The following is a 115,343-nucleotide window of genomic DNA, read 5'->3' as shown; positions in this document are numbered from 1 at the left end:
AATTCTTTGTGTGAGGCTCGGTTTCTCCAAGGATTGCTACATCTAGGCGATATATATCATTGCTTAAAGCTCGTTCATAATGATCGCGTAGATAGTTTTCTATAATCCTAATAACTGGACCACTAGACCTGAAAAAATTTACTCTTCCAAATGATAACACTGGTCCATCTTTTTCTATTTTTACCCCTGAATAATCAGAAAGAAGATCTCCAAATAAACTCTCATCCAATATAAATCTCTGCGCATTATAATAATCGTTAAAAATCCTCATCAATCTGGATCTTACAGGCAGTGATAGTTTTGCCAGCTCTACTACTGCATCTACGAAGAAGTCATTTGGAACATCTTTTATCCCTACTTGCAACTCAAAAAAATGTTTACCAGGTGGTTCTTCGATAATTTTAATATCTTCTATATTTGCCCATTTTAGTGCTATTTTTAGTGATGCTGGAGTTCCTCTCAGTCTTTGAAATTTTACTCCTTCTATTACGGCTTTTCTTCTATCTTTTACCCAACGCAGTATCTCTTCTAAACCATATTCCTCAATCAACCACGGCAATGTTTCTTCTTCTAATCTAAATTTAAACCCTCTTATACAGCTTGGATCAACCTTATAATCTGTTGCATCAACCAATGCTTGCTCTTGCTTTGTTGCGTTTGGTGGCAGTAACATTAATTCAACTCAATCTTTAAATTTCTCAAATTTGCACACTCGTTACCTAGCACCATAACATCCTCTCTTGGCTCGATTAATTCCACATTTTCTACACCCTCTACAAATAGATTTGCTATTATCCATGATCTTGTAACATTCCATCCCAGTCTTCTATTTGCTTCAAACTTCTTAATAAACTGCTTCTTGATTTCTTCCTCTGATATTACAGGATTTATGCTCATTCTGCTGTGAATATCTATTTCCGTAATATTGCAACCAATTACTGTTATCGTATCTGTTAAAACACTTATATCATCCCTAGTAACCTGCTTTTTTACAATTTCTAGTAGCTCTTCTAACACTATGCCAGTTGTGGATAATTCTGTTGATAAGATTGAAATTTGTACTTTCCCTGGTATAGGTGATTCTACTAGCGCATCCTTTACTCTTCTATCTGCCGAAAGTGCATGATAACGATAATTTCCTCCTGTTGACCACCCCTTTATTTTTGCTTTGATTCTTTTTCTAAATCGTTCATCATCTTCTTCTTTTTCTCTCTCTACTCCATAAAATTCAGCCAAATTATCAAGATCTTCTCCTGTCGCAAATTTAAATAAATTACTTTTTATTGCTTCGTTTATTCTTTCTCTGAGCAGAAGTTCTCGCCATGCTGCTACCTCCAGAATCTTTATTGCTGGATCGGATTCTACTAACGCTGAAAAGGTTTCATCTCTACGGACCAATTCTTCCTTCATTCTCGAAAAGATTTCCTCATAGCTTAGTTTTTCAATAATATTAGATGTCTGCATTTCTAAACAACTACTCCACTAATACCTATGAATTTGCCTTCTGAAAGATACATACCTTCAAGTACAAGAGTCATTTTTCCTTCTTTAGCTTCAGCAATCTTTACTTTTTCTAACTTAAATCTCTTCTCAAATTTCCCCAGTGCTTCTGCTGTTGCTGCATAGATTTCCAAAGTTAAATCTCTATTTATTGGCTTATCCACCAATTCAAATAATCTTGAGCCATAATCTCTTCTCATAATTCTACTACCTTTCGGAGTAGTCAAAATATCAACTATTGATTGCTTCAAGTGCTCTATTCCTTTTAATTCTTTCCCTCTTTTAGCATCCATTCCTTTCATTTTTAGCCTGCAAACACGGTTTCACTGCCTTTTATTACTTTAAATCCACATGAAACTATATCTTCTACTCTTCCTATACCAAGACCATTTGCAAACACTGTTTTTGATCCTTCGGTTAATACTCTTCCTTCTGTAAAATTATCTCCTTTACGGCAAACTGGCTTACCATTCACAAAAACATTATTACTGCCGCTAATGCAAAAATGTGGTGTTGCTTCTGCACAATAATCTCCTACTCGCACAACTGATTTATTCATTTTTCCAATTAATTAAGTTCTATTTTATCTGCTTTCAGTTTTATTTCACTCTTTGTCATCTCTATACTCGATCCTCCAGCTTTCAATGTTATTTTGTCTACTACTTCAATCTCTAAATGATGCTTCTCTTTATCATATAACAATCTTGTTCCATCCTGAAACTTCACACTATTTATTTCTTTTTTATTCTCTGGTGCAGAGTATTTTTCCTGATATATTCCTCCTAATACCACTCCTAATGATAGTTCACCAAGAGGAGAAAATACCATTACTTGTTCATCGATATCTGGAGGAGACCAATCTCTATCTTTTCCTGCTTTGCTTGTTATCCATGGCAGATAATCTGTTACAATATCTCCTATTTTCACTCTTACTTTTGCTTTTTCATAATCTATTTCTTTTACAATTCCTATACGAATAACGTTTGCTAGCTTCCTATTCAGCTCTGAAATCGCAAAACTATGATCCAACATTTATATTTCCTACGTTTATTGTATGTGGTTTAATTTTCCCCTCTTCCCATACTGATTTACCTAAATGAAGCTGATGACTCCAATCAACCATCCACACTAAATATGCATCGAGCTCTGGCCTAAATCCGTCAATTTCCGCAGAGATAAATTCTCCTGGTGAAACATTTTCCACATTCCAAGTATTTTTATTTACTACTCTCGCAACCTCAGCAGCTAATGTTCTAACAACTACCGAGGAATCCTCTACTGTTCCATCAACTACAATCCTCGCCTCAAACCTGGCTTTCAATGCTAATTCATCAGTACCTGCATCTTTACCTGGTTCTAAACTTGTTAGTTCTACAAACACCGCTGGCGCTACTAATTCTTTCCTTATTGCTGGATAAATTTCACATGTCTGTATAGCCAGTATTTCTTCCTTCAGTGTGCTGCAAATTGCTTTATGTAAATCTTTCCAGAACTTTGTCATGCATATAATTTAACTCATGTAATGTATAAAATATTTTTCAAATACCTTTTCAACTTCATAATTAACAAGATTCCCTATTATCCTTGAAGCCTCAGGTTCGAGTGGCAACTTAACTTCCTTTATTGGCAATGCTGCCCTTCCTTCACGTTTAAACATACCGCTATTTCCTTTTGGCATAACTGCTGCAAATCCTCCTATAAACTCATGCTTTCCTACTTTCGATCCTCTTCTTGTTTTTTGTATTTTGCCAATTGTCGATGCTCTAATGTCGTAGAGATTTGCTCTAATTAACACTTCTAATCTGCTTGTTTTTGCTTTAAAAATTCTTAATCTCTTTCTTATCAAACTTAATTTTATTCTCTTTTCCTCACTAATTTCCTTAGCTGCTTTTGATTTTAGCCATATTGCTGTTTTGTTTAATGCACTCACCGTCACTTTTTCCACTTTTTTCCTTTCAGCATCTATACTTTGTATAATACTACCGGTGTTAATACGCATTTATACTCCTGACGCTCGAATTTTCCATACCATTCCTGAATTATCTTGCAGCGGTGGAGAATATACTTTATATTTACGGTCACCTATAACAAAAATATCTCCTACAATTGGCTGCAGTACATCAAACGCACTTATTTCCAACACTAAAGTTTCTCCTACAAATTGCCCTTCACCAATCTCGTATAATTTATCTGGCTCTTGCTTTAACACCTGTACCATATATGACTTATCCTTTGATTTATATAAAGCCACTTCTCCTAAATGGGCAAAACAATCTTTAAATAATCTCTTAATATTCTCTTGCACGTTTCTCCTCTATATACTAACATTTATATGCTAAGAAGAGGTAAAGCATTCTTCTGCCTCACACCGCTTTATATTTGCTCTACCTATGCTGCAACGATCTTGACCAAAACGGCCGGGCGGTGGCACATTGGTAGAGGATTTGACTGCGTATGTAAATCGGTCCCTCTATCAAATCTTCTTGGCTCTTGTTTTGCATAGAGTGGCTGTCCGAGAGTATTCACCGTCTCATTAAAGTCTGCTGGTGCAAAATATGTTGTAAACGTGCTTGCTGTTCCTAGTGGAAAACAGTGCCCTGTATCTTTCTCAATAAATCTTCTAACCGTTCCTTCAGGGTCAGTTGCTTGCCCTCTATATTCCTCAAACGTTATGCCACAAAATGTAAACCCTGACCTCATATCATTTCGAAGTGCTGCTCCTTCTTGCCATCTTTCATATGCTTCTTTTACTTTTGCATGAGAAGTTAGTGCATCAAAAAACTCAGGGCTTACCAAGGCATGAATTCCAGTCATATATTCACCACTTAGGTTATCTTCTATATGCCGCAATACTTCCAGACACTTACGTTTTACATCAGTTGTTGCTGTTCCAAGGGCAAAATTTACTACTTTTGGTGTTATTTCAAATTCGTTGTACAGATTTAATAATTCTGACCCATCAGCATCTAAAATTATTCCCTTCAGCGCTCCCATTCGCAAATGCTCTAATGTTATTGCATGTTTGTTTCTCATTAGCTGTAAATGGTCAGTTATTACGTCTGCTAGCGCTTTAAGTTCACTTTCTGATCCAAATGCCCTTATTCCCTGTACTTCCTCTGGTAACACTACATCATCATGCGGAATATGTGGAATCGTAAATGTTCTTACCTTTCTTTTTCCTCTTTTTCCTACTGTTGCTGGCGCCCCTGGTACTTGCGTTGGTAATAAACTTAATACTCCGTTGTGTTCTTCTATGGTAATATGTCTAAATCTTACTGACCTACTTGGAAACAAATTTAGATTTTCAACTCGTCCATAATTTATCGGCAATATATTTATCGCATTTGTTAGTGCCGTCATGCTAAATGCTGTATTTGTAAATGGATTTTGCATTTTTTCTCTCCTTTTTTTCCTATTAATTTCAGTTAAATTCCCTTGCGGACAATGATCCCTCGTGCTTCAAGTTGCTTTATTGCTGCAGCTTTCTGCTCTTCAGTGATATTTGCTGGCCACACAACCGCATGATCTGCTAGTATTGCACAACGAGTAATAATTACTGCTTTAGCATTTTCTGTCGCATTTACATCACTTACTACTGCACCTATCGCTGTTTGTGTACCATCTGTGGCAGTTGGATTTATTATCTTAACCATGCTATCTTTATCGAGAGCCACTACTGTACCAAGCTTTAGGTTCTGCCCTTTTGCTACTGTTATCTGATCTCTTGAATATAGACTTGATGCCTCATACTTTAATAAGTCACCCAGATTATTTTGTTCGCTTATACAACTCATAAATTTCTCCTATGATTATTGTCCAGTAAAAATTTCAAATTTTGTAAAATCTTTAAAAACCCAGTTATTTTTAAGAGTGTAGAAAATAGTTATAAGAAATTTCCTAGCAGTAGCAGTTATAGCCTTAGCAGAACCACGCTTCTTTTTTATATGTTCATAAAAGCTTTTCAAGTAAGGACTGTAACGTACAGCAATCCAAGTACATTGAACTAAAGAAGTACGCGCTATTTTTGACCCTCGTTTGGTAATTCTTCCAATTGTACATTGCTGATTAGATTGAGAAACTCTTGGCACAACTCCAAAATATGCAGTAAGTTTCTCAGGTCTACGGAAATCATTAATGTCTCCAATTGTTACAATAAAAACAGCTGCAGAAATTGGACCTATTCCCTTTATGCTGATAAGATTGCTGAACCCAGGAAGTTGTTTAGCGAAAGCTATAATTTCCTTTTCAAGCTTTTTAAGGCTTTCTCGGATAGCTTCTAAATGATAGCTAATCACTTCAATTTCAACTTTTTCTAAAGTATCCCAATTATGCTTTTGAGTAGCACGTTCAAATCCTACTTTAGTTGTAAGTACTTCTTTTTTAATTTTTATTCCATGGTAATTAAAAAGACCATGAACTTTATTGATTAAAGATACCCGTGACTTTACTAACTGATCTCTCATTTGAAGAAGAGAAGCTAACTGCTGGCATTGTTTGTTTTTGCACCTTGCCTCAGGCAACATATCTTTGCTGAGAAAGAAAGCAATAGCTCGTGCATCATGCTTATCTGTTTTGTTCACAGAGCGACGAACAACTTCAAACTGCCCAGGAGCAATTATTACTATGCGTTTAACGTAAGGTGAAACTGCATCATAAAAGAAACAGCTGTTACCTGTTGCTTCTATGGCTACTTCATCTGTTTCTTGAAGATCTTTGGTGAAATTATCCAAGTCTTTTAAGCGAAACGTTTGAATATGCTCAGGTTTCCCTTCCTGTAAGTAACAAACAGTAAAACTATTGGTATGTAAATCAACTCCAATGTGACGCATATTTTTTCCTCCAATTGCATATTTCAATATATCAGAGTAGAATATTGCCGGTTGTTCCAAACTCCTATACGAGGTCATCACATTTTGTGAGCCTCACGATGATTTTCGGTGGCAGGGGCAGTTAATCTCCCCTACGAAGTCTTCTTTCTACTCCCTGAGCAGAAAGTTGCTTCAGAAAAATATCCAACCTGCCACCTATCCACTCTGAGAAGTCATTATCTTCTCTTGCTTCCAACCAAGCAATACTTATTCATACCATCTCTCCTTAACTGCTTACCGCCGCTTTTATCAATGCTATATACGGCGGTTATAAAAATACTTTAACTCCTACGACTTTTCGCTACCTGCATCATCAATTCTTCTCCTGAATTCTGTGGTATTGCACTCAGTATCTCTGTCTTCTTTGTTCTCTCTGCAAGTAATTCCATTAAAACTTCCCTAGCTTGCTCAACACTTACACTTTGCTCAATAAATTCTCCTATCTTTTCTGGCATCTTCGATAAATTACATAAACGTATTAATTCAAGAACTTCAGTACGATACTTGGTTAAATTATCAGTTTCTAGGTCATTTGTAGTTTGTTCATTCATAGTAATACTCCTGTTTTTATTAATAGATGAAAGAATTGTCATTCCGTCTGCAAGGCCTATTTCTACTGCTTTCTCCCCAAAATATAGCCCTGCCTCTGTTGATCGAATCTTTTCAATTGAAAGACCTCTGTTCCTTGCTATTAGCTGCAAAAACATTTCATATAGTCGGTCTACTTCTTTTTGTAAGCTTCCCAGACTTTCAGACGTCATTGGCTCATGTGGGTTTAAATCATTCTTTCGACTACCAGCAAAGATTGTGGTGTACTTAACACCTTGCTTTTCATCAAATCTACTTTGATCTATATGACTTGCTATTACTCCAATACTGCCAACACCAGAAGTTCTGCTCACAAATACCTTCTCAGCGCTTGAAGCTATAGCATATGCAGCAGAGTATGCATCATCATTTGCTATCGCTATTATCCTCTTTTTTGCTCTTGATTCATAAATAAAGTCAGCTAGGTCAAATATACCGTTTACCTCTCCTCCGGGGCTATCTATTTCCAGCATAATTGTCTCTATGCTACTATCTGCTAATGCTTGTTTGATTTGTTCTTCTATTTGCTCATATGATGTCATCCCGAGCATTTCATCAAACGCACCTGGTTTTTTAGTCAAGATTCCATGTATTGCTATAATTGCAGTTCTTTCTACGTTACTTTTGATGGAGTGCTTTATGTTTTTAAACGTGGGATGTTTTTGATTGTTTAATGACAATAGCTCAAAACTCCTTGGTTCAAGCATTAATGGTTTTCCTAAGAGCATCATAATCCTTTACAATCAGAGTCAAACATTAAGTTGAGACTATTTGCACGTTTTTGATCTTCTGCTATTTCTTGATCTATTTCTTCAACATCGTAACCCATTTCTGATACTACTTCCGATCGACTCTTAAATCCATTCCTTACTGCCATTTGCTGCGATTGTTGGTCTTTCAGTGGATCCACCCAATCAAATCCCTGTGGTATCCATTTTACTTCTTCTTTCGCTGCTTTTACTACTTTTTCATCTATACTCAGTTCTCCACAAAACACTGCTAATTCTAGCCATCTATTCCAAATAGGTCTACAAAACTGGAACACTATCACGTTATGCTGTAACATTGCGCACCTTCTGCGAAACTCTATCAACCCTGCCCGAATGGATGAATAATTAACGCTTGTTAAATCTCCTGTTAGCTGCTCATATGTTATTCCTGTACCTATTGCTATTGCCCTCAGTTGCTGTCTCATAAACGCTTCATAACTTCCTCCAACATCTGATGGCTCTGAAAATTTTATGTCCTCTCCTGGGTCTAAAAGCTGCATTGTTCCAGGTTCCAGGCCAGATAGTGCTACTCCTTGCTCACTTGCTTCACCTTCTCCCATGATATTTGCTTCTGGATCAAGTCTCGTAATAAATCCCGCAAACATTGCTGCAGTCTTTTTTCGTACTAATTCTGCATCATCATATTGATCAAGTTCATAGAGCTTTAGCAGTATACTCGAAAGCCATGGCTCTCCTCTAATTTGCCCAGGTCTTAGTGGTCTATAAATATGTAAAACATCATTTGCTGGTACTCTTACTGATTCTCCAAATGAGCCTTCGCCTGGATGTTCTCTAAATAAGTAATATGCTTCTCTTTGCCCAAGCTTGTTAAACTCAATCCCGTTTCTTATTACATTACCATTTGCTAAAGTTTGATTTGTTTTATTGTCTAAATGTTCAGACTCAAGTACTTGCAGTTGTAGTGGTACAGAAAATCTATCTTCCAGCTTTCTCGTTCTTAAACGTACAAAACATTCTCCTCCCTCTATCATACTTCTGCATACTAGAGCTTGTAATCCATAAAAATCACTTACTCCACTACTGTCTGCTTCATCTGTCCATCTTAGCCATAATTCTTGCACCTTCTTTCGAAATTCTCCATCTCTTGCTTTTGATTGTGGTTTTATTCCTGTTCCAATAGAGTTACTTACTATCGTATCAATTATATTTGCAGCGTAAGGATTTTTTCTCACCATATCACGTGATCTACTACGTAAAGTTTCAAGGCTTTGAGACAGCAAATTGTTTATACTTCCTAACTCTGGTTGAAAGTGAAAAAATCTTCTTCCTGAGCCTGCTGCATCCCAGGCTGAACTTTTGATTTTTGGCTTGTTGAATAATTGTTTGAAGGTTTTTAGTAGCATTTATAAAATTCCTTTACTCGTTGAAAAAATAATTTTCCTCTTTGGCTCCACTCCAGCAATCTTTAGCTCAGCTTTAATTCGTTGTCTTAAGTTTAGTAAATCATTTATATCTACTTCTGCATATCTTACCACATGATCACCATATGCAATTGATACTACTCGCTCTCCGTTTTGCAGCTTCTTTATCGCTTCTTCGACTTGAATTAAATAATCTTCGTTATACATTTATTACTTGCTTCTAAGAAACTTCCCCTATCAGCTCATCTTTTTTTATCAGGATATAACCAAATTCATTGGCTTTTTTACCCAGATTCTTTACTACTCTTTCCTTATATAACTTTTCATAATAATCCATTCCTTTTTCTACATATTCTTGTCCACATTTCAGCATTTGATAAAAAATACATGCTAATTTTCTTGCTGTAGCAGTTATTGCTTTTGGTGCTCCCAATCGATTTTTCAATCTTCTACAGTACGCACCTAATGCACTTTTACTGTGCAACATAGAATAACCAGCAAGTCGAAAAGCATTTGCAGCACGGTTAATTACTTTACGAGTTCCACTTCTAATCACTCTTTCTCCTGTAATCCTATTAAATGGACATAATCCCAACCAAGAAGTAAAATGTTTTTCTGATGGCCATTTATTAGCATTAAGACCAACTTCTGAGAGGATGGTCTGTATATTTGATGTATTAAGCCCTGGAACTTTGGTGAAATCCATGCCAGTTATTCGATACAATTCTTCGTGTGCAGCAAAGTTTGGTTTGTTTCCTGCAGACCTCTTTACTTTACTGCATTGCTTATTTTCATTTGATCTTGTTTCAAGTGTTTTATAATAGTTTTCCATACTTTTATCACATTCTTTTATTTGCTCTTGAAAAAAAGTATATGCTTCGTATTCTTGCTTTAATGTAAACAAATGCTCTTCTCTATAGTCACCTGTTAGTGCTTTTGCTATGGTTGATCTGTCATTTTTTATTCGTCTATCACTCAATTCAGCCAATCTATTAGAGTTTCTTTCACCCGCAATTATTGCTTTAATGATTCGCATACCAGTTACACCTGTAATATCACTAATAACCTTGTGTAATTGAATGTTCATTTGAATTAATGCTTTTTGCATACGTTGAGTGTGTACAGCTGCACTTTTTATCAGGTTGTCATGTTGTCTATTATAACCACGTAGTACACAAATTTGGTTATCAGGCCTAAATGATCCTTGAAGTAACCCATAGCTATGTAATTGCTGTAACCACTGGCAATCTTGAACGTCTGATTTTCTTCCAGGTACATTTTTTACATGTCGTGCATTTACCAGTTTAACTTCGAATCCATATGATTCAAGTATTTGAAACAAAGGAATCCAATATACTCCTGTTGATTCCATGGCTATCGTTCTAACTTCACACTTTTTCAACCACTTTGCTAGGTTATGAAGATCTACTGTAAAGCACCCAAATTTTTGAACGCGTTGTTTATCTCTCCCTTCTGGTACGCATGCATAATGTACAGATGAACCAATATCAATCCCTGCTGCATTAGGATTCACTACTTCTAATTTACTTTTTGCTTTTGCCATATAAAATCCCTTATATATACCTTACAATGAAGAAGTGCTTTAGCTTGGGGCGGTTATATTACACAATCTTCTAAACGAGGTAGCTAAGAAGCTCCATCAATGGTTTGACCGTCCCTTCCAAAATCATACTGATCCACGGGCATTTATTGCACCATTGCGAACTCGATTATAACTGCAGAAGCACTTCTTCATAAAATTATATCCAAAAATTACTGCAATGTGCATTAGGACGTTTCTTTCTGGTTTAACAGATTTTGTCTGTTCCGGTGCTGATCCATTTGCTTTTGACTATTTTCTTTGATTTTTTACTTTCCGGTTTTTCACTTAAACTATTCCATTTACTCTCTGGCCATCTGTCTATTCCCAGTGCTATCGATGCTGCTCTTGCATAAATTCGGCAATCTAGTACTTCATTTCTTTCTCTTACCTTTTGCCACTCTTGTTTGGTATATCCTTTTACTACTTTGCTGACTAATTGCTCTGCCGTTAGTTGCTTAAAATACTCAGGTGCATACTCGGGAAAATGACAATACCCTGGCGGTGTTTCTTCACCTTCTTTTAAAATATTAAGTAATTGAAAAAGCTCTGACTTTAATATCGATACTCCGACTGGCCAGAGCTTTATTCCTCTTTTCAGCTTTTGCCCTCCAACTGTTATATCTACTCTACTTGGGCTGCTCAGCGGCACTAGTGCTTTATTTACACCTTTCACTGCCATTACTCTTCCAGACCCTTGATGACTTCTCACCCAGTTGTAAACTTCCTGCGTTGCATACCCTGCATCAACCGCCATCATACTTATCATATATTCAAGCCCATTTTCACCAATAAAATGATGATTGAGGAGCTCCGAAAGCTTTTTCCATACTTCTCTACTTCCTGTATCTCCTTCAAATACTCGGTAGTCTATTGACCAACTTTCACGACTTTTTCCCCATGCTACAACTTCCACCTCTAGACGATCTTTTTGGACATCTACTCCTGCAGTAAGTACCACTTCTCTCCTTGGTACTGTGCCAATCTGAAAAAATTCTCTCCTGTTAAATAATTGCTTCCAATCAGGTACTTCTCCTTTATCTACCCAGGTTTCTCCAAGCGTTGTGTTGATCCAAACTTTCAGTAATTGTTCACTTTCCTTTGCATGCAGAAAATCCTCTACTGCTTGTTGCCAACTATACCACCCAACTGGGCTATAAAGACTTGAAAGGTGAAATCCTATTACTTTGCTATTGTGTACTTGATTTGTAGCTCTCCATTCTCCACGTTCAAGCATCTCTGTCTTTTGATGATTTTCTATCTTTTCACCACATTCTATACATATATAGTGTGCTGTACTTGGATTTTTATCTTCCCATTTTATTTGTGACCATTTTAGAACTTGATAGTAATTACAATACGGACAGGGAACAAAAAAATATCTCTTATCTGTTGCTTCAAATTCTTTCTCAATTCTGCTTATTCCATGAATCGTTGGTGTCGATACTAAAAAAATCTTTCGCCTTGCAAATGTATTAGTTCGAGCAATACTGAGCAGTACTGGATCTCCTTCTCCTCCTGAATCTCCTGGGTAGGCATCTATTTCATCAAGAAAGAGATATTTTACTGGCATAGATCTCAGTCCTACACTACTATTCGCTCCAGTTATTACTACTATTCCACCTGGAAACTCCTTACTTTGTACAGTATTCCCTGAATCTCTTGACCTTGGGTCTTTTACTTTACTTTTTAAACATGGTGTACTCTCTATTAACGGTGCAAATCTTCCCTTCGACCAACGTTTTCCCATTTCAACTGTTGGCTGTACTACCAGCATTGGACCTGGTGTTTGATCGATGATATAGCCAATCCAATTGTTGCCAGCTTCTGTTCCCCCAATCTGCGCTCCTTTCATGAATACTACTTTTTCTGCAGGTGAAGATGGTGATAGTGAATCCATTATTTCTTTTAAATAAGGAGTTCTTTCTGTTCTCCATTTACCTGGCTCTGATGCTGCAGTTGGCGCTAAAACTCGATACTCATTCGCCCACTCTGATACTTTAAGCTGGGGATCTGGCCTTAAACCTTCAGAAAAAGATGTAGCGTATATCATTGTCTGCATCTACTCATAACTGGTTCTATCTCGACATCATTAACAATAGAACTACACTCATCCAATTCCATAAACATCTTTTTCTGAAATTCCTTTTCTATATATCTTTTGCTCATCTCACTTATCATTATTGCTATAACAAGCGCAAATACCCCTGTTATTGTTGCAAAAATGATTGCACTGCTTATTGTTGTTGTTATCAACCCTATATATACTGCTACTGCTATTGCGCTGACTGTAGTATAGATGCAGATAATATTATTATGTTTTTTCGTCCTTTTATCTGCTATTTCTCTCTGTGCTATATATTTATTATGAAGGGTTGGAAAATTAACAACGGTATCTCTGCAGAGCAAAGACCCATTTTTTTCAGTAAACAAAACTTTAAGTAACTCTAAATTGTTTGATTTAATTGCTAAATGTAAAACAGGTGTATAATTTGCTCCTTTTTTCAGCAATAACTTTACTACATGTAAATGCCCTTTTTCCGCAGCAAGGTAAACCGGTGATAAACCTTTATTATTTACAATATCAATATCGATTTCTTCTCTTAAAATTGCATCTACAATCTCAATTTCTCCTCTTTGTGCAGCTAAATGGAGTAGACTATTCTTTTCAGAACCGTATTTATTACTCATCAAAGCCTTCTTTATCTCAGGTTTAGCGTAATCAAATGGTGTTTTACCGCTATCGTCTTTTACCAGAGGGTCTATATCTTCTCGCGTTAGTAAAACTTCTATTGTTTTTAGTCTTTCAGCATAATGTAGTGGTGTTTTATTTTCGTAGTCTTGCAAATTTACTTGAGCATTAGGCTCCTTTATTAAGGATTTGAGGATATCAAGACATAAGTCTCTTTCATCGTAATTAGCATTACTTACAGCTATATGCACAGGTGACAATTTCATTGAGTTTTGTCCCATGCGTGCACTATTCACATCTGCTCCAAGCTTCAGCAGTAACTTTACTATCTCCAACTTTTTATTATTAACTGCATAGTGCATTGGTGTCTGATTTCGTGCATCAAAGACATCTATTTCAGCATTTCCTTCTCTTACTAAAATCTTTACAACTTCTACATGTCCAATACCAGCTGCCAAATGTAATGGCGTATGATGCAGAGCATTTCGTATATTAACGTCAATACCTTTTCCTATCAAATATCTAACTGCATTAACTTCACCTATCATTGCAGCTAAATGAAGTAAGCTATCTTCCTCAGAGCCATATTTATTATTGACTAATGCCTCTAATATCCTTGTCTTTTCACCTTCTTTTGCATAATCTAAAGAGGTTTTGCCTTCATTGTCTTCAACAAAAGGATTAATATTCTTCTTTGTTAGTAACAAATCCACCATGCTTAATTCGTCAAATTCTATAGCGCAATGTAGTGGTGTCTTGCCATTTAATCCTCTAACATTAACATCTAATCCTGGTTGATTGATTAGACACTTTATTAACTCTAAACTTAGCCATTTTGTATTCAAAATCTTTTTATATTTTAAATTTAGCGTTAGATAATTCTTGTAATGAGTTTGTAATCTCTTCAGTTAGCGCCATATGAATCTTTTCAGTGTCACTCAGTGATGCAAGCAGTGCTGAAACTCTATTTGGAATATTAAGCAAATTATTACGTACAACTCTTGCTATGTTAAATGCTTCAGTTTTTACCTCTTCAATTGACACAAATTTGCCTATTTCAGCTTTCACTTTAGCTTCCAAAAGTTTACCACGTTCGGTTTCATTTTTTATTCGCGTTTTTAGCAATATCGTTGAAAGTGTTTCTCCGCGCTCTTTTCTCCTCAGTGGTTGACTTGGATCTCTTATTGCTGCTACCGCTTCATTTGCTTGTTCTCGGTCAATAAGTCCATCTTCCAGCTCAACTATTCCTTTTTTTACTAAAGAACAGACATATTGCCTCGAAAACCCTTTTTCCCTTGCCCATTCTGCTTGCGTAATTCTCACCTTTTTTTTCTCCTTATTTTAGCACTGCTCAGCTATAATTTCGTAAGTAGTTAACATTTGAAATATGTCTAACGCTAAAGAAGGCCCGAGGTCAGGACCACCAAACCCTCCAGCTTGGCCAAAAGGACCCACTTTTTATGATATTTCCAACGTATTAAAATCTTTACTAAAATTCATAACATAGAACATTAATGCTAAAGAATCTGCTTCATTATCATCTGTTGGACAAAAACCCTTTTCCTGCACTGCTTCAATTACATCAGCTTTACTTGCATTGCCCTTGCCAGTTATAAAACGTTTAATAGTCTTAACCGAAACACCTTGATAGGGAATATTACTTTCTTCACACCAAGCAGAAAGGTGTGCTAAAAACCCTCCATAGATATGTGCAGCATCAGTTCCCAAGTGTCTTCTCACTTCTTCAAAGTATACAACTTCAATGCCTGGAAATTTATACTTAAGTGAATTAAGCCAATTACGAAAATTTAAAAACTGCATTCCACCACCACTAAACCTGCTAACATGAAAACTCTTACTTCCACTTTGCACTATTCCATCATTTAAAATAGTCCAGCCGGTTTGTTTGCCAAGATCTAGGGTGAGCATTTCCTTTCAATTGCCGAGTACATATATATACAAGATTTGAAAAAATTACGTCCAAAAAATCTTTAATTTTCGAAATTTAACAACTAACATAAAAACTCTTTTACAGCCAGTTTGTTTACCAAGCCTTTCAATTGTTGTGTACATATATATACAAGATTTGAAAAATTTTCGTCCAAAAAATCTTCAAATTTTTAGGAATTTTTTTTTATAATTCTTGAATTTGAAGACCTTTCAAACGGGTTTCTCTACTTTTAGAGGTTTTTATTATTCTACTCTTATATTTTATATGTTTTTATATATGTGTATATTTTTATATATGTATTATATATATATATTATATATAAGGGTTTCAGGAAGCTAGAATCCTCCATATTGGCGGACTTCAGATATGCCGTTCCTAGGAACGGTTTTAGGAACGCATGGTGAAAACCCGCCATACAGGCTAGTTCTAGATTCCTGATTCCTAATTCCTGATTTAGGAAGCCAGTAATTAGGAATGGAACTTAAGGTTATAGAGAGCATACATACTGTAATTGCTATTGAATGATGGAGAGACATACTCCATTATTTTAGCACGAAGTAACAAATTCAATGAATTAGTTCTTCAAGAATAATTTAAACTTTTACAGTAGGAGTAGTCTCATGAAACATTATAGCGGGTTAGATGTCTCACTCAAAGAAACTTTTATTAGTATCATTGATGAGAAAGGAAAAATTGTTAAAGAAGGGGTTGTTGCAAGTGAAAGCAGTGCAATAGCTGAGTTTCTGCTTGGTCAAAACAAAAAATACGAGTCCATAGGAATAGAAAGCGGGCAATTATCAATATCGATGTGCAAAGAGTTGAGGAATCTTGGATTACCAGTAACTTGTGTAGATGCAAGGCATATGGCAGCAGCATTATCTGCGAGAATCAATAAGAATGATAAAAATGATGCAAGAGGCATAGCACAAATGATGAGAGTTGGGCTATTTAAGGAGGTATTAGTAAAATCAGACGAAGCTTGTCAGGTTAAAATAATACTTGGAAGCAGAAGACAATTAATACGTTGCAGAGAGCAAATTGCGGGAACAATAAGGGGATTACTGAAAATATACGGGATAAAAGTTAATCAACGTCTTAGTTCTGCAAACTTTGCTTTAAAAGTGCAAGAAATGGTTAATAATCTAGATGAAATTAGCCAAACCTCAATTGAATCATTAGTACATAGTTTAGAAATAATAGAAGAATCAATAAGAAAACTTGATAAAATGCTCTCAGAACAAAGCAAAAAAGATGAGGATTGTAAATTATTAACTACTGTTCCAGGAGTTGGTATTATAGTAGCAATGACATATAAAGCTGCAATAGATGATCTGCATAGGTTTGAAACATCTTATACAGTTGGAGCCTATATGGGATTAAGTCCAAGACAGTACGCTTCTGGTGAGATTGATCGACACGGAAGTATATCAAAAATGGGACCAGTGGACTGTAGGAATATGTTATATGAAGCCGCGCAGGTCTTACTGGTAAAATGTAAAAGGACATTTAAATTAAGAAGCTGGGGATTGAAGCTTAAAAAGAAAAAGGGCATGAAAAAAGCAATTGTTGCAGTAGCAAGAAAATTAGCCGTGATTATGCATAAGATGCTAATCGATAGAAAAGAGTTTTGCTATCAATAAACACTAAAGAAGTATAAAACAATAATTTTACTGAAAGTAAAGATAGCAATGCCGATGGAAGGGATAAGCAAGAGGATAAGTTGAAGCATAGACTTCGTGGCGTACATGTTGCCGTCCACTTCCGCCTAACAAGTATAGTGCGGCTTGGCTACAATATGAATTAGCCATATTAGACCGCGGAGAGAACAATGGAAGCATGCTACTTTTAACTTATGTAAAATCATTAAGACTATAGAGGAAAAGAATGATACCTTAGTTTTTATAAGCTTAATGAATATGTGGATAAATACTTTAAGTTTGTGTGGACGTATTTATCCACATATTCATTGGCTACATAGTTTAAAAGAGATTAATTGGAAATTAGTGTTGATGTTTTTATTGCCAATAAAACCTCTTTTGATTGAATAAGATAATACAATAATAAATAAAAGGTTGTATTAGAGCTGAATTTTACATCAAAAAATATTTTTCATGATACAAAAAATTATTGTTGACTTTTATGCAATTAGAGAACTTTTCCTCTTAAAAATTTAAGCTATTCTTTTAATAGCGAAATCCACATTTTTAGCTCTTTAGGTGATATTGAATTTCAAAATATGAAATTCTTATATATTTTTAATATAACTTTAGGAAGCCTGAGCTACCCATTCTTTGAAATCCATTCAAAATAGGTTCCAAAAACCTGAATTGTATTATTTTAAATTGCACCGGTATTATTCTCAAAAAAAAATAACAGAATATCAATAGATTAAAAATCGCATCAGTATTATTTATTTTTGCTCCTGTCCTACATAAGGGCATTAATAACTCCCATCCTTAAAAGCATCAATTTGTTTTTAAGGAAAGTTATGAAATTACAAAACTACCATATAGTTATTAAAAATGTAAAATATCAAGCTTATAGACTAAAACTTGCTAAGTGCTTTATTGATGAGAATCTCGAAGACCTTGAGCAAGAACTCTTCTGTGAAATTTGGCCATGTCTTGATCAGTATGATGAAGATAAAAGTAGCTTTAACACTTTTGTAGCAAGACTAACTGAAAATAAAGCTATTAACTTGCTAAAGAAACAGCGATGTGCAAAACGCGATATCAATAACTATATTAGTATCGATGTAACAGAGCTACTTGAGGGTGAAATAACAAAACGCATTGATGTAGACTATATGATCTCGGTTTTACCAAAGGAATGGAAAAATATATGTGAGCAACTTAAATTTTTCAACTTACATGAAGTTGCCAAAATGAACAACGTTTCAAGAACCACTTTAAACAATATTATCAAGAAGATACGTGCCAAACTTTCTCCTATTTACTACGAAGGCAAAAAGAAAAATTGAACAAAATTTTTGCCTTTCTTGTATATATATATACATCGTAGCATGGATAAATAATGGTTCTTAAAATTTTGAATAATAATGAAAGATTGCAAACAATATCAACTGTAAAAATGGTCATCTTTGGTCCTTATGGTATTGGTAAAACAAGTCTCCTAAAGACCGTAGATGAACCAACACTTTGCCTTGATTTTGAAGCAGGGCTTCTTGCTGTTCAAGATTGGCAAGGAGATTCAATTAGTCTTCGCACTTGGAATGAAGCTAGAGATATTGCTTGTCTTATAGGGGGGCCTAATCCTGCGCTGAAGTATGATCAAGCATATAGCCAAAGACACCATGAACATGTATCTGGTAAGTACAAAGATCTTTTCCCTGAGTTTTCTAAATACCGATGCATCTTTGTAGATAGTATAACCGTTGCTTCACGTTTATGTCTATTATGGGCAAAAATGCAACCTGAGGCTTTTTCTGAGAGATCGGGAAAACAGGACATGAGAGCTGCATATGGATTACTTGCTCAGGAAATGATGGCTTGGCTCAATCAATTTCAACACATCAGAGACAAAGACATCATCATAGTTGGCACTTTAGGTCAATATCTCGATGATTTCAATCGTCCAATTTGGCTACCTCAATGCGAAGGGACTAAAACTGCTAGTGAGATTCCTGGAATAGTTGATGAAGTAATCAGTATGGTTGGAATCAAGAGAGATGATGGAACGGAGAAACGCTCTTTTGTTTGCCACACTTTAAACCCTTGGGGATACCCAGCTAAAGACCGCAGTGGACGCCTGAGTATGGTTGAAGAACCGCATTTAGGCAAGCTGCTTACAAAGATTAAAAGCAAGTTTTAAAATTTAAACATGGAGAGTGATATATGTTACAAAACCTATTAACTGATTTTAACACTGTAAAACCGCAAAGTAGATTGATACCAAAAGGTACAATAGTAAAGGTAAAAATGACAATCAAGCCTGGAGGTTATGAGCATTGGTTTACTAAAAGCCCCACTACCGGTAGCATTTATTTAAATACAGAATTTACCGTTATTGAAGGCCCATACGCAAAGCACAAAATTTATCAAATAATTGGTATTAAAAGTAGTAAAGCAGAAGATACTTGGGGAGAAATGGGTCGCTCTATGCTTCGCAGTATCTTGGAATCGGCACGTGACATTCATCCACATGATAACTCAGAAAATGCAATCCTTGCTCGTAAGTTAAATTCAGTTGCAGAATTAAATGGCTTAGAGTTTACAGTAAAGGTAGGTGTTATAACTGATGAATATGGAGAGAAGAACAAAATTGCCTCGGTAGTTACTCCAGAATACCGCAAAAATTATGAAATTGACAGAGTACCATTTTGAAGTACGACGAGGAAAAGCTTTGGTCTGCTGTCGTTACTAGAGGTATTCAGGACGCAGTAGGAAAAAACCCAAAGCTAAGAGAAGAAGCAATTAATTGGCTGAATTCAAAATCTTTTGAAACTGTTTGTGAGCTAGCTAATCTCAACTTTACACGTATGAAAAATATGTATGGGAATTTTATGTCTAAAAAGCAAAAAGAGTTAAAGATGTTATTGATTGATAATATCAAGGAGTGTGTTTCTTACCTACTTCCAAATGGTGAGTTTTACCGAGAAAAAACTTATATTGGAGACTTAAATGGAAATACAATTACAGTTAAAATAGTAGGTAAGGAAGCTGGTGATTGGCGTAATTTTACTGAAGGAACTGGTGGTGATATTATTGATCTTTGGATTTTAATTAAGGGTGATATATATTCTGCTAGAAAGTGGCTCAATAAAAAATCAAAGAGTGGAGAAAAAAAAGGGCGGAAAAGAGAAGAAAAAATATTTTCTGTAAAGCAGTACTTAAGTGATCAATCACCAATACCAGAAGATATAATAGCTCCACGAATTCTCACTCCAGGTGGTCTTTTAGTCATTGGTGGTACGCCAAAGGTTGGCAAAAGTTATTTTCTTCTCTCTTTGCTTGCACATCTTGCAGCAGGAGTGTCGTTTCTTAAGATGAAGTCAGCAAGGCCACTAAAAATAATCTATCTGCAAAATGAGATGGAGTACAATTATATCAGGGAACGCATACAACAAATCATAACTAATCAAAGGCTGCCAAATCTAGCAGAGGAAAACTTGATTGTTACTACAAAGATGAGATTAACTTTAAATGATGAAGGTATAGAGAGAATAAAAGATATAATAGGAGAAAAATTTAAAACGATAGATCTTATCGTTTTGGATTCTCTTGACTATGAAAATATGTTTTCTGGCCTGCAAAGCAGAGTAGAAAAACTACGTTCTGTAATTAATCCTATGGCTGGAATCATTATTACACGTCATACCAGAAAAGTATCCACAGCTACACTCGCAAAAAGTCCTTTTCAAGCTTTAATTGGTGCTAATGCTTTAAGAAGTTTTTATACGTCTGGTATTGTAATGTTTCAACCAAGTAAACGTACAAATGTCTTGCAAGTAGTATATGAGCTAAGAAACGGTAAATCAATACCAGCAAAATTCATTAGCAGAGTAAATGGGCGTTGGCAGAATTCTAAAGTTATAGCTACGGCTTAATTTGTCTGCAAAAACGTGAAAACCCAGCTTGTGCAAAACATCAGATCTTGTCTTTTTCACTTACTACCAAGAGGAACATTTCGTGGTGATAAGTTTTATGTAGGTGATGTACAGGGTAACAAAGGCAAAAGCACTGTAATAGAGTTAACAGGTGAAAGAGCTGGATTATGGAAAGATTTTGCAACAGGAGAAGGTGGTGACATTATTGACCTTTGGGCAACAGTACACGGGAAGAATGCAAAAACAGAGTTTCCTGAAGTAATGCTCTCAATAAGTGAATGGCTTGGCATCAAAGAAAAAAATAATATTAGAGATCTAGAACAATACCTGACTTGTAGTTGGAACTACTACGATGAAAATAACCAAGTAATCGTAATAGTCTACCGTTATGATCCTCCTTTAGAGAAAAAACAGTTTAAACCATTTGATGTTAAAAAACAAAGATTCAAAGAGCCAGAGATAAGACCTCTCTATAATATTCCAGGTATTTTAAAGTCCGATAAGGTTATTCTGGTTGAAGGAGAAAAATGCGCAGAAGCACTTATAGAGAAAGGAATAACTGCAACAACAGCAATGTTTGGAGCAAATGCTACCCTTGATAAAACAGATTGGACTCCGCTAAAAGGTAAACATATTATCATTTGGCCGGACAATGATGAAGCAGGTAATAAATATGCTAAAAACGCTGAAAAGAAGCTTTTAGAACTTGGTGTTGCATCACTTGCTACGCTTAAGATTCCACCGAATAAACCAAGGAGTTGGGATGCTGCTGATTGTCTGTTAGAGGGAATAAATGTTTCGGAATTTATTGAAAAAAACTCAAGAAAAATAATTATTAAACCACCACTTGATATTTTCAGCTGGAGTGTAGAGCGTTTTGTATGTCCAGTACCAAAGCAAAGATTCTTGGTTGAAGGATTATTTCCTTTGGGTGTCACATCTATTTTAGCTGCAATGGGTGATACTGGTAAAGGTATGCTTCTTCTTGACCTAGCCCTCAAGGTTGCAGCTAGCATAGATCAGGTATGCGGATTTGGCCAACTTGTTACTGAACACGGATCTGTTGTGGTATTTTCTGCAGAAGATGATACAAATGAAATACATCGTCGCTTAGAACGACTTGATCCAAAATGCGAGAGATTAAAATATAAAGATAGGCTATTTATTGTACCATTGCCAAATATAGGAGGATCATTTACCATACTTAAGAATGTTCGCGGTAAAGTTGTAGAAATATCTCCAGAATTTGAGTTGGTAATGAAGCAGCTGAGCAGAATAAAGGATTTAAAGCTCATTATATTTGATCCCCTTGCTTCTTTCATTCATGCAGATTTAAATGCTGACCCAGCAGTAGGGGATTATCTCATGTGTTTATTATCTGATTTAGCATGTAGCACTGGAGCTTCAATAATTACTGCACATCATATGAGAAAGCTGAAGGGAGAAAAGCCTATATCAACAGTAGAGCAAGCACGAGATGCTATTCGAGGTACTTCTGCTCTCGTAAATGGAGTCAGGTGTTCTTTTGCTTTTTGGCCTGTTGAAGATATGACTAAACCAATGATTTTTAGGTCAATTGGAAAAATCCCAAGACAAAATGCACTATTTTATGGAGCTGTTGTTAAGGCAAATGGCCTGGCTGATCGTACCATACGCACTTACCTAAGAAATGAAGAAACAGGGCTATTGGAAGACATTACTGAACAATTAAAAGCTCAAAATATTAGCGATAAAGATCTTAAAATATATCTTATTGATTCAATTGCGCGAGCTGCTATTTCAGGACATCCATTTACTCACACAGGAAGTGCGGGAATACATAAACAACGACATAGACTGCCTGAAGTTTTTCATAGTATGGGAAGAGATAGATTAGAGCGTATAGTGCAAGAGCTTTTACAGGCAAAGCAAATAGTTAAAGGAATGGCTAATGGTTCAAAAGAGGATAAATGGCTTGATGTAAAAACAGGACCATTTGCACGTGGAGTGGGAAAATTTATTCATGGAGCTGAAAAAAACTATTTTTGATAACAAAAAACTCTATTTTTTTATAGTCAAAGTAAAAGGGTTAATACGATAACCATATGATGATCTTTGCCAACCAAGGGTTTGTATTACATCATCACGTTCAATACTTAATCCTAATTTCTCAGCAAGTGTAGCTTTGATTGTTCTTTGCATTTTATTTAATGGTTTTCTGATTTGATGTTCTAAATCTGCTTCTAAACTAAGTCCCAAGAGTTTTTCTAACTGATTAATATTGAGAAGTGTATGTTTTTCAGGTGGTAATTCTTTCTCACAGTCATGTAAAAATTGCTTGAACAATATTCGAAAAATATTAAGGCATGATGCAGCTTTTTTATTTATAACTTCAATACTATTAACATATACCATACCTTTAACTACTTGTAATTCCAAAAGCTTTGTTGGTATAATTGGTTCAACACGTTTAAGCGAAATATATGAAGCTGGTAAAACTTGCAAAGAAGTATTTTCTACTACCTCTGGTACTCCTTTTTTAGCTGCCTCTTGGAATATCTCAGTTACAGTCTTAAGCTGACAAAACAGTTTCACCATTGGCACTACATATAGATTCAGTAATAGATTTGGTATATCTTTTTTTAGAGTGATGAGAACTGTAGGGTGGACTCTAAGTTTATCTATAGTTAAAAATATCGCATCAGTACACAAATCAAGGATTATTAGATTTACAATGCGACCTTGATTACAAATATAATAAACTCCTTTTTCCACTTTTTCCCACATAAGTTTTGAATCATTCAACTTTGTTTCAAACCAGTCTATGACCTTTTCTGTATTTAAGTATATGGATAAGAGATGAAATCTCTGTTTTTGATAAGTATTAGGCAGAATATGACGAGAACAGTTTTCACAAATAGCGTCATCACATGCTTCATCAAAGTCTGAATCGATAAAAATCTCATTGCTACAACTTGAATCAATTACATTTGGCCAATCAAGATGATCTTCTTCACGAGAGCAAACAATATAATACCTTTCTTGCATTTTTATCAATCCAAGATCGAATAAGTATCTTGCTGCTTTAATATGATTTTGGCTTGGATTAATCCAGGAACTATTTGAACTTAAAAGATCAGCAATTTGCTCGTGAAAGAATTTTAAGACCATAAGATTGTTCCATATGTTTCTTCAGGTCCTCTCTTTCTTTTTTATTGAGTGGATGCTCTGAATAATAAACTTCCCCACTTATTTTGAAAGAAAATGTTACCTTTTTGTTTTGGAACATTACTTTAGCTGATTGAATAGATTGTAGTATGTTGCCAATAGCTGGCTTTAAAATATGTAACTCTGGTGCAATAGGATCATACGGTTTTACACTTAAAGTAAGATATGTATTACTATTTTTAAAATAATCTGACTTAAAATTTAACTCAAATATACAAATGTCAGGGTCAGAACCATCTATACATGCTTGAAGAAATTTGTGCACTTGTAATGGAAAGTTCTTATCTTGTATATTTACAAAAGTACATTCGCAGTCAAAATACCCACTTACAATGCTATTTGCTATTTCCACAGCCTTGTTAGTATTTTTAGCACAGAGATTAACCTGAGTGCCATCAAGAGAGAAATCTAAAATCATCCACTCAGGTTTATGACCATGAACAACTTTGTTTGAATTAAGCAGTAAATCCATGTCACTTCCTCGACGTACAAACATATATATTCGATCTTGATGATGGAAAAAACCCTGCAACTGGTCATCATCCTTAAGTATCTGCTCTACGGCTTCTCGTGACATAAATTCCTTAAATGAAGTATTGATTTGTCTTGGTGATTTCTGTAAAGCAAATGATACGAAACCTTTCTTTTGCACTTTATCAAAGTGATAAACAGATTTTAGAAGTTCGCAATTTATGTGAAATAGTAAAAACAATAAGGATCTTTTATCATACTTGGTATTGTTTTTTACCAGGTACGATCTCATTAACTTCTCAGTCAGAGCAAATCTTGCCACTTCACTGACCGTAGCCTCAAGTTTCGTACGATCAAAGTAGCTAATGAGATAATAGTCAAAAAGAGAGTCAGAGTAACTGGTAAGTATCTTACGTTTTTGTTGAGTGGATCTATCGTCATAATCTCCGTCCTGAAAAAGTTGTCCATTTAAATGATTTTTAAAGCAATGCTGAAAAATGATGCTAAGTTGTTTACCAGAAAGGGAATCTAACCAAGATTGACGTACATTAGAATCCTGAAAACGTTCTAGTAAAAGGTTAACAGGAACTTCTAAATCACTCTCCCAGAATTCATTATTTGGATAAACATTCATGATACTTTAAATAAGCCATATCATACATAATATGATAATTCAAGTAAAGATTTTTTGGACATAATTTTTTCAAATCTTGTATATTTATTAGGGAGAATTTCTTGTTTGTGCGAACTAGACAGCTTTTTTAAATAAGGTGTTTAGTTTAAAATGGTAAACGTTTTCTTTTAGCTATGGCAATAGAAGTCTCCTAACCTATAAGAAAATTCACAGGAAGAAAAACATGCAAAAAGGGGATTTAACTATTTATTGCCGTTATGAGCCCAGTCGGTTGGCAGGTACATATTTGGCAGATGCTTATGAACAATTATTGAAATATAAAATAAAGGAGGTAGAAGAAAATGACAACCGTAAGCTTGTATGCAAGGGTTTCATCAAGACAACAGGCACAGGAGAATACGATAGAGAGTCAGATTGTAGAATTGGAGCGTCGCATTAGTAGCGATGGACATGAATTATTAGATGAGCATAGGTTTGTTGATAATGGTTACAGTGGATCAAACTTAGAACGTCCTGGCTTAGAGAGTTTACGTGATAGAGTAGCAGAAGGTAAGATTGATAAGATATATATTCATTCACCTGATCGGCTATCACGGAAATTTTCATATCAAATGATCTTACTCGAAGAGTTTAAAAAGGCTGGATCTGAAATAGTATTTTTGAATCATAAGTTTGATGATAATCCTGATTCCCATTTATTTCTACAGATTCAGGGAGCAATAGCAGAGTATGAACGTGCAAAGATTATGGAACGAAACCGTAGAGGTAAACTTCATGCGGCCAAAGCTGGGTGTATAAGTGTGATGGGTAGGGCGCCTTACGGTTATCGCTACATAGCAAAACACGTAGGTGAAGGAAGTGCTAAATTTGAGGTTGATGAAGAAGAGGCAAATATAGTGCGTAAAATATTTAGTTGGGTTGGCCAAGAAAGAGCAAGTATAGGAGAAGTTGTACATGAACTGAATAAGATACCGGTAATAACACGAACAGGAAAAAGGTATTGGAAAAGGAGCACTATTTGGAACATGTTAAAAAATCCTGCTTATATAGGACAAGCAGCTTATGGTAAAACTAGGACATGCTCAAAACCACAAGTAAAAAAATCAAAAAAAGGAACTTGTGGTAAACTTAAAAGTGGTCGCTTTAATAGTGATAAAGAGAATTGGACTTATATTCCAGTACCAAAAATAATCAATGAGCATTTATTTGATTCAGTGCAGGCACAACTAACTGAAAATAGGCAAAGAGCAAGAGTACGACAAAGAAGAGAAACATATTTATTGCAAGGTTTAATGGTATGTCAACGTTGTCAATATACTTATTGTGGTACAAACCACGTTCATAAAAAGTCGACATATTATTACTATCGTTGCTCTGGTACAAACTCTAGCAAATTCAATGGCAATAAAATCTGCGATAATAAATCAATACGCACTGATATATTAGATGGAGTTATATGGGAAGAAGTCAAGAGTATCTTGAAAGAGCCAGATAGGATTGCAAATGAATATCAACGTAGATTATCAGAGAACAAAAAACCTTTACATAATCAAACACGTGAAAAGCAAGAAAGTAAGTTAAGATTAAGTATCAAAAAATTTATTGATAGCTATGCTAAAGGGTTTATAAGCCAAGAAGAATTTGAACCAAGAATCACAACAATGAAACAGCATTTGAAAGAAATTGAAGAAGAGAAAGAAAGAACGCTTGATCAAAAAAAACTACAACAAGAATTGAGCCTTGTTACAGATAGCTTGAAAAACTTTTCCTCAAGTGTTGAATCAAAGCTTGATCAAGTGGATTGGCAGACTAAGCAAAATATTATTAGAATGTTAATTCATCAAATTGAAATCAATCACAATCACTTGTATATAGTATTTCGCATAAAAAGTCTTGCAAATTTTGATCAAAATAGGCATAATAGAATTATGCAATGTTGTACTAGCAGTCAAAACGAGCAGTTGCTAATAAAATTTACTGTAAGTATACAACAGTAGCCATTTCGGTATCTTAATTGCTACCATATAGCGAGATAACTGTAAACCCAGAGCTATTGTAGACATAAGTTTTAGCTATATGGTATTTGAAGTAATAAATGCAATAAAAAATAATTTGTTAGCATGCTTTCCAACAGAGACAGTATATGCTCTTGCTTGTAATGCGCTAGGTAAAGAATCTATAGAAAAAATATACCGGATAAAGAAGCGTTCTCAAAACAAGCCACTCTCTGTATTTGTTAGTAATATTGATAGTTTGATAAATATAGCAAAGGTAAAGGAAGAGTATATCGATTTAATAAACTATTTTTCTCCTGGACCAATGACCTATATTTTACCACTTCAAGATAACAGTATATTACCAAATGAGTTCTTTAAAGATAGTATAGGCATAAGAATTCCTGATCATCCTATTGCGATTTCAATATTAAATGAACTGAAAACTCCAGTAGTTGCAACTAGTATTAACATTTCAGGAGAAAAAAGTATATGCAAAGCAAGAGATATACCTCAGTCTATTAAGCAACACTTATCTGCAGTAATTGAAGATGATGAATTAGTTTCTGGTATAGAATCTACTATTATTGACTTAACTGGAGACAAGATTAAGGTTTTAAGAAAAGGTAAAATTTCATTACAAACAATAAATAACGAATTTTCAAACTAAGATCTATAGGAGAAAGAATGAAAAAGGTGATAGGCCACAACCAAGCAAAAAAAAAGATAATGAACAACTTGTCTGTTCAATCTTGGCTGATCTGTGGTAAAAAAGGCATAGGAAAAGCAACACTTGCACAATCCTTTTCTAATTGGTTTCTTATCAAAAATTACGATGAAGTAGCATTAGACTTACACATTGTTGAAGGTGATACAATAGGAGTGGAAAAGGTGAGAGAAATGAAAAATTTTCTGTACCTAAGCCCCATTCAATCAGAATATAAGATAGCTATAATAGATAGCTTGGAGGCAATGACTAGCAATGCTAAAAATGCAATATTAAAGATATTAGAGGAGCCGCCACAAAATTCTAAAATACTTATAATTAGCCATAAACCATATGATATACAAACCACCATCCGGTGTAGGTGCTTTCAGCTGAATTTACTTCCGTTAACTTACGATGAAACAAAGCAGGTTGTTTCATCTCAGTGTAAATTCGACGATAAAATATTTAGTGAGATCATTACTTTGTTTCCTGGAACTCCGGGAGTAATAATAAATGCAATAAACAGTGGTGCTTATGAGTCACATAAGCATTTTTATACATTTTTCCGTAATCTAAATAATTCTGATATAGTTAATAAAATAATTAATAGTGAAATTGAGCTAGAACTAGCATCACATATCATTCAAACCTCCATTTTAGAAAGTATAAAGAAAGAAGTAAATAATGTTGAAATTTTGCTAAGTCAATGGAAAGAAATAGATGAACTTTTCGTTGCTGCAAAGCAATTTCGCTTAGATAAAAAGCATGTTTTAGCTAATGTAGTTAACATCATGACACAAAAATATAATACTTTTAACATAAATTCATGATAAAATCCTGATAATTTAATACTTAAAGTATATAGTTTGACTGATAATAAATTAACTTTATGGCAATCAATAGAAGTTTTAACAAAAACCATATTGAACATGCAGAAAGAATTGAGTTTACTCAAGAATACAGCTTTAGACCAAGACGTCACTTTAGAAAAAGGGAAGGAGCTGTCAAGTGGTATCTATGAAGCAAATTTTAAGCTCAATAAGGCAATCAATATAGCTACTTTGCCAAAAATTGGCCATCGCATGCTCAGTGGCGAGTTAGTCATACTTAATCATATTACGAAAGAAGAAGTAAAGATTCCTAGAGATTTTCATTATCTTAAAGTTATTAAACTCAATCATGATGACTATAAACTAACGTTTTGTAATTTTTTAGGTAATGAGTTTTTTGAATATAAAAAGTATGATCCACAATATTCTGATCTTTCAGATGAATATAAATTCGTGGATTTTGGTAGTGTAAAAAAGACTAATAATCTAAAATTTAAGGAGTATGTTGGTCATGCACCTAAATTTTTTGCTGTAGAAGGTCTTATTGAGCCTGGATCTGAAAACCATGTAATTGATCTATTTGAGCTAGTCAGAGACGGTAAAGGCAGAAAAGTGGGAACCCTTGCTGATGAATTTGGTTATTTTGATGATCAAAATAAATTACACTACTATAATTATCACAAAAGTGCAGAAAGTAATACTTATGATCCTGAAAGCTTCAGTGTAAAAATGATAAATTTAGATGTGAAGAAAATTGATAAATTTCATCTTATTGCAGAACAAGGTGATATAATCATTCATACTATTTTGGAAAATTTAGACATATTTTAAAGTTTTTTTAGAGTTATTATAATTAGGTTATGGAAGTTGAATCAGTAAAAAACAAAAGTTATTTCAGGAAAGCAGTAGAATGGTATTGCCACAGATACCTGTTCTGCGTTGTAGAAAGATCTTGGATGGCGTTAATAACGTTACTTCTCTTAGTATGTTTATTTTTATCATTACTAAACATATACCTATTACTTCCTGTTAAAAAAGATTTAAATTTTGTGAAGTACACGAACCACACAGAAGATGAGTTTTCTACAATACATAAACTTAGTTTTAGTAAAAAAGAAGATGAATACACTTCCATAGCAAGGTACTTGGTAAGTCAATACGTCGAAGCATACGAGTCCTCTCAGATCGTTGAATCAAAGTATCAAGAAAATTTTATAAAAAACAATTCTATATATAAAATCTATCAAGACTTTCAGGAAAAAGTAAACAATGAAGCTGTTTCATCCACAAAAAAAATTACCAACATAAACGTAACAACACTATCTATTGACCGATCGATCAAGGACTTAGTTAAATTTGCTGGAAATGCCACTGTACTTTTTGCAGCTGAGCAAAATAAGAAAATGAAAGACTATGCTGTGGAGGTTAGCTTTACTTTATCAAACATGAAAGCAACTCTAACTGGTATAATACCATTTAAATTTATTGTTAACGGCTATAAATACAGCTGATTACATTTAAAAAATTACTTGGTAGCTAAAAAAATAACTAAAGTGCATACAGCAGTAACAACTGGAGGTAAAATTAGAAGCATTGGTGTCTTTTTAATAAAATAATTTCTAGAAGGTTTTAAGAAAAAGGCATTGTAAATTATCGGTAAGAAGTATAGAGCGTTGAGTATAGTACTGACAATTAACACCAGAGCTACAAATACAGAAAGTGTTACATTACTAGAGTTAAAAACAGCTTGAAAAATGAAAAATTTGCTCCAAAAAGTCGGAGCAGGTGGTACCCCTATCATGGACAATGCACCTATAGTAAATGCTATCATACTAATTGGCATACTACGTCCTATACCGTGAATTCTATCTATGTATTTCTCACCTGTTTTCGTTATTATTGCTCCAGCAGTGAAAAATAAAGTGATTTTTGCAAATGCGTGGCAAACTAATTGAAAAATTGCAATCCTCATGCTAAATTCACTAAAAATTGAAGCGAACAATATAATATATGACAACTGAGAGATAGTAGAATAAGCAAGCAATTTCTTTAATTCCTTTTGCTTTAATGCAATTAACGATGCAGTAATAATAGTAAATCCAGCAGCGTACGGAAGCCATCCTCCAGCAAACCAACTTTGCTGTGCAAAACGTTGCATATTATCGATGCCAAAAGTGTATAATATAACTTTGATGATGATGAACACTCCTGATTTCACAACAGCAACAGCATGTAGTAGTGCGCTTACAGGAGTTGGTGCAACCATTGCTTTTGGCAACCAAAAATGCATTGGCATTAATGCAGCTTTTCCTATTCCATAAATCAGCATAGCAAAACACACTGCAATAAAAGTTATGAACGAAGTATCAAACTTGAATATTCCACCTCTTACAAAGTCTAAAGTATGGAATTCATTATATAAGAGACCTATTGCAGGAAAAAATAACACTAAAGAAGAGAAAAATAGTAAACCAAAGTAATAGCGTCCTGCAATTACTGATTCATTTGTTGAGTTGTGAGTAATCAGAGGGTATGTACTAATAGTTAGAAGCTCGTAAAAGACAAATGTAGTGAGCAAATCTCCAGAAAAAGCAATAAACATTGCACAGCTAATCGCTATTGAAAAAAAGCATAGAAAACTCGAGTAGTTACTATCAGCATAGTTATTTCGCATATAACATATTGCATATATACTGGTTAGTACCCACAAAAATGATATTAATAAACTGAATATTGCTCCACTAGACTCTAACTTTAAACTAATATGCAAATTATTACCAAAGTCCATGAGAATAAATTGAGAATGATCACCATACACCAAATATAAAGTGCATAGAGATGTATACGCAAATAGAAGCATAGAAGAAACAACAGTAATGCTATTGTTCACTCTGGGCCATTTACTAGTAAAAGAAATAGCTAATGCACTTAAAAGTGGGATCAACGCAGTAATTAACAAATAATTCTCAGTAATAAAAAGTGGCAAGGAAAGAGATATTAAAACAAAATCCATTAAGTAATTCATCTTTCTGTTTAGGTAAAGCTAAAATTATATTCAAGTTATAGAGAATTTGCTATTTTTTAGTTGTATATCGGAAGTGTTAAATAAACCATACGCATCAAGTTAAGAAAAAGTGGCGTAAGGAAGAAAGGAAATAAGAAAAAACTATTTTATATATTAAGTAATAAGGTTAGTAATTTATAGATCTTTCTAAAAAATCATCTTATCCTAGATAAGAATTTCCTAAAAAAATAAATGTAACAAATAAAATGCCAATCTTAAATATTGCTATGTTTCACGATAGCTTCTTAATTTGGCACGTATGGTTTGTTAAACACTTCCAGAATTACTCAAAACCGCTACAGACTATATCTTTCTGTATAATCTTTAAATGCACCTCTATTGGAGTCAAAATGTAGCTTCACACTGCCAATTGGCCCGTTTCTTTGTTTTGCAATGATCAGCTCTGCAATATTTCTAATTTTCTCCATTTTCTCTTGCCACTCTCGATGTTTATTACTTCCTTCATTTGGTTGCTTTCTTAATTCATAATATTCTTCTCTATAGAGGAACATTACTATATCCGCATCCTGTTCTATGCTTCCTGAATCACGTAAATCAGAAAGTTGTGGTTTTTTATCATCCCTTTGCTCAACAGAACGAGAGAGCTGTGATAGTGCAACAATGGGAATATTTAGTTCCTTTGCAATTGCTTTTAAACCCTGCGTCACTTCTGAGATTTCTTGCACTCTATTTTCACTACTCCTTTTTGTTGTTCCTCGAATTAATTGCAGATAATCTATAAATACCACCTCTACATTGTATAGTTGATATAGCAGTCGTATTCTGGTACGAAGGGCACTAATTGATAGAGCAGGAGTATCGTCTATTATGAAAGGTAATTCTGATAGATCTGTACTAGCATTAATGAATTCATGTAATTCAAAATCACTAATTCTCCCAGTCAGTGCCTTATAATAACCAATGCCTGAATCTATAGTAATCAATCTTGCGGTTAATTGCTCTGCTGACATTTCAAGTGAGAAAAAAGCTACGTAGTGTTGTTTATCTGTTCTTTTTTGCAAAATCTTACAAGCGTTAAGTGCGATGTTCAGTGCCAATGCTGTCTTTCCCATTGAGGGCCTTGCAGCTATAATTAACAGATCAGATTTCTGCAAACCACCAAGAAGCTGGTTTAGATCTTGAAGTCCGGTTGTAATACCTAGAGCCTCTGGGTTATTCTTCAGCTTGCTGATCTTCTCAACCACATCTTTAATTGAACTTGCAAGCTTTATATATGTCTTATCACCTTGCTTTTTTACTGCTAAGTTGAACAATTTTGTCATTGCCTGCTCAATTTGTAACTGTGCAGGATTTTCAATGTCGTAGTTGTAACTATCGTCAACTATCTCCTGCCCGAGCTTGATTAAGCATCTCCTTAAATAAGTATCACGGATTATTCTGGTCAAGCTATAGATATCAAGAGCAATACTTGCCTTCGCTGCAAGCTTTGCTAGGTACTCAACTCCACCACATTCGGCAAATGCTTTATCATTTTCAAAAAACATCTTAAGGCTTAGTTCATTGGCAACTATGCCGTGTTTTCTGGTTTTAGATATCTGGGTAAAAATGCTTTGATGTAGTGGATCGTAGAAATTGTCTGCTGCAATTATATCTTCAACTGCATCACAAATTCTATTATCACGAATCATTGCACCAATGAGCATTTGCTCTGCTTCTAAATTATGTGGCAATTTACATATTTCTTCTCTTGAATTAATAAGGTTAACTAATTCATTCATTTTAAGTTTTTAGAGTAATGATTGATTATTGTAGAATATTCAATCTCGACTTAAAAGAGAAAAAATTTGACTAATCCTGTGTTGCTTATAGCATTAAAATAGGCCCCTGTGGTGGAATGGTAGACACGGCAGACTCAAAATCTGTTGCTTGCAAGAGCATGCTGGTTCAAGTCCGGCCAGGGGCACTCAAACATTGGAAAGTGCTTTATGTTACACAAGTTTTTTAATCGTTCATTTGCCATTCTTTCTTCTATAAATGCTATTCAAAGGATAAAGAAAGATGAAAATGGAATATGTTACGTAACGGGACTTAGACGCTATTTGTCAGTGCTGCTTGATTTAATCATCATCGTTTTATTTTTACAGTTTTGCGGTCAGGCCTTAAATCAACTCTTTATGAGCTCGGAGAGCAGTAAAATATTAGGCCAAATTGCTGCAAAATATCAAATGCAGGTGCCACTATCTGCAGAGGAAACAGCAATGCAGAGTAAACTAATAAAGTTACTAGTTCTAAATCAGATAGTTCAATTTATTATGCTTTTTAGTTATGTAGCATATATGTGGATAAGATTTGGCGCTACACCTGGAAAATTCTTACTTGGACTTAGAGTTGTGAATGCACAAACTTTTGAAAAATTGACTCTGAAACAAGCAACAAAGAGGTTTTTTTCCTTCATATTGTCAACTGCACCATTATTCTTGGGTTTCATATGGGCAAGTTTCGATAAACGCTGCCAAACTTGGCACGATAAGATTGCAAATACAGCAGTTGTCACAAACAAAAGTCTTAAGTGTGATAAAATGAACTAAATTCGTTTAAAATAAGAAAATTTTAATAGTTTTATTGATAAATTTGATCAAATGCTTAATTAATGATATACTAAAATAGTAGGTAAAAAATATGCTAAGTATTACTCATGATCAAAGTATGGATTCTATTAGCGATAGTATTGTACATATTGATGATAATGAAATAAAAGAATGCGTAATTGAGGCACTAGAACCATTTAAGAACGAATTAGAAGCTCAAAGTTTTGACCTTAATGGGCTAGGAACTTCTGACCTAGTTAAAGCATGGAAGAAGATAGAAGATTTTAAAGGTGCTGAGTTAAAGGATGCTTCTGACCTTGCTGATCTGATAAAAGGGCAAATTGCAGAATTTGATGAAGAAAAATTATGGAAAATGTGTACCTTTAGCAAAATTTCCTATGGTGATGTGGATAGAAAATTAGAGAAAGGTAAATACAAAACTAAAAGGAAGTTTGAAGAAGAAGGTTATCAGATTATAAGATTTTACGATAATGAACTTATTGAAGATAAATATTGCTCAGATGTTGATTATAAATTAGAGCAACACGATGTTGGCTATGCTTTAACTGGTAAAAATTCATATAATCGAGATGCTGGTTATATTTTTATTAAAGATAACGAAGTAGATATAGCTTACCATGGCACTCGTGATTTAAATGATGTGAAGGAAGATCTGCGTGCTTCTTTAACTAAGTTGCCATTTTTGTCTGGAGATAATTATGTTCACTCTGGTTTTTACTCTCTATTCAAACGTTCTTGGCCCAGCGTACATAAAATATTACAAGGGCATGCTAATGATAAAGGATTAGCAATCAAAGATTTAAAAATCAATGTTACAGGCCATAGCATGGGAGGTGCTCTTGCTAGTATAACTGCTTTATGTCTTAATAAAACAGAAGGTGCTGAAGATGTTCATGTTGCAACTTTTGGCTCTCCAAGAGTGTTCTACAATGGTGCTGCTGAAGTTTACAATGAGTGTCTTGGACATAATACTATTAGAGTAGCTTGTCAATCAGATCCGGTACCATGTTTGCCACATGGTAATGCTGGTATGCACTATAAACATGTAGGTAAACCATTAAAATTAGAAACAGGTAAAACTCTGGAGTATTTAGAACTACACTATCATAAAATCGATACCTATTATAACCTTATTGAGAAAATAGAGCAGGAAAAATTTAAATCGGATAGCGAAGCATCTAAGTATCGTCATATTGCTTATATTTGTGGCCTATTTTACCATGCAGTTTTGTCATATGTTGATGTGGATGATAAGGAATTCTTTGAAGAAGTCAGAGAAGAAAATGAAGGCATTAAGCTTTCTGAGATACCAATTCAACGTGCTCCAAATTTAGAAGAGGAATTTAGACAAGGAAAACAAAAAGTAGCTCAGCTTACTAATGAAAAAATTCAACTAGAGGGAAGGTTAAATAGTATACAACAAAGTTTGGTTGGAAAAACTAAAGAGTTAGATGATGAAAAAGGAAAATTAACACAAGAACAACAGAAGACTAATCAACTCAATGATCAAGTAGATAAACTTACTGCAGAATTTAAAGGGACAAAAGATCAGCTTGCAGAAAACAAAGCAGAGTTGGATGAGCAAATTAGCAAAGTAACTAGGCTTAACGGTACTGTAGAAAAACTTGAAGAAACAAATGCTGGATTAGAAAGAAAGAATAGTAATCTGACTAATCAACTGAAGAAGCTTGAGAAAGCAAAAACTAAGCTAGAAGAAAAGGTAGAATGTGCAGAAAAAGAGCTAAAGGATGCTAGAGCTCAATTCAGAGAGAGTGAGGGAGGGCTAAGGGAAGTAAAAGCTCAACTTGAACAGGAAAATAGTAATTTGTCTAGTCAAGCAAGGGAGCTTGAAAGGAAATGTGAGCAAACAGAAGTTCAACTTGTAGCATCAAAGCAAAAATTAGCTGAAGAAACTAGTAAAGTCATGCAACTTAGCAAAGAATCTAATGAAGCAAGAGCTCAGCTTGAAAAGAAGAAAAAAGAGATTGGAAGGCTAAAAGATCAAGTAGATCAAATGACTATACAAAACAATCAATTGGAAGGGCGGCTGGATGATGCAAAGCAAGGTCTAATTGATAAAACTGATGAAGTAACCCGATTAACACAGGTTGCTGATACGCTAAATGGTCGGGTAGCTCAATTGACTACACAAAATGATCAGTTGGAAGGGCAGCTGAATGATGCAAGACAATCGTTCGCTGATCAAATAATGCAACGCGAAAATGAAAATAACGACTTAAAGACAAAGCTGCAAGAAATTGAAAACAAAAGTGAAGTACTAGAGAAGAGTCTACAGAAGCAATTTGAAAGCAAGAATGAAGAGCTAAGTGAAAAATTCTTGAAAGCAAGAACTTACAGTAAAAGGCAAGGTAATTATGCTTCTGTTTCTTTTGTATTATCTGGAGCACTTGCTGTTGGTACAAGTCTAACAATGGTTCATTTAGCAATGTGTGTTTCGCTTGCTGTAGCTGCATTAACTTTTCTTGCAGTAGGATGTTACTGTTCTTATAACGCAAATACCGCACTTAATAACGTTGAAATCGAAAATGGTAGTTATAGAATAGCTGCTTGAGTATTAATTTAAATCAACTATGTTTTTTTTTAATTTTTCATTTGTATAATTTTGCAACTTTACCCAACCATATAGATAATAAAAACCCGTTTGTCATAGAAACAGAATTCTATATCAAACAGCTACTGCAACAATTTTCGTTTAAGCTATGTGAACAAGCACTTTAAGTTTATGTGGATGCACAATATTCATTTCAATTACTGCTATGTAAATTTTTAAACATTCAAATTAATTGCCTCTTTAAGCCTTGCATTAGCAATTACTATAATTTTACGCATTAGAGCTGTTATAGCTACCATCTTCTTCTTACCACTTTCAACAAGCTTAGAATAAAAGGTGCCAAGTGCAGATTTGGACCTTGCAGCAGACATGGCAGATGTAAAGAGCTTTGAACGAACATTACTTCTACCTCCTATAATCCTTCGGTAACCAACAGTTTTACCACTTTCCCTAGGATGAGGTGCAACTCCGGCAAGACTTGCTACTTCTTTTCTACTTAAGTAACCAAGCTCTGGCATTAAACACAGAAAATCTTGTGATAACTTTTTACCTATTCCAGAAACTGTTTTAAGGATTTTTTGACGTTGTTGTAGTTCATGGCTTCCATCAATAATTTTTTGTATAGTATCATTGAGTTCGTTTATTTGACTATCGAAAAATTCAATGGTCTTCTGACAACTTTTCTTTATATGATCATTTTCAGGAGCTTCCAGTCTACACTTTTCCTGAGCTCTCATTTGCGTAATGTCATCACGACGTTGACAAAGTGCAACCAGGGTTAATTGTTCTTTTGATGTAGGTACAAATAGAGAGAGAGTTCTATGGCGTTCAAATCCATATTGAGCAAGAGCCCTCGCATCTGATTTATCAGACTTTGCTACAGTTCCGTGAGACAAGATAAAGCTTTTTACTTTACGAGTATTAGCTCGATGTACTGCAATATTCTTGTCAATAAGAAAATGTGACAAACCAAGCTCATATTTTCCTGTGTTTTCCAAAGTTACTAAAGAATTAGGTAGAATATCTGAAAACTTTTGAAATAATTGTTGCCAACCATCAGAATCATTGTCAAATTTGACAGCGTTCTTCTGTTTGTGAATTGCAACGACATTTTTAAATTTTCCGATGTCAATGCCAATAAAATTTTGATAAGATGTAACCATAATAAACCTCGATAGTTTTAGTTAATTTAAGATTGTAAACGGGTGCATATATATGTCCCAAGCAACTATTCAAACGTATCGAGAGATGGGCTAGTGTACCTTGATTTAAACGGTTGTAGTACCAATATTCTTCCGGTCGCACACGCCCATGATAGTCCTATTCCTATAGTGAGTAGGGCTATCTTTCCCTCTTATCCTCTTTTATATCACATTTTCAACTTACAATATTCTTTATTGCTAGTTTTATATCATCACTTTAATTTGGTTGTATTTTACTAAAAAAACTTTAGATTTATTTTATAATCGATACTCAAATATGATTTGGAATTTATTGCAGACAGGGCAAAAGGAAGGCTATAAAATTGCGTATACCAATGCTCGTATTATTGACCCGGAAACTAAACTTGATATAAAAGGTTCATTGTTAACTGAAGGGGATAAAATTGTTGATTTTGGCGAATCGTTATTTTCAACAAGTGGGGTTGATGAAACAATAGACTGTAAAGGGCTTGTTCTAATGCCAGGCCTTATTGATATTCACGTGCATTTTCGTGAACCAGGTCAAGAGCATAAAGAAAATATACATACGGGTAGTAAATCTGCAGCTGCAGGAGGCGTTACAACTGTAGTTTGTCAGCCAAACACTGTTCCAGCGATTGATAGTGTTGTCTTGGCTCAGTATTTGAAATATAGAGCATTTGAAACTTCGCATGTGAATGTGGAATTTTACGCTAAAATCACCACTTCGGAAGAAAAATTAACTGAAATGGCACTCTTAAAGGAAGCAGGTGCAGTTGGTTTCACCGATGATGGTATGCCAGTTATGAATCCAATGATTATGAGACAGGCACTGCTTTATTCAAGTATGCTTGGTGTTCCTATTGCTCAACACGCAGAGGATTTAAATCTATCTGCTGGTGGCGCAATCAATGCAGGTAAAATTTCTGAAGAATTGGGAATAAAGGGAATCTTGAGTGCGTCAGAGTCGGTTATGGTAACTCGTGATATACTGCTAATGAAGGACATAGAAAATGTACACTACCATATTTTACATGTCTCTTCAAAAGATTCACTTGATGCTATTAAACGTGCAAAAGATTTGGGATTAAATGTTACATGTGAAGTAACTCCTCATCACTTTACTTTAACTGAAGATATAGTAAAACAACACGGAGCAATCGCAAAAATGAACCCGCCGCTTCGCACTGAAGAGGATCGTTTAGCTATGATTGAAGGTTTAAAGACAGGTGTGATTGATTGCATTGCAACCGATCATGCTCCGCATGATCTTAGTTCTAAAGATTTGCCACTTGAAAATGCTGCATTTGGTATTGTTGGCCTTGAAACAATGCTGCCCATTTCACTTGAACTATATCACAGTGGACAAATGGGTCTACTTGATGTGCTTGCAAAATTGACATATAAGCCTGCAGATATCATACATGTGCCACGTGGCCGCATACAGAAAAACCTTGCAGCGGACTTAATTTTAGTTGATTTGGATCATGAATGGAAAATTAAAGTTGACAACTTTGCTAGTAAATCAAAAAATTCCCCTTTCGATGGACGCAAAGTGAAAGGGCGCGTAATACGTACCGTTGTGTCTGGCAAAACTGTATATTTACAGAAGGATTAGTTATCATACAGTTGCGTTCTCAATTTCAATCAATTGTAAATATTCAATATAAGTGGTAAAATATAGCCACTGAATAAAAAATATATGCTAATTAGTACGACATCGGAGCTGGAGAATGCATGTGAAGAATTGATGGCAAAAGATCCAAAATTTATAGCAGTGGACACAGAGTTTATTAGAAACAATTTAACCTACTATCCTAGATTATCACTAATTCAAATTTCTTACGGAGAGAAGAGTTTTATTGTAGATGTGTTAGTACCGGGAATTGACTTATCGCTTATTAAGAAAATAATGCTGAATCGAGAAATAACCAAAGTTTTTCATAGTTGTCGGCAAGACATAGAATCCTTACTCACCGTGCTTAAATGTGTTCCTACTCCCATTTTTGATACCCAAGTTGCTGCTATGTTTTGTCATTATTATCACGACTTTATTGGTTATTCAAAAGTAGTAGAGCAATATCAGGGGGTAGCGCTGGATAAAATTAAAGCTAAAAATTCAGATTGGTTAAAACGGCCATTATCTGAGGATCAATTAGATTATGCAGTAAATGACGTGATACACCTATATGACCTACACCAAATATTGTGCAATAAACTTGAAGAAAATAATAGGATGGGCTGGTTTCAAGAAGAGATGGAATCAATAGTTGATGTCAATAAGTATTTGCATAATCCAAAAGATGCATGGAAGAGGATTAAATTTAATTATGAAGCAAATCCAAGGTTGATGTTAACTGTTAAAGCAGTTAGTGAGTGGCAAGAGACCTTAGCACAGCGTTACAATATAAATCGTAATAAGGTAGTCAATAATGCCGTAATAACTGGTTTAATTGAAAAAAACGTGGAACATATTGATGACATTTTAGATGACCTTAAGAGAAACACAAAAAATATAAAAGAGGAAGATTTATTAGAATTTATAGATATTTTCAATGAGAATGAGAAGGAATTTGTGCAGCAAAATTATACTCTGTCGGATAATTATGATAAATCTGTCTTTGATATACTCTCGATTATTTTAGAGAGCAAATGTAAGGAAAATAACATATCGAGAAAGTTAGTTTCGTCAAAAGATGAGTTAGCTGGATCAATATCTGGGAAGATAGATAAATTGTTCAAGGGATGGAGATATGATTTTTTCGGCAGATCAGTAGAATCGTTTTTGAATGCAGGCTCAAGGTTTGAAATTTTAATGGTAAAATCTGCTGATAGTACAGCTAAAATTCGGAGTAATCTTGTGGAGAATAACCGTATCACGTGTTGAGGTCTAACGAGTTTATTATATCTTTCACTTGAGAAAGAACATTTGCGCTGGTATCGATGATAAAGTCGCTCATTTGCTTTTTTTCTTCAATAGGGAGCTGAATACTAGACATTAGATCCAGCTTTTTTTTATCCATATTACGCTCACTAATCCTTTGAGCTTGCACAACGCTATCTGCATGGATAAAAACAATAAAATCGCAATACAAATGGAATCTCGTTTCCAGCAGGAGTGGAATGTCTAGAACTAGAAGTTTTCTGTTGTTTTCTTTCTCATGAGCAATAAAAAATTCTAATTCATTTTGCACAGCGGAATGTACTAAAGACTGGAATTGCTTCCAATTTTCATCATGTGCTAAAAAATATTTAGACAATACTGTTCTATCAATTTTTCCATTTACTACTACCCCAGGAAATTTTTCTTCTGCATAACTTATTATGTTTTTGTCCACTTTATAAAGCTGGTGTACGACAGAGTCAGCATCAAACAAAGCGGCACCAAATTCTTTAAAGCAATTGGCTACAAAGCTCTTTCCGACTGCAATTCCACCTGTTAGACCTATTATCATATATCAAAGACTTCTTAAAAAGAATATGTGTCGTAGCTGTTATGTCTACTTAAAACTGAATTTGTGTGCATTAAAAGAAAAGCTATTATTTTTTTAGCAATCAAGTAAAATAGAGTGAAAGATTAAGAGGAAATTTTGAAAAATAAGATAAAAAAGATAGCAATTTCAGGGAAGGAAGTATGGCCAATCATCGAGGGCGGCAAAGGCATTGCAGTCAGTGATGGAAGGTCAAGTGGAGCATTTGCTGCAGCAGATGCTGTTGGTACGTTTTCTGGTGCAAATGCTAAACTTATTGATGACAATGGTGAGTTGGTGCCGCTGATTTATAGAGGTAAAACAAGAAATGAAAAGCATGAGGAATTAATTAAGTATAGTATTGAGGCTGGAGTTAGTCAAGCAAAAATAGCGAATGAAATATCAAAGGGCCGTGGAAGAATACATATGAATGTGCTTTGGGAAATGGGAGCAGCAGAACAAGTCCTTCATGGCATATTAGAAAAAGCAAAAGGTTTAGTTCATGGCATCACTTGCGGTGCTGGTATGCCTTACAGGCTTGGAGAAATTGCAGCTAAATATCAAGTTTATTACTACCCTATTATCTCATCGGCGCGCGCTTTTAAAGCGTTGTGGAAACGTGCTTACCAAAAAATATCTTCTTTTTTACTTGGTGGAGTAGTATATGAGGATCCGTGGCTTGCTGGTGGTCACAATGGACTCAGTAATAGTGAAGACCCAGAATTACCGCAGGCTCCATTTGAAAGAGTTGCAGAGCTTAGATCTTTCATGAATGAGGTCGGTCTTTCTGAAACGCCAATTGTTATGGCGGGGGGAGTGTGGAATTTGAAGGATTGGGAACATTGGTTTGACAATTTACAAATCGGACCAATAGCTTTTCAGTTTGGCACTCGTCCACTTTTAACAAAAGAAAGTCCGATTTCTACAGAATGGAAAAAGAAGTTACTTACTTTAGAAGAAGGTGATGTATTTTTAAACAAATTTAGTCCAACAGGATTTTACTCATCTGCAGTAAGAAATAGCTTCATATATGAGCTACAGGAACGAAATTCACGTCAAATGAAATTTTCAGAAAATGTGAGTGGAGAGTTTAATAATGAATTTGCAATGGGTAGCAGAGGTAGAAAGATTTACCTCACTGCAAAAGACAAAGAGCTAGCAAATGCATGGATTAAAGCAGGGTATACAGAGGTAATGAAAACTCCAGATACAACTGTTATTTTTGTGACGCCAGGCAAATTTGCGGAAATAAGACAAGATCAAATTAATTGCATGGGATGTTTGAGCCATTGTCTGTTTAGCAATTGGAAAGATCATGGTGACCATTCAACAGGGCGAAAGCCAGATCCACGGAGTTTCTGTATACAAAAGACACTGCAAAACATTGTACATGACGGCAATGTTGAAAATGAACTCATGTTTTCTGGGCACAATGTGTACAAATTTAAGCAAGACCCATTTTATAAAAATGGTTGCATACCGACAGTAAAAGAATTGGTAGATAGAATATTGGTTGGTTTATGACTAACTTGACAAGAAGACATTATTCTATATAATTTATAGTAATAATTGTTTATTAATTTAATCTTAATTTGAGGGGAATATCTATGCGCGATAGTGTTTTAAAAAGGTACGCACTTGCCTATATAAAAGAAAATGGCAGTGATAAGAATGTTCAAGAATTTTTACGTTCTCGTGGTATGCAAAATATTGAGAACTGGAGTGATAAAAATTTTGAAAATGCGTATAAGGAATTTAGGCGCTATAACCCAACTAATGAACACAATATAGGAAGTGATCGACGTGATAGTAGGCAACAACCTACAAGCCCTCAGGTTACACACGTACATGTACACAATAATAGAGGTTTAGATTTTTGGGATTATTTACTACTTAGCAACCTGTTTAGTGGTCATACTACAGTGATAAATAACCTTGGTTCCGGTAGCAGTAACCAGCCATGCAGAGAAGATAAGAAAAAAGACGCAGAAGACAACAGGAAATTATTAGCTTTAGGGATAGTAGCTGTAGTTACGTGTGTTGCTTTCCATGCTTTAATGTGTGTTTGGTACAACAGCAGCGAAAAAACGGCTAGAAAATCAGAAAAGGTAGATTACCTGGATAATAAACTTAAAATGTTCAGAAATATAGAATTTGCAGTTGGTGCAATTTCTTTAGCAGCTTTGGTAGGTTGCGCTATTAACCCAGTCTTACCAGTTTGGGGTTTAGTCATTCTTGGTATTAATTCTCTTGTATGTTTTGCTGGTGGTGTGGCTTTTCATATGAAACATGAGAAAGAGTCAGAAAATATTAAGAAGGCTGAAGAAGCGGTAATTAACTATCATAAATCAGAACCTGGATATGATTTGGGAGATTCTTCTAATCTTGAACCACCACCTCCTTACTCTCCTCAAGATCCTAATACTGCTTCAAGTGCTCCTTCTTATGATGGCACACCTGGGTATGCATTTGGTGATCCTAATGCGACACAACAGTTTGGAGGTTGTGCTGCTAAACCATAAGTTACTAATCGAGAATACCGCTGCAACGCGCAGCGGTATAATGGATTTTCAGATTGCTTGTCTGGTAGGATATGTATTGATTTTTATTACTAGTGCAGATACGATAAAGCTTTAAACTAGTACAAAATGGAGCAATTTGAGAGCTTTTACATCACTACGCCAATATATTACGTAAACGACAAGCCACATATCGGCCACGCATATACTTCCCTTATCTGTGATGTTACAGCTAGATTTATGAAATTAGCTGGAAAGAACGTCAAATTTACTACTGGTACAGATGAACATGGACAAAAAATTGAAAAAGCAGCTAAAACAAAGGGAATAGAGCCAAAAGAATTTACAGATGAAATAAGTGTTACGTTCAGAAAATTAGCTGAGCTAATGAACTTTAATTCTGATGATTTTATCCGCACCACAGAAGAACGTCATGAACAAGCAGTTATAGCTCTATGGAATAGGCTTGAAGAGAGAGGGCAAATATATCTGGATTCTTACTCAGGTTGGTATTCAGTTCGTGACGAAGCGTTTTATCAGGAATCAGAGTTGATAGATGGCAGAGCACCAACAGGCGCTGAAGTTCAGTGGATAAAAGAAGAGAGCTACTTTTTTCGTTTGTCAAGTTGGCAAAATAAATTACTAGAGTTATACGAAAATCATCCGAATTTCATCTTTCCTGAGAGCAGAAAAAACGAGGTGGTATCGTTTGTAAAATCAGGACTTACTAACCTTTCGATTTCTCGTACTAGTTTTAATTGGGGAATAAAAGTACCAGGGAATGACAAGCACGTAATTTATGTTTGGATAGATGCGCTCACTAACTATCTCACGTCAATAGGCTTTCCTAATATAGAAGATGAGGAATATAAGAAGTTTTGGACAAACTCCTTCAACATTCATGTGATCGGTAAAGACATATTGCGTTTTCACGCTGTATACTGGCCAGCTATTCTTCTTGCAGCAGATTTACCACTGCCAAAGCAAATTGCAGTTCATGGTTGGTGGCTAAACGAGGGGGAAAAAATATCCAAATCCCTTGGTAACGTTATAGATCCAATTAATCTTGCAGAAGAGTTTGGTGTTGATCAACTACGCTATTTTCTCCTTCGGGAAGCAAGTTTCGGTCAAGATGGTAATTTCAGTAAGAAGAACATGATCAGCCGCATAAACTCAGAGCTGGCAAACAATATAGGCAATTTAGTGCAAAGAACAATTTCATTTCTGCACAAGCAATGCTTTGGAGTTGTACCAGTGGTCGATCGCAATTTGCTTAAAGATGATGAGAGTTTACAAAATTGCAAAGCCATAATTGATCAAGTAATGGATCATCTATCAAAGTATGAATTTAACCAGATTATACTCCTGATTATCAATATCTCTTCCAAGGCCAATGCTTACATAGATAAAAGTGCACCCTGGACACTCAGTAAAACCGATAGAGAGCGCATGAATTTAGTGATTTATAAATTACTCGAATATATCAGAATAATTGGTATTTTATTGCAGCCAATTGTTCCAAAGTCAGCAGAAATAATACTTGACCAATTACAGACTCCAAAAGAACAACGTGATTTAAAATCTCTGTGCAACGCATGTGTAAGCTTAGGTGTTACATTACCTAAGCCTACGCCGATTTTTTTGAGGTTTGATATTTAAAGAACCCTTAGTAAACCAGGCTGAATTGGTCGTTGTGTAGTTAATTTGCTTAGTTCAACAGAATCAACAAAGGTACCTTGCTGTTTTGATGTGTTTATACCGTTGTCTACTTTGGAAGAAATGACTTTATTTTTGTTTTGATCAAGCTGCTTTATGATCTCGGCTACAGGAGGATTTGATGAATCTTCTACCTCACCTGGTTTTGTTGAAGAAGAAGCTGAATATGGATAATTATCCCTATTCTTCATTTTCTCTTGTTTTATATTATCACACTGAAAAGACATAGAATCTTGGGATGTATCCCACTCTTCATCATCAGATACATTACTACTATTGCTCAATAAATTATTACTAGGGCTATTTAGTAATGGATTTTCACTGGACATTATATTCTTTAATACTATTGGTAAGTTTAGCGGTTTTACGGGTTTCTTTAGCTCTTTATTGGACGTGTTATTTGGTTCTATAAGTGATTCTTCCAAACTACAAAGAGAATCATCTTGTTTGTCTAAGGAATCTAGCTCTTCATCTTGAAAACCACTTTTATTTCTTTGCTTTAGAACTTTGCTTTTCAAACCCTCATTCATATAATTTCCTTGTTGAATACTCTCACTATTGTTTTGCTCTTTGTCAGTTTTTTGATTTTCAACTTTCCTTATTTGATGTACTTCTTTGTTTCGCGATTGTACGTCGCTCTCTTGCTTTTCAGCAACACTTTCCTCCTCTTGTTTTTGAGGTATTTTTAAACCATCCTTTGGAACTGGCTTCAAAATAACACCTTTTCTTATCTGTTCAAGCAGATCAGAACGATCATGCTTAGATTCATTAGCCTTTTTCGGTGCACCATTCTTAGGTTTCTCCGTATACTTGGAAGCTGTAGGAGGAGGCGGCGGAGATGGTAGTGGTGCAGCATTTTGTGGCAATGGAGGAGGTGGTGGAGGTAGTAGTGGTACAATGGGTATTCCAGACATTACTGGAAATGATGGTGTAGGAGTATTGCTATGTTCAAGTCCTTTTGCTTTCTGTAAATCTTGTGATTGTTTTCTACCAGGATCAACTCCTTTCTCGCTGTTTATTGCAGAAAGGTATGAATAGATAAGATATGCAGCTAAGCTCAACATAACCGATGCAGAAACAAAAGCAATAACTGCAGAAGAAACTGGCACTGCAGCACTACTTAATACTGCTGAAATGATAAAATACGTGCATACTCCAGCTACAGGACCGGATGTACACAATAACAAAATAGCAATTGAATATTTTAAGGCAGTTGCCTTTTTTTGTTCTGCTACAGATGACTTTTGATTTTCACTATCAGAGTGTACACCATTATGTTGTTCAGTCATAGGTTTTTTCGGCACACCCTGTTTAGTATTGCTTCTATCATTTTTAGTTTTGTCACTCGCATTATCTTCTTCTTTATGACTGAGCGCTATTTCTGGATTCTTAACATGAGTACTATTCTTGCTTCCTTCATCTGCATTTTTGCTATCCACATTATTTTTTTCTTGTATTTTCTTAAATAGTGGATTTTCTGCAAAATTAAGAGATGATTGTTGAACAGGACTCTTAGATTGACCTTTTTTTGGTTCAGTGCGACTGCTAATTCCTGATGTAGCCAAATTAGAAGGTTTTTTATTATCCTGTGGAGGTGTCCAATTCTTTAAACCTTCGAGTGGTAAAGGAGGTGGTGGTGGAACTGATGCAGGTATTTTATTATTAGATGAATCAGTAGTAGGAATTTCTCTTCCTTATTATTAATATAATGTTATTAACAATTAAATTATTAGTACTTGTTAATAATTTTTGAGTAAGTTAACATTAAGATAATAAAATAAAAAGGAAAGAGAGAGGAGCAGTCTTCTAAGAAGAAATAGAAGCTATCTTAAACCTCAAGTCATCACTTTTTTACCACAGGTCAGGTAAGGAAGCAGTATTACTACTACCCCCTCCCTTAGAAACGCAGCATGCAGGTTTCCCCACACTACGCTTGAGCCCCTTATCTAAGTTCTTCTTTTCTAGAACCGGCTTGTCCTTCATGATTCCTCAGGAAACATCATTCTTAATGGTGACACCAACAGTAGAGAACCTTCTCTTGAAAAGGAGCTTGCTAACATTCTTGTTCGTTTCACTCTCTCATCAAAATACTTTTTCCATTTTAAGTCAAGGGGATTTGCATCCGCTCTGATTTTAACATGTCGTCTGATAGGTATATCAATCAGCTTAAGCAGTCTTAAATACCGTATCTCTTTTGGTTTGTTCTTGCATATGGGTGCAGCAAAAACCCATTGGCGTTGACCCATTACTTTGAAGTAACGATTCTTTATCCAACGTAATCCTTTACGAGGATGTCTTTTCTTTGCCCATTTCCATAAACTATGCCAAATTTCATTGTCGATCTTTCTAAACGCTTTTTTAGCACACACATGGTGATAGTAATTTCCCCATCCTCTCAGTAGAGAGTTGAGTGACTTAATTACTATAGCCTGAGTGTTCGCTATATTTGCTTTTATCAATGTACGTGCTTTATTAAGAAGTCTTTTAATACTTTCTTTCGAAGGTTTAATAATTAACTTCTTATTATATCTACGTACATTACAACCAAGAAAGTCAAACCCTGTTGTAATAGATGTAATCTTTGTCTTCTCTTCTGACAGAATTAAACCTCGCTCATGAAGAAAAGATGATACTAAAGGCTTAACTTCCTTTTCCAGTACTTCATGTGTGAAACCTGAAATAATAAAGTCGTCTGCGTACCTGATTACATTCACTCCACTTCTGATTTTTCCTCTTCTTTTGCTACCTAATTTACCAAAGCGACTTTCTAATAACTGTTCAAGACCATCTAAGGTAAAGTTAGCTAGTATTGGAGAAATTATACTTCCTTGCGGAGTGCCAGCAGTTGTGGGATACAGAGTTTTCGATTCTAGGAAACCAGCTTTTAACCATCTATGAAGAATTTTCTTTTCCATAGGAATATGCTTCATAAGCCATTCATGGTTAATGTTGTCAAAGCACCCTTTGATATCACCTTCTAGTATCCATTGTGGTCGATTGCGTCTTGCCAGTAATAAGTGACAAGCAGCAATAGCATCCGCGCAGGATCTTTTAGGTCTAAAGCCATAGGAGTGACGATCACTGATCGTTTCAGCTATCGGTTCCAGAGCAAACAGATATAATGCTTGCATCGCTCTATCTTTTATCGTGGGTATACCGAGAGGCCTTCTTTTGCCATTAGATTTACTGATATAAATTCGTTTGAGCGGAGAAGGTTTATATCCTCTTTGTTTTAACAGCTTTATTCCTTGAAATTTAGCATTGCAAGTTGACCATAGTTGACGATCTACACCTGCTGTGGTTTTTCCTTGGTTTTCAGTTACTCTCTTAACAGCCAAAGCTTTTCCGCTAAAAGAGCGTGTGAGAAGATGTTGTAAAGCTTTTACCTTACCCCATCTTCCTTCTTGGACAGCCTTAACAATACGTCTTTGTAGCCTCACAATAACTTTCTGGCATTTCTTCCATGGCAATTGCTTCCATGCTTCAAAGCTTTCGGTAGATGCACTTACAGGTTTACTTGTAATCATCTGCTTTCCTACCTTAAGTGGTTAACAAAGTTTCTTGTCACGAGGGACCAAATGGAAGTCTGCTCGTTTTCACGCGAATTAATGTTACAAATTCTATCCATTTCGTTACAAAATGGCATTCGCTTTCTCCATTCTCCTTTACCTGCACTTCCATCAGCATTCCTTGCGGTTTGCTTGCCATGTAGGCGAAAATACAGGCTTACCCTGTTTCTCCAGTCATACAACAGTGGGTTAGGTGGCTTCTCTATACCGGTGGAGTTATTATTTGCGTACATCTAGAAATGAAAAATGTAACTTATCCACATTACCTTTTGGTCAGAGCTTATCAGCATCTTTAGCTCTTTCATCGTATCGGTACTTATAAAGCTTCACTTACGTTCACCATACCACTAGCCTAGCCCTCCAACCACATGATGCTTGCAGTTTATGCCCCTCTCACGATTGAGCATCTTCTTTTTCAAGAGGAGGTTCATTGTCCGCATCGCTTGGCACCAACCGGTTGCCCGATTCGCACTGATGCGTAGACTCAGACGGCAAAACATCTGGTTTAATAAGTTTTAGAATCCTTTCAGTTTCTTTCTGAATGAATTCCTCTCCTTTTAAACAATATGACCGAAGACTTTCAGGTCGCACCACATCATCGATGTTTTGGTATAGAGTAATCAGAATCATAAAAATAGCTTAGTGTTAGATATTTTTATGATAACCTCTCTTAAACAATTGATATTTTACAGTGTTTTTGGTAAAATAATAGCTTAAGGCTTAGAATAAAAGTTTATGAGTGAAGCACAAGGTCCAAATATTGCAGAATGGCAGGCACAGCAGCAACACCAGGAAGCCGCTAGTGAGAAAAGTGGTTTCGGTCTTGGTCATAGTGACTCTGTTGCAACAATTGTGGATGGAATGAAGTGGATGTTCAACTTTCATGAAGGAGCAATTGCTGCTTATAATAATGTGTTTGAAGGTTTGGTAAGTGGTAGCAGTCTAGTAACGTTATTTGGGAAATCAGGTAATATGTTTGGCATAAAATTTCTTGAAAGTCTTGCTGAATATTTTTCAGGTGGAGGTGGAGAAGATATGCCATCAGAAGGAATGGGTATGGACTACGGTGATGAGGGGCATCATCCGGATGATTATCCCCACTCTAACAATGAAATAGCTCAAAGTGCTGATACTTGTAATGAAAAATAGATCAGCAAATTTTCAATCAACAACAGCTAAAGACCTTTCTGCAACGTTGATTTCTCTTATATCTGTAACTTCGTCATTCTGATTAAACGAAATTTGCAGAGACTTACTACTGTACTTCCTTTTTCCCAAGAAGTTAGCTTGTTTAATTTTATATGAGACATAGTACCAAACATTTTCGTCGAACTTTGATACTAGTGTTGGCGATCCTAAAGTATGAACCACTTTTTCTCTATCATCACCTACTTGTATTTTGCTCCACAGTTCAATATTAATGCCAGGAACTCCGTGATTGTGAATAGTGTGAGTGCAGCTCACTGTAAATAATAAAATAAAAGATATTAATACTCGCATTTCGTCAATTAATTATTTGAAATCATAATACACTGATAAACTATCTGTCGTCAAATTTCAAAAAAGTTAAATTGACTGATTCTCAATATCATTTAATATAATATTTACTTCAAAATAATTAGGTACCTTATGTCATTGCTAGAAGCAGATCCAATATACAAGCCTTTTAATTATCCTTGGGCATATGATGCATGGTTGCAGCAACAAAGGATACACTGGATACCTGAAGAAGTTCCGCTTGCTGATGATGTGAAAGATTGGAAAACTAAACTTTCGAATGTAGAGAAAAATTTATTGACCCAGATTTTTAGGTTTTTTACTCAAGCAGATATTGAAGTAAATAACTGCTATATGAGGCATTATTCAAATATATTTAAGCCAACAGAAATATGTATGATGCTTGCAAGCTTTTCCAATATGGAGACTATACACATTGCAGCCTATTCATACCTTCTAGATACGATTGGCATGCCAGAAAATGAATATCAAGCATTCTTAAAATATGATGCTATGAGAAAGAAGTATGAATATATGTTAGAATTTGAGGAAAGTAAAAAGCAAGATAAAAAACATGTTGCTAAAACTTTAGCAGTATTTGGTGCCTTCACTGAAGGATTGCAGTTATTTGCATCATTTGCAATTTTGCTCAATTTTCAACGGTTTGGAAAAATGAAAGGTATGGGGCAAATAATTGCTTGGTCAGCACGTGACGAAACCTTGCACACCAATTCAATTATCAATTTGTTCAATACGTTTATTAAAGAGAATAATGAAATTTGGAATGACGAGTTCAAAGAAGAATTATATTCTGCATGTCACACTATTGTTGAACTTGAAGATGAATTTATAAGTCTTGCTTTTGATTTAGGAGATGTTGAAGGGCTATCTGCAGAGGAAGTGCGCAATTATATACGTTACATAGCAAACAGAAGGTTAACGCAATTAGGTCTTAAATCTATATATAATGTTAAAGATAACCCTATTCCGTGGCTTGATGAAATACTAAATGGCGTGGAACATACAAATTTCTTTGAAAATAGAGTAACAGAGTATAGCCGTGCAGCAACTCAAGGCACTTGGGAGGAAGCTTTTGCTAAAAACGATACAAAAAGTGAATAGCAGTAACTTCGGTTCTGTCGCATTTGTAGGGAAGTAGAAAAAAGAATGATATAATTGTCTAAAAATAAAGCAAAGATGTTTCGTATCAATCAAAAATTATTGCCATCCTTCAAAGGATTTAGCTTTTCAGCGATGTTATCTGTATACATGAAATGTCGATTCTCTTTGAGCTATCGAGATTTGGAAGAAATTATGAGTATAGGGGGAGCAAAAATTGACCATGCTACGTTACAAAGTGGGTTATCACCACTGATAGATTAGGCAGTAAGGAAAAGAAAGAAGCAGGTTGGTAGTAGTTGGAGAGACCTACATTAAATTAAACGGTAAATGGGTTTATTTATATAGAGCACTATTGGTAATACTGTAGACTTCCTCTTGTGTGTTAGTAGAGACAAGTCTGCAGCACTTGCATTCTTTCGTAAAGCCTTCAGGAGTAACTATCTTCCTGAGAAAATTGTCATTGATAAAAGCGGCAGTAATACTGCTGCTCTTGATGATTTGAATGCAGAAATTTCTGAAGATTATAGAATCACAGTTCTTCAAATAAAATATCTAAATAATATTGTTGAGAGGTTTATCAAGAAGCGAATAAAGCCTATGCTTAGTTTTAAAAATTTTCATTCCGCAAAGATTACTATTACAGGTATAGAAAATATTCGCATGATTCAGAAAAAACAAATTATCGGAGCTAATGACAATGTTTCTACTTTTGAGAATTTTGCTATGTTAATGGCTCTATAACTCCTATAATCCCAGCTTTAATGATCTTCTTTTCTATGGTTTATAGATGCAACAGAACCAGATAGGTTGCTGTGTAAAAATTTGGGAAATGTTTTTGTTAGTATTAAAAATTACATAATGTGTATTATGGAAAATATAAGAAACACAAGCTTTCAGCAAGAGAAAATGCAATTTTTGCTCTTCTCAAACAGCATAAAAAAGTGCCTGTTGAACCTCCAGATTAATGCTCAAAAATGTTCAATTGATACTTTAAAAGTATCACTTCAAAAGCACTTAAAAATTTTATCTTTTAGGAAAAATTTTCCAAGACTACCCCCTTATTGGCTTTTGTTAGAAAAATATTAAAACTATAACCAAATATGTAATCTTTTATATGATTGTATTAGCTTAGCTCCCTTAATGGTTGTTTCTTTTTTTTTTAAAATATTAAAATAAATATAACTTTTCAGAGTTATCCACAGTTTTTTTATTCTCAATTATATATTAGTATTTGGAGATCATATTTATTATAGATCTCCAAAGTACTCAGAAATGTAAAGTTATGTACTCTACTAGGTTATCAACTTAGTTATTAACAATTCTGTGAATAACTAAAACAAGAAAAAGGGGCTTCTAATCAAATGGAAATAGTGTCATTCTTTAAAAAACGACGCTAAAAACATTGTTTCTGTTCGAGCAATGGTTACACCTATTATCAGATCTAGGTACCCTGAATAGGATTAAGGGTACCTAACGAAGTAAAAAACTTGGAGAAAAGGAAGAAGTCTTTTCTTCCTTTTACTTAATTTGGCTGAGGCAAACCTTGTTCTGTTGCCGACCTTGATGTGTCAGGATTTTCTATCTTAGTAGATACTGCATATGTAATACCACCAGCAATAAGTCCAGTGAGTACAGCAGCAGCTACAACTATACCAACTAAAACCAGTATTGGTAATGCAACACCAGCAGCAAAAAGTCCACCACCAACTGCTAATGCAGCTACAACACCACAAACACTACCAACTTTCATTGCCTTATACTTGTATTTATCCTCTGCCTTTTTTAAAAGCTGCTCTCTTTCTTTATCATAGGCAAAATCTCTTGCAGTCATTCCATAATCATTCTTTATAAAAGGATTAGCACCTGCATCTAGTAAAATTTGTGTTACCTCTTTGTAAAGACTCTCGTGCAAAGGAGTGTTGTTACAAAGATTTCGTGCATTAACATTAGCACCTGCATCTAGTAAAATTTGTGTTACCTCTTTTTCATGACTATTGTGCAAAGGAGTGTTTCCACAAGAATCTCGTGCATTAACATTAGCACCTTCGTCTAATAGATATTGTATTAACTTCTTCTTTTCCTCTAAGAGACAAAAATCTCCAACTACTAAATGCAATAATGTACTTTGATATCTATACTCTCTTTCCTCTAAGCTAAATAGATGATTTATATCAAATTCCTTCTCCTTCCACTCTTGATATGCATGTTCACATCTTTTTTGCAACAAGTCTTTAAGATCCAGATTATGATCATTCAACACACTTTTCCTAAACCAGAATAAAAGCTCTTCAATAGCCATAATATTTATAAAAACACTAATACTTTAATTATTATACATTTAAGCAAGAAAGTCAAGAATTTAACTAGTATCACAAACATTCAAACAAGAAAAAGGTGCTTTTACCCGAATAGATATTTTATAACGTCTTAATGCTAACTCCACCGACATATAAATTTGCGTGGCTTTTTCCAGTATTAAGCAATGCAAGTCCAATATTGTCGACACTAGAGCGTAGTTCTCCTACTTCTTCATTATGTTCACTGATTACTTTAGTGCCAATATTTGGAAGTGCATTTTTTCCCTCAACAAGGTAAAGTTTCCTTCTGAATTTTTCTTGTCTGCTCATTCGATTTACAACTTCCTGACCTATATAGCACCCTTTATTAAAGCTTATACCATTTATCTTATCGATTAAATATTGCAGCGGAAATGATGAATTTTGCACCATATCTTTTGCTCCATCTGGGACAAGGTTTTTAATTCTAACTTTTTCATACTGAATAAAATCTCCAACCGGTTCTTTTATTTCATCTTCATGTATGATCCTCATTCCTAGCAGCTTGTGCCTTGGATCTTGAAAAATAACTTGTGACTTACTACTACACTTCGCCAACTTAGCATCAAACAAAACTCCAACCTTATATAGTGAACTAATGTTTTTAATCCTCACTCTAAGGTAAGTTTTGAGCAAGTCTAATTTTTCAATTATTTGCTGTAGATGGGCATTTTCACACTCCAAATAAATATATTTATCATGCTCAATGAGGAAAAAATCGTACAGATATTTTCCCTGAGGGTTGAGTAATAAAGAGTAAATTGCCTGCTGGCTACTTAGTTTATTAATATCATTTGTTATAACACCCTGAAGAAAATCTCTCGTATCTGGTCCGTATAAAGATATTAGACTACGGTTTGCTAGCGGTATGTAACCCATAAAACTTCTGTTCAAATCTTAATTATACACTTTTACTAACTCCAACCCTTGAAATGTAACCTTTAGATGACTACATAGAATTGTAGGTTAATCTATTAATGAGGAAACATAAATGTCAAGTGTAAATTTGAATGTATTAGATGATAACGTGCTAATAAAGCCTATTACTGAAGAAAAACAAGGTGGAATTGTACTACCATCAAGTGCTGAAAAGAAGCCTACTAAAGGTGAAGTTATAGCAATTGGTAGTGGTTCACGCAACTCAAGCGGAGAGCGTATAGCTTTAACTGTAAAAACTGGTGATAAGGTTTTCTACAGGCAGTGGGCTGGCACAGAAGTAGAGCATGACAATGAAAAGTATGTCGTGATGAAGGAGTCAGACCTACTTGCTGTTATCAAGTAGGTATCCCTATTTTACTAAACTAATGCGCTATATAGTGCATTATGTATTTTAATATTCTAAATTTTTTATTAATTTAAGGAGTGATAAAAATGGCTAACATAGTAGTATCAGGCGAACAGTTGCAAGAAGCCTTTCGTGAAGTTGCAGCAATGGTTGACTCAACGGTGGGAGCAACTGCAGGGCCTAGGGGAAATACAATAGGAATTAGCAAGCCATATGGTGGACCAGAGGTCACAAAGGATGGCTATAAGGTAATGAAAGGTATAAAGCCTGAAAAACCATTACACTCTGCGATAGTAAGCACCATTGCTCAAAGTGCTTCTCAGTGTAATGACAAAGTTGGTGATGGTACCACAACATGCTCAATACTGACTAGCAATATGATAATGGAAGCTTCAAAGTCAATTGCAGCTGGAAATGATCGTATTTGTATCAAAAATGGAATACAGAAGGCAAAAGATGTGATATTAAAGGAAATTACATCAATGTCTCGCACAATTTCTTTAGAGAAAATGGATGAAGTTGCACAAGTTGCAATAATTTCTGCAAATGGTGATAAAGATATTGGTAATAGCATTGCTGATGCTGTTAAAAAGGTTGGAAAAGAAGGCGTCATCACTGTTGAAGAGAGTAAGGGTTCAAAAGAATTAGAAGTTGAACTTACAACTGGTATGCAGTTTGACCGTGGTTATCTCTCTCCATACTTTGTTACAAATAATGAAAAGATGAGCGTGGAGCTTGATGATCCATATTTGCTGATTACAGAAAAAAAACTTAATATTATTCAACCTTTACTTCCTATTCTTGAGGCTATTTTTAAGTCTGGTAAACCTTTGTTTATCATTGCAGAAGATGTTGAAGGTGAAGCATTAAGCACTTTAGTGATCAACAAATTACGTGGTCTAAAAGTTGCTGCAGTAAAAGCTCCAGGTTTTGGTGATAGGAGAAAGGAGATGCTCGAAGATATAGCAGCTTTAACAGGTGCTAAGTATGTCATAAAAGATGAGCTTGGAATCAAGATGGAAGATTTGACTCTTGAAGATCTTGGTACTGCTAAAAATGTTAAAATCACTAAAGACAATACCACAATTGTTAGTGAAGACAGCGACTGTGACAAACAAAACAGAGTAAATGCTAGAATTAACCAGATTAAATCTCAGATTGAAACTTCAACCTCTGATTATGACAAAGAAAAGCTAAGAGAGCGTTTAGCAAAATTATCAGGCGGCGTTGCTGTACTCAAAGTTGGTGGAGCAACTGAAGTAGAGGTAAAAGAACGTAGAGATAGAGTAGAAGATGCACTTCATGCAACAAGAGCTGCAATTGAAGAAGGGATAGTTCCAGGTGGAGGAGTTGCACTTCTTTACGCTGCATCTGCTCTTGATAAGCTAAAAGCTTCAAGCGATGAAGAGCAAATAGGTATCAACATTGTCAAAAAAGTTCTCAGTGCTCCAATCAAAAGATTGGTTAAAAATGCTGGTCTTGAATCTGCTGTTATAATTGACTATTTGATTAAGCAGAATGATAAAGAGCTTATATACAACGTTGAGGCTATGAACTACGCTAATGCATCAACAGCTGGTGTAATTGATCCGGCAAAAGTAGTTCGTATTGCTTTTGAAACGGCAGTGTCTGTAGCAAGCGCACTTATTACTACTGAATCTATGATAGTTGATCTACCAAACAAAGAAGAAAATGCTTCATCACCTATGGGTGCAGGAGCAATGGGCGGAATGGGTGGATTCTAAGTAAACAAGAGCCTTGGAGCAACTTGCTCCAAGGTATCTTTCTAGTTCTAAAAAGTCTTACATTTATAAAGGAAATAAATTTGTGATTTTCTATGCAAAGCCACTACTATTTATATTTGTTACGTCTCTTTAATATTATAACTGCTTAAAAATAAAAAAATAATATATGAAAGTTATAATTGCTAGTATATTACTATTAGTATAATATTATATTAATAAATGATTTATATAATATTTTTATTATAATAGATAGAACTTAAATTATTTTCTTCATAAATAGAGTATTTATGAAAATACGTATATACTCAATCCTACTTTTACTTTTTTCTTGCACTCAATTGTGCGCTGAAGAAGAAGTTGCAAAATTTGATCTGCTCATTGGTAAGATAAATAAAGCAAACCTTACCATTGAAGGCGCAATAAAGGTTACAATAAAACCAGGTTGGCATATATATTACAAAGACCCTGGAGATTTCGGCCTTCCTACTTCCTTTGACTGTCAGGGTAACATATCAAATATAGATATTCATTGGTCTACTCCCAAGGAACATGAAGATAAAGTTGGGGAAGTTACATTTGTTAGTAACATATATGAAGATATGGTGTTATTTCCCTTTAAAACTAATATCATTCCAAATCAGGAATACGTTGATATTAACTTTCATATAAAGTACGCAATATGTAAAGATAGGTGTATCCCTAAAAATGCCGAGATAAAAACCAGTCAACCACTAAAGGATTTTATAGATTCTGATATCAATAAACTCATAAATGAGTGGTACAAGAAGTAAGGTTAAAAAGCAAGAGCTTAACAACTATAGTTGAGAAAGAGCTTTAAAAGCCTTATGTGCAATTAAAGTCATTAATTATTTACTATATTATGTTAATATAGTAATATTAATTTTTTGATATACAATCATGACTCATCAATGTAAACACATAATAAATGAAACTGCTAATCAAAAAAAAGAAGAAGGAATAGAAGGTGTGATTATTACTACAGCACACGCTTCAGATGATATGCACAACTGCGTAAAACGTGCAAATTATTCTACTCTTACTAAGCACATTTGTCAACCTGGTTGGTTTATAAAGGACCTATTGGAGGAATTTTTTCCTGAATTAATACACAATGAAAACATCATGCATTATACTAACCCAAACCCTGTTAAGGAATACTATGCAGCAAATTTTGCTATAACATTTGAATGTAAGGAAGATGCAAAGTGTGGAAATGCAATAGATTATACAAACTTTTTACCTAGCGGTATATGGTGTAGTGGAAAAGGTAAAACGAATACTAGCGGTAAGGGTTATCCTTACAATGAGCTCTCTGCTGATAATAACAATAAAAGTGCATGTTATCACAGTAAAGATTTTAATAAAAATGCACTTCATAACAAAAATTTCTTCTGGAATACAACGTGTCCTAATCTAGTATTAGATCGTAGCGTAGAAGAGCTAAAAGAATGTGCAGGTAAAACTATAGTTGCAAAATTGGTATCACCTTTAATAATTGTTGATAAGAGTAATATGATAATAGATAAAGATGGCAACAATACTAAAATACCCTATCTTCACTTAGAGCACTTCTTAACTTTTGACGGTAAGCTTAAAGATGATCCTAAAAACAACTGTGCAATTTATAAGAACCTCACTAAGAAACCCACTGAATTAATTGAATTAAAAGATAAAGTTTTATGGACTTCCGACAAAGAAGTAAAGTTGATAATTCCTGACACTGGTAATATGAGATGTTTAGGTTCTCCTAGTAAAAGTGAGAGCGTAATTCAAAAGAGTGATGAGATAACTACTGATAACGAAGAGCTCCCTAGCTATAACTACAGTAGTGATTATGTGCTATAATTTTCTTGAATGTACGCTCAAGAAAAGGTTTATTGCTACAATTTTCATGATACAAAAATAAGCTTAGGTATTTTAACTTTTTTATAAGGTTTGATACCTACTCTCTTTCCTTTCAGCTATAAACATACAATATAGATATTCATTGGTCTACTCCCAAGGAACATGAAGATAAAGTTGGGGAAGTTACATTTGTTAGTAACATATATGAAGATATGGTGTTATTTCCCTTTAAAACTAATATCATTCCAAATCAGGAATACGCTGATATTAACTTTCATATAAAGTACGCAATATGTAAAGATAGGTGTATCCCTAAAAATGCCGAGATAAAAACCAGTCAACCACTAAAGGATTTTATGGATTCCGATATCAATAAACTCATAAATGAGTGGTATGAAAAATAGAGCTCCCAGCGAGCAAGTGATAGTTATACGATAGCTTAAAAATGTTATTCCTGTCCCTGAATTTTCCAATAAAGATCTTTCCAAAAATTTCGATCATGAAGCCTTTTGGTCCCCAAAAGGCTTCATTTCAATCAATAACGAAAATTATAACTTTGAAAGAGCTGCTTGCTTATTAACTCCTGTAGTGATTTGTATGCTTTCCACACTTGTTGAAGGATAAAATCCTTTTATTACTTCAGAGCCTTCTCGCTCTAAATATGACAATGCTTCATATAAAGGCTTCGCTTCATATTGTCTTCCTACTTTTACTTCTTTATTTGCAGCTAATTGCTCCCAAGTGACACCATTGCTTTCAATAAACTCTACAGCACCATTATCACTAATGATAATTTTCATTTCACACTCTTCTCCTTCAGCATACCAATTTAAAGTCATATAATATGAGCCGTTAGCTACTTCATAAATTCTTGTTCCATTCTCATCAACTCTGCAGCGTATTCCCCTTGTTTCACATTTGCTTTTACTAGGCAGCAATAATGTAATTCCATCTACACCATATTTTCTGCATATATCACTATTTAAAACATCAACCACATTTATTGATTTTGTAGGATCGCCAAGCATAATTCTGAGTGCAGGCTTAATCTTACCTTTCTTTCTACTTTCTTTAATTCCTATATATTCTAAAGTATTATCTTTTATACTTTCCTTTACATCTTTTGCAATTTTCTGAGCAATTGCACCTACGACATTTTTGCTATCGTACATACTGTAATTGCTATTGAATGATGGAGAGACATACTCCATTATTTTAGCACGAAGTAACAAATTCAATGAATTAGTTCTTCAAGAATAATTTAAACTTTTACAGTAGGAGTAGTCTCATGAAACATTATAGCGGGTTAGATGTCTCACTCAAAGAAACTTTTATTAGTATCATTGATGAGAAAGGAAAAATTGTTAAAGAAGGGGTTGTTGCAAGTGAAAGCAGTGCAATAGCTGAGTTTCTGCTTGGTCAAAACAAAAAATACGAGTCCATAGGAATAGAAAGCGGGCAATTATCAATATCGATGTGCAAAGAGTTGAGGAATCTTGGATTACCAGTAACTTGTGTAGATGCAAGGCATATGGCAGCAGCATTATCTGCGAGAATCAATAAGAATGATAAAAATGATGCAAGAGGCATAGCACAAATGATGAGAGTTGGGCTATTTAAGGAGGTATTAGTAAAATCAGACGAAGCTTGTCAGGTTAAAATAATACTTGGAAGCAGAAGACAATTAATACGTTGCAGAGAGCAAATTGCGGGAACAATAAGGGGATTACTGAAAATATACGGGATAAAAGTTAATCAACGTCTTAGTTCTGCAAACTTTGCTTTAAAAGTGCAAGAAATGGTTAATAATCTAGATGAAATTAGCCAAACCTCAATTGAATCATTAGTACATAGTTTAGAAATAATAGAAGAATCAATAAGAAAACTTGATAAAATGCTCTCAGAACAAAGCAAAAAAGATGAGGATTGTAAATTATTAACTACTGTTCCAGGAGTTGGTATTATAGTAGCAATGACATATAAAGCTGCAATAGATGATCTGCATAGGTTTGAAACATCTTATACAGTTGGAGCCTATATGGGATTAAGTCCAAGACAGTACGCTTCTGGTGAGATTGATCGACACGGAAGTATATCAAAAATGGGACCAGTGGACTGTAGGAATATGTTATATGAAGCCGCGCAGGTCTTACTGGTAAAATGTAAAAGGACATTTAAATTAAGAAGCTGGGGATTGAAGCTTAAAAAGAAAAAGGGCATGAAAAAAGCAATTGTTGCAGTAGCAAGAAAATTAGCCGTGATTATGCATAAGATGCTAATCGATAGAAAAGAGTTTTGCTATCAATAAACACTAAAGAAGTATAAAACAATAATTTTACTGAAAGTAAAGATAGCAATGCCGATGGAAGGGATAAGCAAGAGGATAAGTTGAAGCATAGACTTCGTGGCGTACATGTTGCCGTCCACTTCCGCCTAACAAGTATAGTGCGGCTTGGCTACAATATGAATTAGCCATATTAGACCGCGGAGAGAACAATGGAAGCATGCTACTTTTAACTTATGTAAAATCATTAAGACTATAGAGGAAAAGAATGATACCTTAGTTTTTATAAGCTTAATGAATATGTGGATAAATACTTTAAGTTTGTGTGGACGTATTTATCCACATATTCATTGGCTACATAGTTTAAAAGAGATTAATTGGAAATTAGTGTTGATGTTTTTATTGCCAATAAAACCTCTTTTGATTGAATAAGATAATACAATAATAAATAAAAGGTTGTATTAGAGCTGAATTTTACATCAAAAAATATTTTTCATGATACAAAAAATTATTGTTGACTTTTATGCAATTAGAGAACTTATTGGCATGTTTATATTCATACCTGCCATTAACCTCATATCTATACTTTTCCTGTCCTTCTTCATTGGAAAGTACAGTAGAAAAGTGTTTAAACCACTTTTCATCATCATCAATACTAACTTCTTCGTTCTTATCTTCAGAATCCATAGATACTTTACTATCTGGGCTCAGATTTTTAAAAAAATTATCTTTTAAGCGCAAATAAAAACGATTACTTTTATCAAAATAATCCTGATTATTAACTGCTTTTGGATTATCTACCACCATATTACCTCCACATATTAGCTATATAGAGGTATATATCAGTGTTGACCTTCTAGGTCAACACTAAACAATAACGAAAACTATAGTTGTTTCTTTTCACCTGCTAAAGATTGTGCTTGTGCTTCATCTACACTTGTTGAAGGTTGCTTCTCAATATGTGTGATTTAGATATTCTCGTGCTTCATCACTATATTTAATGCTCTTGTAGCTTAAACTTCTTATCAACACCTTGCCTAAATGAAAATATTCCTATTTCTTGGAAAAATTTGTTATATTTACCTTGGTTACTGACTCTCATTTTTTATGATATATTTATCCTTAAGCGGTTAAATGGCTATTTTATAATGAATTTTGTCAGTAATCGCTAGTTTTTCTCCTGCTATGCAACAAAGCCCTCTGGCATCCAGATTAGACACTAAGTTGATAAGTATAAAAGCAGCTAACCTTATGTAAAAACACAATATTCCAGTGTTAAGCACTGGAATGACATTGTATGAACATTGTACCATATTACAATCAGTTGTGATTGGTATGACAAGATTAAGAGGTGCTAGAATAATGAAACCGAAGTCATACATAGAAAATAGGTTGGGTATTTTCAACTTTTGCTATATACTCAAGTAAAAATCTCTCTTTTACAGATGGATACAGTAAAGTTTGTTTTCTTACTGCCAACAATACTACTCATACTAGTTGCTGGTGTTTACCTATCGGTTAAACTAAAATGGTTACAGGTGTTTAGACTACCGTATGCCGTTTCACTTATTGGAGCTAAAAGAGGAGAAAATAAATTTTCTTCTATAGCCGCCCTGTTTACAATCTTAGGAGGAAATTTAGGAGTAGGAAACGTTTCAGGCACTGCTGTTGCTCTAAAAACCGGAGGACCAGGATCCATTTTATGGATGGCAATAATTATTGTTGTTACTTCTGTGATAAAATATGTTACTTGTTACCTAAGTATAAAAACCAGAAAAGAAAAAAATGGACGGTTTATAGGTGGACCTGTAGCCTACATGACTGATGCATTTAATTCTAGAAAAGCTACAGTTGTGTTTCTAGTTATTATGATGATGGTTTCAATAACAGTTGGTAACCTTGTTCAGGTAAATTCTCTATCAATACCACTCAGCATGGTAGATATACCTGTAGTCATTGGCGGCATTGTAATGGCCATAATATTTTTTGTTGTTGCAGCTCTCAGCTTAAAAAAAATTAAAATTTTTATATCGGCTATGATACCGATAATGACGGTAAGTTACCTCACACTTTGCGGTATCATATTATTTAAGTTTAGTGAAAATATTCTTCCTTCTCTAAAACTAATAACAAGCAATTTTTTTACAACTAGTAGCTTTAACTCTGGCTTATCTTTAGGTTTAATTTTAGAAATGTTGACTATTATTCAAGTAGGAACTCTGCGAGGTATTTTTGCAACAGATATAGGACTTGGCCTCGAAGGAATTGTACACTCCTCGATTACTCCTAAAAAAAATAACAATAAATTTATCATTGAACAGAGTCTAATCACAATAATATCTCCTTTTATAGTTGCACTCATAGTGTTCATTACAGCAATGGTACTGCTTGTCACAGATTCTTGGATTACTGATTTAGAGAGCACTAACATGTGCATTTTTGCTTTTAGAAAAGCTATGAATTGGCCCTATACTGACTATTTAATTATGGCTATAATGTTTTGTTTTGCCTTTACTACTATCTTTACTTGGTTTTTTTGTTCAAAACAAACAATACGCTATGTATCTATGGATAATAAATACACTAAAATCTGGACTGTAGTTTTTACCTTAATCATTCCATTTGGTGCAATCGGTGGAGTTAAGTTACTCTGGGATATCGCTGATATTTCAATTGCTGCTTTGCTACTCATAAACATACTTGCTATACTCAAGCTCACTTCTCAAGATCCAGAAGTATTTACTATGAGTAGCAAATACCTGAAGTTGCAAAAACAGAGCTAAAGCAATATTTTAAGTTGTCATCCCAGTCTGGAATCCAGCCTTTCATGAACTTCATCAAAAATTTTATGTTTTAACATAATACTTTTATGCTCACTAACTGAGTGCGACTGGATCCCAGTGGGCTTTGTTGCACCACTCAAGGAAAGAACAGGCAGTTACTGATGGAATTTGTTATAAAATAGATATTTAGCCGACAAAGGAAAAATATGCCAATAAGAATGAAAGTCAGTAACTGCAATGAATATAACAAATTTCTTCAAGAAAGGGGAAATGTTTTTCATTATATCAACGATGCCATTGAAAATTGGTACGAAAATAGTCCAAAAGTAGCAGGTGGCAACAATGTCTACAGCGACAAAGTAGTGATTCTAATTCACATAATAACCTATCTATTCAGGATTGGTCTTAGGCAAACAGTGGGATTTATAGAGAAATATCTTGAGCAAATAGGGAAAATTTTGCAAATTATCAGCTATTCGCAGGCTTCAAGAAGGTTTAAAAAGCTTAATATCAAAATCAACGACTGCAGAGTTGATAAGAACGATATGGAAGATATTGAAATTGCTATAGATAGTACAGGTATCAGCATCTACAATAATATTCCAGGCCATAGTAAGGCAAATGGTACAGATAGAAAGTATCGCCGCTATGAGCAAACAAGAAAGCTACATGTAATGCTAGAGATAGGTAGTAAAAAAGTTATAGCTGCAAAATACAGTAGTGGAGTTTATTCCGACCACTATGGAGCCTGTGATCTTATTGAAAGAGTGGATACCAAGTATAACATAAGCACGATATATGCAGATAGATCGAAAGAAGTTATACAAACTGTGCGATGAGCTTGACATAAAGACAAGGATTCCTCCGCAAAATAATGCAGTAGAGCATCCAAAGTTGGATTATATGAATGAGAGAAATTCTACAATCAAGCTCATAAAGTCATATGATGAAGATGGTATGAAGAGGTGGAAAAAAGAGATAAATTATTGGAAGAGATCTTATATAGAAAGTTTTTTCTCGCGACTGAAGCAAATATTTGGATTTAGTTTTAGGAATAAATCTGAGATTAATCGTGAGAAGGAACTGCTACTCAAGTGTTATTTGCTTAACAAATTTACTGAAATAGGCATGGCTAAGTTTGATATAGCTTCATGAATTTATTATACATTACCCACTATCCGAAGAGCTGTGCAACAAAGCCATCCCAGTGTCAGCTACTCAAATGACATACTTTTTGGTGAAAATTACTCTTATACTACAACGTTTGTAGTTATGAATTTGACTATAGGATCAAGTCTAGAAAAATCTAGATTCCAGACTGGAATGACAACTTAAATTGCTTGATGTGAACATAAAATAGCTCATGTCATCACGTTAGCAATACAACTTCTTTAATAAAAACTAAATCAATTCCCGTAATAATTGTACTAGCTAAGGCTAAAAGGCAGAGGGTTATTAGTGAGGGAAAATATGAATACTCAAAGCACACAACAATATCATGAATTCATTCGAGGATTTTTTACTTTATTCGATGAAATAAAAAAGGAAGACGACCCAATTTATAATTCCAGAGTTGGTTTTAATGCAGTAAAGTTTCTAATAGAGCACTCCGTCTGGAATTTGGAGACAGATGAAGACAAAAATAAAGCTTATGAAGTTATTCTTCCAGAGCAGAACAAGATAAAGAAAGCCGAACAAAAGCTTGAAAGTGAAGTTAAAGCAAGGTTAAAAGAGTATGTTGATGATATCGCAGGAGTTTCAATATATGGCGATCACGCAAGTATTACACTGGGAGATGACAAAAAAGAGTTTAAAATCAGCGAGTTTTTAAATAGTGACTTTTGTCAGAAGAAAGGAATTTCGGGATTTTCAACGCTGCATAGTGATGGAAAGAGCGGAATGCACGGTTTTGTTGCCGAAGAAGGAGAGAAAAGAATAAGGCATTATGTTGTAACCGATGGTTCATATGAAATGACTTTGAATTGGCATGACAAAAATGGCAAAAAATGTACTATCAAAATCAAGATTGATAAAGATGGTGTAGATCTCACTGAACGTAATGGTGTTACTGAGGAACAATTAAAAGCAAACACAGATGTAAAAATAGGTGGCTTATTCCTATATCAAATACAATTCAAGGAGAAAGGACAAGAACAAGAGAATCAACAATCATCTGAAACTTTCATAGAAAATGATATTAGTAAAGGTGTTGGCGTTCAAGCTACTCAAGATCAAGAAGTTAAGTTTAAGCATGCAACGACTAGCACTACACATTCTAATAACGCATCTGCTAAAAAGATTCCACCGTCACTGCCAACTAGAACTAGTTCATTACCTAATAATCAGCAAAAAGGTGAGTATCAGCCAATACGGATTAATAGTGGAAATAACTACAATTCTCCATATTCTGATCATTCAAACAGTACTGCTTTCACCAAATCTGTAAGCCAAAATCAAAACGATAGGCAGTCTACATTTACTACGTTTGGATATACTGCATCTGGAAGCCGAAGATCAGATGAAAGTGAGCAAATATCTAATAATCGGCAAAAAGGTGCAATTTTTGATCCTACAACTAATGAAAGCACTGCAGCAGCACAAGACGTTGCATTCAAAAAAGTTAAAGGTGCATTTAAGTATGAAAACGCTAAAGAATCAAGCAATACTGGAAATAAGCAATCACTAAATGATGTAGCTTCGATTCTTGCATGGAAAGCAAAAAATGAGTTATTACGTAGTGAAAGTAAGTATGGTGAAGAATTTTCTGACTTCGAAGATGGTTGGAGCGATAACGAAGATGAGTATATAACGCTTTCAAAACCTCAATCAGATTATAAACAAGAAAAAGATTATCTTAGCACTAAGGAAAACGAAGAAAGAGGAAACGATGAACAAAAAGAAACCGAACAAGAAAATGAATCGCTAGAATACAGCTCAACAGATATAAAAACAAACGATTCGGGCTATTCATCTCCAACTCACTCTAATCATGAACAATCTCGAGTAAATTCTGGACAGTTAAAAGCGAGCCTAATGAATGTTGAACAAAGAGATTATACCCTACTTACGGAATTTACCAGTAGGTTGGATAAAGAAACTCAGAAATTCCCGCTAAAACCAGTAAATCAAAAGAAAATGAGTGAACAAACAAAAGAACATTTATTAGCAGCTGGATTGCTAAAAGACAATGCAGCGGAGGAAGAAATAAACGACTCAGGTTACTCATCTCCAACTTACACTAGCCACGATAATTTTCAGGTAAATCCTGAACAATTAGAGAGGAAATTAGAAACCATTGAACCAAAAGATACATTGGAAAAATTGAATAAAGGATTGAGAGACCAGGCTACTAAAGATTTATTCTCAGAAAGTATGTTGAAAGAAGTAAAAGAAGGTAAAAAATATGACCCTGTACGTAAGTTATTAGAAAGAAAAGTAGCAGAACAAGAAAATGATAATACTAATCTGACTATAGACAAAAATAGCGAACTATATAAATTGCTAGAAAAAGATGCAGCACAACTGAAAGCTGGAATAGTAGAAGAGGAAAGAAAAGATACTTTAACAGAATGCAATGATAGTCCTGATCGCAATAGAATTGCATTAGCAAATAGAAATAGAATCTGGGCTAAACTTATTGCTGAAGAAAAACAAAAAAAGGACAGTGGTATTAGTATAGGTTAAAGTAATTACTTAGCAAGCAATTGGTTTCATGTAATGGTAACCCTATTACAGAAGAGTATGAGCCACGTAAAAATAATACAAACATTCCTGCAAGACCTTGTATGTTGCACCCCCCTGCCCTGTTTTTCCACTCTTCTGATGCTAAATAATATTTAATTTCTTGTTCGCTGAGACGCTTAAATTTCACTATTGTAACTACAGTCCTAATATGCTGTTTAGATTGATCAGGAGTTAATAAACACACACTGGTGTATACTCTATGCCTTCTTCCTGATAACAAGCGAACGCATTTTTCTGCTTGCTCAACGTTTTCAGCTTTGAGCAGTATCCTTCTACCACAAGCAACAACTGTATCAACACCAAGCACAAAGTAATCTGGATTTGAACTTTGTGTTTTCTCAGCTTTACTTTTTGCCATACGGATTGAGTAATCTCTTGGAAGTTCCTTTTTTAAAGGAACTTCATCTATGTCTGCTGGCAAAATTAAACCTGGCTCAATATTTATTTGTTTTAGTAAAGCTATACGCCTTTTCGATGATGAAGCAAGAATAAGATTATTTAGAGATCGTTCTTTCACTTGTACCTTTAAGCCTTCTAATTATCCTACCCTTTTTTGCATTCCTATCATAAACACTCATCTCAACCAACACCCTATCGCCTATAATTATGCGTATTTTACTTCTTCTCACTTTCCCTGATACATGACAGATAATCTCATGTTCATTGTCCAGCTTCACTCTAAATTCTGCTGCAGGTAGTAAAGCAGTTACTGCCCCTTCCACTTCAAAAATTGTTTTTGATTTGTCTTCTTTTATCATTGTCGTATTATAATTTAATAATCTTTTTCAGTCTACTATAGATTTTAAATTATTATCAATACAGGAGATTTTTATACTCTACTTGAGTATTGCTCTTGCAACTTAACTCCAATCATCTCCTTAACAATGCAAGAGGAAAGCGAGCTACCTACGCTTCTACTCTCTACTACCTTCTCAATAGAAGTTATGTTAGAAGATAAATCATTATCACAATTTTCCTCATCGCTACCATATCCTCCATCAAAGCTTAAAGATCTGCATAATGTTGTTTTTTCTTTCAGTGGAACATTAGACTCATTATCAGTTTCATTAAAAACTTCTCCCATTAGAGTATAATATTTTTTTATACAACCACTGGGGATTTCATTCATTCTTTGTTTATCAGTAACTTGATCTTGTTGGTCCTCTAAGTATTTCACTTGATGATTTAAGTTTTCTATCTCCTCTTTCATTTCTTTAATTGTTTGAATTTGATCTGCAATTACGTCGATATAGTTCTCTTTCAATTCATCAATATTATCTTCATCTTCAGTGAGTTCAAGTATATCGTCTAGAAATTCCTCGTACTCGTTTTCTGGCTCCTCAATGTCGAACTTTAGTCTCTCTTCTTCAAGTTCATCGTTCAAATTGCTACACTGCCTCTCTAACTTTACAATTGTTTCTGCTTCTATTTCTTGCTTTAATTCAACATTTTCTTTAGGTAGCATTTGATTATCTGGAATCAATTCATCCATTTTTTGTGAGTTAGTTTCCGCTTGAGTTCTGATTTGTTGTGAAGCAATTTCTGGTTGAGTTTCAGTGTGCTGTAAATTGACTTCCAATGCATTGCTATTACTTACTATTACCCACAAATATAAAGTTCGTGAGCAAGTCGCCATCCTTCTGCTAGATCAAAGAGACGTCTCCATCCTTTCCAAATAGTAATGGGGCCTGGTTCTAGATCATTTTTTCTAGCCAAATGTCCTCCAAGTTGAGCAATCCATGAAACAGCTTCTTTTATAGTAGGAGTTGCATTTGAACATGGTTTTCTATGTATTTTTACATATAGAACTTTCCATTCTTCTTCGGCTAATAAGGTAGTACACGGTAATGTTGGATCAGTTCTTGCAATTGTTGTAATAAAGAAAATTCTCCAAGCAATAATACTCATTACTGTTAAATATCGCATCAACCTTTCTGCTGTTCCAAGCCTACATTCTTCAACTTTGAGACCAGATTTTAAAATTTTATGTAATATTTCTATTTTCCATCTAAGACAATACCACCTAACTTTTTCAACAGCTTCATCAAAGGTATTGACTGGAAGATTTGTTAAAAGCATCCACTCTAGCGGATTTGTTTCAGAAGGAAAGTCTTTTTCAACAACGTAAACTGCATAGTGTGGTAATTTAAGTAATTCTTCTGTCTTATGCCTAATACTATTCTTAGATGGATGCATAATAAACTTTCCGAATCTAACTTCCAAATGTGCTGTTCTTTTTGGCTTATTATCTTTTGCAGGAACTTCAACTTTTACCGTACCTGCACAATGAGAGGATTTAATAAATTCCCATAACTTCTGCTCACCTTTTTCAGGATATCGAGATTTTCTATTTACTGCCCTATCTTTGGAAGCTCTAACTAACACTGCCGAATTAAGATTATATGCAAGCTCAAAAAACTCATATATATCTGCTTCTCTATCGCATATAGTTATAGTCTCAGTTTGAGTTGAATCAATAATGTTGTTTGTGTTGCTTAAAGTTTCTAACCATTTTATACTCTCTTTATCTTCAATGCGGATACTGTCATTGTTCTTTTTTTTTATGTTTTCAGATTCTTCAGGTCTTGAATAAATTTTTTGATCTAGTATCCCTAGTACCAAACCTTCTATACTAACAGCTAGAGCTGTATGCATTATAATACCTTGACTATGTTTTCTTGTAATAACTCCCAATCCACTTGTTTTTTCATGGTCTGTGTATGAAATATAACTTGTATCTTGGATCACAAAAATTTTTTTATGGGCTTTTGTTCTTTCAACTGTTTTAGCAACGTGTGAAGCTAGAATATCGCCTTCTTTCACGTTCTCATTTTGAAAAAAACGATATGCTGCTTTTGCTTCTGACCAACTTCCACACGCCTGATTGATTGAGCTTTCAGGTAAACTTGTAAAACTATCAGCAATATTTACTAATCGGTCAGTTAACCTTTTATCTCCAAGTACAGCATCTCCAAATTCATTTTCAGCCCATTCATTATTCCTGTTTGCCATTTTTTACCCTCAATGTTTGCAAACTTTAATGTTGTAATACTTTATTTTTATGTCCATTTATATTTGTGGGTAATAGTAAGTTGCTATTAATAGAAGGAGAAGAAGGAAGGCTATTATCAGCATCAACTTTATGATCTAACTTCCCCTCTGGTTCCTTACCTTGATAAGCCACCATAGATTCATTGTAAAAATTAATAGGAGTAGCCCTATCCTCTTCTAGTGATTCCATTACAGCATCATATAAGGAGAGACCTTGAATATATAATTCATCGTTTTGCTTTATTAATTCTAGAATCTCCTTCGATGACACAAAATCTTCACCATCAAATTTTAGTACTTCAGTTATGCCATCACTACTCACATTCATAATCATGGTACACATTCCTGATCCATCTTTTGCAGCCCAAGTGCTTGTCATTTCATAATATGCACCTTCTTTAAATTCATAATATCTTTTCTTATCTTTTTTATGAGCGTGTATTTCATGTTTTTTATTGCAATAGATATTCAGTTCTTTAATATCTTTCTCTTGCTGTAAAACGTCACTAATCTTTGTTGGCTCACTATTGTCGTAATGAGTAAGGTTAATATTCAAAACTTTATTATTATTGTCAATTTCTTCACAGTAAACTTGAAAGTCCTCTTTCCATTTTCCAAAATACCTACTTGCAACTTCTTTTCCTTCCTTTACTAACTCTATGTATTTACCTATATTTTTCTCAAAGTCCTCATTAACAGGCTTTTCTCTTTCTTTTACTGCTTCATCCACATACATTCGCTTAAAATCATTATCACCTATTAGATTACTAAAACGCCAATTACCATAAGCTTTTTGTATATCAGTAAAGTCCATCTTTTCTCTCAAAAGCGCTAATAAGCTTATCTTATCTCTCAAATTTTCTAACTCACAATCGAGAAAATCATCGAAACTGCATAACTTTTTATACAGTTCCCTATCTTCTATAATTGAGCGAAGAAATTTCATTATAGTAAGGTTCTTAATGAAAGGCTCATTTTTTTCTGCATCATTAATATAGCTTTTGAGAAATTGAAATATACCAAGCCCATCACTATCTTGGACAAACTTCTCTCTATCATTAACACAATTGTTGCCCTGTGATGAACATAATCTATTATGCAATTTTTGCAAGTCATGTATTGACTTAACTACATATTCTGCAACTGACAGTTCTCTCGGCTGATCACTTGTTTTTTCCGCTCTTACTGCTTTGTCTCCCTTAGTCAAACCTGCAATCATAATACGCCTCCTTTAACTATGTTTATATTATAACAATCAACATGTATTTAAGAAAAATCACACTGCTCACTGTACGTTTACGCTGCTACTTTGCATAATAGATTGCTTGAAGTCACACAAGTATCGTTTTTTATTAGATAAAAGTTAACAAGACGTTTTCATAGATTTTTAAGCTTAATAACATCCTCTCTATTGGGACTAGTTGAAATTAGATGAATTGGTACACCTATTAATTCTTCTATTTTTCTCACATATTTCATCAAATTTGCAGGTAATTCCTTAACTGACCTTTTGCCTTGAGTTTTCTCTTTCCAACCAGGAAATTCTTCATATATTGGCTCTAATTCTTTTTGTATTGAATGTGATGCGGGTAAATAATCATACATTTTTCCGCCATACTTATAACCAGTGCCTATTTTAATAGTATCAAAAGAATCAAGAATATCTAATTTGGTTAATACAATGCTTGAAACTCCAGAGAGTTGTACGGCCTGGCGCACTAAAACTGCGTCAAACCATCCGCAGCGCCTTCTTCTATTGCTTACTGTTCCAAGTTCCTTACCTATAGAAAATAAGCTGTCTCCAATCTCGTTATTTTGTTCAGTAGGAAATGGACCATTACCCACTCTTGTTGTATACGCTTTTGCTACACCAATAATTTGAGCATTGTAGGATAATCCTGAGCCTGTTATCGCTTGCGATGCTACGGTATTACTTGAAGTAACAAAAGGGTAAGTTCCGTGGTCGATATCTAAAAATGCGCCTTGAGCGCCTTCAAATATTATTTTCTTACCTTCTTTCATAAAATCATTTAGTATCTTCCACACAGGTTTTTTATATAAAAGAATTTTTTCTGAAATCTCTTGAATTTCCTTTAATATTTCTTCTTTTTTAACTACCTGGTAGTTAAGTCCTTTTCTGATAGCATTATGGTAACTCAGGAGAGCATCCACTCTTTGATTGAGCTCATCTGTGTTTTCTAAGTCACAAAGGCGTATAGCTCTCCTGCCAACTTTATCTTCATAACATGGCCCTATCCCTTTGTTTGTTGTACCAATTTTGTGATTTCCGTTTAAATCTTCAAATAGCTTTTCCTTGTCCTTATGTACGCTAAGTATTAATGGACAGCTCTCGGATACCATCAAGTTGTTATAGTTTACGTCTACTCCTTTAACTTTCAATGACTCTATTTCTGAGACTAGAGCATGTGAATCAAGAGCAACACCGTTTCCTATAATAGATATTTTGTCCGCTCTCAAAACAGCAGAGGGCAGTAAATTTAATTTATAAACCTCATCATCTATTACTATAGTGTGCCCTGCATTATTTCCTCCCTGAAATCTCACAACTACATCTGCATTCTCAGAAAGATAATCTACTATTTTACCCTTGCCTTCGTCACCCCATTGCAGACCAACAATTACAATATTATTCATCACTATTTTCTAGATTAATACGTAAATATTAATGCAGCATGCTACAAATGAAAAGAGAAATCTACGCCTTTCCTATATCCCTAAAATAAAGAAATAGACTATCGACTTTTTTATATATTATAAAATTATTCATCATTATATGGTACAACTTACAGCATATTTATAGTAAGGTGTTAATTATGAAAGAGGCAAAGAAGAGTCCGGTAGTTAGATTAAAGGCCACAGCTAAAGAATTCAATTTTAGTAAATTAAGAGCAGATCAAGATAATAAATTAGCGAATTCCGGTGAAACAATGTTCTTAGATTTTCAAAGAATGAATTTTATTATTAATGAAAAAGAAATAGATAAAAATTTTATTATTGCATTTAAGGAAGGAGCTAAAGATTATAAAAATGAGATTTTTAACCGTGATAATTTTGATAACCTCTCTGAAGAAGGTAAAGCTTTTATGGAACCAGTACTTAAGGAGCTTGATCAAGATAGACTATCTGAAGTTTGGGAAAATCATTGTAATAGCCCTACAGTTGCTGATGAAAAAAAAATTGATGAATATAGAAAGGAATTTGAGAGATTTTATAACGCAGGGAGAAGCTCTTATCATCTATTCTCCAAAAAAGATTACCGTGCATTAGCAAAGGAAATTTTCAAGGAAATGTTCAGGTACGCTGGGGCAGAAGTTCCAAGTAATGCTATTTTAGAAGAGCTAGTCACCAATTGTAATCAAGCAGGGTATGGGGCTGGTATATTTAATGAATCTCATGCCGCACTCAGTAGTTGTAATTTAACTCCACACAGTCCTAAAAAAGTGCTAAACATTTACTGCACTGACCACAACCGCATAAAAGTGACGTCTGATATGGCAATACCTATAACCACGATTGACAATCCGGAAGAGAAAATATGTGACCTATCCAGCTCATTAGAATTTACACTTGAGTCTCAATATGGTGAAGACCTTGTAAAATATGGAGATGGTAAATTATCACTTACTATTCCTGAAGAGTTGAAAAACTATAAAGACAATGGCAAGACCTTGTTTGACACTATTAAAGAATATTTTCAGAAATTCTGTGCAAAATTAGGATTTAAACCTGAGGCAAAAATACAAATAGAGCATAGCTTAGGTACTCAAATCAAAGTAAACAACTATTTAGATGGTACAATATCTACTACAGGATCGGATGCAAATGAAAAATTTACCAATCTTTTAAAGAAAAATCTCAGAGAGAGGTTATTGGGATCAGGAGTTGCTCTAGGAGGTGAAGATGTTGATGATATTATTGAAGTCAGAGTATCTTCAGTTATGGATCTACTGCGTGATTATACTAAATTGGAAGATAATAAAGAAAACAGAGAGTTATTAATAAGTGAAGTAGCAGATAATTTAGGGCTTTCCACTCAAGATAAAACAGCATCAGAAGTATTGATGGAATTAAACTCTTTACCTTCTTCGATAAAAGGTCAGGTTAATCATAATCAAGTGCAGTTTGTTGTAAATATTTTTACCAATTTAATTGTTGAAGGAAAAAGCGAAGTATACAAAGAAAAAAATGCAATTAATGCAATTGATGCAATTCATCAGAAGATAGATAAGGCAATTGTTGAACAAGAAAAAAAAGCAACCAATAAACAAGATATGGAAAATGGTAAATGGACAGATAGAATCAAAAAACAGAAATTATCTGTGGAATCACATGGGCATTTGCATTAAAGATACTGTGTACAGAGGCGTAGTATGCTCAATTTTCGCCTTTCATTTAAAGCACTCAAATTGACCAAACACACTCAATCCAAAGCGTTTGTAGATTCGATATCTTGAGTAACTTGACGCAGAGAGAATTGTATACCTTAGTCAACTTTTCTAGCGGTATCCATAAGGTAAATCATTATTTGAGTGTTACACCCAAGCCCTCTTTATTTTCCTCTGTTATCAAGCTAAAAATACCATTTGGTTTCATTATGTATACGAAACTATTATGCTTGCAAGAAAAAAAAACCCTAAAAAAACTGGAAAAGAGAATAGGAATTTGACATAAGCTATTCCCAAATTTTCAATGTTCATATGGTTATAAGCAGTACAGCTATTAATCATCCATTATTGATATACCTGAATTATTCTCAGTAAATAAATCAAGTATAATGTTAGGTACTCTACCATCAACTATGTGAACAACCCCTGCACATTCTTCTACCATTTTAGTATATGACATAAGCCTTTCAACAAATTTTTCTCCTTTAATTTTTCCACAATCAATCGATTCTTTTAAATTTTTAATCAAGACTCTTCCATTGCCAACTTTGTTTATTTCTTCATCTGTATCACTCAAGATTATCATTTTAGATGCGTAAACTGCAAGTGCAATTGCACTTGCAGTGCTATCAGTATCAATATGATATGTTTCTCCATTTTTTCCATAACCGATAGGTGCAATAACTGGTATAGAATCTGATTCTTCAATAAAGAATAATATATCAGGATTGATTTCAGTTGGTCTACCGATAAATCCCATGTCTAGTATTTTTTCAATATTATTTAATCTATTTTCCCTAAGCGTAGTGCTTATCTTTTCAGCTTTTATGAGGTTGCCATCTTTTCCACATAGTCCAATAGCTGAACCACCAGCAGAATTTATATGCTGAACAATTTTTTTATTAATTGAACCACACAGTGCCATTTCAATGATTTTCATAGTGCTTTTGTCTGTAAGTCTGACACCATTTATAAACTTATCATTCATACCTAGCATTTTTAACACTAAGTTAATTTCATATTCTCCGTCATGAACTACCACCGGATTTATACCAAGCTGTTTCAACAGAACAACATTATGCGCAAAAGCACTAAGCAGCGTTTCATCTGAGATTATTACACTGCTGCATTTGATGATAAAAGTTTCGCCTACAAATTTAGGTATGTTAGACAGAACTTCAAATAATATTTCTGTTTTTTCCTTCAATGGCATCTTACCATTTAAAGATTCATCACTTTTCATTTTTTTATCTTGTAAATTTGAAAAACTCATCTCTTACCTTGGTGATTTTATGCTTAACACGAATGCTTATTTGATGAATTGATACATGTTCATTATTAACCCACTTTTGAGTATTTTCTAGAATAGCATCTAGACTTTCCTGATTCACTTTATCTATTTTTGTTAGCACAATATTAAAGTTAATATTATTACATATTAACCAATAAACAAAGTCTTTGTCTATTTCTTTTAATCCTACCTTGCTATCTATAAGCACAAACACTCTTTTTAGATTTCTCCTGTGAATTAGATAGTACTCAATTAGGTTTAAGTATTGTACTGCTTCTTCCTTGCTTGCACAAGAATAGCCATAACCCGGTAGGTCGACAATCCTAAACTTATCATTGTACATAGAGTAAAAATTTATTTGTCTAGTGCATCCAGGTTTAGAAGAAACTCTTGCAGCTTTTTTGCTGTTTATCAGCAAGTTGATTAAACTTGATTTTCCTACGTTTGATCTACCAGCAAATGCAATCTCTGGAGCCGACTCATCTGGTAATGATTTTTTGTCTGAAGCTCCAAATATGAAGCTGCAGATTGATGTTATCTGTTTTGCCATTATACTTAGGTAGAAATATTCGAGACAATTATAGTGTTATTGCTTGATATAAGAAATTTTTTATTTCAGTATATATTACTTACTTAAACAGCTGAAAACTAGACCTGTACTATATGGATATAGAGAATAATTTACAAGACTTAAAAAAAAAGTTTTCTGATGTAGAGAGAAATCTGGAAAACCCTACCAATTTGAGTCAAAAAGAATTCGTTAGTTTTTCAAAGGAATACTCTGAACTCAGACCAATTATCGAGATAATCGATGAATATAATATATTAAAAGAGGAAATTTCAGATTTAGAAGAAATCATGAAAGATGAGAACAGCGATGGTGATATAAAAGAGTTAGCAAAAGAAGAACTTCTTGAGAAGCAAAAGATAGTATTACCGAAAGTAAAAGCAAAACTAAAGTTGGCATTATTACCCAAAGATGAAGATGACTCAAGAAATGCAATATTAGAAATTAGAGCAGGCACAGGCGGAGAAGAAGCAGCATTATTTGCAGCGATGTTATTTCGTATGTATCAAAAATATGCAGAAAGAAGAAATTGGAAGTTTGAGCCAATAAGTATTTCTAATACAGGTATAGGTGGCTATAAGGAAGCTTCTGCACTCATTAATGGAACAGAAGTTTTTGCAAGACTGAAATTTGAGTCAGGGGTGCACAGAGTACAAAGAGTGCCAGAAACTGAATCCTCAGGAAGATTGCACACTTCCGCAGCTACTGTTGCAATATTACCTGAAGTAGAAGAGGTTGACTTTGAAATAGAAGAAAAAGATTTACGCATAGATGTTTATAGATCCAGTGGTCCTGGAGGGCAATCAGTGAATACAACTGACAGCGCAGTAAGGGTCACCCACTTGCCAACAGGGATAGTTGTAATACAGCAAGATGAAAAATCGCAGCACAAAAATAAGGCTAAAGCGCTCAAAGTGTTGAGAGCAAGGCTATACGAAATTGAAAGACAAAAAAAAGAAATGGAAAGGTCAACAATGAGGAAAAGCCAAATTGGTTCTGGAGATCGCTCTGAACGTATAAGAACTTATAACTTTCCACAATCAAGAATAACAGATCATAGAATTAATCTCACTTCACATCGACTAGAACAGATTATAAAAGAAGGTGAACTAGATGAATTTATTGAGGCATTGATTTCACGAAATGAAGCAGAAAGGTTGACTGGAGGGGGTAATGTTACTTTTTGATGGAAATTTGAAACAAAGCATAGGTATCAGGTTAAAAAGAAGTAAAGTTAGTTGTTCATAAGGTTGACAATTATTTAAATTTATGCTATAATTAGCAGCTCTATAACTTACAGAAACCATGGAAGTTGACTTTAATCAATATGTTAATAGTAACACCTTAGAGTTAAATAATCTATATGTATATATGGAAAAGCTAGTAAACTTTTTACAGAAAAAGCAAAATATTACAAGCTTGACTTTATCTAATTGTTATATTGATGCTCAGTGCGGAGAAGTTTTAAATGAAGCATTAGAGAATATTAATCTTCCAAATATTACTGAGTGTAAATTAACTTCTAGCATTATTGGCGCAGAAGGCTCAATAGCAATCACTAAATTGTTAAAGAATGGTAACTTTCCAAATCTTATTAAACTTGATTTAATTTCTAATGATATTGATGTTGAAAGTGGAATAATATTAATGAGTGCGCTAAGGGGTAGTAGTTTTTCAAATATTAAAGAATTTAATTTACTTTATGACAACGTCTGCAACGAAGGCATAGCAGCATTACGTGAATCATAGAACAACAATATGCTTCCAAATCTTATTAAGTTTAGTTTTCCCTTTAGTATTACTAATGATAACAAAGATATGGAAATGTCAAACGAATACCTATTCGGTTAATAGCATCATATAGAAAAAGGCAAGTTACATTTATTTGTTGCTGCTCATAGAACATCCAAATTCAACTATAGACCTGCTAAAAGGTGTAGGAAATCTTACTGCTATTGACATTATTGCGAAAATTCCATCAATTGATAACTTCCTATTCTGTGTAAAAAAATAAGAAAGGAGAGGAAAAAAAGGATTAGTTTCTTTTATGATTATCCAAGAAGTCTAGTCTAAATTCAAGTTTTGTGAATAGGCCTAGCGCTTAAATTTTTGATTAAAAAGGGACAAGTTTAGTAAAAAATAATGATATTATAAGTGGAACATAAAATAGTCCCACTGCAGTACTAATTAGGAGCAATAAAGTAGCTTTATCTGGTTGGTAATTTAAAATATTAGCAAGTATTATACTGGATCCAGAAATTGGAATAATAGCCAGTAACATCAGTGCTTTATAGATGCTTTCATCATATATACCTGTAACATGCTTGTCTAGTAAGACAATTCCCAAAACAAATAACGGCCAGAATATGTACTTTGCTACAATAGTGGTCAAAGCAAGCTTCCAATCTACTTTAAAATTTGTAATTTGTGCAATACTTATTCCAAGCAGCACCATTCCTAATGTGATAAATGTACTTCTGATATTTATCATAACATCCGTCAAAAAAGTGGGTATTTGTATATCATATATACTTAAAAAGAAGCCTAGAATCATCGCATATAATGAAGGAAGTTTGAGTAACTTTAATATGCATTCTTTTGCAGTATAGATACCATTTGCAGCTATATAAAATCCCAAGCTATTTTCAAATAGTGCCATTCCTATGTAACAGACAACATACACAGACACTGAATCTTCATCAAATAAAGCCATGGCAATCGGTAGACCAAAATAACCCATGCTTGTGCTGCCCGAGCTAAACGCTAATATGTTTCTCGTGTTGTCCTTAAATAAAAAAGAAGAAAGATAATACACTGATAAGGACATAGTACTACCTATAAACCATATCAAAATCGGCAGAGAAATTACTTTTAAATTAACTTCTGTATGAGATACTCCGTATAAAATCACTATTGGATTAGCTATATAAAAGAGTATTTGAGATATAGTATTTCTATCAATTTTAAGATATCTTCCTGCTAAGTAACCAATAAGTATTGTAATGTAAATAGGTAATATTTTGAGGAAAAGAGTGAAGAACATACTAGCCTATTGTGATATCTTTGCTGATAAAGTGATATTAGATTTTAAGGTATTGTAAAAGCAAGTAAAATTTATTTTCCAATTAATCAAGTTCATAGTTAGTTAAAAAAGATTCACTGAGTGCCAAAATTTGTTCTTATATAGGACTTAATAATGATATTTTTATGACTAAATTATGTTAAGTTTGTATAAAGCTCCTTGTATATTTTTATAAGCCACTTTTAGTAATTTAGGTAGATTGTTGAAAAAACACTCATCTTGAATGGTTCTCAGGAATTCTTGCCTTAATCATTAAAATCGCACTATTACTTTCCATAATTTTTTTAAAGCCAACTTTTTCGTAAACACGGATTGCACAAACATTTGCTATACCTGGGTCGACAAAGGCATTCTCATAAACTTTAAAGACAAATTTGTTTAAAAATATATTCAAAGCTTGTGAACCAACTCCTTTACCTACATAATTCAGCTCTCCGATATACCAGTCTATAGCAGCACAACTTTCTGGAAGTTCTAAAGTGTTATAGATCTGTTTAGGTGGGAAATCATGTTTGTTGTAATATTGAATATAACCAATATCAACTCCATCACAATTAATAATGAATGCGTGCATTGGTTTTTCAATAATTTGTGTCTTAAATTTCAAACGTTTGAATCCTTTAACGTAGTTGCTATATTTTTTCTCAATTAACTCTGGTGTCCAATTTATATCCGTATCCCACCACTTCTTTATATGGGGCATTTCTACCCATTTTAATAATAGTGAAAAATGTTCTTCTTTCAACGCTTTAAATGTGATATTTTTATTCATTAATTAAAGATTTTAAGTGTTACTACCGTTTTTATTAATTCTATCTCTAATTGCTAAGTTCATTGAAATTGATATTTCTGTACCTAGTTTTCCTGATATAGTACTCTATTTTAACGTACCGGAAGGCACAATTCAATTAACTATTGCTTATAATTTTTTAGGCGTTTGCATAGGAGGGTTATTTTTTGGTCCATTGTCTGAATGCTATGGCAGAAGAAGGATGATGATCATAGGCAACACTTTGCTACTCATCGGTGCTGTTGGCTGTGTTTTTGCGCTGTCAGTTTCTTGGCTTTTAATCTCTCGCTTTATTCAAGGCATTGGTGTTAGCACATCTGTAGTTGTGTTTGCAATTATTGCAGACAGCTATAAAGGCAACGAAGCAGTAAAATTTATTGGAATCATGAATTCTATTATCACAGTTCTCATAGCAATTGCACCAGTATTAGGCAGTTTCATCAACAAAATTGTTGGGTGGCGTGGTAACTATGCAAGTGTTGCAATACTTTGTTTCATCTCTTGGGTTTTGCTGCTTTTTCTGTTACCAGAAACAAAAAAGGACCGTGATATTTTTAGTCTAAAAAAAATGATGAAAGACTATAAAAAATTATTATCAAGTTCAAAATTTATGGTGTTGTCTTTGGCACAGAGCCTTTTTTCTGCGGCTTATATGTCATTCATTACTTGTGGCCCTTTTTTGTATATGGAAACTTTTGGTTTATCCAGCACTATTTATGCGCTACATCAAGGTGCAATGGTTGGGTCTTTCTCACTAATTAGCCTGTTTTCCAGTAAGATCTTAAAGAAACTTGGAGCAATTTGGTGTGTAATTTCCGGTACAGGCGTAATTCTTACTATTACCCACAAATATAAAGTTCGTGAGCAAGTCGCCATCCTTCTGCTAGATCAAAGAGACGTCTCCATCCTTTCCAAATAGTAATGGGGCCTGGTTCTAGATCATTTTTTCTAGCCAAATGTCCTCCAAGTTGAGCAATCCATGAAACAGCTTCTTTTATAGTAGGAGTTGCATTTGAACATGGTTTTCTATGTATTTTTACATATAGAACTTTCCATTCTTCTTCGGCTAATAAGGTAGTACACGGTAATGTTGGATCAGTTCTTGCAATTGTTGTAATAAAGAAAATTCTCCAAGCAATAATACTCATTACTGTTAAATATCGCATCAACCTTTCTGCTGTTCCAAGCCTACATTCTTCAACTTTGAGACCAGATTTTAAAATTTTATGTAATATTTCTATTTTCCATCTAAGACAATACCACCTAACTTTTTCAACAGCTTCATCAAAGGTATTGACTGGAAGATTTGTTAAAAGCATCCACTCTAGCGGATTTGTTTCAGAAGGAAAGTCTTTTTCAACAACGTAAACTGCATAGTGTGGTAATTTAAGTAATTCTTCTGTCTTATGCCTAATACTATTCTTAGATGGATGCATAATAAACTTTCCGAATCTAACTTCCAAATGTGCTGTTCTTTTTGGCTTATTATCTTTTGCAGGAACTTCAACTTTTACCGTACCTGCACAATGAGAGGATTTAATAAATTCCCATAACTTCTGCTCACCTTTTTCAGGATATCGAGATTTTCTATTTACTGCCCTATCTTTGGAAGCTCTAACTAACACTGCCGAATTAAGATTATATGCAAGCTCAAAAAACTCATATATATCTGCTTCTCTATCGCATATAGTTATAGTCTCAGTTTGAGTTGAATCAATAATGTTGTTTGTGTTGCTTAAAGTTTCTAACCATTTTATACTCTCTTTATCTTCAATGCGGATACTGTCATTGTTCTTTTTTTTTATGTTTTCAGATTCTTCAGGTCTTGAATAAATTTTTTGATCTAGTATCCCTAGTACCAAACCTTCTATACTAACAGCTAGAGCTGTATGCATTATAATACCTTGACTATGTTTTCTTGTAATAACTCCCAATCCACTTGTTTTTTCATGGTCTGTGTATGAAATATAACTTGTATCTTGGATCACAAAAATTTTTTTATGGGCTTTTGTTCTTTCAACTGTTTTAGCAACGTGTGAAGCTAGAATATCGCCTTCTTTCACGTTCTCATTTTGAAAAAAACGATATGCTGCTTTTGCTTCTGACCAACTTCCACACGCCTGATTGATTGAGCTTTCAGGTAAACTTGTAAAACTATCAGCAATATTTACTAATCGGTCAGTTAACCTTTTATCTCCAAGTACAGCATCTCCAAATTCATTTTCAGCCCATTCATTATTCCTGTTTGCCATTTTTTACCCTCAATGTTTGCAAACTTTAATGTTGTAATACTTTATTTTTATGTCCATTTATATTTGTGGGTAATAGTAAGGGCGTAATTGCTATTGGATCCCTATCACTTTTAATATTCAGTATAATCATGCCCAGTGCTTACTACTTAGTAACGCTGTCTATGGTTATTTTTTGTATTGGCTGTGGAATTTGTCAAGCAGTCATTTTCAATGCATCATTAAATATTTTCCCTGAAATGAAAGGCACAACTTCTTCTGCAATTTCATTTATTAGAGCTTCTATCATGGCTATTTTTATCGGCTTAACAAGCTACGTTTACGATGGTCAAGCAACCAGTGTAGCTATTCTTGTTTTTTTTGCAGTAGTTCTAATTTACTGTCTATTCCAAATCACCTAATCTATATTAGTTAAAGAGTATTATCTTGCTCATGCGTCTAAAGTTTGAGAGCCAATTTTCAGCAATCCAATCAAATTCCAATTTTTTTCAAACAACTGTTTCTTGCTATTTTTGTACCTTAAAAAATTTAGCTTACTTTTACGCTAGCTTGTTCAAATAGCATTAGTACGATTTACTTTTTTTGAATGTAGAGATTTTCTAGGGATTGTCCTCTTAAATTCTATAGTATCTTGTTTAACATTGAAACGAGAATCCAGTTTCAAGCATTGAAGTGACGAATCAAGAGCTGCTTTTATTCCACCACTCTCAACTACTCGAGTAGTGGACAATGGAATACGATTACTTTCGTTTATACTAATCAGCACGTCAAATTCTATGCTATTATTGTGTTGTTTGATGTTGCTAGCTCTAATTTTACCATTTCCAAACCAAAACTTTATAGAATTACTCGCATCATGATTGATGTCTGCAGAATCAGGCAAAATAGCAAAATTCGCGTTGTTTACAAATCTAGAAAACGCATTTTTGATGTCGTTAAATGTACCGTAATGGTCTATATGGTCGTCATTAATACTTGTTACAACAGCAATATCTGCAGGAATTTTTAACATAGTTCCATCAGACTCATCAGCCTCAATTAAGAAAATGTCACTTTTGCCAAGTTTTGCATTACTCTGATAGGAATTTAATATTCCTCCAACAATTACAGTGGCGTCAGCACCAGAATGATCAAAAATGGAAGCAATCATAGCTGTCGTCGTCGTCTTGCCACTTGAACCTGAAACTGCTATCACATATTTACCTTTCATAATTTTAACCAGCATGTCTGACCTATGCAAAACGGTTTTATTGTTATTTCTTGCTGCAACTAGCTCCACATTATCAGGTTTTATTGCGGAAGAATGTACAACTATTTGAGCTTGTCTAATACTACTTGCATCGTGACCAATATAGACCTCTATACCTAATTTTTGTAACCTATCTATATTGTCGTTTGATCGCGTATCACTGCCTTGAACTTTATAACTGGAATTATGAAGAATTTCAGCAATTGCGCTCATTCCAATTCCACCTATACCGATTATATGTATTACTTCTTTTTTAGTGCTGTGCATATTTGGCAGTAGACGTTTACTTATTACTAAATTTATTATAGTATAATTTAAAATCCTCATGGTATCGAACCATTTCACTAAGTACAATGATAAAAAAACTAGCCTTTCTATGTCTAATATTCGTTTTGATGAGTAGTTGTAGTTTTAGCAATAGGTGTAATCACACCGCAGGTCATTATAAAATTGGCAATAGCTATACAATAAATGGTATCACCTACCACCCAAAATACTGTAGCTGTTATGAGGAAGTAGGAATAGCATCGTGGTATGGAATAGAAGATCATGGCACAATTACAGCTAACGGTGAAGTGTTTAATCGTCACTTGATTTCTGCAGCACATAAGACCTTGCCCCTACCCTGCTTTGTTCGTGTTACTAATTTAGAAAATGGAAGAAAGCTTGTTATAAGAGTTAATGATAGAGGGCCATTTGTTGAAGGTAGAATAATAGACTTGTCAGAAAAAGCAGCACAAGTTTTAGGACTTCATAAGTCTGGGCTTGCGAAGGTAAAAGTCGAGTACTTAAGAAAGAGGTCAGAACAATTGATACAAAATACTCCTCATTACAAAAGGCAATATGAAAAAGAAATGCAGAAACGTCACCCAAAACAAAACAATGCAGAAAGTAAGGGATATGTAGCATTTTTTGTAAACGCTCAGGTAGCTAAATCAGCTGCATCAAAGCTTCGTAATCAAGGAATAGAAAATGTTAGATTGCTTTTCAAGAATGATCAATATTGCGTAAAAGTAAGTTAAAACCTGCATTACAGATTGTGTAGCATGACAGAAACTATTTGACAAATGAGAATGTTCCAAAAGCATGTGCGTTAAATTGAGAAACTATCGTGAAATATAGCAATATTTAAGATTGGTATTTTATTTGTTACATTTCAGGTAGTGACAGCTACCTCAGATGTAGCTGTAAAAAATAATCTACCACTTAAGAAATTTCATTAAAAAAAATAGCATAATCTTATTTCTCTAAAAAATACTATCTTCAACTTGAATATGTTGAAAAATATTTTGCGTATTATCCAAAAAGTCATCCTTTATAGCAGCTAGCTCGGATTGTTTTTGAGATAGATTATCTTCTATTGTTCTATTAAAACAATCAAGATCATTGCACTTTAGTTGAGAGCGCATGTCTCTATTTTCATATAAACCTCGTATAACGTCATAATATGCTCGAGTTTCATCAGTTTCTGGTTGTTGCTTTTCTTTGAGTATTGCCTTTAATTTTGAATCTATGTCTAATTCTCTTTTTATAGCTTCAGTAGAATTTTTATGATATTTTTCATAATCTTCAAAACTTTTTAATATTTTACCTTTGATTTCATTTTGTAACATCTTTAGCAAATCTTTAGCATGAGGTTTTTCAATTTTTTCCTTCCACTCATCATACGTATATTCTTGTCGACTACCATATTTTTTATCTTGACACTCACTTCCTATGTTAAACAGCTCTTTGTTACAGATTTTATCACCCTTATAAAAGTAATCGCTTATATTAATTTTATCGCTAGTTAAAGTTTGTCTAATTGCTGCTTTATTTTCTGCAAGTTCTTCTCTGTACTTGCTAATGCAATTTAGTAATTCTTTTTTGCAATCTGTAGTCATAATCTAGCTCCTTTAATAAAATTAGACCTAATTTAGTGTAAAATAATTAATATTTTATTACTATTTTGGTTATAACTAAGATAGTAATGAGAAGTTCAGTGTCTACAAAGTTCGTTTAAACTATTTTCAAAATGGGTATAATATAATTTTAGGTTAATAAAATGAATTACGATGTAATCATTTCAGGTAGTGGGCTAATTGGTCTTATTACTGCTATTGGCCTGAGTAATGACTCTGTATCTGTAGCCGTAATTGAGAAAAATAGTTTACCACGTGCAGTTGATGATAATCGAGCATTTGCCATTTCTCAAGGATCAAAAAAAATACTAGAAAAATTAGGGATTTGGCGGCTCTTAGAAGGCGAAACTGAACCAATACTTGATATATGCATATTAGATGGAGATAGTCCATTTACTGTGCATTATGACCATAAAATGGTTGGTGAAGAGCCAATGGGCTATGTAATCAAGAGCGCTATTATATGGAATGCAATCAATAAAAATTTTTTGCATAAACTCAATATATATTCTCCACGTTCCTATAAAACAATCTCTTGTGACGAAGGATACATGGAAGTTACTCTTGATAATGATCAAAAATTGATATCATCACTATTTATCTGTGCTGAAGGTAAAAACTCTAGGTTGCCAGAGTTGTTTTCTATACCAATGATAAAATTTGATTATAAACAAAATAGCATGGTATTTAATGTAAAACATGAATTACATCACCAAAACTTAGCTGTAGAGCGGTTTTTTCCTGGTGGTCCATTTGCAATTTTGCCAATGAAAGGTGGCTATACTTCTTCAATAGTTTGGACAGAAAAATGCGAAATTTCAAAAATGCTGATGAGCTTATCCGAAGAGGAATTTGTCATAGAACTCAAAAAAAGATTTGGTTCTTATTTGGGAGAAATTGAATTAGAGGGTGAAAGAAGATTCTATCCTTTGAGTTTTTCTTTTGCAAGAAAGCTGCATAAAAGCAGAATTTTGCTGATTGGCGATGCAGCACATTCAATCCACCCGGTTGCAGGTCAAGGACTTAACCTTGGAATGAGAGATGTAGAGAGTGTTATTAGACAAATAACTGCTGCAAAATCCTCTGGCATTGATGTTGGCAGTAATTATCTATTGAAGAAAATTTCATATGACAGATACTTTGATAATTTTACTATGGCACTTGCAACTGATGGACTAAATAGAATATTTTCCAACAGAATACTTTGCGCTCAAGTTCTGAGAAATCTTGGTTTAATGGTAGTTGAAAATTCAGATTTTCTTAAAAAAAGCTTCGTTCGACATGCTATGGGGTTTATATAAATCATTAGATTTCTTTCATCATAATCAGGTATCATTAGAGTAGTTGACACTGGAGCTCAAATTCCATAATGTCATGCCAGTGCCCAGACACTGGCATCCAGAAAAATTTATAAGCAAACTTGAGTTATGCTAAATTTGATGAAACGAAAAACTGGATTCCAGTGGGCTTTGTTGCACCACTCAAGGAAAGAACAGGCAGTTACTGATGGAATTTGTTATAAAATAGATATTTAGCCGACAAAGGAAAAATATGCCAATAAGAATGAAAGTCAGTAACTGCAATGAATATAACAAATTTCTTCAAGAAAGGGGAAATGTTTTTCATTATATCAACGATGCCATTGAAAATTGGTACGAAAATAGTCCAAAAGTAGCAGGTGGCAACAATGTCTACAGCGACAAAGTAGTGATTCTAATTCACATAATAACCTATCTATTCAGGATTGGTCTTAGGCAAACAGTGGGATTTATAGAGAAATATCTTGAGCAAATAGGGAAAATTTTGCAAATTATCAGCTATTCGCAGGCTTCAAGAAGGTTTAAAAAGCTTAATATCAAAATCAACGACTGCAGAGTTGATAAGAACGATATGGAAGATATTGAAATTGCTATAGATAGTACAGGTATCAGCATCTACAATAATATTCCAGGCCATAGTAAGGCAAATGGTACAGATAGAAAGTATCGCCGCTATGAGCAAACAAGAAAGCTACATGTAATGCTAGAGATAGGTAGTAAAAAAGTTATAGCTGCAAAATACAGTAGTGGAGTTTATTCCGACCACTATGGAGCCTGTGATCTTATTGAAAGAGTGGATACCAAGTATAACATAAGCACGATATATGCAGATAGATCGAAAGAAGTTATACAAACTGTGCGATGAGCTTGACATAAAGACAAGGATTCCTCCGCAAAATAATGCAGTAGAGCATCCAAAGTTGGATTATATGAATGAGAGAAATTCTACAATCAAGCTCATAAAGTCATATGATGAAGATGGTATGAAGAGGTGGAAAAAAGAGATAAATTATTGGAAGAGATCTTATATAGAAAGTTTTTTCTCGCGACTGAAGCAAATATTTGGATTTAGTTTTAGGAATAAATCTGAGATTAATCGTGAGAAGGAACTGCTACTCAAGTGTTATTTGCTTAACAAATTTACTGAAATAGGCATGGCTAAGTTTGATATAGCTTCATGAATTTATTATACATTACCCACTATCCGAAGAGCTGTGCAACAAAGCCCACTGGGATCCAGATTGGCACTAAGTTGGTAAACATGAAAGCGCTTTATAACGTTTTTGATGTGAAAGCTAATGTCAGCTACTCAAATGATACCATTTGTTATAAACTCACTTTTACTCTATGGTCTTGTCGATATCCTGAACAGATACAATATTTTTTATTTATAAAATGAAGTAACTACTTATCGTAAAGTTGATCTATAGATATAATACTACCATTTGATGACTTTTCAGCACATTTCTCACTTTCATATTCTTTATCAGAATCAACGCTAAATACTAAAGTATCTCCTGAAATTTTATCATGAAACTCACTAATAGCAAAAAACGGTACAGTGACTTGTTCTTGTTTTCCACGAAAGCTCAAACTGACGCTAAACTTATCTTCAAGAACTTTTAGACCAAAAAATTGATGCTGTAATATAATAAGCATTTGAGTAGGGTATGATTCTTTCAAGTAGTCTGGCATGACAACACCATTAAAGCGCGTAAAAAATACTATTTCTAAGTGAGGAGTAAAAACATTATCTAATATAGTATTCAAAGCCTTTTTGATAACTTGAAATTTAGCATAACTAAGCGACTTCTGATAATCTGTTTTATCCATATAACCCTTACATGTTTGGGGGAACTTCTGTTACCCGGCGTTCCCTAAACCGTGCTTATAGCAATGAAGTTATAGTGCCTAAATTAAGCAGCTAATGCAACATTGTCTTCAGCAGCAAAGTTATCGTTTGCATCTAAATTGTGAACTCTTAGCGGTGGTATCTAACCGAGCAAAGCTACCATCTTTACTATGCATGTCGATCCTTACTCGCCCCCGTATCAATCAAAAAATATGGTGGAGGCGCCGAGTACTGCCCTCGGGTCCAATACACCTATTACAAGGTAATTTTATTGCCATAGTGTATAAAAAATACACATGCTTATTATACAGTAGTATTGAATAAATGTCAAGTTATTGAACTCCAAATTGATTGGCAACTAAAAAACTAATATAAAAATTACTTCGCCTATTTATCTAATCTTAGTATACTCACAGTAGAGGTATTTTTAGAGCTCAAAATCTATCTTCGTCTGCAGACTTTTCTATCAAATAATCAAACTAAGTAAAGAATGTAGCGTATCTTCTTCAGCGCACATGGGTGCACACATATGCTTAATCTCTGTCGTATGTACGTTACATTTTTTCTGTTCTTTATTAATAAATATGGGGGATTCTATGCCTAATTCTTAACAAAAAACTACTCAAATGCTTTTGTAGCTATTGAATTTCTGAGTTCAAGAAGGCAAGAGACAGTGTGAGAAATGGCACAAGCCGAAAAAAAGATAAGTTGTGGAACAAAAAATGCAGACAACTGTGGAAAATTACCCACTGGAATCCAGACTTTGATTGTCAAATAAAAAATTCACATCTTAAAAGGATCATATACATTAATTTCCTTAATTTTCACTTTTTCATTTAATAATCTTAAGATGGGCTGTAAATCATCGTCGATTGATAAGCACAGTACTTCTCTATCAAGATAATTGGCTAAATGATTCTTCTTCTCAAGAATTTCTGTTTCTTCCAATAAGTCACATTTATTTAACACTACAATTTCCTCTTTTTCAACAAGATCGCTATTGTAAAGCTTCAGTTCATTATGCGTACAATTATAAGCTGAAATAATTTCATCGTGAGTTACATCAATTAAATGCAGTAAAATTTTGCACCTTTCTATGTGCTTTAAAAATTTGTGTCCGAGCCCAACTCCAAGATGAGCATCAGCGATTATTCCAGGAATATCTGCTATTACAATTTCGCTATAATCCACTTTTGCTACACCTAAATGTGGTCTTATAGTAGTAAATTCATAATCGCCTACTTTCGTATCAGAATTCGAGCAGCGGGTTAAAAATTTAGATTTACCTACATTTGGCATACCAATAATGCCAACATCAGATAAAACTTTTAGCTTCAATACTATGTTTCTTTCCTCACCAGGCTGACCATGAGTAAAATGCCTTGGTGCCCTATTGGTGGAAGATTTAAAGTTAGTATTTCCAAGTCCACCTTTTCCACCTTGTACTACTTGAAATTCCATGTCGGGTTTATCAAGATCTACTATCACTTCCTCACTTTCTTCATCGATTATTTGTGTACCAACTGGAACTTTAAGTATAATATCTTTTCCTGCCGTGCCAGATCTATCTCTACTCGTACCACTTTTTCCACTACTTGCTTTAATATGTCTTCGACAACGAAAATTAAGCAAAGTGTTGAGATTTGCATCACTGATGAAAATTATGTCTCCTCCCTTGCCCCCATTACCACCGTTTGGGCCACCAAATTCAACGAATTTTTCTCGACGAAAACTTGCGCAGCCATCGCCACCATCACCTGCTTTTAAATATAATTTAACTTCGTCTATGAAGTCCATGCTAACCCACAATAATATTTAGCATTTTCTCCTAATGAACTTTCTATTCTCATTAATTCATTATACTTTGCAAGCCTATCAGAACGCGACAGCGAGCCAGTCTTGATTTGTCCACAATTCGATGCAACCGCTATGTGGGATATCGTTGTATCTTCTGTTTCACCTGAGCGATGCGAAATAATAGCCCTGTAGCCATTTAATTTTGCCATTTCAATAGCAGCAAAAGTTTCCGTAAGTGTTCCTATCTGATTTGGCTTGATTAGTACAGCATTTGCCATTTTCTCCTCTATTCCTTTACTTATTAGTTTACAATTTGTAACAAATAAATCATCTCCAACCAATTGAACTTTATTCCCAAGTTTTACAGTAAGTAATTTCCAACCTTCATAGTCGTCTTCATTCATTGCATCTTCTATAGAAATTATTGGATATTTGCCTACAAGGTCAAAATAATACTGAACCAATTCCTCTGAAGTGAGTTCTCTGTTTTCAAATTTATAAACTCCATCTTCATAAAAAGTAGATGCAGCAACATCAAGACCCAGTGCAAAGTGATTTTTCATCGAATAACCGGCAGATTCAACAGCCTGAATTATCAAATTAAGAGCTTCTTCAGTGCTTCCAATGTTTGGTGCAAAACCACCTTCATCTCCTACGTTTGTACTATAACCTTTTTTCTTAAGAATGCTGCGCAAGTTATGAAATACCTCTGCAGATATTCTTATTGCTTCACTGAAAGTTTCAGCACCAACCGGAAGAATCATAAATTCTTGAAAATCGAGTTTATTATCCGCATGTACTCCACCATTAATGACGTTAATTAGCGGAACTGGCATCTGCTTCTCCCCTACGCCCAAATATTTATATAACGGTGTTTTGAAACTGTTTGCTGCTGCTTTTGCAACAGCAAGAGACACACCCAAAGTTGCATTTGCTCCAAGTTTAGATTTATTTTTTGTTCCATCTAGTTCAATTAAAACTTTATCAATTGCACTCTGGTTTGCTGCATCCATGCCAATGATTTTATTTGCTATCACTCCACTCACAGATTGAACAGCTTTCAGCACTCCTTTACCACAATACCTTTTTTCATCTTGATCTCTCAGCTCCAATGCTTCTAGTTTACCGGTCGAAGCCCCAGAAGGGACAGCGGCTCTACCTGTTGCTCCATCACATAGTTCTATTTCTACCTCAATTGTTGGGTAACCCCTGCTATCTAAAATTTCTCTTGCAAATACACTGCTGATCGTCTTTTTCATCATGCTAAACCTCCACTAGATTCACAATTGTGTTCACGTTCGGGAAATGTCACCCCAGCGCTGTAACATTTCAGTGTACGAACATTGCAATATACAGGTAATTTGAGTAGCGGATGGTCAGTGCTTGACACTGGAATCCAGTTTTTATTATACAGCCACTTATTTAAAGTTAAGTCTTCTGGATCCCAGTGTCTGGGCACTGGGATGACACCATTCTTAATGGAAGCTATCCCCATATCGCAATGTCTGTACAGTTGTTTGCCTAGACACTGGGATCCAGTTTTACTACACAATTTTATCATATAAATCACCAATGCTTAAGTTTATTTTACTAGCAGCAGCTTTGCAGTTTCTTTCGCTAGTTTAGCTATATTACTACCAGCACCAATAAATAATACTACATCTCCTGAACTTGTCGAATTACTAATAAAATGTGAAATGAGTAAAGCATCATTCATAATCTTCACATCATTAAACCCATTACTGATCAAGGCTTTTTGTATATCATCAATTCCACAGCCAGGAATAGGCTTATCTTCTGGAGGATGGACAGGAGTGAGAATTACATAATCAAACATCATGAAAATTCGTACGAACTCATCAAAAAAATTACGAACACGAGCAAAACGAAGCGGCTCGATAATTCCTGTTACCTTTCCTTTAGTGGTCAAACGTGCTGCTGACAGGGTTGCCTGTATTTCATTTGGGTGGTGAGCATAATCCTCAATTAACTTAACACCTTTAATATCGGCAATTAATGAAAATCTCCTTGCTACTCCTTTAAATTCCAAAAGACCTTTTTTAATCTCTTCATCACTAATTCCAAGTTTCACTGCAACTGATATTGCAGCCAGGGCGTTGCTAATTTTATGCATTCCTATTGCATTTGATAGCACTACATTCTTTATAATTCTGGTACAAGGTTGAATATCTTCTTTTTGTCTTTCGAGAGCGAGTTCTTTTAATCGAAACACCATATGTACATTATCATCATCAATTTCAATACGCTGAACTAACTTTCTAATTATATTAAATTTAGTCTCCCAATCTACCTCTGATAAATCACACTTTTCCTTCGTTATATGCCCTCTTAACATCTTCACTTCTTCCCATACTACCTCTTCTAGTATATCCGCGCGTATTGATTTGCTGTTACATTCACCAAAACGTTTTCCAGGACAACGATAGTAACTTCTTCCTCCCTTAGCATTACTCATTCCATAATAAACGGATTTGCAACACTGACATATCACTAACCCTTGTAATAAGTATTTTCTTCCACTTTGTTGCATTTTTTCTATTTGTAGCTTTTCTTTTTCCAAACTGTATCTCTACGACTTATATATATTTTGCCTATAGTAAAATACGCATATAATGAGCCAAATCAAGGAAAGTGCAAACCAAGTAATTGCGTATTCAAGATGCTTTATTGGCTGTATAGTCAATTTGCCACCAAAATTATCTTGCCACAATATACATTTCTCTAGCTTAATACCTAGTTCATTGGAGATCTCTTTTGTACTTAGGGTAAACCATGTATTTGAAGCAATATCATTTTTGATAAACCAATTTTTGCTACCATCACAATACAAAACGCCATCAGCAGCTACTTTTTCAATTTTTGCTTTTTCTTCTTTTTTTTCTCTGACTATTCCTTTATTTATTAACATGTAATGTCCATTGATAAGCAACATAGGAGACAGCACATGATAGCCACGTTGACCTGCGAAAACATATAGTTCTATATCACTTAAAATTCCGTCGATTTTAACGTTTCTGTAGTTAAACTTTGAAAGATTATCACTAGGCAGTAGATGAATAACTGGAAGATCCATATTTTTGATAATATTATTCTTCCAGCTCAATCTAAATAACTGCCATAACCCGAGTGAAAAAAGAAGTAAAAAAGGTATAATGAAAATAAATGTTGTTTTTCTTAACACTCTATATTTGTGTTCTCAAGTAATTTTCAATACCCATAAGCTCAATAAGGTCAATCTGTTCTTTGATCCAATGTAAGTGCTCTTCCTCATTTTTCAGTAGTCCTTCTAATAACATTACACTCACGAAATCCTTTTCTTTTTCAGCAACGGAAATTGCCTCTTTGATGCCCTTAATACCTTCTTCTTCTAAGTTAGAATTATCTTCTAAGATTTTCTGCATTGTATCTTTTGTGAACTTTCCTTCATACTTTGAGATTTTATTTGTATCTTGAAAATTTGGCATGCCCTTAAGCAGTAAAATTCTTTCTGCTAGCCTATTTGCATGCTCAAGTTCTTCATTAAGCTCGTTTTTCATCTTTTCTGCAAGTTTATTAATTCCGCTATCTTTAAGAATCGCAAAATGCAAAAGATACTGGCGTACAGAAGTCAGCTCATTTGTAAGTAATTTATTTAAATGTTCTACTATTTCTTTATTCATAACCTTTCTTTAGCTAATATACCAATGTAATCTACATAACAATCAAGGTCACATCAATTTATTTTTCTCACAACAATCGTATCAAATAGCACATCATGAAATGCCTGTTTCCTCTGAGAGAAGCAAGCAACTAAATACCAACTGAAGGTAAGCATCACTATAATCACTTCTAGTGTACTTAAAGCATTTACTGATGTTTGAAAAAGTTTGATAAAGGTGATAATTGAATTATTTAGCATAGGAAGAAAAAACTGAGAGATAGTGCGATCAAATGCTAAGCTCAAACCTATTTTAGAACTATCTAAAGTGATAGTATATATATTCATTAACTGTTGACCAGGAGTTGCTTGAGCTGTTGAAGATATAAAATATGTAAAGTAGCCACAATTTATACACATGTATGACAGGTGTAAAATTAATGGAAAATCCCCTAATGACAACACAATTAGTAAGGTTGGAATTAATAAAATTGCTACATCTATTAAATATGCGCAAAAGCGCCTGTGTACACTAGCGATCTCTGTCATTACCACCTATCTTTCAAATACTTTACTATGAATTCTGTAAGTTTATTAAAATGTTGAAAATATAACAAATCTTCATAACCTCTTATTGATTGTCCGTATACAATAGGTAAGCAATTTGCATTTTGTGCACATAGAATGTCTGTGATGCTGTCACCAACAAAAAACACATTTTCTCTATTTACAGGTAGCGTACTCTCCTCTAGTGCAAATAGCAGTGGAGTTGCAGATGGTTTATCTTCTGCAGTATCACATGATCCAACTATTCTTTCAAAGTAAGAATCTAGTTTAAAGTAGGCAACTTCTTGACGTAAATTAGTATTTTTCTTATTGCTAACTATCGCTAGGTAAATATTGTGGCTTTTCAGCGTCTGGAGCATTCCCTCTACTCCCTCGTTCAGAGTAATATTTTGTAACAGTGCACTATCTAGGTATTTTTGATATATCTGGTTCGCTTTTTTCCACTGATCACCAAACAAATTGACCATGTAGCTCTTTCTTGATTCATGAGAATTTCTATCAACAACTTTACTGCCAGATCCCATCAAATCTAAAGTATGCTTAATAGCATTAGAAATATTATCTTGAGTGTCAACTAAGGTATTATCCCAATCGAATACTACTGCTAACGGGCTATTTTTCATTTTTATATTGTGACGTATTTTAAGTTAATAAGTAAATGATATTTTGATGAAAAAAGCATAAATGAGGTGCTCCTTGTGTCTTAACCATTTTTACATAATTAACTAATATACTGATTTTAGTATAAGCTTTTATTTAGTTGGGTATGACACAGCTTAAAGATACACAAGATATTGAGAAGAAATTCAAGGATGTCTTTGCTGGTGCTTTTCCAGAAGGTACGTCGCTGGAAGATAAAGTGAAGATTATCAATGATTTCCGCCAGGAACTTAAAGCTTACAAAAGGCAAGTAACCAAAGAAAATCCCGGGAAAAGGTTAAAAGATATTTCTGCAGCAGATAATTCTTCACTGGGAGATAAAATCAAGACTATTGCAAAATTAAATCGTAGTCTTAGAGATCGAATGAACCGTGCAGCTAAAAAAGTAGCTAAAGATTTTGAAAAGATCGTCGAATTGAATCGGGAACTTAAAGATGTTTTTCCAGAAAATTCTTCATTGGAAGATAAAGTAAAAATTATTGTTGAATTGCACCGGGAGCTTAAAGCTCAAAAAGGGCGTAAAGATGAAGTGAAGATTATTAAAAAATTGATTCATAATCTTGAAGGTCGAATGGATCGTGCAGCCAAAAAAATAGCTGAAGATTTTAAAAAGATTGCTGGATTTAAACAAAAATTCGAAGGAAAAGACGTTTTTACAAGTAAAAAAGTTGCAGAGTTTGAAAGTAATAAAAAATCTCAAACTACATTAGAAGGCAAAATTTCTGATCAAAATAAACAAGAAAAGATTTCTGTTCAAACAGACAAAATTCGTGACTCAGTTAGCGAAATAAATACTTCTGGAAGATCTGTTTCAGAAGATAGAAACTTTCAACAAGAAAAGATTTCTGTTCAAACAGATACAGTAACTAAGTTACAACCTTCAGTAAGCAAAGATCCTATAAAAGATAAACCGAGCGATAAAAAGCCTAAAATTTCGTTAAAACAAGTCTCAGTGGATAGGAATGCTACAGAAAAAAAATCTAATAATAAAAAATCTCAGTTGAGTGAAAAGAAAAATATAGCTCAACCGAAAGAAAATCAAAAAGAAGAAGGCTTTTTGGTACGTTTTCTGAAGAAAATATTCAAAAAACTTTTTGGTGAAGATAAAAAGAGTGTAGAGGATATAAAAGGAACTACTCAAAAAAGCACTTCAAATGATGAAGGGCAACAACAAAATAAGCTCCTTTCAAATCAAGACCAAAGCGCAAGTGAAGGTTTAAAGCAAATTGATAATCCATTGGTAACTCCTGTCACGAAAGTAGAACAAACAAAGACAGACCATGAAAGATAATTCGCCTTAGATTTCTTGCATAGTCTGGGGTCTAATTTGTCATCCTATGGCTTGACCATAGCTAAAAATCTGGATCCCAGTGGGCTTTGTTGCACAGCTCTTCGGATAGTGGGTAATGTATAATAAATTCATGAAGCTATATCAAACTTAGCCATGCCTATTTCAGTAAATTTGTTAAGCAAATAACACTTGAGTAGCAGTTCCTTCTCACGATTAATCTCAGATTTATTCCTAAAACTAAATCCAAATATTTGCTTCAGTCGCGAGAAAAAACTTTCTATATAAGATCTCTTCCAATAATTTATCTCTTTTTTCCACCTCTTCATACCATCTTCATCATATGACTTTATGAGCTTGATTGTAGAATTTCTCTCATTCATATAATCCAACTTTGGATGCTCTACTGCATTATTTTGCGGAGGAATCCTTGTCTTTATGTCAAGCTCATCGCACAGTTTGTATAACTTCTTTCGATCTATCTGCATATATCGTGCTTATGTTATACTTGGTATCCACTCTTTCAATAAGATCACAGGCTCCATAGTGGTCGGAATAAACTCCACTACTGTATTTTGCAGCTATAACTTTTTTACTACCTATCTCTAGCATTACATGTAGCTTTCTTGTTTGCTCATAGCGGCGATACTTTCTATCTGTACCATTTGCCTTACTATGGCCTGGAATATTATTGTAGATGCTGATACCTGTACTATCTATAGCAATTTCAATATCTTCCATATCGTTCTTATCAACTCTGCAGTCGTTGATTTTGATATTAAGCTTTTTAAACCTTCTTGAAGCCTGCGAATAGCTGATAATTTGCAAAATTTTCCCTATTTGCTCAAGATATTTCTCTATAAATCCCACTGTTTGCCTAAGACCAATCCTGAATAGATAGGTTATTATGTGAATTAGAATCACTACTTTGTCGCTGTAGACATTGTTGCCACCTGCTACTTTTGGACTATTTTCGTACCAATTTTCAATGGCATCGTTGATATAATGAAAAACATTTCCCCTTTCTTGAAGAAATTTGTTATATTCATTGCAGTTACTGACTTTCATTCTTATTGACATATTTTTCCTTTGTCGGCTAAATATCTATTTTATAACAAATTCCATCAGTAACTGCCTGTTCTTTCCTTGAGTGGTGCAACAAAGCCATTCCAGCTTCACGCGCTAACTTAAATTATTTATAAAATTTGTTCCGGTAAACCTAATTTGGGTTAGCTATAGAAAGCAAAACAGACACAAATCAGGAAAAAAATTAATAGAATTCCTGTTTTTATAATAAAAATAATTAATTTTTAAAAATTTTATATTGATTTTATCATTAAATCTCATATAATATTAATATATTAACTTTGATGGTGGTAAAGAAATGCATGGTAGTATAAGCAACGAAGTGGTGAAAAATTTAAACAAGTTAATTAACTCTCACCAAACAAATAAACTTAGAAAGGCATTTAATAACCTTAGCACTAACCATAAAATGAATATATAGAGCATGTTAAAGCAAAGCCTCAAGGCTCTAAAGCTATGTCCGGCATACTAAATGCACTAGACAAGGAAGAAGCACCTTCTATCTTTAATCAGTTACCTCAAGAGTTTGCTTTCAATACACTCGATTGTATTAATCCCACATCGACTTTATTTAAAATTCTATTTAATCAACTGAATCCCCAACAAAAAGAAGATTATAAAGTAAATTTAGAGACAAAATCAACTGTCAAAGCTAAGCTTGTCCTAAAGAATTTTTACTTAAGCAATAAAGAGAGTTCAAGCAACTTAAGTACTGAAAACTCCAATGAACCGTTAGTACAAAACAGAGATGATTTGCCAGCAGCACATTTCTCTCTTATATCTCCTGCGTTCGAGGAAACAGTTGTTGAACATACATTTGATACTAGACTAGAACTTTCTTCTGACAAAGAGAATCAATCATGTAGCCAAACAGTAATTCCATTTCTGGGTTTTGCTGAATTCGATAATCAATTCTGCAATACTGTAACAGAAAATTCGACAGTTAGTAGTAGTTTAACGTCGAATGAGCATATATCAGATAGCCTAGAAGGTGAGCAATTATCCCCAGAGTATTATAACTATTTGATAAATGGAGTAACTAGTCTGCAATCCTCAAATGTGAATCCATTGCCAGAGTTCAGTTTCTCTCTAAGCTCTGTTACGCTAGATGAGATGGTTAAGAGATATGGCTTTAATCACAATGACCACGCTCTAAGTGATTTAGAAGAGGTATATGTAGAGCAACCAGCAAAGTTCCATACATATTACCACAATTAACTAGGGACAAAAAAAGGTGGTAGTTTAACCTACCATCTCCTCTGGTTTCACTATCCTTTCAAACTCCTCCTCAGTGAGCAGTTGAAGTTTTGCTGCTGCTTCCTTTAGAGTGATATTTTCTTTATAAGCAAGCTTCGCTATTTTTGCTGCATTGTCATATCCTATATGCGTATTTAATATAGTAACTAGCATTAACGACTGATTTAGTAAATCCTTTATTCTTTCTTCGTTTGCTTTAATATCAACTACGCATTTCTCTGCAAAATTTAAACTTGTATCAGCTAAAAGTCTTATAGACTGCAAAACATTGTAAATTATCACCGGCTTAAACACGTTCAATTCAAAGTGACCATTTGAGCCACCAATTGTCACGGCAACATGATTTCCCATAACTTGAGCACATACCATAGTCACTGCTTCGCATTGAGTTGGATTCACCTTACCCGGCATGATTGAAGAGCCAGGCTCATTTTCTGGTAACATTATTTCTCCAATCCCGCATCTTGGACCAGAACCAAGTAGCCTTATATCATTTGCAATTTTCATCAAGCTTACTGCTACTGTATTGAGTGCTCCACTGAGCTCAACTAAAGCATCATTTGCTGCTAGTGCTTCAAACTTATTTTTTGCTGAAATAAATGGAAAATTAGTGATTTTTGCCACTTCTTTAGCAAAATCCTCAGCAAAACCCTTTTTAGTATTGATTCCCGTGCCAACCGCGGTACCACCTTGTGCAAGTTCATATACATTGCTTAGAGTTGACTTTACTCTCTCTATTCCCTTTTTAATCTGAACTGCATAGCCAGAAAATTCCTGCCCAAGTGTTAGAGGAGTTGCATCTTGCAGATGAGTACGCCCTACTTTTATTATATCTTTAAATTCATGAACCTTATTATTTAGCGCTTTATATAATTCTTCAAGATTGGGAATAAGCAAGCGGTTTATTTGCTCTGCTACTGCTATATGCATTGCTGTTGGAAAAGTGTCATTTGATGACTGACCACAGTTTACATGATCATTTGGATGCACTGGAGACTTACTACCTAAATCACCGCCCAAAATTTCTATTGCACGATTGCTGATCACTTCATTCACATTCATATTGGTCTGCGTTCCAGAACCGGTTTGCCAAACAACAAGCGGAAATTGATTATTAAATTTACCGTCTATTACCTCCTGTGCCGCTGTGCAGATTGCATCCCCTACTCTATTATCTATGCTACCCTGTTTCATGTTAACACGTGCTGCTGCAAGTTTTACTATTGCTAGCGCTTTAATCAGGGGCTCTGGCATTTTCTCTGTACCAATTTTGAAATTTTCCAAAGAACGCTGAGTCTGAGCTCCCCAGTAACGTTCACTTGGTACTTTTACTTCTCCTAAGCTATCTGATTCTATCCTAATTTTTTTATCCATATTTCCTCCTTCTAGTGCTTGACGTTACCTACATATATGAATTAATTAAATCAAATTGTATTTCAGTGTCAAGTTGAGACATTTTTAGTGAAGACCTTAGAAAATTTTCAAGCCATATCTTTTGCTTCTATTATTTTTTTATTGTTATTAAGGCAATCATGCAACCTTAAGCAATAAACCTACTTTCACTCTCTATAAGGCTATTCTACTTAGAGCTTGAATAGTGAAAACATCTTTAAGCGCAGAAGCTATACCTTTGTTTGCTTTCTCTTTTTTTACTTCTACAATCATATAACCCAACATTGCACCTAACGCTAGACTAACGGTCGCTGATGCTGCACAAACTGTAATCACTGCTCCCGCAGAACATGATATTGTCATACCTGCAACATAACCTACTATACCACTAACACCAATGCAGACGTATTTCTTCCGTAGCTCTTTTTGTATATGACTTTTCAGATATTCTTTTACATCTAAATGCCCGTTTCTAGTAGCATAATTCAGAGCAGTGTTTTCATAGCCATCTTTCACATTAACATTTGCTTTTGCTGTTTCTATCAGGTACTTTACTACCTCTAAATAGCCACTTCCAGCAGCCCACATTAGAGCAGTTCTTCCATAGTGATCTGTTGAATTAATATCTTCTTTCTGTTTTTCTATCAGGTATCTTACTGTTTCTAATTGACCATTTTTGGCAGCTGAAAATAATCCTGCATGATTGTTAATCATTTGTGCAAATGATAATGTTTTTAGTTTAGGGGGTTGTAACTCTTGAGTATTAAAGTTTAATTGTGCTGGAACAATTTCTACTTCAAGCTCTACATGTTCTCTTGTGAAACGATCAAGTAGCCTTTTTACCTGATCAATTGTTTGAATTCTTACCTTATAATACCACGATAAAGAATTGATTATTTCCCTGTTGTTAAGAAAAAATATCACTAATTCTATTTTACCTGTTAAATCTTTAGCATAGATTGAGTATTCTATATTTAATCTATCTTGTGCAATATTTCGTATTGTCTCACTCTCTGTCCAAATTCTTACCTGTTCATTAATTCTCTTACTTACAAGAAAATTATATAATTCACTATCTTCTTCCTTCATTTTATTGAGCTCATCCTTACAGTCATACCAATAAGATGATAACTCTGGTATACAAGTAGGAAGAGGCAAGCGAGGTATTGACATATCAAGATTAGCTATTAAATGATATCTAGTTAGAAGCTTTGCTATCTCCGTATGGCCATTTACAATAGCATATGTTAGGGCAGAGAATTGACCTTGACGTTTCACATTTAAATCAGCTCCATTTGCTATTAGAAGTTGTACTACCTCAAGATGACCATGGGCAGCAGCATGAATTAGAGCAGTTATGTTTCCCGGAGATTCTGCATTAACATTTGCTCCCTCTTCTATCAAGTATTGTAATATCTCTAGTTGACCATTGTCAGCAGCCCATATTAAAGCAGTTCTCCCATAATCATCATCTATTGTATTAATAATTGCTCCACCCTGTATAGCTTGCTGAACAAAATCTAGCTGTCCTTTTTTAGCAGCATCAATTAGCTGCGCATTTAGCTGTTTTTGTGATGGCATATACCCCTCTAAAATAAATATACAATTTAAAGCTATTTTAGCCACTATTCAAGTTTTAATGGCTAAAATTGATTGAATCACTTTTTAGTGTTTTTTTATGGTTGTTTGAGTCTAGCAAAGATGAGTCTATATCACAATCTAGTAATTCTCCTACTGCACTTAGTAAACCAGCTGTACAACCAGCTATTTTGATCTGGATGAGAGGAGATATAATTTATAACCACTCCCCTATCCTTTCTAGTTGTTTGTAGATGTTAAATCTCAGGAATTTATCAAAATAAGGAGAGGCAATGAAGGGAGTAGTATCTCTTAAATAATTAGATAAGAAATCTGGTAGAATATTCTGAAATTCATGCATTTTTTGTCTATAATCTTTCAAAGCAATAACCTTTATTTTATCATAATCAAGTTTCCAATAAGCAAGCTCCGAGACTTCTTTTTTTGTTGTGTATTCCACTGCTAAAGCTTGTAAAATTAATTGCGGGAAAAATCCTGACATAACTTCCTCATTGGAAGGTGGTGAACCAAGTTTATAGTCTATAATTGCTACTTGCCCACCTGGTAGATACTCAACTCTATCACATCTTGCTGTCAATAAAATTTCTTCTGTCATTCGAGTATCTGACCAGCTCTTATTACACAATTGTCTGGTGTGTTCATTTGCAATCAAATTTTTTGGATCCAAGTAGTCAAGCACTGGGATGACACCCTTATTCTTAGTGGAAGTTGTACAGCATCCGCGCAGTTGTGTGTCACGCGCTGGAATATGAAATATCGGATAGGAAAAGCTCTTCTCCAACTCAACTTGATTGTTTCCAGTCCTATCAAGCTCAACAAAAGATTGAATTATCCTCTGCAACCTTACCCACCACATATTTGAAAAGTGGAATCGATTAGACGAGAATATTTCTCGTGCAATATTCATCAGCGACTTTTCGTTGCGTAAATATCTTGCAAGAATATTGTGTACCATAGTGCCAAACTCCAATATCGATGGCTTAAAATTTAAGTCTTTCAACTGTCTAAGGTTCAGTATGTATTCAACATAAAATGAATAAGGGTTACGAATCAGTTTTTCTACCGCACTGCAAGACATCACTTGCATTTTTGCTTGCCTCACTTCAGTTTTAGGTTTTGGCATAGGCTGAGTACATGGAACAATGCACTCAGGTGTATTTAATATTCTTAGCCAATTGCGATAAGGATATTTTGGTTCTTGTAACAGAACTTCCAAACGGCGCAATAGAATTGATTTTCTATCACTCACTAGCCTCGTAATATAAACCTTGCCGGCACCAAATAAATTGCGCAAAGTATACAAAAAGTACCCTTGCTCTTCTTGCACAGAAGGAAGGTTAAATTTTTCTCTATTCAGTGCACTCAAAAACGGATTCTGAAAATTTGGTATATCATTAAATCCAGCAAGTACTACAACCTTATTGTGATATAAGCTGAATTTATCTAAGTTATTTTCTGGAGAAAAAAACTTCCTTTTTAAAAATAATATCAGGATTTGGCTATATAACTCTAAGGAGCATTTTATTGCTACATCTTCACATGCATTTAAGAAATCACGAGTAAAATTACCTATTTCACCATTTAGCTCTAAAAAATTGATATTAGAAAGGACATTAACACACTGCAAATGAGCTGATGCCACATCAAAAATGGGATAATTTACAAGATACAGTAAAGGATTAAATATAATCTTTAACTTACTGATAATAATTAATATATCTTCTTTATGTCTTAGCTTTTTACAAGTATTAATAGCGTTAATAATATCCTTAAGACCATTTGTATTAAAGCTACGCAATACTTCTATCTCAAACTCAGATAAAATACGAGTGTACTCTTCTTGAGCGTAACCAAAAGTCACTAGCCTATGTTTAAGAAGAGAAAGCAATGCCACACCGTTCCATTTTGAGTTCAAAATCTCAATACTATAAAGCAGAAGCGTCACATAAGAATAGTTTTCCGATATGGTACACGCCATACGATCTGCAAGTAATTTATCAAAGACAAACAAAGAAGCGTTTTCATAACCTTCATTCTTTATAATTAGTGACGTCACTTGTGCTTCTTCCTCCCTTGAATCACAAGTGATGACTTCAATATTTTCAATTGATCCGCCACCAACTTCACTTAGATCAGCAGTTGTATCGAAGATATAATCAAGATATTCCTCAGGACTTCCTGTTATCCCAGCCCTTTCTTCTGTCATCCCAGTGCTTGACACTGGGATGACACCAGAACACGCTTCTGACAGAAAACTAACATCCCTTCTATCCACTTTTAAATAATCGAGTAAATCTTTCAGGCAATGTTGATAGTGTTTTTTATCAAGTGATTTCCAATCTTTTTCGTTCATTTTCAAATTCAGGTTAGGTAGAATTATCTTTCCAAATGGCAGGTCATATATAGCCTTAATCAATAACTTGTAGATTTCACCCTTTCCAATTCCAATAAAGATCATATGCTGATCTTTCTGCAGGAAGTTTATCATATTGTTTATGTAGTCATTCTTATGCTTTAGTATATCTATTACTCCCAAACCTTTTAAAGTTTTACTCCAAGTTTTGATAAGTAAATTTATGAAATTCGCTACTTTTTTTGAGTGCTCATCAAGTTGATAATCACCCTCTATTTGGGTATATTGAAGCAATGACGGCAAACTGTAAACCAGATCGATTGGAAAATTATCATTGTTTTTTTTATTCCACTCCAATATAAATTGAATGAGTAGCAGTGTTCTTTTTGTTGGGTTGATAACTTTAACTCTATCAAGATTTAATATTAAATCTTCTTCATCAATGTTTTCTAGTGAAACTATCTCTGGCAAAATTATAGTTCTGTAATTCTTGAATGCACTCAGCAATGCTATAACATCCCTCTTGCAGGGAAGTATGATCTTTATCTCGGGAATTTTTTCTCTTTCATATTCAGAAAATATGTGCTGAACCAGCACATCAAAAAGGGACTCATTCACATTAACAGTAAAAACTCTTCCCACTAACAGTAACAATTAATACAACACTTTTATTGTATAGAAATTATTTAAAATATAAATGTGCTCGCAGTTTCTTATGCTATGATATATTAAAGTCTTTCACAATATTACATGGCAAACATCAGAATAGAAGTTTTTAATAAATGTGAACAAGTTAGCCGCAGAAGGGTAGTTAATGTTTACTTGATTTACATAAGCAAAGAATTACCATCAAAATTACATGAAGAAATTTGTGGGCTATTTTATAATAAAGCCATACAAGACTGCCGTTATTATTCCTACAATGAAAACCTTGAAGAAGTTCAATATAACTTCATAGAATCACAAGCAAAGTGGGGCTTGGAGATAAGCTTTTTACCTGGCATGACCGATAACGTAGGAAACACGGCAAAACAAATTGTTAGAGAATATCTAATGAGCAAACGCCACATTGATGAAAGTGTTTCTATCAAGGCAAGAAGTTCAAAATTGATTCTAAGTCAAGGAGGTTTTCCAACCGAAGATGACATAAAACAGGAATTCAATCCTATTACTGAATATTGCACACTTTTCCATAAAGAAAACGGCAATTGCCATTGGAAGTATTACAGTAAACAAAATACCCCAGTTGGTGTCATTACAGCGCGTGACCAGGAAAAAAAAGAATGGATTCCAGTGTCAAGCACTGGGATGACACCAGGTAATAATGGAGCAAAATCTGTCAAACTCAATGTAAGTGACCAAGAGCTTGAAAAAATCAGCAGAGATGGAATCGATGGTAATGGCACTTTAGGGCTCTCGCTGGCAGCAATAAAAGCTATAAAGGATTACTTTAAAAAACTCGGTAGAAATCCATATGATATTGAACTTGAGTCTCTGGCACAGACTTGGTCTGAACATTGTAAACACAATATTTTTTGCTCCCCTATTGATGAAATAAAAGATGGTCTATATGCTCATTATATTAAGCGTGCAACGCGTGAGATAAATTCTAACATATGCGTGTCAGTTTTCTCCGACAACGCAGGAGGAATAATTTTTGATGACGATTACTTGATTGTAGATAAAGTTGAAACTCACAATAGTCCTTCAGCTCTCGATCCGTTCGGTGGAGCAATGACTGGAGTGCTTGGAGTTAATCGAGATATAGTCGGTTTTGGCAAAGGTGCAGAACCTATCATGAATACTTATTACTTTTGCTTTGCCAAAGAATCAAAAGGCAAACTTTATAGAGATAAAGAGCGTACTGATGAGATCTTACCACCAAAATATATAATGAAAGAAGTGATTCACGGTGTTAATGTTGCTGGTAATTGCTCCGGTATTCCAACGCAACTTGGATCGGTATACTTTGACGATAGATTCTGTGGAAAGCCATTAGTTTTTGTTGGAAGCATCGGAATTATTCCACGGAATATAAATAATGCACCTTCACACATAAAAGAACCCAAAAACGGTGATAAAATCGTAATTATTGGTGGAAGAGTTGGAAGGGACGGAATTCACGGTGCAACTTTTTCTTCAGAGGCATTGTCGGGAAACAGCCCTTCAACAATTGTGCAAATTGGTGATCCTATAACACAAAAAAAATTATCCAACGCCGTCGTAAAAGCAAGAGATCTTGGTCTTTATAATGCAATAACGGATAATGGAGCAGGCGGTCTATCATCGTCCATTGGTGAAATGGGAAAAGACGGATTTGAAGTTGATTTGAGCAAGGTTCTCCTTAAAAACGATGGTATGGCTCCGTGGGAAATATGGATATCAGAATCACAAGAGAGAATGACCTTAGCAGTGCCAGAAGAAAATCTTCCTGCGTTTAAGCAAATCATGAAAACACATGATGTGGAGGTCTGTGTAATTGGAGAATTCAACAAAAGTGGCAAAGCCGTTGTTAAATGTCCCCCAGGAGAAGTAATAATGGACATCGAAACTGAATTTCTGCATGACGGTAATCCCAAAGTGCATTTACAGACGAAACCGTGGTCTAAGGAGTCTGCTGTATCCTTTCCTGTCATCCCAGTGCTTGACACTGGGATCCAGCAGGTAAAGCCTGCAAACATTTTACGCCAAAACCCATACGATGGTAGAGCTGAGCGTGAAATGGATTCCAGTCTCAGCTACTTGCATGACACCTTTGAACTAAAAGAAATGCTAAGCAGACCAAACATACGCAGCAAAGAGTTTATAGTGGTGCAATATGACCATGAGGTTCAAGGATCGTCAATACTGAAACCACTGCAAGGCAAGGGAAGAGTGTGCAGCGAAGCTGTTGTCTCGAGGCCAGTCCTTTCTTCAAACAAAGGTGTTGTAAAATCGCAGGGATTTGGCTCAAGTTATGGAGAAATTGACACTTATCACATGGCAGCATGTGCGATTGACACTGCCATACGCAACTACGTAGCTGCAGGAGGAAATATAAATCATCTAGCGTTGCTCGATAATTTTTGCTGGTGTGATGCTTATAATCCAGAAAGATTGTGGCAACTAAAGAGAGCTGCAGAGGCTTGTTACGACTTTGCAACTGCATTTAAAACACCATTCATATCCGGAAAAGACAGTATGTTCAATGACTTCAAGGGATATGATGAAAATGGCGAGAAAGTGATGATATCTGCACCACCTTCACTACTCATTTCAGCAATTGGAATTATAGACAATATTGAAAATGCGGTATCGCTTGATGTGAAAATGCCAGGGGACTTGATATATGTGCTTGGTACAACCCACGATGAGCTTGGTAGATCTGAATATCAGTTATATAGTGGAATAGATAATAACAACGTGCCAAAAGTTAATGCAAAGAGCGCTAGGAAGTTGTATGAACGTTACAACCAGGCAATAAAAGATGGCATAATTGTCTCTGCAATTGCACCAAACTTAGGCGGCTTAATTATTGCTTTGGCAAAATCGCTAATTGCAGGAGACCTTGGTGCTGAAATTGATCTTTCACTAGTACCAATAGGAAAAACACAAAATACAGACATAATAAACAAGATAATAATGTTTTCTGAATCGCAAAGTAGAATATTAGTAACCATTGCCCCGCAAAATCAGCGGAAGTTTGAAGAATTGTTTAAAGGTATAGTTTTTTCATGTATTGGAAAAGTGACAGAGGAGAAAGCTCTCAATATAAAGGATATTATAAGAATAGATTTGAAAGACTTAGGTACTAGTTTAAATAACTTTTGATTACGCTAGACAAATTTTTCATTATGTGTAATGTCTGATTAAAATAAATGCATATTATTAAATTTGGGTAGGTGATTATGTCCATTTTATCAATACTCTTGCTTATCAGTCTTTCTTTACTTAACACTTCAAATAAATTAATGATATGTGCTGCCTTATTTGTGGGAGCTACTTTAGTTGTAAACTCAATGGTTGAGTTTTATGGTAGAAGCAAAGCTACTTACAGCTTAATAGTGTGTACAGTGATATGCTGTCTTTTTAAATTGCAAAATTTTAGTTTTATGATACTGGTTCTATATACTCCAATTTTAATCTCTCTTCTCTCAAGCATAGTTGTTTTTGAAGAATTAAAGTCGAAATTGAATTTTCATATGGCAAATTTCATCACTTTAATTATAGCATCGGTCATTGATAGTACGATTATTTGTGTTGGACTACTATACAAAATTTCTGCAGGTAAATGCTTATCAATATATATTAAAGATTTAATTTTCAAGTTTTCCTATGCATCGATATTGAGTATCTGCTTGTTTGTAGGAATGTATTTATTCTCCTTGGCAAGCAAGAAGTATTTTAAGGTTTCTGCATAACCCGTCTTCTGATATAGCCAAAATAGTTTAGATTTAACTATAACCGTCATTCCGCTATTTGTTAGCAGCTTGGCAGTATAATGTGAAAAGCTCTTATTCGGATAGCGGTTCTAAAATCAAAGTAATTGGAAACTGTTAACTTAAGTTATCCTTTAAGAGAGCTAGTACAATTTTTTACAGGTTTCATACATGATAAGAGTTTTATTTTTAGCTAAACCAATTGAAATAAGCTATAAAATCTGTTAAAGTCAGCTTTGTGCAAGCACCCTTAGCTCAGTTGGATTAGAGCATTTGACTACGGATCAAAAGGTCGGGCGTTCAAGTCGCTCAGGGTGCACCATATTTTATAGGAAATAGAGGTCATACTTGAAATTCATATATGTAATACCTATCTTTAAAGGTAAAATACTGAGCTATTATATATGAACAAAAAAGACTACTATGATCTGCTAGAAGTGAGCAGAAATGCTAGTACTGACGAGATAAAAAAAGCATATAAAAAACTAGCATTAAAATATCATCCTGACAGAAATCCTGGTAATAAGGAAGCAGAGGAAAAATTTAAAGAAGTAACAGCTGCATATGAAGTTCTATCTGACTCTGAAAAAAGAGCAGGTTATGATCGTTATGGTCACGATGGTGCTTCCGGTGGATTTGATTTCAGCCAAGCTGGAGGGGATTTTAGTGATATATTTAACGATTTTTTTGGTGGAGGATTCGGCGGCAGTACAAGTAGGTCAAGAACAAAAAGAAATACAACAGGAGTATCTGGAGCAGATCTGCGCTACGACCTTAAAATTACCTTGGAAGATGCATTTAAAGGAATACAAGCACCTATACATTATGTGACAAATATAAAATGTAATACATGCCAAGGCACAGGTAGCGAAGGAGCAATCAAACCAGTTCAGTGCAACACATGCCAGGGAAGCGGTAGAATTAGAACTCAACAGGGCTTTTTTACCATTGAAAGAACGTGTACTACATGCTATGGGGAAGGAGAAATAATACAAAATAAATGTAAGAAATGCGGTGGAAGTGGACGTAAAAGAGATGAAGTAAATATCTCCGTTTCAATTCCAAAAGGCATAGAAGAAGGAGCTAAGGTAAGGGTCAGTGGTAAAGGAGAAGCTGGAGCAAGAGGTGGAAAAAGCGGAGATTTATACGTATGTGTGAAAATAGCTACTCATCAGATCTTCACTCGCAATAGAGCAGATTTACACTGTAAAGTGCCTATAAGAATGACACTAGCAGTACTTGGTGGTGAAATCGATATTCAATCAATTGATGGAGCTAAAATAAAAGTAAAGGTCCCTGAAGGCACTCAAACTGGTACCAAACTACGTTGTAGGGAAAAGGGTATGCCATATATGAACTCACATGCTCGTGGTGATTTATACGTACAGGTAATAGTTGAGACTTTAAATCCAAAGAATTTAACCCAAAAGCAGATTGAGCTATTAAAAGCGCTTGAGGAAGAGGAACATGAAAGTGTAGAGCAGAAATCTGAAGGATTCTTTGGAAAAGTAAAAAAAAAATGAGAAATTTGCTAAATGATATAAAGAGGTAGCTGTCTACACTTAATTCTTTTTACCAATTTGAAAGCCTTCTCTTTTAGTGAAAAGATTTTTTTAAGTTATGCAAAAGTGATAAATTCCTTTATTTAAGGTCGAAGTTTTGCTATCCTCGCATTTTAATAATTTAAAATTAATGAACATAAACAAAAATGAGTTTTTATTTCTTCCTCTTGGAGGAGTAGGAAGAATTGGGATGAACGTTAGCCTATATCATTATCAAGGCAAGTGGATTATGATCGACCTTGGTATCGGTTTTGCAGATGAAACTATGCCAGGTGTTGAGCTACTCATTGCTGATGTAGATTTTATTGCTCAAAGAAAAAAAGATTTGCTTGGAATAATAATTACACATGCACATGAAGATCACTGTGGTGCAGTGCCTCATCTGTGGGAAGATTTGCAATGTCCCATATATACAACAAAGTTTACAGTTAATTTTCTCAAGGAGAAACTAAAGGAGTTTCGATTGGAAGGTGTGGTACCTGTGAAAGAGGTAGACATAAATGGCAGCATAAATTTGGGTCCTTTTACCGTTGAGTTTATAAATGTAACTCACTCAATTCCTGAGGCAAATTCAATATTAATTAGCACTGAAGCAGGTAGTGCACTTCATACTGGGGACTGGAAATTTGATCCAAAACCTGTTGTTGGATTAATTTCTAATATAGAGCGTTTAAAAGAAATTGGCGATAAAGGTGATCTACTTGCAGCAATTTGTGATTCAACAAACATACTGAGCAAACACGACCCTGAATCAGAAAGTGAAATTTATGATAATATTTACAATATAATAAAGCGGTCTAAAAAATTGGTTGCTGTCTCGCTATTTGCCTCGAATGTGGCGCGAATTGAAACAATAAGCCAAGCTGCAAAAGCACTAAATAGAAAAGTGGTTTTACTTGGCAGATCTTTATGGAGAATAGTGAAAGTTGCTCAGGATAGTGGTTATTTAACTGATTCTCCTGAGTTTCTAGAAGCAAAGGAGGCAGTAAATTTTCCAAGGGAAAAGCTGGTGCTACTTTGCACAGGTTGTCAAGGTGAGCCACTGGCAGCTACCGCAAGACTTGCCTCTAAGAGTCATCAAGCATTTAAAATGCAGCAAGGTGATACCATGATCTTTTCATCAAAAATCATTCCTGGCAATGAAACTCGTGCACATAACACGCTCAATGCCTTTATTGAGATGGGAGTGGAAGTTATTACTGAAAAAACAGAGAATGTTCATGCTTCCGGGCATCCAGTAAAAGCAGAGCTAAGGGAAATGTATTCTTTGATAAAACCTAAGATGTCTATTCCGGTTCATGGTGAGTATATTCATACGGATGCACATGTAAAGTTTGCTAAAGAGTGCGGTGTGAAAAAAGCAATAATGATTGCACCAGGTGATATTGTTAATTTGGAAAATGGGGAAAAAGTTAGCTCCATTGATGTCGACTACTTTGGTATTGATGGTATGTTACTCCGTCATCCAGAATGCAGCGTTATAAAAATGCGTGAGAGAATGAGAGATGCCGGAGCTATCGTAGTGACAGCAGTTGTAAACAAGAAAAATAAACTGCTTGCTAAGCCAAAAGTATTTGCACCTGGTGTTTTCGAAGCGCAAAAAGATGCAGCCATTATGCAAAAGATCATAAAGAAGGTTGAGTCAGCATTTGACTCACAGCCGATAAAAAAAATAAGAAATAAGATTGAAAGTTCAATATTTAGTATCTTAAAGGAATATTTACTAAAAAGACCTATAATTGAAGTCCAAATAGAACAGGTATAGAAATATACCTCTTTTTATTAACCATTATTTGAGTAAGAAGTTAACAATGTATTCTTTGATGTTATTTCAGCATGCAATACTGGAATCCGTAAAAAAAAATCAGTGTCAGATCACACAACTATACAAACATTGTGATTTGAATCTACCAGAAGGGTGCCATCTCAACGCCCAGGCAAACATTGTAGTTTTAGAGCAATCTCCACCAGTAGAGTGTCATCCCAGTGCTCTGACACTGGAATCCAGTTTTTCATGCAACCTTGTCAAAGACGTTTATTTTAGAATAAAACAGCTACTTTTATGCTTGCCACCTCAGTGCACTTACTTGCAGTCAAATTTCTGGATTCCAGTGTCAAGTACTGCAGAAATTGATTTACTCTACTGTCATGCAGTTTAACTTCAAAAGTAAGCTATTTGCTGAGATGAAAGGAGGTAATGCAAGAAATCTAATGAAGCTATTCGTTCAACTGGTGTTATTTATTTCGTTATTTATTCCTTATTCCACAAAAGCTGTTTTATATGTTGATATAAAAAAAAGCAATATTGGTAATATTGATCTTGTTGTATCTAAATGTGCATGCAAGACAGAAGTGGAAAATGAGCTAAGTGAAAGCATCACAAAAGTAATTGAAACAAATCTATCTAATTGTGGCTTATTTAATGTGAAACGTGACGCGAAAGTTGAGTCTTGGAAAAGCGATACTGTAGTCACAATAAGTTTAAGTGAAGTATCAAACAGAAATTTAGAGCTATCTTTTCGTTTATCTGACAGCTTTACAAACAGAGAATTGCTTACTCAGTCGGTTGTTTTTCTAGCAAAAGACTGGAGGAAAATTAGTCATCTTGTTTCAGATCTGATACATGATAGATTGATTGGTGAGAAAGGGCATTTCAATACAAAAATTACATATATCGCTGAAGAAAAAGATAGCAATTACAAATCCGTCCGTAAAATTGCTGTGATGAATCAAGATGGAAGTAATATAAAGTACTTAACAAATGGTGAGAAATTTGTGTCAACACCAAGATTTTCACCAAATGGAAAGGGTATTGTTTATATATCATACACAAATGGTAAAAGTTATATAATATTAAAAAATTTAAAAGATAACACTGAATCAATAATCAGCGCATTTGAAGGAGTTATTTCTGCACCAAGATTTTCTCCTGATGGTAAATCTCTTTTTATTTCCCACTCATTGAGTGGTGAAACAAATATATTATCTCTAGACTTAAGCAGTAAACGAACAAAAAAAATTACTAAAGGTTCAGCTATAAGTACTTCTCCCTCTTTGTCTCCAGATCAAAAGTACATGGTTTTTAGTTCTGATATAAGTGGAAGTCAGCAACTATATATCATAGATTTCACTAAAAAAAGCAAAAAACCCAAGAGAATTAGTTTTGGAAATGGAAGATATGCTACACCTGTTTGGTCGCCAAAAGGAGATCTGATAGCTTTTACAAAAATTCAGTCAGGAAAATTTTACATAGGAGTTATGAAGCCAGATGGCAAAGAAGAGCGCTTGCTTTCAGAGGGACATAAAATTGAATCTCCGGCATGGCTACCAAATGGCAGAGAAATTATCTTTACTAACGCAGAATCACCAAGCAACTCTAAATTATATTTAGTAGATTTAGTAAAGAAAAATCAAAAAATGGTTTTTACTCCAACGAATGCTTCTTTACCAGATTGGTCTTATTTTTGAAAGTAGATCTATAAAATCGGTATAAATCTTGCTTTATCTTAATCGTTTATAACCTTCGGTACTACGAAATACCCATGCTCTGATTTTGTATTGGATAATATTTCTTCTTTAATGTTTTGAGAATTTATAATATCATCGCGTACATGAATATCCTTATCTATAGTTCCATAACGCATAGGAGAAACACCTTCAGTATTAACTTTCAACAAAGTATCATGTATCCAATCCAGCATTGTCAGTTCTTTTGAGTAGTATTGAATCTCATCATCGGATAACTTAATCCTCACAAGCTGTGCAGTTTTAAGCATTTCTTCCTTAGTAATTGTTATTTTTCTCTTATTTGCAAATTCTATTAACGAAGTGATAACATCTTCTGTTGATCTAGCTGGCACTTT

98 protein-coding genes, 2 tRNA genes, 1 other RNA gene and 9 pseudogenes (2 of these 110 only partly in view) are annotated in these 115,343 nt (G+C 34.4%); 47 read left to right on the top strand and 63 right to left on the bottom strand.

Going from position 1 to position 115,343, the window contains the following annotated elements; genetic code table 11:
* The 19 genes from MJ631_RS03545 to MJ631_RS03455 all read right to left on the bottom strand — a co-directional run.
* Positions 1 to 673, bottom strand: partial view of a phage tail protein gene (locus tag MJ631_RS03545; RefSeq protein ID WP_262986670.1) — the 5' portion only. It extends 482 nt beyond the left edge of the window; the window shows 673 of its 1,155 coding nt (coding positions 1-673); the start codon lies at positions 671 to 673; its stop codon lies beyond the left edge, outside the window.
* Entirely contained in the window at positions 673 to 1,464 is a 792-nt protein-coding gene (locus tag MJ631_RS03540) for a baseplate assembly protein (RefSeq protein ID WP_019236392.1), read from the bottom strand. The genes MJ631_RS03545 and MJ631_RS03540 overlap by 1 nt, the downstream gene beginning before the upstream one ends.
* 2 nt (positions 1,465 to 1,466) lie before the next feature.
* Positions 1,467 to 1,802, bottom strand: a complete 336-nt coding sequence (locus MJ631_RS03535) for a GPW/gp25 family protein (RefSeq protein ID WP_019236393.1) — start codon at positions 1,800 to 1,802, stop codon at positions 1,467 to 1,469.
* A 2-nt stretch (positions 1,803 to 1,804) separates the two neighbouring features.
* A complete protein-coding gene (locus MJ631_RS03530) occupies positions 1,805 to 2,059 on the bottom strand; it encodes a PAAR domain-containing protein (protein ID WP_019236394.1) in 255 nt (84 codons plus the stop codon).
* A gap of 8 nt (positions 2,060 to 2,067) precedes the next feature.
* Positions 2,068 to 2,532: a phage baseplate assembly protein V gene (locus tag MJ631_RS03525; protein WP_019236395.1), complete on the bottom strand. Its 465-nt coding sequence runs from the start codon at positions 2,530 to 2,532 to the stop codon at positions 2,068 to 2,070.
* On the bottom strand, positions 2,519 to 3,001 hold the full coding sequence (locus MJ631_RS03520) for a hypothetical protein (RefSeq protein ID WP_015588266.1): 483 nt from the start codon (positions 2,999 to 3,001) through the stop codon (positions 2,519 to 2,521). The genes MJ631_RS03525 and MJ631_RS03520 overlap by 14 nt, the downstream gene beginning before the upstream one ends.
* A gap of 9 nt (positions 3,002 to 3,010) precedes the next feature.
* Complete coding sequence (locus tag MJ631_RS03515) at positions 3,011 to 3,499, bottom strand: phage tail protein (protein WP_019236396.1); 489 nt, start codon at positions 3,497 to 3,499, stop codon at positions 3,011 to 3,013.
* Positions 3,500 to 3,805: a head-tail joining protein gene (locus MJ631_RS03510; protein ID WP_019236397.1), complete on the bottom strand. Its 306-nt coding sequence runs from the start codon at positions 3,803 to 3,805 to the stop codon at positions 3,500 to 3,502.
* An 83-nt stretch (positions 3,806 to 3,888) separates the two neighbouring features.
* A complete protein-coding gene (locus tag MJ631_RS03505) occupies positions 3,889 to 4,893 on the bottom strand; it encodes a major capsid protein (RefSeq protein WP_019236398.1) in 1,005 nt (334 codons plus the stop codon).
* Between the two features lie 32 nt (positions 4,894 to 4,925).
* Positions 4,926 to 5,294, bottom strand: coding sequence for a head decoration protein (locus MJ631_RS03500; RefSeq protein ID WP_047759659.1), 369 nt, complete (start codon positions 5,292 to 5,294; stop codon positions 4,926 to 4,928).
* 15 nt (positions 5,295 to 5,309) lie between these two features.
* Positions 5,310 to 6,329 (bottom strand): IS110 family RNA-guided transposase, encoded by a 1,020-nt coding sequence (locus MJ631_RS03495; protein WP_262986681.1) that lies wholly within the window; start codon positions 6,327 to 6,329, stop codon positions 5,310 to 5,312.
* Between the two features lie 320 nt (positions 6,330 to 6,649).
* On the bottom strand, positions 6,650 to 7,684 hold the full coding sequence (locus tag MJ631_RS03490) for a S49 family peptidase (RefSeq protein ID WP_019236400.1): 1,035 nt from the start codon (positions 7,682 to 7,684) through the stop codon (positions 6,650 to 6,652).
* Positions 7,684 to 9,090 carry a phage portal protein gene (locus tag MJ631_RS03485; protein WP_141456763.1) on the bottom strand — a complete coding sequence of 469 codons (1,407 nt, stop codon included), beginning with the start codon at positions 9,088 to 9,090 and terminating at the stop codon, positions 7,684 to 7,686. The genes MJ631_RS03490 and MJ631_RS03485 overlap by 1 nt, the downstream gene beginning before the upstream one ends.
* Positions 9,091 to 9,315 carry a gpW family head-tail joining protein gene (locus tag MJ631_RS03480; RefSeq protein WP_019236402.1) on the bottom strand — a complete coding sequence of 75 codons (225 nt, stop codon included), beginning with the start codon at positions 9,313 to 9,315 and terminating at the stop codon, positions 9,091 to 9,093.
* 13 nt (positions 9,316 to 9,328) lie between these two features.
* The gene (locus MJ631_RS03475; protein ID WP_262986668.1) at positions 9,329 to 10,672 is read right to left on the bottom strand and encodes an IS110 family RNA-guided transposase; all 1,344 of its coding nucleotides are present in this window, start codon (positions 10,670 to 10,672) and stop codon (positions 9,329 to 9,331) included.
* A 244-nt stretch (positions 10,673 to 10,916) separates the two neighbouring features.
* Positions 10,917 to 12,761, bottom strand: coding sequence for a phage terminase large subunit family protein (locus tag MJ631_RS03470; RefSeq protein ID WP_262986667.1), 1,845 nt, complete (start codon positions 12,759 to 12,761; stop codon positions 10,917 to 10,919).
* Positions 12,758 to 14,245, bottom strand: a complete 1,488-nt coding sequence (locus MJ631_RS03465; protein ID WP_262986666.1) for an ankyrin repeat domain-containing protein — start codon at positions 14,243 to 14,245, stop codon at positions 12,758 to 12,760. Before MJ631_RS03465 ends, MJ631_RS03470 begins: the two co-directional genes overlap by 4 nt.
* Before the next feature lie 7 nt (positions 14,246 to 14,252).
* Positions 14,253 to 14,723 carry a hypothetical protein gene (locus MJ631_RS03460; RefSeq protein WP_262986665.1) on the bottom strand — a complete coding sequence of 157 codons (471 nt, stop codon included), beginning with the start codon at positions 14,721 to 14,723 and terminating at the stop codon, positions 14,253 to 14,255.
* Positions 14,724 to 14,858: 135 nt separating this feature from the next.
* A complete protein-coding gene (locus MJ631_RS03455; protein WP_015587746.1) occupies positions 14,859 to 15,329 on the bottom strand; it encodes a hypothetical protein in 471 nt (156 codons plus the stop codon).
* A gap of 642 nt (positions 15,330 to 15,971) precedes the next feature.
* On the opposite strand from MJ631_RS03455, the gene MJ631_RS03450 reads away from it, so the two are divergent.
* From MJ631_RS03450 to MJ631_RS03425, 6 genes are all read left to right on the top strand, one after another.
* The gene (locus MJ631_RS03450) at positions 15,972 to 16,991 is read left to right on the top strand and encodes an IS110 family RNA-guided transposase (RefSeq protein ID WP_214303242.1); all 1,020 of its coding nucleotides are present in this window, start codon (positions 15,972 to 15,974) and stop codon (positions 16,989 to 16,991) included.
* 848 nt (positions 16,992 to 17,839) lie between these two features.
* Complete coding sequence (locus tag MJ631_RS03445) at positions 17,840 to 18,331, top strand: sigma-70 family RNA polymerase sigma factor (RefSeq protein ID WP_262986664.1); 492 nt, start codon at positions 17,840 to 17,842, stop codon at positions 18,329 to 18,331.
* Between the two features lie 53 nt (positions 18,332 to 18,384).
* Positions 18,385 to 19,182, top strand: a complete 798-nt coding sequence (locus MJ631_RS03440) for an ATP-binding protein (protein ID WP_077188248.1) — start codon at positions 18,385 to 18,387, stop codon at positions 19,180 to 19,182.
* A 23-nt stretch (positions 19,183 to 19,205) separates the two neighbouring features.
* On the top strand, positions 19,206 to 19,694 hold the full coding sequence (locus tag MJ631_RS03435; RefSeq protein ID WP_015587751.1) for a hypothetical protein: 489 nt from the start codon (positions 19,206 to 19,208) through the stop codon (positions 19,692 to 19,694).
* Positions 19,691 to 20,917 carry an AAA family ATPase gene (locus MJ631_RS03430; protein ID WP_262986663.1) on the top strand — a complete coding sequence of 409 codons (1,227 nt, stop codon included), beginning with the start codon at positions 19,691 to 19,693 and terminating at the stop codon, positions 20,915 to 20,917. Before MJ631_RS03435 ends, MJ631_RS03430 begins: the two co-directional genes overlap by 4 nt.
* Before the next feature lie 15 nt (positions 20,918 to 20,932).
* Entirely contained in the window at positions 20,933 to 22,945 is a 2,013-nt protein-coding gene (locus MJ631_RS03425) for an AAA family ATPase (protein ID WP_262986662.1), read from the top strand.
* A gap of 12 nt (positions 22,946 to 22,957) precedes the next feature.
* Here MJ631_RS03425 and MJ631_RS03420 read toward each other — a convergent pair whose 3' ends face one another.
* The gene (locus MJ631_RS03420) at positions 22,958 to 24,067 is read right to left on the bottom strand and encodes a hypothetical protein (RefSeq protein WP_262986661.1); all 1,110 of its coding nucleotides are present in this window, start codon (positions 24,065 to 24,067) and stop codon (positions 22,958 to 22,960) included.
* Positions 24,033 to 25,229 carry a hypothetical protein gene (locus MJ631_RS03415; RefSeq protein ID WP_262986660.1) on the bottom strand — a complete coding sequence of 399 codons (1,197 nt, stop codon included), beginning with the start codon at positions 25,227 to 25,229 and terminating at the stop codon, positions 24,033 to 24,035. The genes MJ631_RS03420 and MJ631_RS03415 overlap by 35 nt, the downstream gene beginning before the upstream one ends.
* Positions 25,230 to 25,570: 341 nt before the next feature.
* On the opposite strand from MJ631_RS03415, the gene MJ631_RS03410 reads away from it, so the two are divergent.
* The 5 genes from MJ631_RS03410 to MJ631_RS03390 all read left to right on the top strand — a co-directional run bounded on the left by MJ631_RS03410 (position 25,571) and on the right by MJ631_RS03390 (position 30,273).
* The gene (locus MJ631_RS03410; RefSeq protein WP_262986659.1) at positions 25,571 to 27,226 is read left to right on the top strand and encodes a recombinase family protein; all 1,656 of its coding nucleotides are present in this window, start codon (positions 25,571 to 25,573) and stop codon (positions 27,224 to 27,226) included.
* 79 nt (positions 27,227 to 27,305) lie between these two features.
* A complete protein-coding gene (locus tag MJ631_RS03405) occupies positions 27,306 to 27,893 on the top strand; it encodes an L-threonylcarbamoyladenylate synthase (protein ID WP_214303401.1) in 588 nt (195 codons plus the stop codon).
* A gap of 17 nt (positions 27,894 to 27,910) precedes the next feature.
* A complete protein-coding gene (locus MJ631_RS03400; protein ID WP_214303400.1) occupies positions 27,911 to 28,762 on the top strand; it encodes a DNA polymerase III subunit delta' in 852 nt (283 codons plus the stop codon).
* Positions 28,763 to 28,798: 36 nt separating this feature from the next.
* Entirely contained in the window at positions 28,799 to 29,593 is a 795-nt protein-coding gene (locus tag MJ631_RS03395) for a hypothetical protein (RefSeq protein ID WP_214303399.1), read from the top strand.
* Positions 29,594 to 29,622: 29 nt separating this feature from the next.
* Positions 29,623 to 30,273 carry a VirB8/TrbF family protein gene (locus tag MJ631_RS03390; RefSeq protein ID WP_007302720.1) on the top strand — a complete coding sequence of 217 codons (651 nt, stop codon included), beginning with the start codon at positions 29,623 to 29,625 and terminating at the stop codon, positions 30,271 to 30,273.
* Between the two features lie 14 nt (positions 30,274 to 30,287).
* Here the strand turns inward: MJ631_RS03390 and MJ631_RS03385 are convergent, their stop codons facing one another.
* Positions 30,288 to 31,775 (bottom strand): proton-conducting transporter transmembrane domain-containing protein, encoded by a 1,488-nt coding sequence (locus MJ631_RS03385; RefSeq protein ID WP_007302721.1) that lies wholly within the window; start codon positions 31,773 to 31,775, stop codon positions 30,288 to 30,290.
* 347 nt (positions 31,776 to 32,122) lie between these two features.
* Positions 32,123 to 33,565 carry a replicative DNA helicase gene (locus MJ631_RS03380; protein WP_214303398.1) on the bottom strand — a complete coding sequence of 481 codons (1,443 nt, stop codon included), beginning with the start codon at positions 33,563 to 33,565 and terminating at the stop codon, positions 32,123 to 32,125.
* 102 nt (positions 33,566 to 33,667) lie between these two features.
* Here MJ631_RS03380 and MJ631_RS03375 point away from each other — a divergent pair.
* The 3 genes from MJ631_RS03375 to MJ631_RS03365 all read left to right on the top strand — a co-directional run bounded on the left by MJ631_RS03375 (position 33,668) and on the right by MJ631_RS03365 (position 36,968).
* Positions 33,668 to 33,750: transfer RNA gene (locus MJ631_RS03375), tRNA-Leu, on the top strand.
* A gap of 22 nt (positions 33,751 to 33,772) precedes the next feature.
* A complete protein-coding gene (locus MJ631_RS03370; protein ID WP_007302723.1) occupies positions 33,773 to 34,375 on the top strand; it encodes an RDD family protein in 603 nt (200 codons plus the stop codon).
* 91 nt (positions 34,376 to 34,466) lie between these two features.
* Positions 34,467 to 36,968 carry a lipase family protein gene (locus MJ631_RS03365; protein ID WP_214303397.1) on the top strand — a complete coding sequence of 834 codons (2,502 nt, stop codon included), beginning with the start codon at positions 34,467 to 34,469 and terminating at the stop codon, positions 36,966 to 36,968.
* Between the two features lie 215 nt (positions 36,969 to 37,183).
* On the opposite strand, the gene MJ631_RS03360 is transcribed toward MJ631_RS03365, so the two are convergent.
* A complete protein-coding gene (locus MJ631_RS03360; RefSeq protein ID WP_262986230.1) occupies positions 37,184 to 38,131 on the bottom strand; it encodes an IS110 family RNA-guided transposase in 948 nt (315 codons plus the stop codon).
* A gap of 316 nt (positions 38,132 to 38,447) precedes the next feature.
* Here MJ631_RS03360 and MJ631_RS03355 point away from each other — a divergent pair, with 316 nt between their 5' ends.
* Both MJ631_RS03355 and MJ631_RS03350 read left to right on the top strand, forming a co-directional pair.
* Positions 38,448 to 39,767: a dihydroorotase gene (locus tag MJ631_RS03355; RefSeq protein WP_214303396.1), complete on the top strand. Its 1,320-nt coding sequence runs from the start codon at positions 38,448 to 38,450 to the stop codon at positions 39,765 to 39,767.
* 84 nt (positions 39,768 to 39,851) lie between these two features.
* The gene (locus tag MJ631_RS03350; RefSeq protein ID WP_012481740.1) at positions 39,852 to 41,036 is read left to right on the top strand and encodes a ribonuclease D; all 1,185 of its coding nucleotides are present in this window, start codon (positions 39,852 to 39,854) and stop codon (positions 41,034 to 41,036) included.
* Here the strand turns inward: MJ631_RS03350 and coaE are convergent.
* Positions 41,026 to 41,604 (bottom strand): dephospho-CoA kinase, encoded by a 579-nt coding sequence (coaE, locus tag MJ631_RS03345; RefSeq protein ID WP_007302729.1) that lies wholly within the window; start codon positions 41,602 to 41,604, stop codon positions 41,026 to 41,028. The genes MJ631_RS03350 and coaE overlap by 11 nt on opposite strands.
* 135 nt (positions 41,605 to 41,739) lie before the next feature.
* Here coaE and MJ631_RS03340 point away from each other — a divergent pair, with 135 nt between their 5' ends.
* The 3 genes from MJ631_RS03340 to metG all read left to right on the top strand — a co-directional run bounded on the left by MJ631_RS03340 (position 41,740) and on the right by metG (position 45,797).
* Positions 41,740 to 43,143 (top strand): NAD(P)H-dependent flavin oxidoreductase, encoded by a 1,404-nt coding sequence (locus MJ631_RS03340; RefSeq protein ID WP_052264766.1) that lies wholly within the window; start codon positions 41,740 to 41,742, stop codon positions 43,141 to 43,143.
* A gap of 83 nt (positions 43,144 to 43,226) precedes the next feature.
* Complete coding sequence (locus MJ631_RS03335) at positions 43,227 to 44,141, top strand: hypothetical protein (protein WP_096097170.1); 915 nt, start codon at positions 43,227 to 43,229, stop codon at positions 44,139 to 44,141.
* Between the two features lie 126 nt (positions 44,142 to 44,267).
* Positions 44,268 to 45,797, top strand: a complete 1,530-nt coding sequence (gene metG / locus MJ631_RS03330; RefSeq protein WP_052264938.1) for a methionine--tRNA ligase — start codon at positions 44,268 to 44,270, stop codon at positions 45,795 to 45,797.
* Here the strand turns inward: metG and MJ631_RS03325 are convergent.
* Positions 45,794 to 47,293, bottom strand: a complete 1,500-nt coding sequence (locus MJ631_RS03325; RefSeq protein ID WP_262986658.1) for a WH2 domain-containing protein — start codon at positions 47,291 to 47,293, stop codon at positions 45,794 to 45,796. The genes metG and MJ631_RS03325 overlap by 4 nt on opposite strands.
* Positions 47,294 to 47,390: 97 nt before the next feature.
* Between MJ631_RS03325 and MJ631_RS03320 the strand changes: the two genes are divergently transcribed.
* Positions 47,391 to 47,558, top strand: a complete 168-nt coding sequence (locus MJ631_RS03320) for a hypothetical protein (protein WP_246485284.1) — start codon at positions 47,391 to 47,393, stop codon at positions 47,556 to 47,558.
* 147 nt (positions 47,559 to 47,705) lie between these two features.
* On the opposite strand, the gene MJ631_RS03315 is transcribed toward MJ631_RS03320, so the two are convergent.
* The 3 genes from MJ631_RS03315 to MJ631_RS03305 form a co-directional block, all read right to left on the bottom strand.
* On the bottom strand, positions 47,706 to 47,837 hold the full coding sequence (locus tag MJ631_RS03315) for a hypothetical protein (RefSeq protein WP_256365558.1): 132 nt from the start codon (positions 47,835 to 47,837) through the stop codon (positions 47,706 to 47,708).
* Positions 47,834 to 49,381, bottom strand: a complete 1,548-nt coding sequence (gene ltrA, locus MJ631_RS03310) for a group II intron reverse transcriptase/maturase (protein WP_019236826.1) — start codon at positions 49,379 to 49,381, stop codon at positions 47,834 to 47,836. Before ltrA ends, MJ631_RS03315 begins: the two co-directional genes overlap by 4 nt.
* 435 nt (positions 49,382 to 49,816) lie before the next feature.
* Positions 49,817 to 50,053 (bottom strand): hypothetical protein, encoded by a 237-nt coding sequence (locus MJ631_RS03305; RefSeq protein WP_246111572.1) that lies wholly within the window; start codon positions 50,051 to 50,053, stop codon positions 49,817 to 49,819.
* Between the two features lie 105 nt (positions 50,054 to 50,158).
* Here MJ631_RS03305 and MJ631_RS03300 point away from each other — a divergent pair.
* Positions 50,159 to 50,554, top strand: a pseudogene (locus tag MJ631_RS03300) (hypothetical protein); the annotation flags it as partial.
* Positions 50,555 to 50,584: 30 nt separating this feature from the next.
* On the opposite strand, the gene MJ631_RS03295 reads toward MJ631_RS03300, so the two are convergent.
* Entirely contained in the window at positions 50,585 to 50,923 is a 339-nt protein-coding gene (locus MJ631_RS03295; RefSeq protein WP_007302809.1) for an outer membrane protein assembly factor BamE, read from the bottom strand.
* A 129-nt stretch (positions 50,924 to 51,052) separates the two neighbouring features.
* Here MJ631_RS03295 and MJ631_RS03290 point away from each other — a divergent pair, with 129 nt between their 5' ends.
* Both MJ631_RS03290 and MJ631_RS03285 read left to right on the top strand, forming a co-directional pair.
* On the top strand, positions 51,053 to 52,042 hold the full coding sequence (locus MJ631_RS03290) for a ribonucleotide-diphosphate reductase subunit beta (RefSeq protein WP_052264911.1): 990 nt from the start codon (positions 51,053 to 51,055) through the stop codon (positions 52,040 to 52,042).
* Between the two features lie 75 nt (positions 52,043 to 52,117).
* Positions 52,118 to 52,783 (top strand): annotated as a pseudogene (locus tag MJ631_RS03285) (IS6 family transposase).
* Between the two features lie 781 nt (positions 52,784 to 53,564).
* Here MJ631_RS03285 and MJ631_RS03280 read toward each other — a convergent pair.
* Both MJ631_RS03280 and ygfZ read right to left on the bottom strand, forming a co-directional pair.
* Positions 53,565 to 54,302 carry an ankyrin repeat domain-containing protein gene (locus MJ631_RS03280; protein ID WP_262986657.1) on the bottom strand — a complete coding sequence of 246 codons (738 nt, stop codon included), beginning with the start codon at positions 54,300 to 54,302 and terminating at the stop codon, positions 53,565 to 53,567.
* Between the two features lie 157 nt (positions 54,303 to 54,459).
* Positions 54,460 to 55,257 (bottom strand): CAF17-like 4Fe-4S cluster assembly/insertion protein YgfZ, encoded by a 798-nt coding sequence (gene ygfZ / locus MJ631_RS03275; RefSeq protein WP_214303393.1) that lies wholly within the window; start codon positions 55,255 to 55,257, stop codon positions 54,460 to 54,462.
* A 112-nt stretch (positions 55,258 to 55,369) separates the two neighbouring features.
* Between ygfZ and MJ631_RS03270 the strand changes: the two genes are divergently transcribed.
* The 5 genes from MJ631_RS03270 to MJ631_RS03250 all read left to right on the top strand — a co-directional run bounded on the left by MJ631_RS03270 (position 55,370) and on the right by MJ631_RS03250 (position 59,678).
* Positions 55,370 to 55,660: a co-chaperone GroES gene (locus MJ631_RS03270; RefSeq protein WP_007302813.1), complete on the top strand. Its 291-nt coding sequence runs from the start codon at positions 55,370 to 55,372 to the stop codon at positions 55,658 to 55,660.
* An 89-nt stretch (positions 55,661 to 55,749) separates the two neighbouring features.
* Positions 55,750 to 57,408: a chaperonin GroEL gene (gene groL, locus MJ631_RS03265; protein WP_007302814.1), complete on the top strand. Its 1,659-nt coding sequence runs from the start codon at positions 55,750 to 55,752 to the stop codon at positions 57,406 to 57,408.
* A 287-nt stretch (positions 57,409 to 57,695) separates the two neighbouring features.
* A complete protein-coding gene (locus MJ631_RS03260) occupies positions 57,696 to 58,199 on the top strand; it encodes a protein-disulfide reductase DsbD domain-containing protein (protein WP_019236345.1) in 504 nt (167 codons plus the stop codon).
* Between the two features lie 127 nt (positions 58,200 to 58,326).
* Positions 58,327 to 59,274, top strand: coding sequence for a hypothetical protein (locus MJ631_RS03255; protein WP_214303391.1), 948 nt, complete (start codon positions 58,327 to 58,329; stop codon positions 59,272 to 59,274).
* Between the two features lie 131 nt (positions 59,275 to 59,405).
* The gene (locus MJ631_RS03250; protein WP_307847042.1) at positions 59,406 to 59,678 is read left to right on the top strand and encodes a protein-disulfide reductase DsbD domain-containing protein; all 273 of its coding nucleotides are present in this window, start codon (positions 59,406 to 59,408) and stop codon (positions 59,676 to 59,678) included.
* Positions 59,679 to 59,822: 144 nt separating this feature from the next.
* On the opposite strand, the gene MJ631_RS03245 is transcribed toward MJ631_RS03250, so the two are convergent.
* Positions 59,823 to 60,506: a hypothetical protein gene (locus MJ631_RS03245; RefSeq protein WP_262986656.1), complete on the bottom strand. Its 684-nt coding sequence runs from the start codon at positions 60,504 to 60,506 to the stop codon at positions 59,823 to 59,825.
* Positions 60,507 to 60,562: 56 nt separating this feature from the next.
* Here MJ631_RS03245 and MJ631_RS03240 point away from each other — a divergent pair, with 56 nt between their 5' ends.
* Positions 60,563 to 61,582, top strand: coding sequence for an IS110 family RNA-guided transposase (locus MJ631_RS03240; protein WP_214303242.1), 1,020 nt, complete (start codon positions 60,563 to 60,565; stop codon positions 61,580 to 61,582).
* 450 nt (positions 61,583 to 62,032) lie between these two features.
* Here MJ631_RS03240 and MJ631_RS03235 read toward each other — a convergent pair whose 3' ends face one another.
* Positions 62,033 to 62,365, bottom strand: coding sequence for a hypothetical protein (locus tag MJ631_RS03235; protein WP_262986655.1), 333 nt, complete (start codon positions 62,363 to 62,365; stop codon positions 62,033 to 62,035).
* A gap of 638 nt (positions 62,366 to 63,003) precedes the next feature.
* On the opposite strand from MJ631_RS03235, the gene MJ631_RS03230 reads away from it, so the two are divergent.
* The 3 genes and pseudogenes from MJ631_RS03230 (at position 63,004) to MJ631_RS03215 (ending at position 68,025) form a co-directional block, all read left to right on the top strand.
* Positions 63,004 to 64,341, top strand: a complete 1,338-nt coding sequence (locus MJ631_RS03230) for an alanine/glycine:cation symporter family protein (RefSeq protein ID WP_052264771.1) — start codon at positions 63,004 to 63,006, stop codon at positions 64,339 to 64,341.
* A 206-nt stretch (positions 64,342 to 64,547) separates the two neighbouring features.
* Positions 64,548 to 65,496 (top strand): annotated as a pseudogene (locus MJ631_RS03225) (IS5 family transposase).
* Between the two features lie 315 nt (positions 65,497 to 65,811).
* A complete protein-coding gene (locus MJ631_RS03215) occupies positions 65,812 to 68,025 on the top strand; it encodes a hypothetical protein (protein ID WP_214303389.1) in 2,214 nt (737 codons plus the stop codon).
* Here the strand turns inward: MJ631_RS03215 and MJ631_RS03210 are convergent.
* The 6 genes from MJ631_RS03210 to MJ631_RS03185 form a co-directional block, all read right to left on the bottom strand.
* Positions 68,012 to 68,602, bottom strand: a complete 591-nt coding sequence (locus tag MJ631_RS03210; RefSeq protein WP_214303388.1) for a Maf family nucleotide pyrophosphatase — start codon at positions 68,600 to 68,602, stop codon at positions 68,012 to 68,014. The genes MJ631_RS03215 and MJ631_RS03210 overlap by 14 nt on opposite strands.
* Entirely contained in the window at positions 68,580 to 68,843 is a 264-nt protein-coding gene (infA, locus tag MJ631_RS03205) for a translation initiation factor IF-1 (protein WP_214303387.1), read from the bottom strand. Before infA ends, MJ631_RS03210 begins: the two co-directional genes overlap by 23 nt.
* 71 nt (positions 68,844 to 68,914) lie before the next feature.
* On the bottom strand, positions 68,915 to 69,694 hold the full coding sequence (locus tag MJ631_RS03200; RefSeq protein ID WP_262986654.1) for a hypothetical protein: 780 nt from the start codon (positions 69,692 to 69,694) through the stop codon (positions 68,915 to 68,917).
* Positions 69,685 to 71,097: an IS4-like element ISWosp2 family transposase gene (locus MJ631_RS03195; protein ID WP_214303148.1), complete on the bottom strand. Its 1,413-nt coding sequence runs from the start codon at positions 71,095 to 71,097 to the stop codon at positions 69,685 to 69,687. The genes MJ631_RS03200 and MJ631_RS03195 overlap by 10 nt, the downstream gene beginning before the upstream one ends.
* A 25-nt stretch (positions 71,098 to 71,122) precedes the next feature.
* On the bottom strand, positions 71,123 to 72,355 hold the full coding sequence (locus MJ631_RS03190; RefSeq protein ID WP_262986653.1) for a hypothetical protein: 1,233 nt from the start codon (positions 72,353 to 72,355) through the stop codon (positions 71,123 to 71,125).
* A gap of 158 nt (positions 72,356 to 72,513) precedes the next feature.
* Positions 72,514 to 73,791, bottom strand: coding sequence for an adenylosuccinate synthase (locus tag MJ631_RS03185; protein WP_007302822.1), 1,278 nt, complete (start codon positions 73,789 to 73,791; stop codon positions 72,514 to 72,516).
* A gap of 179 nt (positions 73,792 to 73,970) precedes the next feature.
* Between MJ631_RS03185 and MJ631_RS03180 the strand changes: the two genes are divergently transcribed.
* Complete coding sequence (locus MJ631_RS03180) at positions 73,971 to 75,503, top strand: hypothetical protein (RefSeq protein WP_052264694.1); 1,533 nt, start codon at positions 73,971 to 73,973, stop codon at positions 75,501 to 75,503.
* Positions 75,504 to 75,876: 373 nt separating this feature from the next.
* Here the strand turns inward: MJ631_RS03180 and argB are convergent, their stop codons facing one another.
* Together argB and yihA are read right to left on the bottom strand one after the other, a co-directional pair.
* Positions 75,877 to 76,815, bottom strand: a complete 939-nt coding sequence (gene argB / locus MJ631_RS03175) for an acetylglutamate kinase (RefSeq protein ID WP_017531630.1) — start codon at positions 76,813 to 76,815, stop codon at positions 75,877 to 75,879.
* The gene (yihA, locus tag MJ631_RS03170) at positions 76,790 to 77,386 is read right to left on the bottom strand and encodes a ribosome biogenesis GTP-binding protein YihA/YsxC (protein ID WP_369800778.1); all 597 of its coding nucleotides are present in this window, start codon (positions 77,384 to 77,386) and stop codon (positions 76,790 to 76,792) included. Before yihA ends, argB begins: the two co-directional genes overlap by 26 nt.
* A 110-nt stretch (positions 77,387 to 77,496) precedes the next feature.
* On the opposite strand from yihA, the gene prfA reads away from it, so the two are divergent.
* Together prfA and MJ631_RS03160 are read left to right on the top strand one after the other, a co-directional pair.
* On the top strand, positions 77,497 to 78,588 hold the full coding sequence (gene prfA / locus MJ631_RS03165) for a peptide chain release factor 1 (protein ID WP_007302826.1): 1,092 nt from the start codon (positions 77,497 to 77,499) through the stop codon (positions 78,586 to 78,588).
* 118 nt (positions 78,589 to 78,706) lie between these two features.
* Entirely contained in the window at positions 78,707 to 79,150 is a 444-nt protein-coding gene (locus MJ631_RS03160; RefSeq protein ID WP_012481725.1) for a leucine-rich repeat domain-containing protein, read from the top strand.
* Positions 79,151 to 79,514: 364 nt separating this feature from the next.
* Here MJ631_RS03160 and MJ631_RS03155 read toward each other — a convergent pair whose 3' ends face one another.
* Both MJ631_RS03155 and MJ631_RS03150 read right to left on the bottom strand, forming a co-directional pair.
* Positions 79,515 to 80,444: an AEC family transporter gene (locus tag MJ631_RS03155; RefSeq protein WP_007302828.1), complete on the bottom strand. Its 930-nt coding sequence runs from the start codon at positions 80,442 to 80,444 to the stop codon at positions 79,515 to 79,517.
* A 253-nt stretch (positions 80,445 to 80,697) separates the two neighbouring features.
* Positions 80,698 to 81,255 (bottom strand): GNAT family N-acetyltransferase, encoded by a 558-nt coding sequence (locus MJ631_RS03150; RefSeq protein ID WP_007302829.1) that lies wholly within the window; start codon positions 81,253 to 81,255, stop codon positions 80,698 to 80,700.
* Between the two features lie 16 nt (positions 81,256 to 81,271).
* Here MJ631_RS03150 and MJ631_RS03145 point away from each other — a divergent pair.
* Positions 81,272 to 82,105, top strand: a pseudogene (locus tag MJ631_RS03145) (MFS transporter); the annotation flags it as partial.
* A gap of 7 nt (positions 82,106 to 82,112) precedes the next feature.
* Here the strand turns inward: MJ631_RS03145 and MJ631_RS03140 are convergent.
* Positions 82,113 to 83,525 carry an IS4-like element ISWosp2 family transposase gene (locus MJ631_RS03140; protein ID WP_214303148.1) on the bottom strand — a complete coding sequence of 471 codons (1,413 nt, stop codon included), beginning with the start codon at positions 83,523 to 83,525 and terminating at the stop codon, positions 82,113 to 82,115.
* 80 nt (positions 83,526 to 83,605) lie between these two features.
* Between MJ631_RS03140 and MJ631_RS03135 the strand changes: the two are divergent.
* A pseudogene (locus MJ631_RS03135) lies at positions 83,606 to 83,923 on the top strand (multidrug effflux MFS transporter); the annotation flags it as partial.
* A gap of 346 nt (positions 83,924 to 84,269) precedes the next feature.
* Here the strand turns inward: MJ631_RS03135 and MJ631_RS03130 are convergent.
* Positions 84,270 to 85,098, bottom strand: a pseudogene (locus MJ631_RS03130) (Mur ligase domain-containing protein); the annotation flags it as partial.
* A 26-nt stretch (positions 85,099 to 85,124) separates the two neighbouring features.
* Between MJ631_RS03130 and MJ631_RS03125 the strand changes: the two are divergent.
* Positions 85,125 to 85,793: a septal ring lytic transglycosylase RlpA family protein gene (locus tag MJ631_RS03125; protein WP_012481726.1), complete on the top strand. Its 669-nt coding sequence runs from the start codon at positions 85,125 to 85,127 to the stop codon at positions 85,791 to 85,793.
* 225 nt (positions 85,794 to 86,018) lie between these two features.
* On the opposite strand, the gene MJ631_RS03120 is transcribed toward MJ631_RS03125, so the two are convergent.
* Positions 86,019 to 86,654 (bottom strand): hypothetical protein, encoded by a 636-nt coding sequence (locus MJ631_RS03120; RefSeq protein WP_019236334.1) that lies wholly within the window; start codon positions 86,652 to 86,654, stop codon positions 86,019 to 86,021.
* A 161-nt stretch (positions 86,655 to 86,815) separates the two neighbouring features.
* On the opposite strand from MJ631_RS03120, the gene ubiH reads away from it, so the two are divergent.
* Complete coding sequence (ubiH, locus tag MJ631_RS03115; RefSeq protein ID WP_007302833.1) at positions 86,816 to 87,973, top strand: 2-octaprenyl-6-methoxyphenyl hydroxylase; 1,158 nt, start codon at positions 86,816 to 86,818, stop codon at positions 87,971 to 87,973.
* A gap of 250 nt (positions 87,974 to 88,223) precedes the next feature.
* Positions 88,224 to 89,172, top strand: a pseudogene (locus MJ631_RS03110) (IS5 family transposase).
* A gap of 223 nt (positions 89,173 to 89,395) precedes the next feature.
* Here the strand turns inward: MJ631_RS03110 and MJ631_RS03100 are convergent.
* The 10 genes and pseudogenes from MJ631_RS03100 to MJ631_RS03060 form a co-directional block, all read right to left on the bottom strand.
* Positions 89,396 to 89,824, bottom strand: coding sequence for a ClpXP protease specificity-enhancing factor SspB (locus tag MJ631_RS03100; RefSeq protein ID WP_007302665.1), 429 nt, complete (start codon positions 89,822 to 89,824; stop codon positions 89,396 to 89,398).
* A gap of 16 nt (positions 89,825 to 89,840) precedes the next feature.
* Positions 89,841 to 90,178: a transfer-messenger RNA gene (gene ssrA / locus MJ631_RS08015) on the bottom strand.
* A 448-nt stretch (positions 90,179 to 90,626) separates the two neighbouring features.
* Complete coding sequence (cgtA, locus tag MJ631_RS03095) at positions 90,627 to 91,640, bottom strand: Obg family GTPase CgtA (protein ID WP_052264985.1); 1,014 nt, start codon at positions 91,638 to 91,640, stop codon at positions 90,627 to 90,629.
* Entirely contained in the window at positions 91,628 to 92,902 is a 1,275-nt protein-coding gene (eno, locus tag MJ631_RS03090; RefSeq protein WP_007302663.1) for a phosphopyruvate hydratase, read from the bottom strand. The genes cgtA and eno overlap by 13 nt, the downstream gene beginning before the upstream one ends.
* Before the next feature lie 66 nt (positions 92,903 to 92,968).
* Positions 92,969 to 93,102: pseudogene (locus MJ631_RS03085) on the bottom strand (WPE palindromic element domain-containing protein); the annotation flags it as partial.
* A gap of 120 nt (positions 93,103 to 93,222) precedes the next feature.
* On the bottom strand, positions 93,223 to 94,221 hold the full coding sequence (locus MJ631_RS03080) for a recombinase zinc beta ribbon domain-containing protein (protein ID WP_007302662.1): 999 nt from the start codon (positions 94,219 to 94,221) through the stop codon (positions 93,223 to 93,225).
* Positions 94,222 to 94,230: 9 nt separating this feature from the next.
* Entirely contained in the window at positions 94,231 to 94,842 is a 612-nt protein-coding gene (locus MJ631_RS03075) for an SURF1 family protein (protein ID WP_007302661.1), read from the bottom strand.
* 1 nt (position 94,843) lies between these two features.
* Positions 94,844 to 95,320 (bottom strand): bacterioferritin, encoded by a 477-nt coding sequence (gene bfr / locus MJ631_RS03070; protein WP_007302660.1) that lies wholly within the window; start codon positions 95,318 to 95,320, stop codon positions 94,844 to 94,846.
* Between the two features lie 53 nt (positions 95,321 to 95,373).
* Positions 95,374 to 95,847: an RDD family protein gene (locus tag MJ631_RS03065; RefSeq protein WP_007302659.1), complete on the bottom strand. Its 474-nt coding sequence runs from the start codon at positions 95,845 to 95,847 to the stop codon at positions 95,374 to 95,376.
* A complete protein-coding gene (locus MJ631_RS03060; RefSeq protein WP_007302658.1) occupies positions 95,847 to 96,488 on the bottom strand; it encodes an HAD family hydrolase in 642 nt (213 codons plus the stop codon). The genes MJ631_RS03065 and MJ631_RS03060 overlap by 1 nt, the downstream gene beginning before the upstream one ends.
* Positions 96,489 to 96,724: 236 nt before the next feature.
* Between MJ631_RS03060 and MJ631_RS03055 the strand changes: the two genes are divergently transcribed.
* Entirely contained in the window at positions 96,725 to 97,816 is a 1,092-nt protein-coding gene (locus MJ631_RS03055; RefSeq protein ID WP_230440370.1) for a hypothetical protein, read from the top strand.
* Between the two features lie 128 nt (positions 97,817 to 97,944).
* On the opposite strand, the pseudogene MJ631_RS03045 reads toward MJ631_RS03055, so the two are convergent.
* Positions 97,945 to 98,893 (bottom strand): annotated as a pseudogene (locus MJ631_RS03045) (IS5 family transposase).
* Between the two features lie 462 nt (positions 98,894 to 99,355).
* On the opposite strand from MJ631_RS03045, the gene MJ631_RS03040 reads away from it, so the two are divergent.
* Positions 99,356 to 100,117: a hypothetical protein gene (locus tag MJ631_RS03040; protein WP_019236381.1), complete on the top strand. Its 762-nt coding sequence runs from the start codon at positions 99,356 to 99,358 to the stop codon at positions 100,115 to 100,117.
* A 24-nt stretch (positions 100,118 to 100,141) separates the two neighbouring features.
* Here MJ631_RS03040 and fumC read toward each other — a convergent pair whose 3' ends face one another.
* The 3 genes from fumC to MJ631_RS03025 form a co-directional block, all read right to left on the bottom strand.
* Positions 100,142 to 101,530 carry a class II fumarate hydratase gene (fumC, locus tag MJ631_RS03035; protein WP_007302656.1) on the bottom strand — a complete coding sequence of 463 codons (1,389 nt, stop codon included), beginning with the start codon at positions 101,528 to 101,530 and terminating at the stop codon, positions 100,142 to 100,144.
* A 192-nt stretch (positions 101,531 to 101,722) separates the two neighbouring features.
* Positions 101,723 to 103,129, bottom strand: a complete 1,407-nt coding sequence (locus tag MJ631_RS03030) for an ankyrin repeat domain-containing protein (RefSeq protein WP_214303427.1) — start codon at positions 103,127 to 103,129, stop codon at positions 101,723 to 101,725.
* A gap of 214 nt (positions 103,130 to 103,343) precedes the next feature.
* Complete coding sequence (locus MJ631_RS03025) at positions 103,344 to 106,142, bottom strand: PD-(D/E)XK nuclease family protein (RefSeq protein ID WP_012481761.1); 2,799 nt, start codon at positions 106,140 to 106,142, stop codon at positions 103,344 to 103,346.
* 108 nt (positions 106,143 to 106,250) lie between these two features.
* On the opposite strand from MJ631_RS03025, the gene MJ631_RS03020 reads away from it, so the two are divergent.
* The 5 genes from MJ631_RS03020 (at position 106,251) to MJ631_RS03000 (ending at position 114,948) form a co-directional block, all read left to right on the top strand.
* Entirely contained in the window at positions 106,251 to 109,310 is a 3,060-nt protein-coding gene (locus MJ631_RS03020; RefSeq protein WP_214303428.1) for a phosphoribosylformylglycinamidine synthase subunit PurL, read from the top strand.
* An 852-nt stretch (positions 109,311 to 110,162) separates the two neighbouring features.
* Positions 110,163 to 110,240: transfer RNA gene (locus MJ631_RS03015), tRNA-Arg, on the top strand.
* 82 nt (positions 110,241 to 110,322) lie between these two features.
* The gene (gene dnaJ / locus MJ631_RS03010) at positions 110,323 to 111,441 is read left to right on the top strand and encodes a molecular chaperone DnaJ (protein WP_214303429.1); all 1,119 of its coding nucleotides are present in this window, start codon (positions 110,323 to 110,325) and stop codon (positions 111,439 to 111,441) included.
* A 169-nt stretch (positions 111,442 to 111,610) separates the two neighbouring features.
* Positions 111,611 to 113,245 (top strand): ribonuclease J, encoded by a 1,635-nt coding sequence (locus MJ631_RS03005; RefSeq protein WP_012481763.1) that lies wholly within the window; start codon positions 111,611 to 111,613, stop codon positions 113,243 to 113,245.
* 446 nt (positions 113,246 to 113,691) lie between these two features.
* Positions 113,692 to 114,948 (top strand): Tol-Pal system protein TolB, encoded by a 1,257-nt coding sequence (locus tag MJ631_RS03000; protein WP_012481764.1) that lies wholly within the window; start codon positions 113,692 to 113,694, stop codon positions 114,946 to 114,948.
* Between the two features lie 38 nt (positions 114,949 to 114,986).
* On the opposite strand, the gene gatC is transcribed toward MJ631_RS03000, so the two are convergent.
* The gene (gene gatC, locus MJ631_RS02995; protein WP_007302647.1) at positions 114,987 to 115,340 is read right to left on the bottom strand and encodes an Asp-tRNA(Asn)/Glu-tRNA(Gln) amidotransferase subunit GatC; all 354 of its coding nucleotides are present in this window, start codon (positions 115,338 to 115,340) and stop codon (positions 114,987 to 114,989) included.
* Positions 115,330 to 115,343, bottom strand: partial view of a ribose-phosphate diphosphokinase gene (locus MJ631_RS02990; RefSeq protein ID WP_019236386.1) — the final stretch only. Its footprint extends 907 nt past the window's final position; 14 of the gene's 921 nt are visible here — the last part of the coding sequence; the start codon falls outside the window, past its right edge; the stop codon is at positions 115,330 to 115,332. Before MJ631_RS02990 ends, gatC begins: the two co-directional genes overlap by 11 nt.

The sequence above is a fragment of the Wolbachia endosymbiont of Oryzaephilus surinamensis genome (assembly GCF_025617515.1).
In the GTDB taxonomy this organism is placed as follows: domain Bacteria; phylum Pseudomonadota; class Alphaproteobacteria; order Rickettsiales; family Anaplasmataceae; genus Wolbachia.
Note: the sequence above shows the minus strand (reverse complement) of the source record. Positions and strands in the feature narration are given on the sequence as shown.

Coding starts and splice junctions, on each gene's coding strand:
- MJ631_RS03540 (WP_019236392.1), bottom strand. CDS start 1,464: ATGCAGACATCTAATATTATTGAAAAACTAAGCTATGAGGAAATCTTT.
- MJ631_RS03535 (WP_019236393.1), bottom strand. CDS start 1,802: ATGAAAGGAATGGATGCTAAAAGAGGGAAAGAATTAAAAGGAATAGAG.
- MJ631_RS03530 (WP_019236394.1), bottom strand. CDS start 2,059: ATGAATAAATCAGTTGTGCGAGTAGGAGATTATTGTGCAGAAGCAACA.
- MJ631_RS03525 (WP_019236395.1), bottom strand. CDS start 2,532: ATGTTGGATCATAGTTTTGCGATTTCAGAGCTGAATAGGAAGCTAGCA.
- MJ631_RS03520 (WP_015588266.1), bottom strand. CDS start 3,001: ATGACAAAGTTCTGGAAAGATTTACATAAAGCAATTTGCAGCACACTG.
- MJ631_RS03515 (WP_019236396.1), bottom strand. CDS start 3,499: ATGCGTATTAACACCGGTAGTATTATACAAAGTATAGATGCTGAAAGG.
- MJ631_RS03505 (WP_019236398.1), bottom strand. CDS start 4,893: ATGCAAAATCCATTTACAAATACAGCATTTAGCATGACGGCACTAACA.
- MJ631_RS03500 (WP_047759659.1), bottom strand. CDS start 5,294: ATGAGTTGTATAAGCGAACAAAATAATCTGGGTGACTTATTAAAGTAT.
- MJ631_RS03495 (WP_262986681.1), bottom strand. CDS start 6,329: ATGCGTCACATTGGAGTTGATTTACATACCAATAGTTTTACTGTTTGT.
- MJ631_RS03490 (WP_019236400.1), bottom strand. CDS start 7,684: ATGCTCTTAGGAAAACCATTAATGCTTGAACCAAGGAGTTTTGAGCTA.
- MJ631_RS03485 (WP_141456763.1), bottom strand. CDS start 9,090: ATGCTACTAAAAACCTTCAAACAATTATTCAACAAGCCAAAAATCAAA.
- MJ631_RS03480 (WP_019236402.1), bottom strand. CDS start 9,315: ATGTATAACGAAGATTATTTAATTCAAGTCGAAGAAGCGATAAAGAAG.
- MJ631_RS03475 (WP_262986668.1), bottom strand. CDS start 10,672: ATGGCAAAAGCAAAAAGTAAATTAGAAGTAGTGAATCCTAATGCAGCA.
- MJ631_RS03470 (WP_262986667.1), bottom strand. CDS start 12,761: ATGATATACGCTACATCTTTTTCTGAAGGTTTAAGGCCAGATCCCCAG.
- MJ631_RS03455 (WP_015587746.1), bottom strand. CDS start 15,329: ATGCTCACCCTAGATCTTGGCAAACAAACCGGCTGGACTATTTTAAAT.
- MJ631_RS03450 (WP_214303242.1), top strand. CDS start 15,972: ATGAAACATTATAGCGGGTTAGATGTCTCACTCAAAGAAACTTTTATT.
- MJ631_RS03445 (WP_262986664.1), top strand. CDS start 17,840: ATGAAATTACAAAACTACCATATAGTTATTAAAAATGTAAAATATCAA.
- MJ631_RS03440 (WP_077188248.1), top strand. CDS start 18,385: ATGGTTCTTAAAATTTTGAATAATAATGAAAGATTGCAAACAATATCA.
- MJ631_RS03435 (WP_015587751.1), top strand. CDS start 19,206: ATGTTACAAAACCTATTAACTGATTTTAACACTGTAAAACCGCAAAGT.
- MJ631_RS03420 (WP_262986661.1), bottom strand. CDS start 24,067: ATGGTCTTAAAATTCTTTCACGAGCAAATTGCTGATCTTTTAAGTTCA.
- MJ631_RS03415 (WP_262986660.1), bottom strand. CDS start 25,229: ATGAATGTTTATCCAAATAATGAATTCTGGGAGAGTGATTTAGAAGTT.
- MJ631_RS03410 (WP_262986659.1), top strand. CDS start 25,571: ATGACAACCGTAAGCTTGTATGCAAGGGTTTCATCAAGACAACAGGCA.
- MJ631_RS03405 (WP_214303401.1), top strand. CDS start 27,306: ATGGTATTTGAAGTAATAAATGCAATAAAAAATAATTTGTTAGCATGC.
- MJ631_RS03400 (WP_214303400.1), top strand. CDS start 27,911: ATGAAAAAGGTGATAGGCCACAACCAAGCAAAAAAAAAGATAATGAAC.
- MJ631_RS03390 (WP_007302720.1), top strand. CDS start 29,623: ATGGAAGTTGAATCAGTAAAAAACAAAAGTTATTTCAGGAAAGCAGTA.
- MJ631_RS03385 (WP_007302721.1), bottom strand. CDS start 31,775: ATGGATTTTGTTTTAATATCTCTTTCCTTGCCACTTTTTATTACTGAG.
- MJ631_RS03380 (WP_214303398.1), bottom strand. CDS start 33,565: ATGAATGAATTAGTTAACCTTATTAATTCAAGAGAAGAAATATGTAAA.
- MJ631_RS03370 (WP_007302723.1), top strand. CDS start 33,773: ATGTTACACAAGTTTTTTAATCGTTCATTTGCCATTCTTTCTTCTATA.
- MJ631_RS03365 (WP_214303397.1), top strand. CDS start 34,467: ATGCTAAGTATTACTCATGATCAAAGTATGGATTCTATTAGCGATAGT.
- MJ631_RS03360 (WP_262986230.1), bottom strand. CDS start 38,131: ATGGTTACATCTTATCAAAATTTTATTGGCATTGACATCGGAAAATTT.
- MJ631_RS03355 (WP_214303396.1), top strand. CDS start 38,448: ATGATTTGGAATTTATTGCAGACAGGGCAAAAGGAAGGCTATAAAATT.
- MJ631_RS03350 (WP_012481740.1), top strand. CDS start 39,852: ATGCTAATTAGTACGACATCGGAGCTGGAGAATGCATGTGAAGAATTG.
- coaE (WP_007302729.1), bottom strand. CDS start 41,604: ATGATAATAGGTCTAACAGGTGGAATTGCAGTCGGAAAGAGCTTTGTA.
- MJ631_RS03335 (WP_096097170.1), top strand. CDS start 43,227: ATGCGCGATAGTGTTTTAAAAAGGTACGCACTTGCCTATATAAAAGAA.
- metG (WP_052264938.1), top strand. CDS start 44,268: ATGGAGCAATTTGAGAGCTTTTACATCACTACGCCAATATATTACGTA.
- MJ631_RS03315 (WP_256365558.1), bottom strand. CDS start 47,837: ATGAAGGACAAGCCGGTTCTAGAAAAGAAGAACTTAGATAAGGGGCTC.
- ltrA (WP_019236826.1), bottom strand. CDS start 49,381: ATGATTACAAGTAAACCTGTAAGTGCATCTACCGAAAGCTTTGAAGCA.
- MJ631_RS03305 (WP_246111572.1), bottom strand. CDS start 50,053: ATGATTCTGATTACTCTATACCAAAACATCGATGATGTGGTGCGACCT.
- MJ631_RS03295 (WP_007302809.1), bottom strand. CDS start 50,923: ATGCGAGTATTAATATCTTTTATTTTATTATTTACAGTGAGCTGCACT.
- MJ631_RS03290 (WP_052264911.1), top strand. CDS start 51,053: ATGTCATTGCTAGAAGCAGATCCAATATACAAGCCTTTTAATTATCCT.
- ygfZ (WP_214303393.1), bottom strand. CDS start 55,257: ATGGGTTACATACCGCTAGCAAACCGTAGTCTAATATCTTTATACGGA.
- MJ631_RS03270 (WP_007302813.1), top strand. CDS start 55,370: ATGTCAAGTGTAAATTTGAATGTATTAGATGATAACGTGCTAATAAAG.
- groL (WP_007302814.1), top strand. CDS start 55,750: ATGGCTAACATAGTAGTATCAGGCGAACAGTTGCAAGAAGCCTTTCGT.
- MJ631_RS03260 (WP_019236345.1), top strand. CDS start 57,696: ATGAAAATACGTATATACTCAATCCTACTTTTACTTTTTTCTTGCACT.
- MJ631_RS03255 (WP_214303391.1), top strand. CDS start 58,327: ATGACTCATCAATGTAAACACATAATAAATGAAACTGCTAATCAAAAA.
- MJ631_RS03240 (WP_214303242.1), top strand. CDS start 60,563: ATGAAACATTATAGCGGGTTAGATGTCTCACTCAAAGAAACTTTTATT.
- MJ631_RS03235 (WP_262986655.1), bottom strand. CDS start 62,365: ATGGTGGTAGATAATCCAAAAGCAGTTAATAATCAGGATTATTTTGAT.
- MJ631_RS03230 (WP_052264771.1), top strand. CDS start 63,004: ATGGATACAGTAAAGTTTGTTTTCTTACTGCCAACAATACTACTCATA.
- MJ631_RS03215 (WP_214303389.1), top strand. CDS start 65,812: ATGAATACTCAAAGCACACAACAATATCATGAATTCATTCGAGGATTT.
- infA (WP_214303387.1), bottom strand. CDS start 68,843: ATGATAAAAGAAGACAAATCAAAAACAATTTTTGAAGTGGAAGGGGCA.
- MJ631_RS03195 (WP_214303148.1), bottom strand. CDS start 71,097: ATGGCAAACAGGAATAATGAATGGGCTGAAAATGAATTTGGAGATGCT.
- MJ631_RS03190 (WP_262986653.1), bottom strand. CDS start 72,355: ATGATTGCAGGTTTGACTAAGGGAGACAAAGCAGTAAGAGCGGAAAAA.
- MJ631_RS03185 (WP_007302822.1), bottom strand. CDS start 73,791: ATGAATAATATTGTAATTGTTGGTCTGCAATGGGGTGACGAAGGCAAG.
- MJ631_RS03180 (WP_052264694.1), top strand. CDS start 73,971: ATGAAAGAGGCAAAGAAGAGTCCGGTAGTTAGATTAAAGGCCACAGCT.
- argB (WP_017531630.1), bottom strand. CDS start 76,815: ATGAGTTTTTCAAATTTACAAGATAAAAAAATGAAAAGTGATGAATCT.
- prfA (WP_007302826.1), top strand. CDS start 77,497: ATGGATATAGAGAATAATTTACAAGACTTAAAAAAAAAGTTTTCTGAT.
- MJ631_RS03160 (WP_012481725.1), top strand. CDS start 78,707: ATGGAAGTTGACTTTAATCAATATGTTAATAGTAACACCTTAGAGTTA.
- MJ631_RS03155 (WP_007302828.1), bottom strand. CDS start 80,444: ATGTTCTTCACTCTTTTCCTCAAAATATTACCTATTTACATTACAATA.
- MJ631_RS03150 (WP_007302829.1), bottom strand. CDS start 81,255: ATGAATAAAAATATCACATTTAAAGCGTTGAAAGAAGAACATTTTTCA.
- MJ631_RS03140 (WP_214303148.1), bottom strand. CDS start 83,525: ATGGCAAACAGGAATAATGAATGGGCTGAAAATGAATTTGGAGATGCT.
- MJ631_RS03125 (WP_012481726.1), top strand. CDS start 85,125: ATGATAAAAAAACTAGCCTTTCTATGTCTAATATTCGTTTTGATGAGT.
- MJ631_RS03120 (WP_019236334.1), bottom strand. CDS start 86,654: ATGACTACAGATTGCAAAAAAGAATTACTAAATTGCATTAGCAAGTAC.
- ubiH (WP_007302833.1), top strand. CDS start 86,816: ATGAATTACGATGTAATCATTTCAGGTAGTGGGCTAATTGGTCTTATT.
- MJ631_RS03100 (WP_007302665.1), bottom strand. CDS start 89,824: ATGGATAAAACAGATTATCAGAAGTCGCTTAGTTATGCTAAATTTCAA.
- cgtA (WP_052264985.1), bottom strand. CDS start 91,640: ATGGACTTCATAGACGAAGTTAAATTATATTTAAAAGCAGGTGATGGT.
- eno (WP_007302663.1), bottom strand. CDS start 92,902: ATGATGAAAAAGACGATCAGCAGTGTATTTGCAAGAGAAATTTTAGAT.
- bfr (WP_007302660.1), bottom strand. CDS start 95,320: ATGAATAAAGAAATAGTAGAACATTTAAATAAATTACTTACAAATGAG.
- MJ631_RS03065 (WP_007302659.1), bottom strand. CDS start 95,847: ATGACAGAGATCGCTAGTGTACACAGGCGCTTTTGCGCATATTTAATA.
- MJ631_RS03060 (WP_007302658.1), bottom strand. CDS start 96,488: ATGAAAAATAGCCCGTTAGCAGTAGTATTCGATTGGGATAATACCTTA.
- MJ631_RS03040 (WP_019236381.1), top strand. CDS start 99,356: ATGTCCGGCATACTAAATGCACTAGACAAGGAAGAAGCACCTTCTATC.
- fumC (WP_007302656.1), bottom strand. CDS start 101,530: ATGGATAAAAAAATTAGGATAGAATCAGATAGCTTAGGAGAAGTAAAA.
- MJ631_RS03030 (WP_214303427.1), bottom strand. CDS start 103,129: ATGCCATCACAAAAACAGCTAAATGCGCAGCTAATTGATGCTGCTAAA.
- MJ631_RS03020 (WP_214303428.1), top strand. CDS start 106,251: ATGGCAAACATCAGAATAGAAGTTTTTAATAAATGTGAACAAGTTAGC.
- dnaJ (WP_214303429.1), top strand. CDS start 110,323: ATGAACAAAAAAGACTACTATGATCTGCTAGAAGTGAGCAGAAATGCT.
- MJ631_RS03005 (WP_012481763.1), top strand. CDS start 111,611: ATGAACATAAACAAAAATGAGTTTTTATTTCTTCCTCTTGGAGGAGTA.
- MJ631_RS03000 (WP_012481764.1), top strand. CDS start 113,692: ATGAAGCTATTCGTTCAACTGGTGTTATTTATTTCGTTATTTATTCCT.